This is a genomic window from Alishewanella jeotgali KCTC 22429, assembly GCF_000245735.1.
GTDB lineage: Bacteria > Pseudomonadota > Gammaproteobacteria > Enterobacterales > Alteromonadaceae > Alishewanella > Alishewanella jeotgali.
The window spans coordinates 1-115343 of sequence record NZ_AHTH01000002.1; the positions used below are offsets into that span (position 1 = coordinate 1).

The window sequence follows — 115343 nt, forward strand, 5'->3', positions numbered from 1 at the left end:
ACTCAGACTCCGGTACGCCCGCCGTACCGGAGTCATTCTGCGATAGCGATAGAACAGATTAAGCCAAACGCAACCAAAGACTTATCACAGCGAGCCGTAGCAACGACATCAACCGCTGCACTTACGACCAGATAAGTCTAAGCACTGTTCAATAAAATACAGCTTTAAGTGACAACCACTGCTCTTTTTGCACCGTATACCTGAGCTAATGAATCTTAGGAAGTGTTATGACACAAAACAGCTCAAAGGTCCCTGCACACCGACTTTCCCGTTTTGGTAGCCTGGCTTCGTTAGCCGGCAGGGTCGCAGGTGGAATGTTAGCCGAAGGTGCGCGACAGCTTGTCAAAGGCCAGCTGCCAGCGAAACAGGATTTGTTGTTAACTCCTGGCAATGTTAAACGTGTCGCCGAGCAACTGGCACATCTGCGTGGTGCTGCGATGAAAATAGGCCAGCTATTGTCGATGGATGCCGGCGATCTATTACCGCCAGCGTTGACCGAGATTCTGGCAAGGCTACGCGCCAGTGCCAACCCCATGCCGGCCAAACAACTCGCTCAGGTTCTGCTGCAGGAGTGGGGGGATAACTGGCAACGGCATTTTGCTGATTTTACCTTTGTGCCTATGGCTGCCGCCTCAATAGGTCAGGTGCACCAGGCTTATCATGACAACGGTAAACGTTTGGCAGTTAAGATCCAGTACCCTGGCGTCAGGCAAAGTATTGATAGTGATGTTGATAACGTGGCAACGCTACTGCGGTTAAGCGGCTTATTACCAAAGGGTGTAGACTACCAAAGCTTACTTGAAGAAGCCAAACAACAGTTAAAGCATGAAGCGGATTATTTATTGGAAGCACGCTATTTAAGCCGCTACGGTCAACTTCTTGCTACCAGCCCTGATTATCAGGTGCCCACTGTTTTTCCGGAGTTGAGTACAGTCAATATTCTGGTGATGAGTTATGTGGAAGGTGCGCATATTGAAAGCCTGGCGCAGGCAAGTCAAGCTGAACGTGATAGGGTAATGACCTTACTGTTTCAGCTATTATTTCGGGAATTGTTTGAATTTCGCCTGGTGCAAACCGATCCCAATTTTGCCAACTATCTGTATGACAGTCGTCGGCAACAATTAGTCCTGCTGGATTTTGGCGCTTGTCGCGAATATTCTGCGGATTTTAGTGACGGTTATCGCGCTTTGTTTGGCGCAGCACTTAAAAATGATAAAGCTAACATTGAAACAGCCTTACAACAGATTGGTTTTTTCAGTCAGCATATTGTCGAATCCCAGAAAGTCGCGGTACTGGAGTTAGTTGCTTTGGCCTGTGAACCGTTGAAACAGCCGCATGCTTTCGATTTTGGAGCTTCTGATTTAGCCAACCGGCTACGCGAAGCCGGTATGGCCCTCAGCATGAAGCAGAACTATTGGCATACGCCGCCAGCAGATGCGATCTTTTTGCACCGAAAAATTGGCGGGCTTTATCTGTTGGCTGCCCGGTTAAAAGCGCGTGTCAATTTGCAGGCTATATTACACCCTTACCTGGTTTAAGCTAAGCGTAGTAAAGGGAGATAGTGAAGCTCGCTTACAGCGCAGGTGTTCAGCCTGCGCTTTTGTTGCCGGGATTTAGCGTACCAAATGCCACATAGTCTGGCGGCCAGCCAGATAAATCACCGTTTTACCGTCAAAGTAGGCGCTTTGCTCCAGTTTGATGTGGGCCAGTTGATTTTGCCACTCAGGAATAGCCTGCTTGATATTTCCCTCTATCGCATAGGCAGTATTGGCATAAAGTTTCCAGTCGCCTTGCACTGGCGTTGGTCCTTGGTTATCCCACATTCCGATGGTGGGCCCCGGAGCATGGCCGAAAAAGCCCAGTGGGTGTGAGTAAGTACTGCTGAGAATGCCGGCAGCCTGAGCCTTTTGCTGGGTCACTTTTAAAATCTGATTACCGGTACGTCCCGTTATAAACTCCTTTTTCAGAATGTCCTGCCAGCGGTTGCCGGTCGCCAGCGCGGCTTTTAATCCTGCAGGAGCATCCTCCTCATCGGTCTTGAGCACATAGGCCATTTCCTGGGTGTCGCTACACAGCTTTAGATAACAGATCCCAACGTCAGTATGCAGAATATCACCACGTTGAATAACGCCGGACTCGCCGCAAAATGCCGTATCTTTATCACAAGGTGTGCCAGGGCGCTGTAAGCTGACATAAGGCATAAACCAGATCGGTAATTGCAACTCACTAAAACGCTCACGCAGATACCAGGCGACATCTTCAGTGGTGGTTACACCAGGCGTAATGACCCGGCTACTAAAGCCCTCGGCAATGACGCCACGGGCAATGCCGATAATATGCGGATAGACAGCCAATTCAGTAGCAGTACGTTGTTCTAACCAACGCACCACCAGATTTTCCGCAGGCACCAGGCGACTTTGGTAAGCCTGTGGTAAAACTTCTTTTAAGCGGCTATGCAGGGCCGAGGTTAAACCATCCGCCACCGGCCATTCTTTTGAGACGTTAATACCAATTGTTTTTGGATCTTTGCTGACAATTAAATCAGCCAACGCCTGCCACTGCTCATCGAGGCTGCCGCCTTGCCAGGCCGCAGTGTAGGGCGCGCCCAACGGGTAGCGGTTTACCGTGAGTTTTTCGATAGTACCATCAGCCAAGCGATTAAAAACCAGCATAGTGGTGCGCCTGGCGGCAAAGCTGGGTTGGGGCACCAGCGTAAAATACACCGGATCTTCGGCCTTTTCGCGATTAAGTACCAACCACATATCCAGGTTTTGTTCTACCATCAGCTGTGGCAAGAGTTGCTCTAACCGCTCTGTAAGCATCGCGTTTTCCGGAGCAATACGCTCCCGCTGCGGTAGCACCGCAAAATCTGCAGCGCTATTAATATAGCGCCCCTGACTAAAGCTTGCTTCGGCGGCGACATGCAAGGGGTGGCAGATAAGTAAAGGCAGGCAGCATTTTAAAATTAAACGAATTTTATGCTTCATATAGTTTATTCTTCGTAGATGTGGTTTTAGTTATTGGGTCTTAGGTTATTCGCGTTGGCTGCAACAAGAGTTGCCGCCGACGGGCGATTAAATACGAAACTTCTGTACCAGTATATGCAGTTGTTCCGCCAGCTTTGCCAGCTCATTGCTCGAGGCACTGGTTTGATTAGCGCCGGATGATGTTTGCAATGAAAGATCTCGGATATTCACCAGGTTCTTGTCAACTTCCCGCGCTACAGTAGCTTGTTGTTCTGCAGCACTGGCGATGGTGAGGTTTTGTTCATTGATCTGCAGTACCGAAGCAGCAATTTGTTCCAGGGCTGCGCCGGCTTCGTGTGCAATTTGCCGGGTGCGATCGGCTTTTTCGGCACTAACGCTGATGGCTTTAACGGTATTACTGGTTTCCGCCTGAATGGCATGCATCATACTTTCAATTTCTTTCGTCGACTCCTGTGTTCGATGCGCCAATGCCCGTACCTCGTCGGCGACAACGGCAAACCCCCGGCCTGAATCACCTGCTCTGGCGGCCTCTATAGCCGCGTTCAAAGCTAATAGGTTAGTTTGTTCTGCGATAGCACGAATGACATCAAGGACTCTGCTGATACTGGTTACCCGCTCAGCCAGAGTTTGTACACCCTGGTGGGTATTGGTAATTTCATGCTCAAGTTCGGCAACAGTCGCGATGGTATGTTTGACCTTGTCCCGGCCAGATTTCGCCTGTTCCTCAGCAAGCTCTGAGTTCTGTGATGTTGCGGCAGCGTTACGGGCTACTTCTTCAACAGCAGTGGTAAGTTCGGTAACTGCAGTAGCGGCTTGCTCTAGTTCATCACTTTGTTGGTGGAGTACCCGGGTTGATTGCTCAGTAACAACTCTGAGTTCTTCTGCTGTTGTTGATAGCTGATTCGATGAATCATTAATGGCAACAATAGTGTGCTTCAGCTGTTGTTGCATCTGTACTAACGCGCGGATCATCGCCGCCATTTCATCGCGGCTCTGGTCATCAAAGTGTTGTGTCAGATCGCCTTTAGCGATTGTTTCGGTAGCACTCAGAGCCTGATTGATCGGTTGTAATAAACTGCGACTAAACACGAACGCAAAGAGGGCGACTAAACCAACCGCAATAACGATCGCTGTGATCATCATGGTATTGGCCTGGTTGATAATGCTATACACATCCGTGCCAGCAGCCTCCGCCCGTGTTTGTTGATAGCGCCCAAGTTGATTGAGAGCATCCGTGACCTGAAACCCCAGCTCAGTGAAGCCCTCATGCCGAAAACTGTCTGCGCGAGCAAAATCACCAGCGCGGACAAACTCCATCAGCCGCGCGTGCTGTACATCATAATTTCTCTTGCCGGTCATCACGGCCTCGAGCATTTGCCGACCCTCTGCGGACTCGACCAAGCGCCGCATCTTTTCATAACTAGCATTAAAGCTTTGCTCTAACTCAGTTAACTGTGTAAGGGCTTGTTGTCTGGCTTGTGGGTTGGGAGCGTAGATTGCATTGAGGGTATGCAGGCGGGTAAGTAAAAAGTCGCGCCTTAGCTCGCCAACGGTGATAGCTGCAGGAACTCTGCGCTCAACCAGGGTTCCAACCACTTGACCTGTCTGATGAAATTGACTAATGGCGATAATGCCGAGAATTAAGGTAATAAGCCCCAGTAATGCAAAAGCCAGTGTTGCGCGAAGTCCAATTTTGAGTTGTCTTACCATGGTGGTTCCCTCCAAACTTATATAGTGGTAGAAGTTATAGCAGGGTGTTACCAGAAGCTCAATTTTTTACCGTTTGCCAGTAAGATAATTGCGACCAACTTTTTATGACATCATCTTGAGTTGGTTTGGCATGTTAATTATTTAGAAAGTATGGAGAATTTTGCGAAGCCAGTTATCATGGCATTGACAGCTATTTTATTGTAAAGGACATTCAAAGCGTGATTGAATTATCAAATTTCGGCTACTTGCTGCTTAGTGTGCTGGCTTTACTGGCCGCTACGCTCGGTTACTTATTGGCCAGCGTTAAGCTGCGGCAAAAACTGGGGCAGCTTGCCACCGAATTAGCAACTCAGCAGCAAATAAGTCAGACGAGTCAGCAGCAACTTGAACAGCTACAACTGAGCCATCAAACAACGCAGATGCAACTACAGCAGCTGCAACTGGCCGATACGAAAAATACTGAGAAGTTACATTTTAGCGAAACCACTAACCAACGTGTTCAGCAAGAACTGGTGCAAGCGCAACTTGAGGTTAAACAGTTATTGCAGAAGTTGGAGCAACAAACTGGTTTTACGCATGAACAACAGCAACAGAACCAGCGTCTTAGCGCACAGCTTGAAGAAAGCGCTAAGCAGTTGGTGCTGCGCAGTTCAGAATTGGAGCAGATGCGTAGCGCCCGCGAGCAGCTGCAACAGGAATATCATCATCTCTCAAACCGTTATACACAGCTGAAAACCGAGCTCGATGAGCGTGAAGCCAGCCATCAGCGGGAACTGGTTAACTTCGAAAAACAAAAACAAAGCCTGGTGGAGCAGTTTAAAGCCTTGTCTAACGAGATCCTGGACGCAAAAGCACAGAGTCTGCAGGAGACCAGCAAGCTAAGCTTAAATGCGATGTTAAGTCCGTTTCAGCAATCAATTGAAGCTTTTAAAAAAGAAGTGCAGGATATCCATCACCGCGAAACCACGGCACAGGGTGAGCTGAAAAAAGAGTTGGCATCGTTAAAAGAGCTGAATCAGCATATCACCAAAGAAGCGCATGAGTTATCTACCGCACTGCGGGGGCAGAAGAAGTTGCAGGGCAACTGGGGCGAACTGGTACTGGAAAATGTGCTGGATCGCTCCGGCTTGCAGCCGGGTAAGGACTATCAGCGAGAGGTCAGTTTTAGTACCGACGACGGCAAATTCCGCCCCGATGCGATAGTATACCTGCCACAAAATAAGCATTTGGTAATTGATGCTAAGGTGTCACTCAACGCCTATACCCGTTATGTTAACGCCGAACAGGAGCTTGAGCGGCAACAAGCCTTAAAAGAGCATGTGCAGGCGGTGGCTAGCCGGATCAAGGAGTTGTCGGCGAAAGACTACTTCCGTTTGCCGGGTTTAAACTCGCCGGATATGGTGTTTATGTTTATCCCGATTGAATCGGCTTTTGTTGAAGCCCTGAAGGCGGATGAAAGCCTGTTTCAGCAAGCCATCGAAAATAATATTCTGGTGGCGACACCCACTACCTTGCTAACCAGCCTGAATATTGTGCGTCAGCTGTGGCGCTATGAAGATCAGAACAAGCATACTGCGGCTCTGGCCGACAAAGCCGAAGCGGTATTTAAAAAGCTGAACAGCTTTTTGGGGAACTTTGAAAAAATTAAACGTGGGCTCGACAGCGCTGGCGCGGCCTATTTGGCGGCTGAAAACCAACTGGTTAGTGGTCGTGGTAATCTGGTAAAACAGGTAGCCGATTTTAAAAATCTGGCACCCGCGATCAAGGCTGAGCTGCCACAGTATTTTGTCGAAAAAGCTGAGCTTGAGATTGATTTTATTGCTGCAAGCGACGGCGATAAACCACAACCTTTACCTTCGGAGTTTGCTGATGACTGAGCCCCAGGTTGAAATAAAACTCTTTTCTGCCAGCACCCCGCTAAATGATGCAGTATTGCGTACACTGGCTCATTTGCCGACCCGTAGCTTAGGGTTGCTTGTAGCCGACGAGTTCTGGTGCCGGTTATCTGATGCCGATTTGATGCGCATTGCGGTGTTACTGGCCGAGAAAAGCTACCTCGAAGGTGGCTGTCCGATTGGCGCTGTAATTATCGACAACGCCAGCCGTCGCATTGTCGGCAAGGGCCATAATACGCTGGTGCAGGAAAGCCATCCTTATAATCATGGCGAAACATCAGCCATTCGGGATGCTGGCCGCATCGACTTTAGTCAAACCACACTTTTTACCTCACTTAGCCCTTGTAATATCTGTACGGCGCTGTTGATTAACCGCGGTTTTAACCGGGTGGTGGTTGGCGATGTCAGCAGTGCTGGCGGCAATGAGCAAACGCTAAGCAATCACGGTGTTGCGGTCAAGGTGCTTGAAGATAGCAAAGGTGTAGCGCTGTATCAGCAGTTCCGGCGTGAGCAACCAGAGTTAGAGCGTGAAGACTGGCTTGGCCTGCGGCAGAACAAAGACTAAATCAGAGGCTGCACAGTATGGTTATACCCGAACCATACCGTGCGCTAAAAGTCTGCTATGGTAAGGATGTAAGCGTTTGTTGCAGCGCCGGGAACAGCCCTGGGCTCTTCTTCGATTGTAAAAGCTGCTGCGCAATACGAATATCTGCTGTGTAGTAAAGCGATGCAAAACCCAGCCGGTTGCGGCCTAAGTTGTGAAACACCATGCCAAAGGCAATGTCACCGGCGCTGAATTGTTGGTGATTGGCAGCAAAATAACTGGCTGGCCGACTAAGTTCTTCGTCGACCAGTAACGAGCGTACCCGACCTGGCCCACCATGATAAGCCTGGATCAGCAGCAGGCGATAAATTTGCTCCTGCTTGTCTTCCGGCAAATGCCCAAATTTTGCCACAAACACCGGCTGTAGCATGCGATGGTTACGTTCAAACAGCCAGAGTGCGCAATCCACCTGAGCAATGCGGTGTAAATGCTTATTTGCCGGTACGCCACAATCTTTTAGGGCGGTTGGGGTAAGCTGTAAAATACCCCGGGCATTGGCTTTGGATTTGGCTTCACGCACACCGCCGCTTTCGATAATCAGCATCCCCGCCAGATCCGGTAACAGGTTGGGGGGCAGTGTAATCTTCTTTTGCTGCACCCGGCGGTTGTAGACGGTTTGTAATACCTCATGCAGCGACGCCTGCTTCTTTGGCGTGCCGACCGAAATACCCTGCCAATTGCCAGACAGTCGACCATCCGGATGTTCACCCAGATAGCGGGCTATTGCGAGTGGTAAATCAACATAGGGTTGATGACAGCGAATGGCAAAGGGGTAACCGACGGTATTGCTGTTGCCGGCAACATAGGCCGGTACCAGGCCTTGCTGCGCCAGTTGCTGTCGGCTTTGATTTAATCGCTGCTGCGTTTGCAAAGAATTATCGGCATCTTCGACGTATTTTAAAAAGTTACCGCGCATATCGAACAACACATGACGCTTTTGCTCGGTACAGTAGCCAGAGCGGGTCAGGATCCAGCGCCGTACATTCATCATATTGTCGTAAACGCCCTGGCTATCATCAAAGGCCTTGGTACGGACCACATCGGTCCAGCTCTGAAAGGCCGCACCCTGTGCCAGGGAGGCCGGCGTAAAAAGCGACCATACCAGTCCTGCCAGGACCAGTGGCACATTATTGCGACGAGAGAAGAGTGCCATGCAAACTCCGCGAGCTGTTGCTATTTCGCTGAATAGTATTACTGAATGATAGCTGAACACAATACGGCATTAGGATGAGAGGCCGACTTTTTTACAGGTTGGAGCAGTGCGTTCTGTAATTGCTGTTCGCGCGGCAGCCAACCAATCCAAAGCGCCGCGACAACGTATAAGAGCGTAATGTCGTGAAGAAGGATGATGCGGTGAAAATTATTGTTAGCCTGGTTGTGGCGTTGTGTTTAGCCGCCTGTTCAGTGGTGGGGCGCAGTGAGGTAGAGATTGCGCCTTATCAGGTGCTTAAGGCCGATAGTAGCCTGGACATCGAAGTTCGCCGTTACGAGCCCATGGTGCTAGTGTCGACCAGTATGGCCGGCGATGGCAGAAATAACTCTTTTCGAAAATTATTCCGTTACATCTCGGGTGATAATGCCGGCAGCAACAATATTGCGATGACAGCACCGGTGTTGATGGCAGGAGAGTCAGTAAACCAGGGTACGAAAATTGCCATGACTGCGCCGGTATTTATGTCGGGAGCTAAGAGTGAGCCGCGGATGGCCTTTGTTATGCCAAAGCACTTTACTCTCGACAGCACACCCAAGCCGACCAACCCAGATCTGCTGGTTGAGGAGGTACGCGACTATACAGTAGCCGCTATTCGCTTCAGTGGCACTTTATCACAGCGCAATGTGCAGCGTTACAGTCAGCAATTGCAGCAATGGATTACCGCCAATGGCCTTACTGCAGTTAGCGAACCTGTTGCCGCCGGATATAACGGGCCTTTAACGCTGCCAATGCTCAGGCGGAATGAGATTTTGATCGAAATCACGCAGTAAGCATCCGGTTTAGCTGCTGTTTGGACAAGAGACTTTCAGCGCATTGATTTACAGCATAGTTAAGGCAATCAATATGTTGTATTAATAGCAATATAGTTAAATTGAACTTATATTGTATGTGGGATTAGCTGTTTGGTTGTCGCTGTGATGAAGAAAGGCGTTATTGTCTTACTTAGTTTGTTGTTGCTGTGCGCTGCAGGCCAGGTATCGGCCAGTTACGCCGGGGCACGAGATCCAGGCCTTGAGCAACGCCTGGACACCATTCTGGGAATAAACCTGCTAGCGCGTGATCGTGAAGCGTTAAGCCTGGTTCTGCGTGCGCTTAACGATCAAACCCCTACCGCCACTCTCGCTCGTGCCAAAGCCTATCAAGCTTTAGCGCAGGCAATTCAGGATAATGAGCCGGCGGCGGCAATTGCACTTCTTGATGCTTTGTCAAATGAGCCGGAAATTGCGCAGGATCCGCATGCACTTGCAGAGTTAAGTAATGCCCGGGGCGAAATCTACCTCCATACCCAAAATCGCGACGCGTTACGGCACTACCTTGGCGAGCTAAAAGATCAGAGCATAGCGGAACCCAAACTTTATTTTCACAGATTGCATCTCATCGCGCGCAGTTATGACTTGCTCCATGATTATGAACAAGCCCTAACTTATCTGCTGCGTGCGCATGAGATGGTTGCAAGTATACAAGATGAGCAGCAACAGCGCCGCCGGCAGTTTATTAACCTGCATATCGGTCGCACCTATGCCCGTTTACGGCACTTTGACAGTGCACGACAAAGCCTGGATAAAACCATTGCAGAATCTAACCGGCTTGGGGTGACAGAATATCTACCGGAATTACATATGGTGCGGGGCTTTGTGATCCAGGTTACCGAAGGGCCTAACGCTGCCGCTGAGGCTGACTTTTTAAAAGCAACCACGCCAGTCCGCGGCGAGCCAGTTGGTCGCACTCAAATGCTGGCCTTCAATAATCTGGGAACTCTTAAACTTCATACTGGCCAGTATGCCGCGGCAGAACAATATTTCTCACAAGGCATTGAAATAGCTCATCAAATAGATAATAGCTTTGAGCTGCATATAATGCGCTTTAACCAGGGTTACGTGATGGTTAAACAAGGTGGTTATGAGCAAGGCTTAAGTATTATGGAAGCTGCCTTTGCTGATTTCAGCCAGGTCGCGCCGCCCGGTACTCAGGCAGATATGCTAAATTATTTAGCCGACGCTTATGAAACGGCACATCGATTAGAGCGGGCATTGGGTGTGTTGAGGCAGCAGCTGGAACTACGTGAAACCGCTCATCGGGCTGAACGTGAACGCACCCTGGCTGAATTGCAAGTGCAACACGATGCTCAGGAAGCAAGCCTACGTATCCAACTACTAGAGCAGGAGTCTGCGCTACGCGAAGCGAAGATAGCTGAGCAACAACGCAATCAATATTGGGTTATCCTGCTCAGTAGTATCCTGTTCGTTGCGCTTGCATTATCTTTGTTCGCAGCCCGTTACGTACGACAACTTAACCGGCAGTTATCAAAGGCTAATCAGGAATTAACAGAGTTATCTCATCGCGATCCCTTAACGCAACTTTATAATCGCCGCGCTCTGGCGGGCTTTTCTGAACAACATGGTGATTTGCTGGTGCTGTTCGATCTGGACAAATTTAAGGGTATTAACGATCAGTTCGGCCATGATGTCGGTGATCAGGTGCTGCAAAGTGTAAGCCAACGAGTAAAAGCGGTGCTTCGAACGGAGGATTTGTTAGTGCGTTGGGGTGGGGAAGAGTTTTTAGTGGTTATTCGCCGGATCAACGAGTTGGGGCTGGATGTGATCAAAGCTAAGCTGCATAGCGCTATTGTGCATTCACCTTTTGCCGACATAACGGTAAATGCATCAGGTGGCGCCGTGTTTTTACAGGGGCAAACCAGTACCTGGCAATCGGCAATCAAGCGGGCAGATGAACTATTGTATCAGGCTAAAGCAAATGGGCGCGCCCGGATCCTGCTTGAGCACAACGGCGAAGTTCAAACGTGGCAGATGCGGGAAGCACCGCCGGAGAATAGTTAAAAAGCATGACAACGCACCTCATCCAAATTCGCCACCATTATTTGTTGGGCCTGCGGTCGGGCTTCAATTTTAGTCAGATCCAGGTTTAGCGCCTGCACGGCATAAGGTACTAGTGCTGAGCGCACAGAGAACACCCGTTTCCTCTCTTGAATATTGTAATCCTCGGCAATAATCGCGTTTTAATAGTCCGTCAGGCGGGAGTCGGGTACCAGTACGATATCAATCTTGTTATTCCAGCGTTTATCATCTGCTTTGGTAAAGTCCGCGTCACCTTCCAGACCATTAATGCGACGAAAGCGGCTTAACACAAAATCGCGAAAGGCCCGATTTTTCTCACAGTAAGCACGCACATGCCAGCGAAGTGGCCAGCCGCTGTCATCCAGGCAGTTTGGTAACTCAGTTTTCAGGTTATGCATCCCAGCTCCTGTAAATATGCCTGTTTACCAGACAGTCAATCAGCTTGATCAAGCTAACTATCTTAACCAGAGCGAACAGGAAAGGCACTTTACCTGGCAGGCTAATACCTGAAAAATAGAATGGTCTGCCTGAAAAACATACACTGAACACTTACACAGTGTGGCGCTATTTTGGTAACGGCGTATTCTGTAGCAACAGGACGTAATGTGTCGCTGCAGATAACACTTCTGGTGTGTAATGCAGTTGATAAAGGAGCAGGTGCCGGATGCACCAACACGGAACAGGACAGGGCATGATGCCGATAATATTACAGCTAAGTTTGGGCAGGGATGCCAAAACGCATTACAGGAGGCGACCATGAATATGCTGCAACAGGATCTGTTTTTAATTACGCTGGAATCGCAATTTCGTGACATCTTTCAAACCAGTAAGGCTGGTAAAGATAATAGCGAACAGCGGCTGCGTGCGCAGGGTTTTATCCATGCTGGTGAGCTGTTACAGCTTTGTACACGTCAACAGGTACAGCAGTTAATGGAGCGAGTACATCTGGAGGTATTTGGTATTCGTATTAGTGAGCGGCAACCTGCCGAGGCCAGACGTCGGCAACAGGCATTACAGCTTGGCGATTATGATTACTTTGATGAGCCGGCATTTATTCGATCACAGCGAGAGTGAAGCGCTGAAGCCAACAACAATAGCTAAACTGCGACGTATTTTGTCTTAGTAAGAGGTTAGACTGCCGTCACGATTAACTCCATCGTCTGATATAGCGTTTATTTAATGAGTAGGAGAGTACATTGAATCAACAAGCAACCAAAATCGTGATTATTAGTGGCGCTGGTATCAGCGCTGAGAGTGGCTTAGCGACCTTTCGCGATCCCGATGGCTTATGGCAGCAATATGCTCTGGAAGACCTGGCCACCCCACAAGCCTTTGCGCGTAACCCTGCATTAGTGCATCGCTTTTATAATTCGCGGCGCATACAAGCAGCGAAAGCCGAGCCCAATGCAGCACATTTAGCGATTGCCAAGTTAGAGCAAGCCTTTAACGTGGTGGTAGTAACACAAAATGTTGATGATTTACATGAGCGGGCAGGGTCGAGCAAGGTTCTTCATCTGCATGGCAAACTTAATGAAGCTCGCAGCAGCAGAAATCCAAATCTGATTGAAGTTATCGGTCAGCGCGAATTAAAAGTGGGAGAGCTCGCCGCTGATGGCTCAGCGCTACGCCCTAATATTGTCTGGTTTGGCGAAGAGGTACCCGCCATGGAGCCTGCCATTAAAGAGATCGCCAGTGCCGATAAAATTTTAGTTGTCGGCACTTCACTACAAGTTTATCCCGCTGCATCATTACTATTCTATGCACGCAAGGGAGCAGAAAAAGTACTGATTAACCTGGAAGCCACCGATAATGATGCCGGCTATCAATTTATACAAGGAAAGGCGGCTACGGAAGTACCGAAGTTGGTGGAGAAGTGGTTGGCCAAGCAAGAATGGTTTGATCCTAAGTCAAAACAAACTGGCATTTGAAAAGCAATTGCTGCTGGAAAATGGCTGTTGATTTCGGTAATGTCGGACCAGTTGCTACTGCCGGGCTAAATCTGTTCTAATGCAGTTACATATTCTACAGGGCTATATTCAGCATATTTATCTGGTGCAGCATAACGATAGTTTAATGCTGCTCGATGGTTGTAGTCGTGCTGATATCGCTACGGTAACGGATTTTATTCAGCAGCAACTGGGTTTGCCGTTGGAGGCGTTAAAGCTGATTATTGTGACCCATATGCATCCGGACCATGCGGGTGGTGCACATAAGCTCAGGCGTTTAACCGGCGCCCGTATTGCCAGCCACCCCAAAGCACGGCGCTGGTATAGTGGCCTGTTGGGCCGCACCGCGCATCTGATTGATGTTAGCCTGACCTGGTGGGTTGCTACCCGGCTGGGTAAGCCCAAGCGGCATATTTGGTATAACCCGCTGTTAAAACCAGACTTGTTATTATTGGACGGGCAACAGGTACCAGACTTTGCTGAGTGGCAAGTGCTGTACACTCCGGGCCATACCGATCATGATTTATCCTTGCTGCATCTGCCAACCAGGCAATTGTATATCGCTGACCTAATCGTATCGGTTAAAAAACGGCTGGTACCGCCATATCCGGTGTGTCACCCGAACCAATATAAGCAATCATTGCAGCGTGTGCAGGACCTTGCACCTAGCAAGATCTATTTTGCCCATCTGCCGGCACGTGCCGCTGAGAGTATCGACTTTGCCGCGATACTAGCGCAGGCACCAACCTTACCAAAAAATCATTGGCACTCGATGAAAAACCGTATCTTACACACGCTAGGTCGACAAAACCGGTCGCATTAAGCCTGGTCGTTGTCACTGGCTGTAATAATAATGTTCTGAAACAAACTTTGGCGTTTTGGTTTTTTGCGCAATAAGTTGTGCATTAAAAACTAATGCGCAAAATTTAATGCAAAAAATAGAAATTCTGAGTGCGCAACACCAGTTTGAGATGTCATTGGGGAAGTTAGTTAAGCATCAGCGGGCTCAGCGTATGGCTCAGGGCGAACTTGCTACACGCACTGGCCTTGGCTATTTTGTCAGACTGGGTGTGGGAGAAGGGGATGTCGAGCGCTTCCATGGCGTTATTCCACGTTTATAGATTTCAAATCTTGTTACATACGATCTTTAACAGTAAAAAGTGTATACTTTCTCAAGTCTTACTAACATTGTGAAAACATTGCCATGCACCTGCTTACTGAAAAAGTGTGGAATATGAAACCCAACAAGCCCTTAGCTAAACAGCTTGCTAAAAGGGATTTACCTGCTTTGGTGTGTGATGCCGTCAACCTGGAAGGTGTAGCAATGACTCTGCCGGAAGTGCAGACCATCCTTGATGGCATTACGGTGGGAGGTCATCGCATCAGTGATCAAAATATGGCAATTAACCAAGCTAAAGCTTGGGAGTATCTGTTCAGTCTAGTTGAGCAAGATAGGTTTACATTTGATAAAGTAACTGCCATCCAAATTCATAATATCGCCGGAAAAGAAGAGGCGTTAGAGTGGGGAAAGTTCCGCTCAGGCTATGTTTCTATTGCTGGCTCTGATTATGCCCCTCCTGCGCCTGAGATGTTAGACGATAAATGGCGTGAAATTGAGCAGCTGGTTGAAAGCGAAGTCGATATCTACGACAAGGCTATTACAGCTTTCCTTCAAATGGCTCGAGTACAATTTTTCTGGGACGTGAATAAACGCACTGGCCGTTTTATGATGAACGGTATTTTATTAGCGAATGGGTATCCTATCATTAATGTGCCAGCTAAGCGTCAGCTAGAATTTAACACCTTAATGCTTGATTTCTACGCGGATAATAATATGACCGCAATGAATAAGTTTTTAAGAAGTTGTATCGATGAAAGAATCATTCGGAATTTTAAGCTCGATTTGCCACTAGGTTAGTCTCCAACCTAAGTTTTACCCGTTAAAACGGTTTTTATCATGAGCAATACTTGGGTTGTCGACCTTCGCCATTATCTGAACGAAAACGGTGCTATTTAAATCCCATTAAGCCCGGGGTTGCGTTTGCCCGAGCAATTTGACGCTGCTCCTTATTGGGTGGGGCTACTTCCCAAATGACCACCTTTCTTTGTCTAAGGCGCGATGTTATTTCAGTCAATGGACAATGATTTCTTGATATCGCAGCTCCTTGCCATGAGTACTAAAGGGGCAAAAATTGATTCTTTGAAGCCAAATTTTTTGTAGAACGCTTGCGCACTGTTATCGATAGCATGTACTAAAATTCCGGCACCATCGACAGCATTCATTGCTTGTACTGAGCGAATAATACAATCTTTTAACAAACCTGCCGCAATACCGCGACCTTGATAAGCGCTTTCCACCCCAAGCCTTGCTAAAATTACCATCGGAATGGGATCAGGGCTATTTCTTCGTAGTGAACTAAATGCTTGCTCTCTCGATACCGAACTCATGGCAATAGCATAGTACCCAACCACCTTGTTGGCCGTAGTATCATTGACAACATACACTCTCGCGGTTCCTCGGCTTTGGCTCTTCAACGCCTGTATTCTTAACCACGTATCGAGCTCTTCAATACCACATTGAAAGTTATTAAGCTGACGCCCATCATTCAATAGCGTTGGCGCACTTATTCCCAAGGCGCTCTCCTATTGAACAGATCTTTCATGCCTTCAAGCGTCTGATGCTCTGCACGAAGTTCGGTATCGAAAGCTTCAAAAGCCTTTGCTTCAAGGACAAAATCCCGCTGTTCGGCCAGTATGCTATGCGCTTCATTGAGCGCGGCTTGCTGAATAAACACGGTCCTATCGACTTTTTTTAAACTTGCCGCTGCATCAATAATATCCCTCACCGATGGCAGTACTCGCATGTTGATTGACGCTGTTTTTGTAGTCATAACACACACCCTGTATATCTATTTAATACACAGTCTAGATGATTTATGCGTGTAGTCAATAGATATACGGATTTGTTCAAGGAACAGTGGGTAAGGTGGGTCTTGTAAGTTTGACTATGCTCGTCCTTTGGAATGTAGCTTTTAACGATACTGCCATACAGCAAACGTGAGGGACTTGGACGAGTTGTATGAAATACGCACACAAAGCTGTAGCATTCTGTTCTCAAAATAGCTTGAGCCGTTTCAAAAGTGATATGAAGCAATGTAACTATTTTAAGCTGAACTAAGCGGTATATACCGTGAGAAAGTTCTTAAATTGATGCGCCACAATTATTATTTCGCCATTTCTTTGGGACAGTCGTAATCAAAAACCGGCTAAATCAAGTCAAGCCAACCTGATAAGTAACGGGTCATCTGTAGTCGATTTTAAAAAAGTTAGCATAGGCTTGTTAAAGTATTTGCGACTTAAATTGTCGCATGCTTCTATATTCTGATCTTAAAGGTTTGGATTTCTATTGTAATTGGTAGCATTTTAAAACTGCGTCGCAGACGATTGCCAATACAGATGGAGCAATTACACCATTGTTGCAAAGCCACAAAGTCCAGTTTGGCAGTTCAGTATTAGTGCATATCTGTGCAGCGCCAGTTTTACTTTAGAGTAGTTTGAAGCGACGGGATTGCAATTAGCAAAGGCATTACCAAAAGCATCGCAGAACCTTCAAGGCGTGTCGATAAAACCAGATTATGCTGAACAATTTGTGTTACTCCTGTTAGTGTGAGATTTAGCAGTCAATCGAGTTAACTTACTGTTTTGTATATAAACTATGTAATATCGTAATCATAGGAATTGATATGTCAGCATCCCCAAGGCAGAACACCGTTGCCCGTCAGTGGCAACTGTTAAAGCTTATTCCGACTCGGGCACCAGGATTGGAAGCCAGACTTTTAACACAGCAATTACAGGATGCCGGTTTTAGTGTATCTAAGCGTACAGTTGAGCGTGATTTGTTGGAGCTCTCATTGCTGTTTCCATTACAGTGCAACGAAAAAAGCAAACCTTACGGTTGGTACTGGATGCAGGATGCCAGCCTGGATATTCCCGGCGTCACTCTAGCTGAAGCGATGAGTCTTACATTGGTCGAAACTCAACTTCGTCAGTTATTGCCAACACCGCTTTTTGATAGTTTGCAAGCCCGCTTTAATCTGGCAAAAAGTAAACTGAAAGCATTGGATTCGATGAATGTCGGCGCACGCTGGCCGAATAAGGTTGCGTCTGTATCAGCAGGCATGCAATTGTTACCACCCAAAATAGACGCCGACTTGTTACAAAAAGTACAACAAGCGTTGCTAGAGGATAAACAGCTGGACGTTAGTTATCATGCCTTGCACCAGAGTGCAGTGAAACATTATCGGTTAAACCCGCTAGGGTTAATCCAGCGTGGTCAGATAAGTTACCTGATAGCCTCGGCTGAGCCTTATTGCGACCCGCTACGTTTTGCCATTCATCGTTTTCAGCAAGTGGAAATAACCGAATACTCATCAGTGATACCTAAAGAGTTTAACCTACGAGGCTATCTGGCTAAAGGTGCGATGGAGTTTAGCGAAGGTGAAACCATAAAGCTCGAACTTACGGTAAAACCAGTATTAGCTAACTTGTTGTTGGAAACACCACTTTCAGCCGACATGAGCTGCGACGAGCTGGTAAATGGTGATTACCACATCAGAGCAACGGTACATAAAGGCTGGCAGCTGAATTTATGGTTGATGTCGCAAAGTGATTATTTAACCGTGTTAGCGCCGCAAGAGATGCGGGAAAATATCAAGCAACAGTTGGCAGAGGCATTGGCTAAGTATTAATAGCAGCCAAGTAGGATTAGTTGGTCTGCGCTGTTTTATTTGGAGCGTAAGAAATAATGAGGAGTTTTAACCTAAGCACCTTAGTGAAGTCTGACTATAACAAGAGGGCAATCGACATTGCGCTAAAGTTTATTGCGGATCAAGACGCATTTTTTATGACCATTGATAGTTACTCTGGTAATGGCGATGGCATGACGCATTTAATGATGAGTTTGGCGGGCGAACTTCACCGCACAGGTATGAAGGTTGTCAACTACAGTGCAGAGCGGTTGCTTAGAGAAGCTGCAGCAGATGCCAGCCAATTGGATCGACTGGCTGACAGTGATTGCCTGCTACTTGATGATATAAATTTCTTATTTGATAAGTGCACTTCAGTAAGCGAATCTATTTTCGAAATGCTGGGCACCAGAAATATTACCGGTAAAAAAACGATCTGCACGTTAGCGATAGCGGCTAATGACATCGAAAACACAATACCTCAATCGTATCTCTGCTTATTGTATTCAGGAACGGTATGTCGACTGAGGGCTCCAACATTTGCAGATAAATTTAGAATAGCCATGGCGAAAATTGATCACCTTGGCATTCCTTTCAATGCGAGCTTTAATGACATCATTGAACAGGCAGGAAATATAAGAGAGTTAGAAGGTAAGCTAACCCAATACGCTGCGTTACAAAGTATCCAGCGCAAAGCGCAAACTGGTGCCAAGAGCAGTTATGACTAAAGGGTAGCGCCAGTTAACACCGGCGCTTTGCTCTTTTGCTAAACCTGTTTTATCTCAGCTTTAAGTTGTGCAATTCTACTACCAAAGGCTTGCAGCAGTGCATCACTGTTTAAACCGAAGCGGCCGCTGAAAAAAGGCAGTACTACCAGCAAGGTGTTATCAACTTTGCTCCAGTATAATGTACGTTTTTCAGTGGCGTTGATGCTGATAACTTCACTTTCTATTGTTCTAACACCATCAGATCCGGCGAAAAACATCAGAAAATCTTTCAGGTAATTCACTCCGGTGCAGATAATCAGCTTAGGTTGATATTGCTTTCGCAATGCTGCATAAAATGGGAAGCGATTAAAAAAGCACCAATTATTAAACAGCAGCTTACTGGGGAAGCTTGTTGCTTCATCAAAACGGTACTGATGCCAAAGATCATCCGCGGTAGAATTAAAGGCAATAGGGTACAGGTTAAGCTTAAAAAGTTGTTCGCCACTAAGTTCTGCAACTGAACGATAAGACTGCACGGGTTGCTGGTTTATTGCCTGATACAATTTGGCAAAGCGCACTCCGTAGGGATAGCTTATGCTGTGTCTCCAATCAAAATTAGTCTTAGTTACCTTTACGGCACCCGCCTGCATTTGCTGCTTCAGTCTAGTGTAGTACTCGTCAGCAGCGTCTGGCTCAAGACCCCACTCAATACCACATAACCAGGTATCGGCTTCAGGGTTACCTCCATCACAACCACTAAAAGAGCAGGCCCACGGTTTAATTTTGTCCAGCATTGTCTATCTCCTTATTTTTATTGTTCAAACTTGTTCCTACAAATTTGCATTGCCCAGTTGTATCACCATACAGTTAAACTTGTAAATCTATGATAAGTTCATATGCGACACAATATGACGCAGATGTTCTATATGCTGGCAATTGGTCATGATAGGAGTCTGTTAATGCCTTACCAGCTGGCGATATTACAACTAAGTGGTTTTAACGCGACAGGTGCTAAATGGTCGCAGCAAGATGCTCTCGGCTATGCTGCTGCCGGTGAGGTGCCAATGCTACTGCAGCAAGATCAAGTTAATCAAGTGCTGGAGCTGCCATCGCCAAACAGTTTATTGCTGGCCGCTGATGGGGTATCTGCCAGCCCAGCAGCGGCTGTAGCAAGCTCCAGCGTTGTTAAGTATTTGCTACAGCACTGGCCTGGTACAGGGTTTTCCAGTAGGCAGTTACGTCTGGCCCAACAATATCTTGTCGATACGCTCGGCCGCAAACGGCAGAGTTTTGGGGCAGCAACTACCATAGCGGCATTGCATTTAAGCGCAGAGCGCTTTGTGGCAATTAATGCCGGTGATAGCCGTATTTGGCGTTTGCGAAATGGTCAGTTGCAACAACTGAGTGAGGATCATGACTGGCAGAATGATAGCGCAGAGCTAAAACAACAAACCGGCCTGGCTCAATGCTACCGGGCGTTAACCAGTTATCTGGCTGCCGATAGTGAGGCGGCTGATTTTACTGTTGCGGTATCAGATGGCGCCTTGCAAACCGGCGATCAATTTGTGCTCACCACAGACGGTGTGCATGACCTGGTTACACCAGAGGAGTTAGCTGAGATGTTTGCTGTTGCTGATAGCGCCACAGCGTTGCAACAACTGCAGAGCCTGATATTGGAGCGGGGCGCAACAGACAATGCTAGTTTATTGTGGCTGCGGCCGATGGCTAACGCTGGTGAGTGCTAATGTGCAGTGTGAGCTTTGTGGGTAGCTCAATTCTAATGGGGTATATGAACCCAGGCTGGGCTAAAGGTAAACAAAGCTTTATTTGTTTGGTGCGACCTTTAAATAGAATTGCGCCCTACGATCTTCGTTGCAGACTAACTGCGGTAGTAATAACAGGTTGCCCTGGCGCTCTAGCGGTAAAAAGGTACCTTGCATCATAAGCAATAAACGTGACTGATCTTCATTGGCCAGCTGATCTGCAAGTTGTTGTAAAATTTGCGTGTTGTAAGCTGCGGTTAACACAAACCAGCTTAGTTCATCCTGGCCTTGGGTAAGTACGTAGTCTTCTTCAGCCGCTATAGTGGGCAGGAGTAAAAAGTTACTAATACGTTCCAGCGCAATTGTGACCATGACTTATCCTCGGTATCGTCTTTAGAAGCAGCATAACGTCGCAGAGCGGCAGAATGTGTCGAGGGTTGGTTCCTGCCGCTCCAAAGGAGCCATATACTGACTAAAACTCCTCCATTAATGCATCCCAAAAGCCAGGTTCATCATGATGCTGGTTCTTCATCGCATGCTCTAAGGGTAGATAACAAAAAGTGACACCTTCGAATTTGCAGCTCCCATCCGGATGCTCCAGAAAGTGGTTTAACTTTATAAAGTCTGGATCAGATTCATCAAAAGGAACATCAACATAGATTTGTCCTTTATAGGACGACAATTCATATTCACTGGCAACATCACCGCAGGGGACATGATTGATGTGGTTCTTGTCGAGCCAGTCGATAATGTCTTGCCGAGTTTTCCAAGAGGACCAATCGGGGGTTGTAAAAGCCTGACTGTTAAAAGTGAGGTAGAGCACGTCTCGTTGTTTTTCTCGACAAATTTTATCAATGTATTGAATATGTTGTGGCATTTTAAATTGCTTCCCTTCAGGTTAATCCGCGCAGCCTAACGACTAAAAACGATCGAGTCAAAACGGATATGCTTGTTTTGCATACACTGTATGTTGAAACAGTATGGTGTAAATGTAAATACCGGATTAGGATTGCTGTCAATAATTAAACATTAACCTATCCTTAAGTTAACTTTGTTTTTGGCTTCGCCCTATCTCATACGAGGAAATTTATGTCTCAAACGATGTTACGTGACGGTGCCGGGCGGGTATACGCCTTTATCAATACTGAGCCAAATGGCGATCAAACTATTCGACCAGCCGATGGCGTGCCGATTGGTCGATACTATAAAGGTATGGATATGACCATGGATTTACGCAGTGGTCGTCAAATCGCAAAAGGGAATGCCTTGATGGCGTTAGTGCCGCCACCGGTGTACTGATGCGTCACTATGTTTATGTTTCAAAGAACTGAAATCTGTAATTAAGGATAATTAATGAAAGAAGCGGTATCTGCAATTCTAGGTTTTTACGAGGAAGTTCAACCTCGACTTCAGCATGAATATACCTGGAAAATTCCCGTTGTTGACGGGTTTTCTTCCACTCCACTGTCGGGTTATGACGCCAATGTTGAACTGAAAAAATTCTTAAACAAGGAATGGAAAAGTGCAGACTTTGAGAAGAAAAAAGAATTGGCGAGGTTTGTGGTGGCCGATTGGGGCGGCGTCAGAGCAAACAAAGTTGAAACACTTGATAGATACATAACACAGGCAGATCTCCAGAGACCGATTACGCCTCTGCAGGGAGTTGCAAGTTACTCAAAGATTTTTGCGATCGCAGCGCCAGAGCAATACGCTATCTACGATGCCAGAGTGGCAGCTTGCTTAAATGCCTCTCAATTCTTAAACGGTGTCCGGCGAGGACTTACGTTTAACTATGTTTCTGGCCGAAATAATATTATCGGGCATGCAACAAAAAAACAGGGATTTGTGTTTCACCCATCTTTCAAGTCAAATGCTTTACATACTGTTGGATGGGATGCCATTCCAAAAAATGAAACCTACCAAACTTACTTAACCTTGCTAAACAGCTGTTCTAAAGCGTTATCAAATATTCCTCTTTATGCTCTTGAAATGTGTTTATTCGCATTTGCCGAAGAACAATGTAATAAAGCGCTTGCTAAGTTCGCCAGCAGTTAAAACTGTGCCAGCACAATCTGAACATATTAATCAAGGTTTACCAGGGGGAGTGGGATGTGGTTTGAAGAGCTAACCGGTTTTATTGAACAGGATGCATCACAGGTACATCAACAGATTGCAATACAAGGCGACAAGCTATTGTTTAAAAACTCGGGTAAGGTGGTGCAAGCAGGGACACTTAGTACCCCATCGTTAGCGGAGTTAAACGAACAGGCGCAGTTGGTTTTGCATACCGATGCAGTGGTAACCGGCGTTTTGTCGCTGGAAGAAGTGGTAGCGGATGTACAAGAATTGCATGCCAACCCAGATAATGCCGGTGCTTTATTCCAGGTTGCATCGCAGTTTAATCTACTAGAGATGGTCTCACCAGATGTAACGCCGGAGCAGGGTGTTACCCGCTATCAAAACGACAAAACACAGGGGCCTGCCTGTGCCATTGCCTGCGGCGCGGGGTTAATATACCGCAATTACTTTGTACCAGTTGGCGAACAGCTGGGTCAAACAGCCAATAAGCAGCTTAATATGCTTGCTTCGCTGGAGCAGGCATTGGTGCGTTACTTCAGTCAACTGGCAGCAACGGACTATGCAAATATTACGTCACCCTGGGTAATGCAAAATGGGTATGCACTGCCAAGTAAACAGCAACTTATTCTGATCAATAAGGTGCTTGCAGGGCTAAACCCAACGGAATATCAGCAGTTAAAAGAGCTGGTTTGCATAGGGCTGCAATATGATACTCAGGTAACGATAAAGCAGGCATCACATTTGGTTACTCAAGCCTATTGCTCTGCAATGCCTGTGGCTTATAGCTACCACTCCAATGATTTATGGCAGCCATTGGCAAGCTTAATTCTGGAAGCTGCCTATGAAGCAACCTTTGCGGCAGCGGTTGTGAATGCAAAGCGCACCGGCAATAAACGGCTGTATTTAACGCTGTTAGGCGGAGGCGCCTTTGGTAACCAACCGCAGTGGATCTTAAATGCGATTAAACAAGCCTGTACTCGTTATAAAGATTACGCCTTAGAGGTAAAAATTGTGAGCTACCGGTATTCAAACCCGCAGCTTGCGGCGTTGCTCTCGTCATTAACCTAGTTCGCGCAGTAAGCCAGTGCTTGAATGCCTTTGCCTAAGGTAAAGCCTGGCTGCTTATACATCATTTTTCACTCTTATCTCATTGATTTTTCAACTTCGGTAATGGCGCGACATATCTTGTCGCGACACTGCCTTATGCTGGGTTATCTACTAGTCAGAGGTGTCTATGTCCGCAAATCGCCAGATCTTAACCACCCCAAAAGAGCTACAACAATTTCTATCGCTTCAACTTAAGTTGCTGGAAAACGCTGAGCATGCATCGCTGGTCGCGCCGGTGATGCTATGGGGCCCACCAGGTGTGGGTAAAAGCACTATCGTTCGTGAGCTGTGCAAAAAACAGGGGATTGGTTTTATCGATATCCGGCTTGCACAGCGTGAGCCGGTGGATATTCGTGGTTTACCGGTAGTGCGCGGTAATCAGGTTGACTGGTTACTCAGTGGCGAATGGCCACGCGATCCGAACAGCCGTGGCATTATTTTGTTTGATGAAATCACTGCGGCCGATCGCAGCCTGCAAGTTGCAGCTTATGAGATTATTCTCGATCGGCGGCTGGGTGATCTTTACCAATTACCCCCTGGCTGGTTGGTATTAGCGGCTGGGAATCGCAGTGGCGATCGCGCAGTGGCCTATACCATGTCTAGCGCCTTAGCGAACCGGTTTTGCCATTTGGAGCTTAAAGCTGACTTAAACAGCTGGACGCTGTGGGCACGCAATCATGAACTCGACGATGGCCTGATTGCCTTTTTACGTTATCAACCACAATGTTTTTTTGATATGGAAACCGATGTTGAGCGGGGTTGGCCCAGCCCGCGCAGTTGGGAGAAAGTATCGTTTTATCTCAAGCAGCGTGAGCAATTAGGCGAAAGCCTGCTGCAAAAAATACTCTGTGGTTTAGTGGGGCCGGGGGCGGCTTATCAGTTAATCGCCTTTTTAAAATCACGCTCTGAGATGCCAGATATTGATTTAATGCTTAACGGCAAAGTGCCTATAGAGATCCCAGAGCGGCCAGATATGCTTTTTGCTTTCTGCTCAGCGTTAAGTCATCAGCTTTGGCGGCAAGATACCATGTTAGACACCCGAATCGGACGTTTTCTGGATATTGGCGTTGCCATGAGCGCCGATTTCGCGACCTTGGCATTAGTAGATTGTTTACAGCATCCAAAAGAGAGTGAAGTGCAAAGAAGAACCGAATTACTGCTGGGGCATAGCAAATTTAGCCAGTGGTCTGATAAACACGGCCAGCACGTTAATTTGGGTAAAGGGGCTAACCTGGCCGAGGATGCACCAATATGACAGCGCCGCTCAGTATTCATTGCCGCTATCCTAATGCGCTGGAACTGCGGGATAAACAGCAGATGCAAGAAGAGTTAACGCAACTGCGATCGGATATGTTGCTGAGCCAGCCTTTTGTGGCGGTGCTGGCCATGCGTTTAAAAATGGTGGTGGTGGTGGATGATCGGCTGCCCACCGCCTGCACCGACAGCCAGCATATCTTTTTTAACCTGGATTTTATGCGTAAATGCAGTGCGCCACAGCGCCGTTTCGTTATCGCACATGAGGTGTGGCATTGCGTAATGGGGCATTTTCTACGCCAGCAACAGCGTGATCAACAGCGGTGGAATTTCGCCTGTGATTATGAAATTAATGGCATCCTGAGCTACTTTTTTAAACGTGATGATCTGCCCAATAATATTTTGTTTGATCAGAATTATCGGGGTAAATCTGCCGAGCAAATTTACACCTTGTTGGGTAAATTACCGGACAACGAGTGGACAGAAACCTACTATCAGCCTGGTAATCGATTACCCGCTGGCGGAGCACAGTTTGACCAACATCAACCTGACCTCAGTATGCCAGATTTAGAGGAATTTAAGATCGACCCCGATTTTCGACCACAAAGCCCCGCTGAAATGGATGTTGAACGTTGGCGCGAATTTACCGCTGCAGCGGGACAAGTCACTGGGATTACTGCAGGTAGCTTCGGGGCAGATGTGCAACAGGTAATAAAAAATGCGCTGAAACCACAACTGAATTGGCCTACCTTATTGCAACGTTTTATTCAGCGCACCATAAGTGGCAGTTATCAATGGCATAAACCGGCCCGACGCTATCTGGCCCAGGGTTTATATTTGCCAGGCAGGCAAGGGCAGTGTCTGCGGTTGACACTCGCCATTGATACCAGTGGTAGCACCTTACAAGACTTGCCAAAGTTTTTAGCCGAACTTACTGCCATCTTACAGGGTTTTGAACAGGTACAATTGCAGGTGATAAGCTGCGATGCCAGCATTACCGATGTTAGCTTTTATGATAAATCTGATCTGCCGGCGCTAACAAAGTGGCAAGCAAAGGGGTTGGGTGGCACCAGCTTTACTCCGGTATTTCATTATATCGCTGACGAGCCGGACCATGTGGGCATACCCAATGCGCTGATATTTTTTACAGATGGTTATGGCAATGCGCCAGTCGAGGCACCTGCATATCCGGTCATTTGGGTGCTAAGCCCTAATGGCGAGCCGCCGGTAAAGTGGGGCGAAGTGCTGCATCTTCAATAAGCCGGATAGAATAGTGGAATACACGATTATGGTTAAACCTTAAGCCAAAAACGCCAGCATTATAACGATAGCTGGCGTTTTGATTAAGTGATTAAGCAGATTTTGCCAGTGCCGCCTTGGTATACCATACCTTTACACTGTCATAGGAAACGTCTGCAAATCTTGTGATAAAGGGTAATTTACTGTCATAGGCCATGGCTAAAAGCTTAGGCCGAACATATTCCGGAAACACCCGCATGGCAGCAGGTAAAATGCCGCTAAGCAATTTAGGTGATACGCTTTGCAGCAAAAATTGGAACAGCTCTTTAAGCAGCTGTTGCTGGTCAGCGTTATCGGCTTCTGCTGTTGCGCTAAGCTGTTTAAAATAATGACATAACCGTTTTAACCCGGGTACTAAGTTTTCATTCAAATTTAACCAGGTATTAGTTTGTGCCAGTTTTTTCTGCGTCATTACCGCCAGAAAATCCAACTTCTCGTCCAACAACAGATGGACAGCCTCACTACTTAGCATGGTACACAGGGTAAAAAAAGCCACCGGCTCGCTGGTTAATGCCGTCTGTACCATCAAAGGCATAAAATCGTCTGCTTCTGGCAAGCCGTTACGCTTTGCTTTAAGCCAAAACAAAAAATCAGCCTCATAACTTTCAAAAACACGATCCACCTTAATATTCCAGCGCCAGTTTGATAGCTTAATGCCCGTTGGCTCTTGCCGGAAATGTACCTGGCGACGTTGGTTTTTAAGATGCAAGACCGCCCTGAGTTCCCATAATTTCTCAATATCGTAGTCAAGCTCGGCTAAGGCTTGTAATAGCATAATGGCATGGCCAACATTGTAGGGCTTGTATTGACGAAGAGCCTGTTGCAGCAATGCCTCAACCAACTCCTGATCCATATGCTCAGTCAGTTTTTGTAGGGTGTCACGAATCATGCCCTCGTTAATAGAAAAACTGGACTGATCCAGTAATTCCGGGGCAAAGATGCCGTTGGTAAAAATTAACGGCGAGCCAACGGCTAACCGTTGCAGGTTAGGGCAATCGGTGACATGAAGTTGATCAATTTGCACGGCAGCTAATTCAGTTAGCGCGCAACGGCGTAGTTTAACGCTTTGCCAGCGGCCGGAAAGAGCAACACTGCCATGCGCTGCATCAGTTAACTGCGCTTCCTCAGCGCTAAAATCAGCAGGCGCAGTGAGCTGACTAAATTGTGGGCACTGTTGTAGTTGCAGGCGTGCCAAACCCGGTTCTAATACCGCAATAGTGCGCAAGCCTATCGCCCGTTGCACAACAAGATGTTTTACCTGACTAACCGTTAGGCAATCGATCCCTGCAATATCGGTAAACAGCAGATGATCAATATTAGCAAAAGTAGGCACAACCGCTTGTTGATAGCCCCCGTAACACACCACCAAGCTATGGTCTGGCAATTCCTGCAAGGCAGAAAAATCGCTTACCGTCATTTGGCTTAAATCAAAAAAGACTACTTCATGAAACAAGGCCGCTTTAATCTGCGGGGTGAGCGTAAGCAGCTCGTTATCCTGCAGCCAGCACATATCCAGATGCGCTAATGGGGCTTCGATGGATAAGCCATGTGGAAAATTCGGTAAATCAAGATGCACCACCCAACGATTCTCGTTATGTCCACTGAGTTGCATAGTTTTTAACGCAGTTGCACCCTGTACCCGTACGTGCCGCTCGGCAGGCTCAGGGCAATGCAACGCTAATGTTTGCAATGCGCTAACCTGATAAAGGTCTAAATGTTTAAGCTCGCGCTGCTGAATATACACTTGCTCCACCTGGTTATCGGTTAAGCAACTGCTGTAATCCTGATTTAAGGGTAAAGGCGAGGTATCGCTAAAATGCTTAATAATCGTCATAGCGTATTCCCATTATTAAGCAAGGTTAGCGGTAGCTGCATTAAAACCAGCTAGCAGCTCAGGTAAACTTATTACCGTTAGCCGGTGGGTATAATATGCCCCGGTATCAATATAGACGCGGTTGGAAATATATTCGGGGGTTCTTACCACCACATGGCCGGATACCACGTAATCGATATTGGATACGCGTAACCTTGCTAAGTCATTTAATTGTTTAGCTTTTAAGATCCCACGACCAGAAAGTAAGCATCGTTGCCAACGCGGCTCGCCAGCCGCATTTTTCTCAGTTTGGTTACTCAACTCGGTATCATTTGCTAAATTGCGTAAACGCTGCCAGCAATTTTCTGGCACATCGCCATGAACCACACCGATACGTAGATCTGAGGTGATAAGTTCCAGCGCCAATGGCTCAGCTGCCAAGTGGTGTAATTTTGTAAGCACGGTATTGGCTTCATCGCGGTTAAAGGCTTTTAGGCGGTCAAACCAGTCGCCATCATTCTGCATCCAGTAATTGTAATCACCCACTGGATAATGGTCGTGGTTACCCGTTACCATTGCAATGTATTTTCTTTCTAAGCCTTCCAAAACAAAATCAACTACTTGCGGGCAATGGTCGCCACGGTCAATTAAATCACCTACCAGCACCAGCAGATCGCTGCTTGGGTCAAACTGACGCGTATGTAATGCCTGTTCAAGCAAGTCAAAACGGCCATGAATATCACCGCAGAAGAAAATATTGCGGTAGTGTTCAACATTGAGCACTTTGAGTTTGGGTACGGATGGCATCGGCATTTCTCCTGGCGGGCGATTTCGTAGTAACTCCCAAGTGTAAAGTGTGCCTGCGACAAGATGTGTCGAATCAGCTTTGCCCGTTGAAAATTAATCTATAAGACACGACGCAATTTGTCGCATTGTCCTGATAGTCTGAGAATGATGATGTTTCCTAGTTAAAGCAGAAATACTGATTTGGAACACCTGTAGGTTTTAACAGTTAGTAAAAATAAATTGGTATTTAATAACTCTTTAATGTTTATTATAACTCACTGATTAATTGTTGTTTGTCCAAAGCTTATAACGTGACTAAAGGTGGAAATGGATGATAGTACCTCTTGAGTATTGTGTTTCACTTAACTTCTTCGAACGTCAGCATGCTCTGCAGCTTAAAAATGGATTGGGTCAGCAGCACTTGGGGCGTCTTTCTTTCTTGGCCTTACTTGAAAGTCGTTTAGCGCTTCCTGTGATTGAAGAGCAAACCCGACAAGAGGCTATGTTAGCGCTACTCAATGATTCTCTTTCAATACAGGATGCACCCTACCAATCATTCCAAGTGAGCCCCAGCGTTGTCAGCCGGCAGTTACTGAGTTGGTATGACACACTCACGCTTGCTGGTTGGCAAGGTGAGCCTTTTAATGACAAGGCATTGTCTCGATTTGACATAATGGTAAAGCTCTATCCATTACTTGCACAAAGTTACGCAAAATGGAGTGAGGCCGCGCGTATTAATCGTCTTATTTCTGTTTTGAATACAGAACAAACTGGCATCAAGCGTATTACTCTTGAGCAACCGCAAGCGTTTTATCCAGCCTGCTGGCAAGCGCTATTTAAAGTTTTAGCGCAAAGTTTGACTTTGGTTGACGCGCAGCCACTATCTACTCTCTCAAATGATACCCTAAAGGCTGGTATTTATCGGGTCAAAACGGCTGGGGCTTTAGCAAGCTGCTATGCCGCTGCCCAACTATGGGATAATTACAAACCAAGCAGAGCTCTTGTGGTAACTGAGCTGGCCGAGTTATTTGATCAAGTCTTCGATAGCTATCAATTACCTGTTGTGGGGCTTAGCTCTGAAAATGCAAATCGTTTAGCCATACAAATCGTTAATCTGGCTTGTCGCTTATTCGATGGCCAATATCAATTTGAAACCTTACATGCCATTTTAGTGCATCCCCTGTGTCCAATTGATTTCTCATTAGCGCAACAACTAGCCAGAAGTTTGGCCAATAACAAAGGTTTTGCCGAAAATTGGCCGCAATTGTTTGCAGACTTGCCAGTCGACCAACAGAGCTGGTTACTGCAGCTTCCTAAACAAAATGACGAAAATAAAGAAAAGCTGATAAGCCTATTGAAAGCGGTACAGGCAAAATGCGCAAAACGCTATGCCGTAACTGAAGGCTCGCTGGATAAAGCACTTTACGGGAACTTAAGCGCTAAGCTAACTACGATTATCGATAAAATCGCGGTGTTATCCATAACGTCAACGCTTGAAATTTCCCGATTTCTGGAAGACGCACAACTTATACAGCAAGCAAGTCATTCAAAAATGGGCGCCGTAAACGCACAATACCGAATTGAAGGGCTAGCTCAACCAGGCATAGTGTTGCATCAACCAGACTTAACGCTTTGGTGCGGTCCTTATCTGCAAAGTGAGCATCAGTTACCCGATTGGCATAAATCGGAATGGCAAAGCTTGAATCAAAAGTATCCAGCATTTTCACCCGCTGCTTTACTACAGCTACAACATTATGATTGGCAGCATTTTTTAGCGAATGTGGCCCATAGCGCCAGTCAAACCGTGGTTGTTTTTGAGCACTCCAGCGAAAGTACCACTCATCCATTGTTTGATGAGATCTTGCATAAGTACAAACCGAAAACAATTGAATGGACTCAGTTACTAAATGGCTTAGCTGTTGAGACCACCCAAGCGCCGCTATGCGCTGATGAAGTAAAGCATCTGCCACTACCCGCTAACAATCGTTATCTTAAGCTGGACGTTGCTATTCCAGTCACCGATGAAATGTCAGCTTCGCGCTTCGAAAAGTTGATATTCAAACCCAGTGATTTTGTTCTGAACTACATTGCTAAACTGCGTAAGCAGCGCCTCGAGCAGGTTGAGGTAGATAATATGCTAAAAGGTAATGTGGCTCATAAAGTCTTTGAAACATTTTTTAAAGCATTCCCAAATAGCAGCCAATGGCTTGCAGCGAATACAAATCTCGATAACTGGATAAGCCAACATTTTACGGTTATTGCAGAACAGTACGGTCTGCCACTTTTAGAAGCGGGGCAGCATCTGGAGCAACTTAGACTCCAACAGACAATTCAAAGAGCGCTTCAGGCATTACTAAACTATTTCACAGCCAATGGTATTGTAAATGTGCAATCTGAACTGAGTTTACAGGGGATAGCGCTGAAAATTGGTCAGCATCACTTTAACTTATTAGGAAACATTGACTTTGTGCTAACGAACCAACAGGGTGAAGTGTTTCTGCTAGATGCTAAGTGGTCAAACAGTGGCGATAAAAAATCCAAAGAGTTGGAAGAAAATCGAGCAGTGCAATTGTATTTTTATGCTGCAGCTTATCATCAAGCCTTTAAGATTTGGCCAAAAGTTGGCTTTTTTATCGTCGAATCTACACACCTGGTTTGTGACAGTCTATCGGCTTCCTTTTTTCCAAGTAGCGACGTGCAGATGGTAAAAAATGCTGAACCTATTGGTCAAAGCTGGCAGGTATTTGAAACCCTTGCTAACTGGCGCTTTGAGCAATTTCGCAATGGGTTGTTAGAGTTGAACGATCCCAGATTTGAAATAACGGAACAACCGGAAGATCCTGCCGCTAAGGAAATTCTGGCGCGTTATCAAAAATCTCAAAAAGCAGATAAAGAACGAGATCCCTATTCTGATTATCGTTATTTAGTAGGTTGGGCCATTGAGGGAGCGCAATAATATGACAGCAGAAATTCAATTTATCAGTGCAGGCGCTGGCAGTGGCAAAACCTACACGATTACTGAGGCTTTAAATCGGGCCTTGTTAGAAGAAAACTTTAGCCCAGACAGCATTTTTGCTACAACCTTTACTAAAAAAGCCGCACAAGAACTGCTGCAGCGTGTACGCGAAAAAGTGCTACAAACAGTCGCCGCAGATCCTTCAAAGCAAACGTTGGCGCTACAAATTAATCAAGCAAAAATAGGCACTTTGCATAGTCTTTGTGCAATTTATGTTGAACGTTTCGCCTTTGAATTAGGCTTAAGCCCCAAACTCAATATTATAGATGAACAACATGCAGAGCAGATGTTGTACGAGGTGTTTGAGCAATTAGCAGATGTTGAGGCTGTGCAAAACATGATTGAGCGAGCCTTAGCAACAGGGATGCGTTTTGGTTTTGGTAAAGCCGGTTTTAAAGGTGAAAGCACCACTATTATTGATTTAGCGGTAAAGCTGGTACAAGAAGCACGCGCAAATGCCATCGCGCCTGAAGATTTTAAAAAAATGGCGCAAAGTAGCTGGCAAGCCTACGAGAGTCTTCTACCAGCAGTGGATGAAAACAACGAAATTAACCTTAAAAGCTATTTAGAATTAGCCAAAGCTACCGTGCGCAACCTTGAAGAGGTTTACGCTGCAAAAAATAGGGACTTTCCTGGGTGGCTAAAAAAGCTCAGAAGTAGCAGCTTTGTTGATCCACAGCGTTTCAAATGGTCTGATTGGGAAAACGATGAAGGGTTAAGCGGCAAAGCTGTGTTGCCATATACTCAGCTGCTACTTAGTTTTAAGGATCGTTATGCTGAATGTAGTGATTTTCGTAATGACCTAAAGCAATTTATCGAAGACATCTTTGCCTTGGCCGAAGGGCTGGCAGTTCGCTATCAGGCAGAAAAACGCAAAATTGGTTATATCGACTATGCCGATCTTGAAGCGTATTTTTTAAATATTATCCAAAATCCAGCCTACCTCAGTGCTATTGCTCCAGAGTTTGCCTTTGTACTAGTAGACGAGTTTCAGGATACCAACCCGATGCAGCTTGCTATTTATAGTGAGTTATTTAAGGTTGCCCGCAAAGTTACATTGGTCGGCGATCTAAAGCAGGCAATCTATGGCTTCCGTGGTGCTAGCCCGGAGTTAATGGAGCTACTGATCAATAAACTGCGTCAGCAAGGGCATAAAATTACTGCTTTGGAATCCTCGTGGCGCTCTACGTCTGAGGTATTGGCTTATTCTAATCAGTTATTTACTAAAGTGTTTAACGATCAACAGGTAGCACTCAATTTAGTTGAAAAAAATAACTGGCAGGTTCCGGCTGAACAATTCTTACCAGCGGTAAGTCACTGGCCTTTATTAGGGAAAAATGCAGCTGAATATGCCAAGGATTTGTGTCATAAACTGCAACAATTAATGCAAAAGCCGCCATTGATCCCTGCCAATAAAGATGTAGGTACAACAGAATCGGTCACGATGCGCCCGCTTCGTTGGCGAGATATCGTTATTTTAGAGAACTCCAATGCGGATATCCGAGCAACCGTGGCTGCACTTCAACAAGCTGGGATCCCTGCAGTAGCTGAGCAATCTGGGCTAACTGAGCAAGCCGAAGTCATATTGGCACTGGCTGCACTGCAGTTAGTAATAGAACCAGATGATACTTTAGCGCAAGCAGAGTTTATTACGTTATACCAGCAGCAGGGTTTAACAACCTGGCTGAAGAACGTTTTACAGCCAGAAAGTACTCTGAGCATAACTGAAGATGCCCAGCAAGTTTTGCGTGATCTACATCAGGCTAGATTACATTTGGCCCCTGAAGAACTGCTAAGTTTAGTCATAACTAAACTTAAACTGGCTGATATTATTGTCAGCTGGGATGGCTCGGCCTATCAGAGTGAGCAACGTTTAGCGAACCTCGATGCGTTGCTTAACTATGCACAAGACTATAGTCAATTAAAGCAGGCAATGCGTTTGCCAGTAAACATAAATGGTTTTTATAACTTTTTAAAAAATAAGGCGAAAAAGGATTTAGATCTGCAGCAAGGTAGTGCTGGGGATGCAGTACAGGTAATGACAGTGCATGCTGCCAAAGGCTTAGAGTGGCCAATGGTTATTGCTAATTTTCTTGATAAGCAGATAAAGCATCGCCTGTTCAGTGTTAAAGCGCTTAACAGCGATGTTGATTATCAGATTGAACAGCCACTGCAGGGGCGCGCTTTACGCTTTTTACCGTCTTATAAAGCCTCTCGAGGCACAGTCGATAAGAAAGACTCACTCGAAAAACGTATGCTGGAGCAGGGCCTTGGCGTCAATGAGTTACAACAAGCCTTATCTGAAGCCAAACGCGAACTCTATGTCGCGCTAACGCGAGCTAAACACTATTTGGTTTTAAGTCGCTTAGACGCCGAACCCGCCAACTTCAGCTTTTACGATAAGTTTCCGGAAATATTAACAGGGGTACCCAGCAACCTTACATTGCATGCTCCGGCAAATACCCAACCACAAGCCCAAATTCGTTGGCGAGCTATCTCGGCATTAGACCGCTCTGCAAGAAAAATTATCCCTTCGGCGATGCATGGCGGGCAACAGCTTTGTGTGGTGGTTAAGCAGCAATTTGGCCAAAACCTTACTATCCCCAAGCAGGTAGTCGCCAATAAACAAGAAAGCCAACTTGGCGATCGAATTCATCAGGTAGTTTCTTGGGCCGTTAGTAACCCAGGAGTTAATTTAGAAAAACGCTGTACAGCCTTATTAGCCGATTTTGGGATACAAGATCAGGAGTTTATCGCCGCCTTAAGCAATAATCTTAATGCATTTATCCAGCACCTCCATGCCGAAGGTTTGAGCAGCTGCCACAGTGAGTTACCCATTAACGTGGTAAATCCTGCAGGGCAGGAAATTAGTGGCAGTATTGATTTGCTGGTGCAGTTAGAAGATGGATGGCTGATCATTGACCATAAATTATTTTCTGGCCAAAACACGGAAACAGAGTATTTAGAAAATTATGCCGGACAGTTGCTAGCCTACAAGCAAGCCTTAATGCTTGCCGGTATGCCTGCCGCAAACATGGCGATACATGCAGTTACTAAAGGTACCTTGTATAAATTGGCTGAACATCAAGTTTAAATTAACGTAGCCTTAAAAAAGCTCATCGCTAATTTTTACTCGACGCAATTTGTCGCAGCTACCCGGCATACTGGTTCTCCATTACAGAGGAGTGCCACTATGCCGATAGCAAAGCGTAAACCACGTCGTCACCAGCCAGAGTTAGATGCAGCTGCCAATTTTGAGCATCTGCCGATTGGCTTGTTGTGGAACTATCGTTTAGTTCTGGAGTGTAATGTACTCAGCCGGTTCTTTGATCAGGATGGCGAGCTGGATCGCGAAGATGCACAAAGTGTAGGCATTCCGGATCAGGCGATGGAGTTTGATCGCGCCCAGATGCAGCGCTATCTAAAACAGCAAATCAAAGTACTGGAGCGGCAGGTTGAACAGGGCGTTCCCTTGTCATTGCGCAGTAATGCGCAACAACTGGCGCAGTTGGTTGGTTTAAACGACACTGAGCAACAGGTGCTGATCTTTGTGGCGTTGGTCAAGACCGAGCAAATCGTTAACAACCTCTGCGAGATGATTCGGGTTAAGCATCTGAGTAGCCTGTGTAAGCTGGTAGCGAAGGCGCTAAATTTACCGCTAGCTGATATCAAAATGGCCTTAAGCGATAAATCAGCCTTACTTACCACCGGCATATTAGAGCTGGAAATTCACAGTTTTGGTAACACCATTGCCGATTGCTTTGACTTTCTGAGTCAGAAATTCAGTGAATTACTGCTATCTGACAACGCCGAACCGACAGCGTTTTTTAAAGAAATTATCCAGCAAGCGCCGGCATCTACTCTTAAGCTTGAGCATTTTGCCCATGTGCAACAAGACTTGGATATCTTATTACCTTATTTGCAGCACAGCGTAGCGACCAGCAAAGCTGGGGTGAATGTCCTGCTGTATGGCCAACCTGGCACCGGCAAAACCGAACTGTCGCGGTTATTGGCACAGCAGCTCAATGTCACTTTACATGAAGTCAGTTGCCAGTGTGATGATGGCGATGCCATCGCCGGTAATGCCAGAATGCGGGCATACCGCTTGGCGCAGCGTTGTTTGGCCAATACCCAAAGCCTGTTGCTATTTGATGAGGTAGAGGATGTGTTTATCCAAAATCCGTTTGCCCGTCAGTCTGAGCAGCGTAAAGGCTGGTTAAACCGGATGCTGGAGCAAAACCCGGTTCCGACCTTATGGTTAACCAACAATCATCAGATTATTGATCCAGCCTTTATCCGCCGCTTTGATCTGGTTATTGAAATGCCAGTACCACCACAAGCACAACGCGCTGAGTTTTTGCATCAGGCTGCAGGTGGCATCTTAACGCCTAATGCTGCCATGCAGCTGGCGGCACACCCAAGGCTAACGCCAGCAGTAATCGATCGTGCCAGTAAAGTGGTACAAAGCATTCAGCTTGATACTGATAAGTATGATAAAGCGACGCTACTGCAGCGCGTGATGCAGCAAACCTTATCCGCGCAGGGGCATCAGCTACCCTTTGCTAAGGGCCAGGAATTAGGTGATGTGTACGATCCAGGCTTAATTAATACTGAAGCGAATTTGAGCGTGATTGTTGAGGGTTTAAAGATGCAGGGCTCTGGCCGCTTATGTTTGTATGGCCCACCGGGTACCGGTAAAACTGCCTTTGCGCATTATCTGGCCAAACAACTGGCTAAGCCGTTAATTATTAAACGCGCCTCGGATCTGTTAAGCCCCTATCTTGGTGAAACAGAAATGGCGGTGGCGGCAGCTTTTAATCAGGCGGCAAAGCAGCAGGCTATTTTGCTTATTGATGAAGTGGATAGTTTTTTACAGGATCGCAGTAAGGCACGGCAAAGCTGGGAGGTGAGTATGGTTAATGAGTTACTCACACAGCTTGAACGCTTTGACGGACTCTTTATTGCCAGCACTAACCTGATGCACAATTTAGATCAGGCGGCACTGCGGCGCTTTGATCTAAAAGCCTGCTTTAGTTACTTAAAACCGGCACAGGCGCAGCAGTTATTGCAGGCTCATTGCCAGCAATTAGGCTTAAATGTTTGTGATACAAGCTTGCAACGTGTCGCTAGCAGCAGCGTGTTAACCCCTGGTGACTTTAATGCAATACGCCGGCAGGCACGGTTTCAGCCATTTGCCAGTGCGCAACAGTTTGTAACAGCACTCTTGACCGATGTGGCGTTAAAAACTCAGCACCAGACTGAAAGCAAAGGGATAGGTTTTTTGCAATAAGCACTAAGCATTTAGCACAGTCGCGGTAAAGCACTTTAGCATGTTATACCGCGAAATTTTTGAGCATCCCATTCAATTTTTAAGCAGCTGTTTGAGGGAGAACACTTCAGGCAAGGACGCCTAATCCTCAGCGTAAAGCGCTGCGGCCCCGCGGATTTTATCAACTATTTCCTGCCTAAGCTCGGGTGGAGATACCACCTGAATAGCCAAAGAGTGAGATAAAATCCACCACTGTAATTGCCAACCATCAATAACAGTGGCGCTGAGTTCAAACCAGCCGTCGGCAGCCGGAGTAAGCTGCATATCTTCTGCTAACGGCGCTTCATGCAGAATTTTAGCCAGATGCGGGTTAACCCGGGCCACAAACTGTATGGCCATGCCACTGCCAAACTGCATAGCGCCCGCGTTAATATACTGCGCCAGTGAAAAGCCATCAGGTATTTTTATTGTTGTATCGGTTAGTGTTAAGGCATTAAAGCGATGTAATGCGAACAAGCGCTGATCGGTATAGTCGCCAATTGACGCCACCAGGTAAGTAATGTGGCCGCGTTGTACCAACCCCAGCGGGTTAATCTGATACTCTTTTTGGACCTGATCGTGGATTGCCGTATACACCGCAGCCAGTTGTTTGCCCTCGGTCATCGCCTGTTGCACTGCTTCGTAATGTTCAGCCGGCGTTGCGGGTGGCGTTAAGGGTAAAGCGGGTGAGACCACGGCAATTTTATCTGCCAACAAGCCTTTGCTGTTGCTGCCATCCAACGCATCAATTTTGCGTTTAGCCAAAGCAAAGCGATCTTTTAAGCCTTGCAGCATAGTATCTGGCAGGATAGTTTTTAAAGTGCCTTCAACCAGCTGTAACATCATCGCATCAGCAACGCTTACGCCAGGGATATGGCTGGTTTTATCCTCCATCCAGCGCCAATACTGGGCATTGCCTTCTTTATTACAATAAATGGGAAAGGGGATCGACAAATCAATCAGATCTCTATCCACTGTGCGGCGGGTCACCTCAAAACCAGCGGCAGCCAGTTTGTTATGAATATCGCTAACACTAATCCCGTTTCCTTGCGAGGGGATCATCTTTAGCACTTCCCACTGGCGGCTTATCGAGGCGTTATTTTTATTTGATGGCATCGCTGACTCCTTGCAAATCCACTTTGCCGTCATCTTAATGGCTGACTTAACAAATGAAAAGACTAAAATATCCCTAAAATCAGCACTTAACCATCTTGTTATCCGGTAGTATCTGCATAACGTTTTAGCTAAACCACATTTTGCTCGTCACATTTTGTCGTAGGCCTATTTTAGACTCACCAGTGATTAACCGCACAGGAACTGCAGCATGAAAATCCTCCATACTTCCGACTGGCATTTAGGCCAGAATTTTTACACCAAAAGCCGCAAAGCGGAGCATCAGGCATTTTTAGACTGGCTACTGCAGCAGATTACCGCACAGCAAATTGATGCGGTTATTGTGGCCGGGGATATTTTTGATACCGCTACACCGCCCAGTTATGCCCGTGAGATGTATAACCAGTTTGTGGTAGATATGCATAAAGCCGGTTGTAATTTAATAGTGCTGGGTGGCAATCATGACTCTGTTTCAGTGCTTAACGAAACCAAATCGCTATTAAAGCAACTGAATGCCTATGTTGTCGCCAATACCAGTGAAGATGCGGCAGAGCAGGTGATCCCGCTTTGTAACCGTGCCGGCGAAGTGGGCGCGATCCTCTGTGCCGTGCCCTTTATTCGGGCCCGCGATATACTGGAAAGTAACGCCGGTGACAGCGCCGATGCAAAGCGCGAGGCCCTGGCCTTGGCGATCAAACAGCATTATCAGCGGCTTTACGAAGAAGCACAGCAACAACAGGCCGCACTACCCAATTGGGTACCGATTATTGCCACTGGTCATCTGGCTGCTGTGGGGGTTACAGCTTCCGAAAGTGTACGCGAAATCTATATCGGCACCTTAAATGGCTTGCAAGCCGACACCTTTCCGCCAGCAGACTATATTGCGCTTGGCCATATTCACCGGCCACAGCTGGTAAGTAAAAATCGACCCATTTACTATTCGGGTTCACCCATTGCGCTAAGCTTCGATGAGCTTTCGCATAAAAAACAAGTCAATGTGCTGGAATTTACTACCAATAAAACACTGCAGCTGGACTTACTTGAAGTGCCGACATTTCAGCCTTTAGCTGTATTAAAAGGCGATCTGATGGCATTAGAACAGTCCTTGCAGCAGTATGCTGACCATAGCGGCGTACCAGTTTGGCTCAGCATTGAAGTAACAGGGCAGGACTTTTTAAGTGATATCCAGCAAAAGATCCAGCAACTTACACAAGACCTACCCGTAGAGGTACTGCAAGTTAAACGCAGCCGCAAGAACGTGCAGACTGACACCACTAAAACGGCCGAGCGCACCTTAACTGAGCTTACTCCAGAAGAAGTATTTGCCAAACGCCTGGCACAGCAAGATTTTACCAAGGATCCACAGCAGCCAGAGCGCTTAACCCTGCATTTTGCGCAAACCCTTGCCAGCTTGCACGAACAGGAGGCTAACGTATGAAGATTTTAACCCTACGCCTGAAAAACCTGAACTCGTTAAAAGGTGAGTGGAAAATCGACTTTACTGCCGCGCCCTTTGCCGACAGTGGCCTGTTTGCGATCACCGGGCCAACCGGGGCCGGTAAAACCACTTTATTAGATGCGATCTGCCTCGCGCTCTATCACGAAACGCCGCGCCTGGGCGCCATTAATAATAACAATAATGAAATTATGAGCCGCGGTACCGCCGAGTGTTTGGCAGAAGTGGAATTTGAAGTAAAAGGTATCGCTTATCGCGCGTTTTGGAGCATGCGTCGTGCCAGAAATAATGTGGACGGGCAGCTGCAGGCGGCTGCAGTAGAATTAGCGGAAGTTGCCACCGGTAAAGTGCTGGCCAATCAGATTAAGCCCAAATTAGATGAAGTGGAGCGTTTAACCGGGCTGGATTTTGGCCGTTTTACAAAATCAATGTTGTTATCGCAAGGTGCTTTTGCTGCATTTTTAAATGCAAGTGAGAGTGAACGCGCCGGGTTATTAGAGCAGCTTACCGGTACTGAAATTTATGGTTTTATTTCACAGCGGGTGTACGAGCGTTACACTGCAGCTAAACAGCAGCTGCAGGCCTTGCAGCAACAAGCCCAGCATATTGAACTGTTAAGTGAAGCACAGCAGCAAGAACTGCAGGATGCCCGTCAAGCCTTAATCACTGCCAACCAGCAAGCAGAGCATCAACTCAAAGCGCTGCAACAACAACTTAATTGGTATCAGCAGCAACAAGAGCTACTGAGTCAGCAAGCAAGTGCCCGGCAGCAAGTAACTGAGGCACTGCAAGCAGAGCAGGCAGCTGCTGCGGATCTAAGCCGCCTGAGTTTAAGCGAACCAGCAGAAATACTGCGTACGCCCTGGCATTTATTGCAGCAGGCAGAGCAACAACTTGCCGCCTTACAAGCCGAAGCCAGCCAATTAATCGCGCAGCAGCAAAAGCTAGGCGAAAATGTTGCTCAAGCACAGCAGGTGCAACAGCAGACTGAGCAGCAATTTAACCAAGTGCGCCAGGCACAGCACCAGCATGAGCTGCTGATTATGGATAAGGTATTGCCGCTGGATAGCCAGATCCAAGCTATGACTGAGCAGCTTAAACAAACGCAGCGGCACCAGCAGCAAAGCCAGCAGCAGCTATCTGAGTTAACTTTAGACCATAGTCGTTTAAGCCAGGCGTTATCCGTTACCCAACAACAGCTGCAAAGCACACAGCAATTTTTAGCTGAACAGCAGCACGATGACGCTTTAGTAAGCCTGTTACCGGCCTGGCAGCAACGGCAGCAGTATTTGCAGCAGCAACAGCATGAAATTCAAGCCGTAAAAGCACAGCTGCCAACGCTGGAACAGCAAATTAACCAACAACAGCAACAACATACGGGTTTAACTACCCAAGCTCAGCAAGCGTCAACAGAGCTTAGTCAGGCCCAGCAAGCGGCCGAGCAAGCTAGCCAGCAGCTGTCGGCGCTGCACCAAGATGGCGATTTAACCCAGATCCGAGAGCGGCTAAAACAACAGCAAACCTGGCTTGATGCAGTAAAATATGCACAAAGCACTCAGCAGGCTTATGGCCAACTTGCGCAGCAGCAAAACGGCTATCAGCGACAAGCCCAGGATTATCAGCAGCAAGCTGAGCAATTAGTGACCCAGCAAGCGGCATTAACTGCTCAGGTAGATCTGGCCAAGCAGCTTGTTCATAGCCTCGGGCAAACTATTGATACAGAAAGCCAGCTGGCCAGCTACCGGCAACAACTCTGTGACGGCGAAGCCTGCCCACTGTGCGGCGCCACTGAGCATCCAATGCGAGCACACAGTATTGCGGTACCGGAAATTATTCAGCAGCAAGCGCAGGCCAAAGCGCAGTTAGATAGCCTGACAGGTCAGTTACAGGCCACCACACTGAATATTGCCAAACTTGAACAGCAGCAAAGCTTATTGGCTGCAAGCGAGCAGCAAGCTCAGGAAAAAAGCGCTGAGCTCTATCAACAATTTAGTAGCTGGTGCCTGAATTTACCGGCAGCGCTGCTGGCGTTCTGGCAAGCAGCGATTGCAGGCAAGGGACAGCATGTCGTTTCGGAGGCTGCCTTAATACTGCAGCAGTTAGCCGAGGCAGACGAGCAGGGCGCCCGGGCGCTTGTGCCACACCCCGAGTTAATGACCGCGCTTAATACAGCGCTGCAGCAGGCCATCGAATTGGATAACGCACATTTAACGCAGCTATTGCAGGCACAGCAACAGCTAGCTCAGGCGCAGGCTGCGTTAAACACTAAGCAACAAACCCATACAGCGCTGACGAATCAACTGGCATTACTTGCGCAGCAACAGCACAGCACCCAAGCTGAGTTAAGCCGGCAGCAGCAACAGCTTAGTAAGTTAGAGCAACAAAGCGCGGCAGCCTTAACGGCACTTGTGCAAGATATTGCGCAGCAAGGCTTTAGCCTAAACAACAGCCTAAGCCTGCCGGAGCTGGCCAGTTGGCTAGCACAAAAAACACAAGATCTAACGCGTTATCAGCAATACCAGCAGCAAGGACAAAAACTGACACAGCAGCTTGCCGAACAGCAGAATCAGCTGTCTGGCCTGAGCGCACAACATCAAGCCGCAGAGCAAGGTGCAGCGCACCTGGCGCAAGGGCTTAACCGCTTAACAGAAAGCCTGACTAACCTAACTGCCGAGCGACAGGCACTTTACGGTAATAAGGTGGTAAAAGACGAAACGCAGGCCTTTACCGTGCGCGTACAACAGGCCGAGCAGCACCTGTCTCATGCTCAGCAGCTGTTACGCCAGGCCGAGCAGGCGCAGCAACACAACCAAACGGCTGCGGCGCTTAATCAAAGTAAAACCGCCGAGCAGCAAACCAGGCTTGCTGAACAAAGACGCGCATGGCAACAACAACGTGAAGCACAGCAGTTTAGCAGTAATGAGGCCTTTTTAGCGGCGTTATTGCCAGCAGAGGAGCGTAGCCGCTTAACGCAGCTAAAACAGCAGCTCTCTGAAGCAAAAACCACCGCACAAACGCTACTGTCGCAGGCCAGCAGCAAGCTTGAGGCGCTAATGGCACATACTGAAGCCGCAAACTGGCAGCAGCAAGTACCGGATGAGGTGGCGCAGCAGCACAATAACCTGCAACAACAGCGTGAACAGCAATTGCAGCGCCTGGGAGAAATGCAACAACAGCTACAGGAAGATGCGAAGCGCCGGCAACAACATGCGGCACTGCTCACCGAGATCACCAAAGCAGAGCTGGCCTTTGTTGACTATGACGCGATGAATGACTTAATCGGTTCCGCCAAAGGCGATAAATTCCGTAAATTTGCCCAGGGTTTAACGCTGGATAACCTGATTTATCTGGCCAATAAACAGCTGGAGCGCTTACACGGGCGCTATGCGCTAAGCCGCAAAAATACCGAAGGTTTAGAGTTATCAGTACTGGATACCTGGCAGGCCGATACGATACGCGATACCAAAACGCTATCGGGTGGTGAAAGCTTTTTAGTGAGCTTAGCCTTAGCACTGGCGTTATCTGATTTGGTTAGCCATAAAACCAGTATCGATTCGCTGTTTTTAGACGAAGGCTTTGGCACCCTGGATGCGGAAACTCTGGATATTGCTCTTGACGCGCTGGATAACTTAAATGCTACCGGTAAAACAATAGGGGTAATTAGCCATATCGAAGCCATGAAAGAGCGTATTCCGGTGCAGCTTAAAGTGACCAAAAAAAGTGGCTTAGGCATCAGTGAGCTTAACAAAGAGTTTCGGGTAGAGGCATAAAGCAAACGTAGAAGCCGGCATCGGAAGTAAGTAGCGAATTAGCAGGGTAAAGGCCTGCTTACTTCCGCCAAGATGCAGCAACCTAATCATCTAAAAGGGGTTATCGGCGCAGGCTAGTACAAAAGTTGTAGCTAAAGTACTTGCCTAAGCTGTACCTGATATGGCATTAATAGGGCCAGAAAAAGCAACCAGGAAGCTGATTCAAATGGTATTAACGGATTTAAGCTACAGCGCCCTTAAAGCCTATCAACGGCAACATCGTGATCATTTCCCGGAAAACCTGTCACTGCGGGTACACCGCGCCTTAAGTTGGCTAAGTAAAGCCGAACAAGCCAGGGCCAACAAAGATACCGACACCGAATTTATTTACTACTGGATCAGCTTTAATGCCGCTTACGCCAACGAATTTGGCGAAATCGACCGGGTCGGCGAAAGAGAACTGTTTGAAGCCTTTTTAAGCAAAATTGCCGATCTAGATACCAGCGAGAAGCTATACCAGCTTATTTGGCAACAATTTAGCGGCAGCATCCGCCTGCTAATGGACAATAAATTTGTTTACCAGCCATTTTGGGATTACCACCGCGGCCGCATCAGTGAAGAAGAATGGCAGCAGCGCTTTATGGCATCAAAGGTCGCACTAAACGTGGCGCTGGCATCAAAAAATGTGCCGGTAGCCATGGCTCAAATTTTTACCCGGCTTTACACCCTGCGCAACCAAATTATCCATGGCGGCGCAACCTACAACAGCCAGGTAAACCGCGAACAACTTAAAGACGCTTGTAACCTGCTAAATAAACTCATCCCCTTGATTATTGCACTGATGATGAGCGCACCGGATCAGCTTTGGGGGGAGGGGTGTTATCCGGTGGTTTCATGAATTTTTTATTGGCTACATAGCTATGTCTATGGGTTTATCTATATAAATCTCTACAAGACTTGCGTCCCTAAGTTACACCCAGACAAACATTTAACTACTTCAGAGAAACCAGTTGAAAATAGTTACATCAGGGATAGCTTGATATGTGATAGTTCCTGAATTAAAGCAAACAATGCTCGTCTCTTGGCTAGACTGCTTTTAAAAATTGATTGTTGAAAATGCAATTGATGCACTAACTTTAAATATAAATCGGAGAACCGATCATGTCGCTATGTTCTACAGAGCTTGATATCTTTACACAAAAATTTGACACTACCTATGAAGACAAAGCGTTAAGTGTCCGTGGACAATTTTTGTGTTCTTATCCGCTTAACAAACTCAAAAATATTACTCTCGATGAGTATGTAATCGGCAAGGGCACAGCGTCATTTTGTGCGTGTGTCGAAGCAAAGACCAAGGCTTGGGCAAATATGCAAGGTGCAACTGCAAACAAGTTTGGTATTTACTTCGGCAAGACAAAATCTGATCCAACAATGAAATACCGCTTTACTCAGAAGTTTGGAAAGACAAAAAATGAAGCTTTTAATGGAGTTAAGGACGCACTACTAGATCTTATCGAAGCAGGTAGGTCGAAAAGCTTTAGCGAGATTGACGATAACCCACTTTCTCAGATGTTCAAGGCCAAGATATTGAGCCTTTACTTTCCAGAGCTGTACTTGAATATATGCAGTTCCGAACATCTCAAAAAAATTGCTTTGGATATGAAAATTCCGGAGCAACAATTCGTGAGCGAGTATCAGCATTTGTTAGTCGAAAGAAAAATGGCGAACACGATCACTAAGAAGTGGAGCAACCCAAAATTCATGTCATTTCTTTACGCTAAGTTTATTCGTGGCGATTTGAACACAACTCCGTCAGCGGCAGTCAAAAAACCTCGACAACAAGTCAGGCAGAGAGTTAATTTCGAAGACATTGCTGCAAACCGAGATGCCATAGGTAAGGTAAGTGAAGAGTTCGCCATCGAATGGGAAAGAAATCGATTAATCGGCCTCGGCTATCAAGAGTTGGTAGCGAAAATAGAAGATAGACGTGACATTCCATCCTATGGATATGACTACCTTTCTTTTAGTGCACCAGGGCAGGAAAGATACATTGAGGTTAAATCAGTCGGCCGGGATAGAAAAGGAAACTGCTACCGGTTTTATCTTTCAGAGAACGAACTTTCGACTTCCAACTCTGATGAGAACTGTAATCAATACTACTTTTATCTAGTGCTCTTTGGTAAGGATGGAAAACCATGCGACCTTTTGGCGAGACACGCCAAAGAGTTTTATACGAGTAGTGAAATAAGTCCCTGTGCGTATGTGGTGAGGTTTGATCTTGAAGACCGTAGTTAGCCATTTCGCTCGTGACGGGTTTGCAAGACAATAAATCTGATTGCTTTACGCTGCATTTCAAGTGGCAAATTGTGGCGACGGCACATCCGTATTTTGCTCGTAGTTGACCACTACAAACTTTACCCTTACAGCGGAAGATTTGGCGCACCAAGTAGCAGCCCTTTAAGCTCAGCGCCATGTATAAAATAACTGCGCCAACACTTTGGCACTGATAATAAAAATAGTCTGCCTGAAAAACATACACTGAACACTTACACAGTGTGGCGCTATTTTGGTAACGGCGTATTCTGTAGCGACAGGACGTAATGTGTCGCTGTAGTTAACACTTCTGGTGTGAATTGCGGTTGATAAAGGGGTAGGTGCCGGATGCACCAACACGGAACAGGACAGGGCATGATGCCGATAATATTACAGGTAAGTTTGGGCAGGGATGCCAAACGCATTACAGGAGGCGACCATGAATATGCTGCAACAGGATCTGTTTTTAATTACGCTGGAATCGCAATTCCGTGACATCTTTCAAACCAGTAAGGCTGGTAGAGATAATAGTGAACAGCGGCTGCGGGCTCAGGGTTTTATCCATGCTGGTGAACTGTTAGAGCTTTGTACACGCCAACAGGTACAGCAGTTAATGGAGCGAGTGCATCTGGAGGTATTTGGTATTCACATTAGTGAGCGGCAACCTGCCGAGGCCCGGCGTCGGCAACAGGCATTACAGCTTGGCGATTATGATTACTTTGATGAGCCGGCATTTATTCGATCACAGCGAGAGTAAAGCACTGAAGCCAACAACAATAGATAAACTGCGACTTATTTTGTCGTAGTAAGAGGTTAGACTGCTGTCACGATTAACTCCATCGTTTGATATAGCGTTTATTTAATGAGCAGGTGAGTACATTGAATCAGCAAGCAATCAAAATCGTGATTATCAGTGGTGCCGGTATCAGCGCTGAGAGTGGCTTAGCGACCTTTCGCGATCCCGATGGCTTATGGCAGCAATATGATCTGGAAGACCTAGCCACACCACAAGCCTTTGCGCGTAACCCCGCATTAGTGCATCGCTTTTATAATTCGCGGCGCATACAAGCAGCGAAAGCCGAGCCCAATGCAGCGCATTTAGCCATTGCCAAGTTAGAGCAAGCCTTTAACGTGGTGGTGGTAACGCAGAATGTCGATGATTTGCATGAGCGGGCAGGGTCGAGCAAGGTGCTGCATTTGCATGGCAAATTAAATGAAGCGCGCAGCAGCAAAAATCCAAATCTGATTGAAGTTATCGGTCAGCGCGAATTAAAAGTGGGAGAGCTCGCCGCTGATGGCTCAGCGCTGCGCCCTAATATCGTATGGTTTGGCGAAGATGTGCCAGCTATGCAGCCTGCCATTAGAGAGATCAAAAGTGCTGATAAAATTCTGGTTGTAGGAACTTCGCTGCAAGTTTATCCGGCTGCCTCATTACTATTTTACGCACGGGATGATGCAGAGAAAGTCCTTATTAACTTGGAAGCCACTGATACTGATGCCGGGTATCAATTTATTCAAGGAAAAGCGGCTACGGAAGTTCCGAAGTTAGTAAAGAAGTGGTTAGGCTGATTGCAAATTAATTTCAGTTTCTCTAAAGTTCTAGCCGTTGCTCAGTTCAGCTGGGATAAGAGCATTTAGTAGCCGATACTTCGGGTGTTTAAAAGGATTTAAATGAAAGTCTATCAAATTTATGACGTTTGGATGGCGCTTCGAAAAGCCGGGGCTAACCTGTTAATTTTAAGCGTTATTGCAAGTTTTATCTGCTACCTGTTCGATTTGCTGCAATTTTTGCCGCTGATCCTGTTAGTGATCTTAATCCAAAGCACAATTATCTATCGGGCAAATCATCTTTATAAAATTGATCAGGTAACTCAAACCTTTACCTTTCCAGCAAGTGATCTTGAAAACAGTATTCTGGCCATTGTGTTAATGCAGCCGTACTGGAATTTGATGCGACGAAAATCGGTACCACTTTCTACAATTGAGAATCTGTATCTAGATACTCAGCGCTGGAACACTAAGCAGCAAGTTGTTACTGGAACAACTGCCAAAGGGAAGACAAAATTCAAACAAACTACTAAAAAGCATGTTCGATATTGCCTGAATGTAGCTGGTGCTTTTGGTTCAGCGAATCTTGATTTTCTAAGTCGTCAAAAGCGCGATGAGGTACGCAACGCGTTACAGCAAAGTGTTAAAAATGCCTCCATAGATAGCAAAGTTTCTGAGATGGCATAATTTTTAAGCAACAAGGATGTTTATGAAAGTATTACGTTTTATTGTTTTTATCATATTCTTTTTAGGCTCCGGCGTTTTCCTGTTACCACTGGCGTATGATTCGGTATTGTTTTTAGTGCACCAACATGCAAGTGAAGCTATTGCTCGAGTACATCTACGTTTTGTACCAGACAAAGAGTTCAATATTCACCTTAAAGCTGCGCTAGAGGAAAATGAAATTGAGCTTGCTAATATTATCCGTGAAATTGGCACAGAGCAGGGTATCGAATTTGAACCCGCTCTTATCAGCCAGCTTGATAAAGAGAATGGTTCCTGGCAAACGGTCTCACGCAACAGTCGTAAGGTTTTAGAGGGAGCTAAAACAGGCGAAATTACTTCAGGATATGCAATGGCTGGTGCTTTGGGCTCTGATCTATTTGGCATATCGGATTTTCGCGATCTAGCAAATGAATTCCAAGCTTATCCGGATTACAACTCCTTTAACGTGAGCTTGTCCCTAGTCGGCGTGGTTGGCACCGCATTGACTGTATCGGCAATTTTTAATGGTGGTAGTAGCGCTGTAGCCGGCGTGCCTCTAAGATCTTCTGTTACTGCCATAAAAGGAGCCAAAAAAGCCGGTAAATTATCAAAGAAACTTGAGAAATTTGTCTCAGGTCATCTGGACAACATCGTAGATAAAAATGCCGTTGACGAACTAGCTCTCGCTTTTAAAAAAATCGACATTGACTCAATCAATAAAAAGCAAGCCGATGAATTGCTTGAACTTAGCAAAAAGTCAGTCAACATTAAGGCTCTTGAACCTTTAGCTTCCGGTGTTGATGATCTGCGAGTTATCAGCGGTAGTTCCGGATTTCTGGGACTTTCACGAACCCTAGCTATTGCAGATGACTTTAACGATACCGCCCGTTTGTCAAAACTTGCTAAAGCTACGAAAAGCCGCTACGCAGGCTACATCACTCTGGCTCCGAAGTTGGCAAAATCTATCACTAAAGCACTGCGCATATTGCTTGAGGCTATTGCAACCCTTATTAGCGCCGTGATTTGGTTGTTGGGGTTAGTTTGGTATCTCTTCAGCGCAGTAAGGCTAGTTTTCAGGCGGACATAGTTTTTAGGTACTATGAAATTAATAAACATATGCACAAAGCTTGTAGATTAAGCGCTTATAATCATAATGCTTGTTTTTCATTTAGAAACATTGATTAGCTTAGCACGATTAAAAATTTATCTGCCACTAAAGAGACGCCCAAACTGTACAACAATGACTAATAAGGGTAAATTCAGTAGCAATCGCTAATTCAGGGACGAACTGATTTGTGCGGCAGTTTACAGTACATAACTTAAGCTAATGCCCAAGCCGACAGTAACAGGGAAAAATGCAAAAGATGATATCAACAAATTTTGAATTTTTAAGGCCGGAAAACGACAACCTGGCAAACCTGTGCGCCTTAGCTGAAGCAGTGTTGTATATCGATCCGGGTAGCACATTAGTGCGCCTGCGTAGCTTTGCTGAAGAACTTACCAAAACCATTTATAAAGAAGAATTGCTGCCGCGTATGCCGCAGGCAAGTTTTTATGAACTGCTAAAAAGCCCCGTTTTTGAAGATTGTGTAAGTAAATCCCTCATCTACCAAATTAACTTTATAAGGGTTAAAGGCAACGATACCGCCCACGGTGCTGAAGGGGAGTTACAAAATGCACAAATGGCACTGCGTACGGCTCATCAACTGGCCATTTACCTGGCGGTAAAATATTACAGTAAAGATCAAAATCAAATACCCGGCTTTGCCGAGGTACCGGATCCGAGCAAAACACTTAATCAGCTGCAAAAAACGGTATTTGAGTACGAAAAAGAGCTGAAAAAGCAGCAAGAAGATCTGGAAAAGGTTTTTGAAAAACTGGATGCCGAACGCGCTAAAAATGCCGATAAAATTGGCTTACCGCCTAAACCTGTACTGCAACAGCAGAAGCAGCAAAGCCAGCAAGTGGCTGATAGCCTGCAGTGGAGTGAAGCAAAAACCCGGGCATTAATGATCGATGCCATGCTATTACAAGCAGGTTGGGATGTCTCTGATCCGGAAAAGGTTGGGCAAGAAGTTGAGGTCGACTTTCCCAATAACCCAAGTGGCAAAGGCTTTGTCGATTATGTGTTGTGGGCTGACAACGGCCAGCCATTGGCGGTAGTCGAGGCGAAAAAGTCGGGTAACACCAGTTTACAGGCTGGGCGTGAGCAGGCGCGCATGTATGCAGACTCACTTGAACGAATGGGGTATCAACGGCCGGTTATCTTTTATACCAATGGTTATGAAACCTTTATCTGGGATGATACCCAATATAATACCTACCGGCCGGTATATGGCTTTTATAGCAAAGACAGCCTAGATTATTTGATTTACCAGCGAAACTACCGCGCTGCAGAGTTAGAGCGATTTAACCCAGATTTAAATATCGCCGATCGGCCTTATCAAATTGAAGCGATAAAAACCGTAGCCGAACATTTTCAGAACCAGCGACGTAAAGCATTAATCATTCAGGCTACTGGCACAGGCAAAACCCGTGTTGCCATTGCTCTGGCAGAATTATTACTTAGAACCGGTTGGGCCAAACGTGTGCTGTTCCTCTGTGATCGCAAAGAGTTACGGGTACAAGCTGACGATGCATTTAAACAAAACTTACCCTCAGAGCCACGCTGTGTCATTGGCGAAACGAATAAAATAGATCAAAGCGCCAGGGTATATATCGCTACTTACCCTGGCATGATGAACCGTTTCGCCCAGCTGGATGTTGGTTTTTTTGACCTTATCATTGCTGATGAGTCACATCGTAGTATTTACAATAAATACCGCGACTTATTCGAGTACTTTGATGCGTTACAGGTTGGCTTAACCGCAACGCCAGTGAAGTTTATTAGCCGCAATACATTTGATATTTTTGATTGCGAAGCCACCGATCCTACCTTTGAGTTTGGCTTGGATGCCGCTATTAATAATGAGCCACCTTATCTGGTGCCGTTTCGGGTAAAAGATCTTACTACGGATTTTTTGCGTGACGGTATTCACTATAGCCAGCTAACTACAGAGCAACAGCGTCAATTAGAAGAAGATTTGGGCGAAGACGAAGCGCGAAAAACAACCATAGCGGGTAAAGATATCGGCCGGAAAATTTTCAGTGAAGATACGGATCGTATCATTCTTGAAAACCTGATCAACAATGGCATCAAAGATGAAACCGGCTCCCTGGTTGGGAAAACCATTATTTTTGCCCAGCGCCAAGACCATGCTGAACATTTAGCCAAGTTATTCTGTGAAAAGTTATATCCACAATATGGCGCAAAGGTTTGCAAGGTTATCCATAACGATATTCCGCATGTTGAAAGTTTAATTAAAGAGTTTAAAAAGGCCGATAACGATTTTCGCATCGCCATTTCGGTAGATATGCTCGATACCGGCATCGACGTACCCGAGGTAGTCAACCTGGTTTTTGCTAAACCGGTTAAAAGCTGGGTGAAGTTCTGGCAAATGATTGGCCGTGGCACTCGGTTGCGGCAAAATTTGTTTGGCCCGGGTAAGCACAAAACAGAATTTCTGATTTTCGACCATTACGGCAACTTTGAGTTTTTCGAGCAGGAATATCAGGAGCCTGAAGATACCGGTGGAAAATCTTTACTACAATCCACCTTCGAAGCACGTTTAACGCTGGCACAGGCGGCATTAAAACATAATCATGCCGAAGCATTTGATGCCGCAGTGGCCTTGTTGCGGGCAGATATCAATGATCTACCCGATAACAGTGTCGCAGTTAGGCGGAAATTGCGTATCGTTCATCAACTACAACAAACCGATTTACTAAACAAGCTGGATGCGAAAACCCTGCATCTGTTGCTAAACGACATTGCTCCCTTAATGTCGGCTCGCGTACTGCGTGATAAGCATGCAACGCAGTTAGATAAATTGATGGCCACTATAGAGCGCTGCATGGTAGAGCAAGCCAGCTGCTTCGCAGATGGCCGCAACGAATTATTAGCTGATCTGGATAAATTGGCCGTCAATATTCAGGCTGTGCGGCAAAAAGATGAAATTATTGCCAAAGTACGCAGTGGCGCATTCTGGCAAAACCCCAGTATTCCTTCGCTAGAACATGTTCGGGAAGAGTTGCGTGGCATTATGAAGTACCGCCAACCAGGCACCGGCCCGTTTTATGAAACTGCCACAACCCGCACCCTGGATGGTGGGATAAAAGAAGCTGTGCGAGAAGTGAAAATTGCTGGTGCAGACGAGGCCATGTTATACCGGCGAAGGCTAAAAACCATTTTAGAGCAAATGATTGCCGCTAACCCGACATTGCAAAAAATCCGTAAAGGCGAGCCTATTGCTGAGCACGAGCTGCAAAGCCTTACCTCAACCATACTCACCAGCCACCCAGGCGTCAGCCTTGAAGTGCTAAACGAGTTTTATGGCAGAACCGCCAAAGAGCTGCATATCACAGTACGGGAAATGATTGGGGTAGATGTGCAAGCCATAGAGGAACACTTTAAACGGTTCCTGCACAGCCACCCGAGCTTAACAGCAAAGCAGGTAAATTTTATGAACCTGCTGAAAACCTATATCGCGCAGCATGGCAGTATTGTCATTGAAAAGCTGTATGACGCCCCCTTTACTGCTGTATCGCACGAGGGTATCGATGGCGTATTTGCTGCTGACGACATTACCGATTTAATTTCTGTGCTTAAACCCTTTATGCAAACTGTACCGCCAATAACATCAAACCAACCTATCGCTTCACAGGAGTGACAATGCAGAGTATTGAATGGACAACAAGCCTGATCGTAATGGCAGTTATTGCCGCCATAGTGTTACTGGCGCTGGGATATTTTATCGCCAAAGCAGTTGCTAGCAGTATGGTTGCCGCATTAAACGCGCAGTTGCAGCAAGCCCAACAAGCAATGGAGCAAGCCAATAGCCAAAACCAGCAGCTACAGCTAAAACTGGGCCAGGCAGATGATGCGCTGCGGCAAAAAGAGCTATCAGAAAGCAAGCTACAAACCCAGCTCACAGCAGCAGATGCCACCGAGCAGCGTTTAACCGCAGAGCTTGGTGACCGTAAAAATGAATTCAACAATCAAAGTCAGGTATTAGAAGTTGTAAGAGCGCAGCATCATAATGCGGAGAAACTGTTGGAAACGGCGCAGGCAGATAACCGCAGTCTTAAAGAGCAGGTTCAGGAGTTACGTAGCCGCTTAGATAAATCGGAGCAGGGTTTGCAGCAAGAGCGGTTACAAGTAAATCAGCTAAAAGATTTATTGGCGGAAGAGGGCAAAGCAACGGAGTCCTTGAGTAGTAAATTGGAAGAAGCTCGAAAACATTTCGCAGAACAAAGAGAAAGCCTGATGGCAGAAAAACAGCGGAATGAAACGTTACAAGCTGAACATCAAGCTTTGGTGAAAGCACATACTCAACTTAAAACAGAATTAGACGAACGAGAAGCTAGCCATGCTCGTGAAGTAGCCAATTTTGAGAAGCAGAAGCAGAGCTTAGCTGAGCAATTTAAAGTTCTGTCGAATGAAATATTAGAAGCTAAGACTAAGTCATTGCAGGAAAGCAGCAAGCTGACGTTAAGTTCGGTTATGAGTCCATTTCAACAGTCAATTGATAGCTTCAAAAAAGAAGTACAGGAAATACATCACCGTGAAACTACGCAGCAAGGTGAGTTGCGCAAAGAGCTGGAGTCACTGAAAGAACTTAATCAGAAAATCACCACAGAAGCGCATGAGCTATCAACGGCTTTGCGTGGACAGAAAAAATTACAAGGAAATTGGGGTGAATTGGTTCTTGAGAACGTGCTGGATCGTTCGGGCTTGCAGCTTGGAAAAGATTATCAACGTGAAGTTAGTTTTACTTCGGAAGAGGGCCGTCAAAGGCCTGATGCCGTGGTGTATTTGCCACAGGGCAGGCACTTGATCATTGATGCCAAAGTGTCACTTAATGCTTATACTCGCTTTGTTAATTCGGAAGATGAACTAGAGCGGTCTCAAGCTTTAAAAGAGCATGTTCATGCTGTAGGTAGCCGCATTAAAGAGTTAGCTGATCGCAATTATTACAAGCTGCCAGGCTTAAACTCGCCAGAAATGGTATTTATGTTTATCCCGATTGAATCTGCATTTGTTGAAGCACTAAAAGCTGACGAAACATTGTTCCAACAGGCGATAGAAAATAATGTTTTGGTTGCAACCCCAACCACATTACTTACCAGTCTAAACATAGTGCGTCAGTTATGGCGCTATGAAGATCAAAATAAACACACTGCAGCTTTAGCAAACAAAGCGGAAGCCGTATTTAAAAAATTAAACACCTTTCTGGGAAGCTTTGAACGGATTAAGAAAGGTTTGGATACGGCTTCTGATGCTTATTCCATGGCCGAAAATCAACTGGTTAGTGGTAAGGGTAACTTGGTGAAGCAAGTCGGCGAGTTTAAGAATCTTGCACCGGCTATCAGAGGTGAACTTCCAAGCTATTTTGCCGATAAGGCGGCGCTTGAAATCGACTTTATTGCAGCAGATCAAATGCTGATTAATGAGACACAATCCGAAATTAAGGATGCCAGTGCTGATAACATCCAAGAAACCGAAATTGAGAACAACTAAATGCTAACAGGCCAAATTCGTAATGATATCGACAAACTTTGGGAAAAGTTTTGGACAGGCGGTATCACTAACCCATTAACGGTAATTGAGCAAATCAGCTATCTGATGTTTGCCCGCATGCTCGACATGCAGGAAGACATGGCTGAGCGCAAAGCTAACCGTACGGGTAATGCCTTTTCTCGCATTTTTCCAAATACTCCTGAGGGGCAATTGCTGCGCTGGAAAAACTTTAAGCAAAAAAGTGGTAAAGAGCTGCAGAGCCATTTAAAGCAGCAGGTGTTTCCGTTTTTTGCCACCCTGGGTAAAAAGTCAGATCAGCAAGATGGCCTGGGTGAAGAGGGTAGTGCCATAGAAGCGCTGGGCCATATTGGTGAATATATGCAAGATGCCGATCTCGAAATTAAAAATGAATCGGTACTATCCAGCGCAATATCCATGGTTGATGCGTTGCCGCTTACACAAAGCGATGTAAAGGGTGATATTTACGAGTATCTGTTAAGCAAGCTAACGACCGCCGGCATTAACGGCCAGTTTCGTACCCCAAGGCATATTATTGATGCCATGATCGAGCTGATGGATCCGCAACCAACCGATGTTATCTGCGACCCGTCATGCGGCACGGCAGGCTTTTTAGCCCGCACTATGGAATATTTAAACCGCGTGTATTCCAGCGAAGCAGGCACCTTTACCGATGAAGACGGCAATAAGCACTATACCGGTGATAAGTTAGAGCCGTATCGCGATCATATTAACAAGCAAATGTTTTGGGGCTTTGACTTCGACACCACCATGCTGCGCGTATCCAGCATGAACATGGCGCTGCACGGCGTTAACGGTGCCAATATTCTGTATCAGGACAGCTTAAGCAAGTCGATTAAAGAGAATTACCCTCGGCAGGAAGAAAACTTCTTCGACGTAATTCTGGCCAACCCGCCATTTAAAGGCAGCCTGGACGAAACCAATACCAACCCTGATGTATTGGGCCTGGTTAAAACCAAAAAGACTGAGCTGCTGTTCGTTGCGCATATTTTGCGCTCACTTAAACTAGGTGGCCGGGCAGCAGTGATTGTGCCCGATGGCGTACTTTTCGGCTCATCTAAAGCGCACCAACAGCTGCGCCAGGCGCTTATTGAAAATAACCAGCTGGAAGGCATTATTAGCCTGCCAAGCGGTGTGTTTAAACCCTACGCTGGGGTAAGCACCGCGATTCTGCTCTTTACCAAAGGCGGCACGACTGAACGGGTATGGTTTTACGATTTACAAGCCGATGGCTATTCGCTGGACGACAAACGCACCGAGCTAAAAGGCGAGGGCAGTAACGACCTGCCCGATGCCATTACCAAGTGGAAGCAATACCGCCAGCTGGTAGAAGCGAATGCACCTGCTGCGGATATTCAGCAAGCCTTTGGCGATAAAACGCAAAAAGCCTTTGTAGTTGCGGCCGAGGCTATTAAAGCGCAAAAATTTGACCTGTCCATAAACCGCTATAAAGAAGTGGTATACGCCGAACAGCAGTATGAAGACCCTAAGCTCATTCTGAAAAAGCTTAAAGCGCTGGAAAGCGAGATTATGGCAGATTTAGACGAGCTGGAGGCTATGCTGTGAGTTGGCCGATGGTTAAATTAGGAGACTTAGTTTCTATAAAAGGAGGTGGTACTCCAAGTAAAAGTGATAGTAGTTTTTGGGGAGGTGACATACCTTGGGCTTCTGTTAAAGACCTAAAAGGAAGTCGTATTTCGGTAACTGAGGACACTATCAATGATTTGGGTGTCAAAAATTCAGCTACAAATATTATTCCTGCTGGAACGATTATTACTGCAACTCGAATGGCTTTAGGAAGATTCGCTATCAATACTGTTGATATGGCAATCAACCAAGATTTAAAGGCTTTATTTGTTAATGACCATACTGAAATATCAAGCGATTACCTGTTTAGGTTTCTTGAGTCTAAAGCTCAATACATCGAGGGTGAGGGCAAAGGGGCAACTGTAAAAGGTATAACTCTCGATTTTCTTAAATCTATTGATGTGCCACTCCCACCACTAGCCGAGCAAAAACGTATTGCCGCGATTCTGGACAAAGCCGACGCCATCCGCCGCAAACGCCAACAAGCCATTCAACTCGCCGACGACTTCCTCCGCGCCGTGTTTTTGGAGATGTTTGGTGATCCGGTGACGAATCCGAAGGGGTGGGGGGTTAAAACGTTAGGTGAAATAACTACATTTGAAAATGGCGACCGTTCTTCCAACTATCCGAGTGGTGATGAAATTGTTCAAAGTGGTGTGCTTTTCCTTAGCACCAAAAATATTGTCGCAGATGCTCTGGATTTGAGAACAAAACAGTTTATTACCGAGGAAAAATATAACTCTCTATCGAGAGGTAAAGCTCAAAAAGGTGATTTGATTATTACCTTACGTGGCACATTGGGAGCATGCTGTATTTTCGATTGTGCTTATGACAAAGCCTTTATAAATGCCCAGATGATGATTATTCGACCTACTAAACAAGTTGTAGTTGGCTTCCTTCATGACTTTTTAGTATCTGGAACAATGAAATCTCACTTTCAAAGAATCGGACAAGGTGCAGCGGTTCCTCAACTTACAGCGAAGCAATTTAAAGAACTGTTGATTCCTTTACCAACATTAGAATTGCAATTTAAGTATGACAAAATCAGAAGTTTCGTAATTTCAACTATTGAGAAATTATCTGGCGCAGAAGATGAAAAACTTTTTAATTCACTAAGCCAAAAAGCCTTTTTCGGGCAGTTATAACAAATATAACAAGGATGTTATGAATACCGAACTTATCACCATAAACGACAAATACCTTTATGCCTTAAGTGCCGCGGCCGATTGGCTAACGGTATCGGAATGGGCACTAAAGGTATCGGAGTTATTCCCCGATTTACTGGCCAATGCCGACGCGCAGGCGTCTAAACAGAAAAACGACACTACAGGCCTTAGAGAAATTGCCGCTAGGCTAAGCTCTCGTATTTCCAGTGGTGGCTTTGGCAGCCAGATTGAAGTTGATGCCAGCGAGCGGCCCAAAAAGGTGCGGTTTTTAACCCCTAGCGAACAGCAGCAACATGAGGCGGAAGAGGTCGAAGAAGACTTAGCACCACTTCGCCGTATCGACATAATAAAGCGCGATAATGAACAACTAAGCGTGGCTGAGCAATACCGAATTGACGAGTTTGAAGCCATCAGTCGCCAGCTTAAAGCCTACTTTGGGCTAGATTTCGAGGTAGACCACGCAACAGCGCTGTTAAATGCCAAAACACCGGGCAAACACCACCCTGATAATTTGCAGCTATTATTAAAAGCGCATAACGCTAAAAAACACGCCAATAACTGGCCACGTTTTAGCTTTGACGAGCAAAAGCAGTACATTGAAGCCGCCATAACCCTACAAACCTTGGTTGCAGGCAGAATGGATGTTGAGGTAGAAACTCATGTAATGGAGTCACTTTTAAGCCGGTTAGAAGCGGTTTATGGGAGCTGAGGAAACAACATGCAGATAAAGGTAAGCGTCCGGCGATCACAGGTAGGTGTTCTAATTTAAGTGTCCACTTAATTTTTAGTGGACACTTAGTGTCTTAGATCGCATCACCTGGCTGGACAGATAAGTCGATGTTCCAGGGTAACAGTTCATCAATGCGGTTGATCGGATGATTACCGATACGTTTTAACACGGCAGTTAAATACGCATTGGGATTGATGCCATTGAGCTTGGCGGTGCCAAGTATCGAATACAGCACGGCGGCCCGTTCCCCTCCGCCAACAGAGCCGGCAAACAGGTAGTTTTTCCGACCCAGGGCGATGGGCCGTAATGACCGCTCCGCACTGTTGTTATCTATCTCAGCATAACCATTATCCACGTACGCCACCAACGCGTCCCATTGCTTTAGTGCATATTGGATAGCTTTAGACAACGCAGAGCCTTTTGATAAGGTGCGCAGGGTTGTCTGTAACCAGTTGTTAAACTGTACCAGGATAGGTTTTGCCTGCAGACTTCGCAGGCGCTGTCGTTCATCCGGTGGTTGCCCTCGCGCCTGTTTCTCAATCACATACAGTGATTGGATTATGGTCAGGGCTTCTTCTGCCAAGGGGGACGGGCCGGATTGGGTAATGTCATAGAACTTACGCCGCACATGGGCCCAACAACCATGCTGGGTGATGTGGTTTTGGTATAAGGCATTGTAACCGGCATAGGCATCAGCCTGCAGCGAACCTTTATACCCGGTTAAATGGGCAGTGGGGTGCAGACTTTTTCTATCTTCACTGTATTGCAGCCACACGGCAGGCGGTGTGGTATCGCCCCAGGAACGACCATCACGCACATACGTCCAATAGCGACCGGTTTGCGTGCGGCCTTTTCCTGGTGATAAGGTTGGCGCGGTCGTGTCATCCGCATAGATATGTTGACCGGCTTTGACATGGCGTCCAATCGCCTCAGCAAGGGGCGTTAATAATGCACCGGATTGACCAACCCAGTCTGCCAGCGTCGAGCGCTCGATATCAATGCCTTCCCGCTCCATCCGCTCAGCCTGACGGTACAGTGGTTGATGGTCGAGGTATTTATCGACAATCACTTGTGTCAGCAATGCTGCGCTGGCCAGGCCTTTTTTAATCACCCGCTCCGGAGCCTGACCTTGTACCAGCGTGTCGCAGTGCTGGCAGCTGAACTTAGGGCGTACAATGCGGATAACCCGATAAGATGCGGGTACGACATCCAACATTTCAGAGACATCCTCACCGATATGGGTTAATTCGCCCTGACATGCCGGACACTGGCAAGGTGCATCAACACGCTTTTCTTCACGTGGTAACTGTGCCGGTAAGGTCACACGACGACGCGCAGTGGCTTTCTCTTCGACAGCGCCATCGGTAAGTTTCGGTAAGGCGGCCGTCTGCATCTCCAGCTCTTCTAACTGCAATTCCAGTTGATGGATTTGCTTGTCCAGATGCTCCGAGGAACGACCAAAACGGGCGCGCTTTAATACAGCTAATTGATGGCGTAATGACGCAATAACCGTGTCTTGCTGGGCAAGCGTTTCCTGCAGTTGCAGGATAATCGCCTGCAACTGTTTCGGGTCATTGGGTAAGGTAGGTGCCAGCATTTTCATGCGGCGTATTATAGCAAAAAGCGATGGATAACTCATTGATTAATTGTATTTAAGCTGTGTTTTTTGGCGTATTTTTTCTGGCGGGCGGACGCCAGTCTAAGCCTTCAAGCAGTAGCGCTAACTCCGCTTGGGTTAAATGCACAGCACCGGATTTTGCGACAGGCCAGACGAACTGTCCCTGCTCAAGACGCTTGTAGAATAAACACAAGCCCTGACCATCCCACCACAGTAATTTCACCCGGTCACTACGCCGTCCGCGAAAGACAAACACATGACCACTGAAAGGGTCTTTTTGCAGGACGTGCTGCGCCATGGCAGCCAGGCCATCAAACCCTTTGCGCATATCGGTGAAACCCGCACACAGCCAGATACGCACATCACGCGATAACATCATCATGATAACGCTGCCACCAGTTGCGCTAACAGGGCCGGTGTCGCCTCGTGCAACATCAACTGATGACCACTTCGAAATGACACCGTGATGGCAGCTTTAGGCAAAACGGGGGCTGCTGCATTAGCCGGGCGGACGCTGACAGGTAGAAAAGCTGAAGCAGCTACAGGCGCATCCGGTTCACCTTTAGCGCGTCTGACCCACAAAGCCTGACCCGCCTCAGCTTCACGCATCCAGCGAAATACCTGGTTGGTGTTCACATCGTATTTGCGGGCTAATTCAGAAACGGACAGTGTACGCTCTTTGGATTCTCGGACAATCTGCCATTTAAACTCAGGGGAAAAGACCCGGCGCACATCGGGGTGTTTTAAAGCTGTCATTCATAAGTCCTCACAGTTGGCAACAGTGAGCACTATGATGCGTGATCAGTTAGCAAATAAAAGATGTGTTCGCCGGACGCTTACAGATAAAGTCTATCACCATCCAAAACTTTAAAGGTATCCTCCGCAAGGTTTACTTTCCTTAGGAAGCTGAGAAGATACTATTTAAAAATCATGAATTAAAAAATCAACATAGATAAACTAAATAAAAAGGAAGTTTTTTTTGAAGGAAAGTCTAATTAAATTTGATGTTCGCGAACCAAAAATATCTTTAGATAAGGATGTTATCCTTCCAGCACATACTAAGCGTATGTTCAATGAAGCTATTGGCGCACTTAAGCATCATAAAACTATTTATTCCGATTGGGGATTTGGCGAAGTAGATCCTCAAGGCAGGAATATGGTGCTAAATTTTTATGGCCCACCAGGTACTGGAAAAACAATGGCTGCGGAGGCGCTGGCGGGAATTTTAAACCGAAATTTTATCCACATAGGTATTTCTGAACTGGAAAGTAAATATGTAGGCGAAACTGCGAGAAATATATCAGCTGCATTTATGGAAGCCGCCATGGCTGGTGCTTTACTGTTTTTCGATGAAGCTGATACGTTATTGGGGGCGAGATTATCTTCAGTAACTCAAGGTATTGACAATGAAATAAATGCAATGCGCTCGACTTTATTAATCGAGTTAGAGCGTTTTGATGGGATCGTTGTTTTTGCTACAAATTTTGCTCGGAATTATGATGCAGCATTCGTAAGCAGAATTAGATATCACATAGAATTTTTATTGCCAGATCTTGAAGGGCGAAAAGCTCTTTATAAAAAAATGTTAGTACCAGGCATTCCTATCGTGGGTGAGCATCAAAGCTTGGTTCAAGAGTGTGCAGAATTATCTCATGGGTTATCAGGTCGAGAAATAAGAACTGTACTACGAACCGCTTTACCAAAAGCCTTAATTAACGGTGTTGAAGGCGCTACTCTTACCATTCAGCATTTAACCGACGCAATTAATGAAGTTATAAAATCAAAAAAAGACGTGGGTGTTCAAGGTCGGCAAGCAATGACAACCTCAGATATTACGATTAGCCAAAAATTATTAGGTCTTGAGAATAAATAAAGGAGTATGAATATGGGATTTTTTAGCGATTGTTTTAACGCAGTGTCTTCATTTGTGCATTCGGTAGCTAACACGGTTAGCCGGGGCTTTGAGAAAGCTAAAGAGATTGCAGGCAAAGCTCTTGGTTGGATGGCCGAAAATGCTGAAAGTTTTGTTGGTGGCGTCAAAAAAGTTTGGGCCGTAGCTAAACCTTATGTAGATAAATTTGCTGTTTTTCTAGAGGCGGCAGCGAAAGGTGCGCCTTACCCTTGGCTAAAAGCTGCGCTTTCCGGTTTATCAAAAGCCCTTGTGGCACTGACTGCGTTTGAAAATTCCCCAATAGCAAAAAAAATAGATGCTGCTATTAAATGGGCAATAGAAGTTGCAAAGCGCTGGCAGAAGCGTCGTGAGCAAAACGAAAATCAACAAAATGCAGAAAAGGAAAATGAAGAATTAAACGAAGCTGAATTTTCTGAAGCAAAACGCCATCAGGAGACTTTTCGAACTGCTGAGCGCGAATTTGCTGATAATGAAAATAGGCATTCATTTGAGCTTGCATCGGCATTAAATGATTATGAGATTTCTCGGATAGAACTGAAAAAGGCGTTACTAAAAACCCCTGATAATTTTGAACATTACCTTAGGTTGCGAGCAACTCAAAAGTTGCTGAATATGGCTGAAAAGAAATTTATTGCAGCGAAGACTCTCGATGACTTAAGTCTCGACGATTTATTTCTAGTTAGAATCGCGTCAGATCTTATTAAATCAAACCCCCAATTATCCAATGATGCGGCTATTCGATTGGATCGAATTTTAAAAGAAGTTTACGGTTGCGCATTAGCACCATTTGTATTCGAAGAACTTGTGGCCTCTTGGGCTCTTCGTTCAAAAGAACTGACAAATGAGTGGGAATTAGCTAGTAAGACTCTAGCCAAAGAAAAAATTCTACTTAAAAATCTGGTGCTGGCTAAAGATATTCAAGGCTCATTAGCTGCAGAAGAAGAAGTATTATTGATCCAACTACAAGCTGATATTCCAAAGAATCAAATAAATTTAGACTCTAAACTAAATGAATTGAACGGATTAAACCTATATGTTGGTGCAGTAGAGGGGTTTTTACAGCTTCTTGAGAAAGATGAACACCAGTTAGAAGCAGAAGGGCGAGATTACTTAATTGATGAAGGTGCTTCTGTGGGTACATTGCTAATAAGATGTGCCGAGCAAAACTTATCATTCCACTCATTAGACCCGGATGAACAAGCCTTAATTAATGATTATGCAAATATTTTTAAATCAGAGTCTGAGTTAAGAGTTGAACGAGTACTGGAGACAGTTGCATGATGTTGTCTGATTTTACTGGTTTTCTGTTCCCGGATTTCTCTGATCCGATTCAATCTGTATTTTTTTGTTTAATGGTTAGTTTGACCATTGGTATCATCATTTTCGCTCAAATATATGCTCGTGAAAATCAGTGGATAAAAAAGTGGACTGGTGAAGCAAATAGTGGTGCTGACAAAAATCTTGATATAGAACACGGAAGTGTTACTGATCTATCTCATGCGGTGGCTACTGCACCAGAAAAGCTAGCAGATGTCATGCCAGGGCTGAGGGATCCCCACAAATTGCTCCCCCATATTATCCACACTCTATCAGATCGTCCGGTGTCCAGCACCACTGAGCTATCCACTGCAAAATTTGCTTTAGCCCTTGCTGATAATATCGCCTACTTATATTAAGCTTTTGCTCTTTACAGAGCAGTATCCCAAGGGAACAAAGAGCGAGCACTCGTCTATGCTTAACGGTATTAGCCTGATAACGTCGTTGTAAGCCAGCCTTCTCACCCGCACTGCCAAGCAGGTAATGAAACCAGTTAGCCAGGGCTGCCAAGAGCAGTAAGATCTCCAAGCGTGATTTCTTGCGAGTACCATGTAGATCGCTACCTAACCCGTAACGGTGACTTTTTTGATCCCGGAAGCTTTCTTCTATCTGCATTCGGCAGCTATAGCATTTGGCAATTTTCTCGGCATATCCATGACTTTCTGGTAAAGAGGAAACTAATAGCCAAGGCTCTTTGTATTGCCTGTTTTTATCTCTTTTCAATAACTTGTAACCTTTTCCAACCAAAACAGCTTGTGTTTCATAGCTCTGAGATTGGGTGAGTAAGATGTTGCCGACATGCTTGGGCTTGGCTTTGGCCTTACGATAAAATTGGTTAACAGTGATAAACTCTTCCTGCTCTGCCACTTTCAGCTTCACATTCCCTCTGACTCTGGCGACATAATGCCAGCCGAATTCGCGTACTTGTTTTAACCAAGGCACTTTAAATCCGGCGTCTGTCACGATAATTGGCTTGCAGCCTTCTGGTAACATAGCTTTAAGTTGTTCTAAGAATGCCTGATGCAAACGGGGGCTGGTGTACTCTTCTTCAGCAGCGATTTTTTGCAACAACGTTAATGCTCTGCCGTCCGCAGCAATACTCGCTCGTAAAATAAAGTGACGCTTGGCGGTATCCGCATTACTCCAATCGACTAAAATCGTTGGATGGGAATGGGGGGTTACAACAGAAGCAGTCAACGCGGCATAAATCAATGGTAGCTCTCGTTGCAGATTGGCATTATTGAGTAATCTGTCGGCTCGCTTGATGCTGATTTTGTCTGAGGGCCCTGGCATAGCGCGACCAATTGCTGTAACGGTGCAACGAGCGTCTTTAGCAAGAGCAGTAACCGCATCTAACAAGACAGAAAATCTGGCTTTATGCATGGTTTTTGGGGTGACAAATCGGAGGAAATCAGCGAGCATAGTTTTAACATTCATGGCGAGCATCCGCGGTGTGGGATTTTTGGCGAATGATCAGATCGGGAACCGCCATGAATGTTCCCTAATCACCTAAATTTTTATTATAACTACAAAATTTCTGGGGATACCTCAGATGCCAGGGTTGTTGTTGATTATTGGCTTGTTAGGGACTTTTTTGGGTTTGGGGCTAGCTTTGAACAACGCTTCAAATATCTTAAGCCAACCAGATGCTTTGAGTACTAGCGCAGCTTCTGACAGCATGCAAAACTTGTTGAATATGTTGCAGGGCTTAGGAACAAAGTTCAAGACATCTACTTGGGGTATCATTGGTTTTATACTCCTGAAAACTTGGAGTGAGATTACTCGATTTGAAGAAAAGAGACTTTCCTGGGTCATTAGAAAAGTTAAGGTTGAGCTAGATCTTAGAAAGCAGGTCATTAAATTAGAAGATGAATCCAAAAATGTTCGTATGGTGCAGGCTATAACAGATAGTGCTCATCAAACTATTGCTGCGTTTACTGGAAGCATTGCTAGTATGCTGGAAGTTTTGTCTAAACAAGAAGATTTAAGAATTGAACGGCAGAATACCCGTGAAAATAAATTGAATGACTTTTTCTCTCATAGTAATACTCAGCTTTCAGTTTTAGTGAACGCAATTAATAATAATTTCAGTACACTTACAGATCTAATTGTTGAAAACAATCAGAAAGCACAGGAACGGTCATCAGAATTAGTCAATGTTATTAATAATGGGTTCGGCGGTAATGCGAAATTATTAAACGCCATTCGTTTTGAATTAGAGATATCTTCAAAAACGATCTCAGAATTTAGTACCAACACCCGCACACTTGTCGAAGAAATGTCTAAAGCATCCTCTCAAATGGCGGAAGGTGCGAGAGGTGTTGGTATTGCTTCAAGTGGATTGGTTGGTGCCGTAGAATCATTTGAATCTAAATTTACTGAAGTTCTAGACCAAATAGGCTCTGACCTTGGAAAGGCTATTAATGAAATGAGCTTGCAGGCCGCACATACTCTGGAGTCTGGAAGTAACAAATTACATGCTGCCACTTCGGAAATATCCTCCGCTCTTGGTCAACTATCTGAAGATGTACAAGGGACAATGCAACAAGTCCAAGGTTCAATTAATAGAGCCCTTGAGATACAACAGAAATCATCCCAACAATTTATTTTATCTAGTAATATTTTGGCAGAAAAAACCCAAAGCTCAATAGATATGACACATAAGCTAACGACTCCAATTGAGCTTGGTTTAAAAGCAATATCTGAGTCAAATCGTGAACAAGCTGGCGTGTATCGTAAGCTAGACGCATCCATGAAAGAACTTCAAGAAATGACTAAGACACTGAGTACTTTTGGTAAGTTAATCGAACCAATAGAGTCAATTTCTGACAAATTAAACCGGGCCCTTTTAAAGTTAAATGGTATAAATGATCATTTAACGTCGATTAAAAATTTAGAGGGATACCATGAACCAATTAATTCGATTAAAAATTCATTGCAGCATCTTGAAAAGCAATCATCTCTAATTCGCTCCGAATTACAACGTAAATTATTACATAGTAGTTCATCTGGTATTGATTCCAAGGTCTAATCGCAATGAAAGAGAAACCAAATGAGTGGGTTGCCATTTCAGATCTAATGGCAGGTGTCCTTGCTGTTGTAATGCTTTTACTTGTAGTTGCAGTACTTCAGAAAAATTTCAGTGAAGCGCAACTACAGCAAGAACTTGCAAACGCTAGGCAAAAGGCTGAAGACCCAATAAAGGTTGTCGGGTTATCTTTGCAAGCTGTTTTAGCTGATAATAATTTCTCGGAATTGATGTCTGTTGATCTCATTACTAACCGTCTTACATTAAAAGATGGTGTTTTTGAGCGTGGAAGTGCTTGCCTTACCGAACAAGCAAGGCTTTCAGTGGATGCAGTAAGTGGTTTATTGGCAGAATTTTTAGCTTTAAATACCGCCGCTCAAATTTATGTAGAAGGTTTTACTGATGACATTCCAGTAAGAAGACCAGTTATTGATTATGCAAGATTTTGCACTGTGTATGACGATAATTATACCTTATCAGCAGCAAGAGCTAGGGAAGTCAGAAAGGTGCTTATAGGTGAGTTAAATGATAAAACATCAAAACGAGTTATTGTTGCGGGTTTTGGTGATTCAAGGCCGTTAGAAGGTCTTTCACCTAGCGATTCCCGGAATCGTCGAGTTGAGGTTTTGTTTACTTTGCAGGCAAATCAGCTCGTTAATTAGCATGTCACTTAACTATCAGAAGATCAGATAATAGTGCTGAAGAATTGCTATTAACCCGCGATTAAAGTTGCTTGATTGTATGCGGTTAATATTGTTTGAAAAGTACTTAGAGGGCAGTTTATGCCATTGTTAACACCAGCTTTTAAGCTTATTTGCCCCTCTTGCGGCTGGAGCAAGCTATTTCCTCCTATGGGTGATGTCCGTTTTCCTGGTCAAGTGCCCGAGAAGTGCCCATCTTGTGGTAACGAACAATTAAACCATGTGAAACCAAATTTGGCTGAAAGAATGTTGGTTACTATTAAAACTACGTTTAAATAAACTCAATTTACACGTAATGAACAGTACCACCAACAAATCTGGCACTAACTAACTTTTTAGTAAGTACCAATAAGTAATAAAATAACAACTGGGAAATGCAATAATGAGCATGGACAGCAAAATAGATACGACTAACTATAGTTTAATAAAATTATGGCCTGAGTTTTCCAGGCTGTGGGCTGGCGATTTTACCTCAGCAGAGGGCTTAAGTGCGGCGTTTGTTGCGGCGCTTTTTGCTTTAGCCATTATCTTTTCAGTGATGTCGCTTGTTAACTATATTAGAGCAAGTCGTCATTTGAGTTTTTATAAGCGTTTATTAAAAGGGCTTACGGTTGAGCAGTTATTAGATAAGCGCCGTGAGTTAATCAATACCGCCTTACAAAATCAGACTTATGGCCGACTATGGCGGGAGTTTGATGAGTCTCTGGTGCATATTCCACAAAAGCAACGCCTTTGTAATACGCTTGATGCCGCTCACTTTTTTAATACTCACACTATTTCACGCGGCTTAACCGAAAACCGTTTGTTGGCTGCAGTACCAGGCTTTCTTACCGCTATTGGCGTTATAGGTACTTTTGCAGGCTTGCAGCTTGGTTTGGGGCCTTTGGGCGCGTTAGACCCAGCCAATGCCAAAGTAGATGATCTAACCCACGGTATTTTCGGCATGATTGGTGGGGCATCGATAGCCTTTATGACCTCAGTATGGGGTGTGTTAATCAGTGTGCTGTTTAACTTTTTTGAAAAATGCCTTGAGCGTAATATTCGTTCTGCCATCAGTTCATTCCAGAATGAAGTGGACTATTTATATCCGCGTATTACTGCTGAGCAAAGCCTATCAAATATTGAAGACTTTACCCGCCAGAGTAACGAGAGCTTAGCTGCGCTGGATGAAAAGATTGGGCACAAAATGCAAGAGGCGATGAAAGAAGCCTCTAATGTGATCAGTGCTAGCGTGGCGGATAGCCTAAACACCATACTCGGGCCAGCAATTGAACGACTCGTCAATAATGCACACTCTGGCTCTGAAAAGGCGCTGGAATCCTTATTGGATCGCTTCTTACAAGGCATTGGCTCTGCCGGAAATTCACAAAAAGCGATGATGGAGCAGGCGGCAAAAGATATTGCAGCTGCCTCTACTGGTATGACGGAGGGTTTAAACCAGTTTACCGCTAAGTTAGACGGTCAAGTGAATAATCTTATGCAACGCAATGCTGAGGTGTTAAACCAGGTTAATAGTTCAGTTCAGCAGCAACTTGAAGCGCAAACTAAACAAGAGCAACAACGCCAGCAACAACTCAATACCAATCTTAATGAGTTTATGCAGAGCATGAAAATGCAGTTATCTGCATTGGCTGAGCAAAACGCTACTACGTTAAAATCCGTACAAGCCGCGTTTTCAGAACAAATGGCTGAGCAGCAAGGCCGAGAGGCAGCAAGACAGCAGCTTCTGCAACAACAGCAAGTGGCACAACAAGAGCAGGAAAAACAACGGCAAGAGCAGCTTACCGTTAATTTGGCAAACTTTATGGGCAGCATGAAAGCCCAGCTTGCTGAGTTGGCGGAACAAAACGCTAGTACATTAAAAAATGTACAAGGTGAGTTAAGCGGGCAAGTTGAAGCACAGCAAAACCGTGATGCAGTTAGGCAGAAACAACTGCAAGACCAACTTTCGGTATTCCAGGCTGCTCAAGAGCGGGTAACGCAAGGCATTGATAATGTATTGGCGGTACAGCAACAACAAAACACTGAACTATTAAGTGGTTTACGCGCCGTTATTGATAGATTTGAAGCCCTATCTGGCAGTCATCAAAATGCCACTTCTGCTATGCAAATGGTTTCCAGCGAATTAAAAGCCGGTTCAAACCAATTAGGTTTGCTCTCTTCTAATCTTAAAGCGGCTATTGATACCTTTGGCCAGCAATTATCTGCCGCTCTTGAGCACGCCGATGAAGTAACCAAAAACAACGTTGAGTCAGCTGAAATGTTTAAGGACGTTGTTGCAGGGTTAAATCGGGCTGGCGATCAGATTACTCAAGCATCAAGCACGTTAAATGAGGCATCAGGTAAAGCTGAGAATGGATTAACTGCTGTGGATAAACACTTTAATGCATTGTCACAGTCGTTACAGACGCATTTGGCTGAAGTACAACGACAGGTGGCAGATTTACTGACTTCTTACAGTGACAGAGTGAAAGATCAAACTGTTGCCAGGTTAAATGTTTGGAATGAGCATACCGCAGCCTATATTGGCGCGATGACAAATGCGGTTAGTGCACTAAACAGTGTTGTTGATGAAATCGATGGCAAAGTCAGTCGCCGTCATGAAGGTACTGCTGTATGAGGGGGCTAAATAGCCGCGGAAGCAGCCATCAGGTGGATGAAGAGAACCCATATTGGATTTCTTTTTCAGACATTATGGCGGGCTTGCTGGTAATTTTTGTGTTGGCAGCCGTAGCGTTAATTCTGGAGCTGACACAAAAAAGTGAGCAATGGGATGAGGCAATTCGGGAAATTGCAAAAGCAGAACAGGTAAGAAAAGACTTACTGCGCGAAATAGAGCAAGAACTTAACGCCATGAATATTCCGGTGAAAATAAGCGATAACGATACGGTTTTGCGCATTCCTGAAGATGTTCTTACCTTTGCCCAGGGGCGGTTTGACATTCCGGATGATGCGCGTTCGCAGCAAAATGCTTTGGATATCGGCCGTGTGCTTTTTAACAGCATTACCAAGGAAGAGCGCTGGAAATATCTGGATACCATTTTTGTTGAGGGGCATACCGATCCCGTTCCATTTCGTAACAATGCGATAAAAGGTAACTGGGGGCTTTCAACATTCCGGGCTATTTCTGTGTGGAATTATTGGAATGAGGCCATGGCGGAAAATTATCGCCTTGATGCTTTAACTAACCATGTTGGAAAACCGCTATTTTCAGTTAGTGGCTTTGCCGAAACGCGGCCTATACCTTGTTCATTGGGAAGTACTGAGGTAGCTGATAGCAGTATCTGTCCGGATGGTGTTATGACTGCTGAAGAATCGCATAGCAAAAATCGAAGAATTGATATTCGCTTTACCGTGCGTCGGCCTGCATTGGAAGAATACCAAGCGGTAAAACAGGTGATAAACTAACGATGCGCTTGCCAGATTTAACCTTTGAGCTGCCGGATTGGAAAGCTTCTGATTTTACGCGGATACATGATGCTGAGAAGAAGGTAAAACAGATTGGCCGTAAAGCGGGAACTGGCTCTGATTCATTTCATAAAGCTTGCCTTAAATTACTCAATATTGTGCTGCAAAAGCAGCCTGAAAAGCTCGTCTCCAATATTACAAGTAGCGTTGATGTCAGGGCCTTTACCTTTTTGCTTGGGGTTTCAGAAGAGTTTATCAGGCAGTTTTCTTTAACCCGTGCTCAGCTGGATGTGTTGATAGCGCCCCGTGACCCCATTAGTAAGTTATCTTTGCTCCAGTTGATTCGTGCTTATTTTGTTCGCTATGACTCTATCGCCAACACCCAGGTATTAGCGGATTGGCGCGCTTTGATTTGTTCGCAACTTAGTCAGCTAAAGTTGTCAGCTGCGCTAAGTGACTTAGCCTCTTACGTTAAGCATGCAGCAGTATTGTTTTCCGCAAGTGGCCCAGCGCAGGTGGTTGCATTTGCCAGAAACAAGCAAAGTGATTTGGATGGTGTATTGCGTGAGCTGGGGTTAAATGCTTTTAGTCATGGCCGTTTTCTTACTTTGTGTCGCTACCAATATTACCTTGAAACATTAAAAACGATACCTGTTGGTGCTGAGCATGACATTTTAAGTGAGGTTGTAAAATCAGAAGTCATTAACGCCCCAATTGATGACAGCCATTTGCTAGGCCATGCGGTATTGGAGATTTTAATTGATCGTGCTGCAGGTTCACCAATTTCACCTGCCTGGCAGAGTGTTATCTTAAGTATTGCCGGAGATCCGCGAGTACCAACCTCTAGCCCTAATTATCAAAAATGGTGGGTATTATTAGGCGAACAGCGTATTGGCTTAATGCGTGGCTGGTTAAGCCGTTTCGATCTTGCGCTGTTTTTGAAAGTGCTGGAGCAAAGTGCTCGTGATGGCAGTATTGGAGATATGGAGCGTATGTTTGAGCCCCGTAAACAGTTTATGGAGGGCTTGCTAGAGCAAGGGTTGGTAAGCCAATCTCGTTTGTTTTTAAGCCGACATGCCGAACATTATCTTCGAAAATCCTTTAAGAAAGAAGAGCTTCCAGAGTACGCGCTAGTAGATTCCCCAGAAACGTCAATGATTTATCTAAATCTTGCTGGCAAAGTGCATATGATTGAAGGGAGCCATAGTTTTAAACTTAAGTTATTAGATACTTTACCAAGCCAATTTAAGCTGCTGGATTACAGTAAGCGGCTTTATTTTGATTATGAATTTCGCTCTAAAATCGTCCGCATTTATACGGAAGAGTTTGGCAAGCGTCGCGGCATAGCAGAATTAACGCATGATGTGCACTTAAATTGGCAGCACAATGCTATTCAATTTTTATCTGAGCAGGGCATTTCTGTTTCCGCATATGAGTTAATTGGTGCGGCGCGTTATCGGGAATATAAGTCGAAGTTTGGGGTGAGTTAGTATGGGGATCCGCGATCTTATTCGAGGTCTTAGAACATCAGGGCAAACAAATTTGTTGCACTGGCGCATAGATCCGGTTGAAGGTGTCGACTTTATTATTGAACGTAAAGCGCTTGCTGACGAAGAAGGTTATGCTATTAGAAACCCCTATTTTGGGATGCAATTGGCTTACCTAAAAGGCATGCTTGAGCAAAACAAGGCAGTAAGAAACGCTGATGGCTTTACCATCTTGTCGCAAGATATTGTGGGATTGGGTGAAGACTTTATTACGCTCTTTGATTTTCCTGATTTTTATCCCGGCAGTTTTAATACCCGTTTTGAAGGTAACACAGGTAAAGCTGCATTTAACGTTGCCCTTGAGTTGATGCTACCTGGTGGCGATAGTGTTCCACGTTTTACTGTTTTCGGCCCTTTATTAAAGCTTGCTGATAACGAAATGTATATGTTACAGCCAGCGGAGTGGCGTGCTTTGCAGGCACTTAAATTTCATCAAGGCTTAGCTGCTGATAAGCGTGGTGAGTATGAAAATAATTGGTTAGTGTTCCAACTGCAATTAGCAAAGCGAGCAGGTATGAAAATTAACCTGGCGCATTTCGAGAACCTTGAAGTTTTCCAGCCTGAGAAAGTTGGTGTAGCTGTTGATACCTTACCTAACGGTGATTTAATACTGACACCCTCTTTTGGTTCAGGAGTAAATATTGATGATATCCATAACCGGCTTGGGCAAGTCGGCTCTGACGATAAACAGTGTATTCTTAGAGTAAAAAATAAATTTGTTTTACTGGATGAGCAAAGGCTGGAAGCCACAAAAGAAATTCTAACTAATAGACGCATCCCTAAGGCACAGGTGGCTTCTTTTTTGAAGTCGCCTACTGCCTATTTAAATGCAGCATTAATCGACTTAGATACTGGCTTTTCGTTGCGGGTGCATGGTGCTGAAAAATTTTGTCAGCGCTATTTCGGTGACGTGGAGAAATCTGGCGTAAATTGGTTTGGCAATACAGACGATATTGTTGAACCTGTTGAAAAGCTTACTACCATTATTGATGATCAGCAGAAACTTGATGAGGTTAGGGCATTATTTTCGGATGCTCAGAAGACCGGCGCTGACATGATTGATGTTGATGGCTGCACTATTGATGTTTCTGATAAGCCAAAAGTTCAAAGCACACTTGATGATATTCAGTTGGCTATTGATGAGGGCAGGCTTACCCCGAAACCAGCCGAGCAGGGGCTTACCGATGAAGAAATTGTTACTACCACTGAAAGAGCCGTTGTTGCGATAGACAGTAACGATGACAGTATTGAGTACAGTAAAGACTCACGAGTGACAGGCCTTGATTTATCACAAATTACCTTTACCTCTGAAAATCTTCAGCGCTTACCTTTTCCACATCAGGATGAGGGAGTACGTTGGTTGCTGGCGCATTTAGAGCAAATTAAAAGTACAGGCGAGCCCAGTGGGGCAATGTTGGCTGATGATATGGGGTTGGGTAAAACCTATATGACACTAGTCGCCATTGCAGAATGGTATAGACGTTGTAATCAACTTAACGAGCCACAAAAACCAGTACTGATTGTTGCCCCATTAAGTCTTATTGAAAACTGGCAAGCTGAGGTAGCTGTAACCTTTAATCAATCACCTTTTAGTGACATTGTGGTTTTGCAAGCAGGGGGCGATTTAAGCCGCTTCAGGCTGGAAGGGGCAGGGCGAGAAACCTTACAGGAATTTGTAGATGACGATTTGATTCAGGATGCAGATTCGATTCGTTATGCGCTTAAAATCGGTAAAGTATATGGCTCTGATCGATTGGATCTGCCACGGCGTTTGGTATTAACAACCTACCAGACACTAAGGGATTATCAATTTTCTTTAAGCCGGGTAGATTGGAGTATTGCCGCCTTTGACGAAGCGCAAAATTTAAAGAATCCCAATGCATTATCTACGCGGGCAGCCAAAGGACTAAAAGCTGATTTTAAATTACTCGCTACTGGTACGCCTGTAGAGAATACGCTTAAGGACTTTTGGTGCTTATTTGATACCGCAGTTCCGGGATTACTTGGAGCCTGGCAAGCATTTAGGAAAGATTTTATTGCACCGATTTTGTCGGCTTCTACAGAGCAAGTTAACCAAGTAAGGGTTGATGTTGGGCGTGAGTTACGGAAAAAAGTGGGTGACTACATGCTGCGGCGCACCAAAGCGGAAAAGCTAAAGGGGTTACCAGAAAAGCGGATTTTTAGTGGTGATGCTGGAGCGGATGAAGGTAGTTATTTACCTGTGTTGTCAGCAGTGATGTCAGGCCCGCAACTTGCCTATTACGACGACATAATAGCCAGTGTTAAATCCTGCAAACCTGAAGAAAAGCGTATGGTAATTCTACCGAGTTTACGCAAGTTAAAGGTTGCCAGTATTCATCATGAAATTGATGCTAAAGCGGCGATCCCCAAAGTCAGTAATGAACTGTTAAAGCAAGCGCAGTTATCTGTAAAGCTGCAATCCTTAGTTGCCATACTTAAAGAAATTGAAAAGCGAGCTGAGAAGGTCTTGGTATTTGCAGAGACCAAAGCTGTTCAAGCTTATATTTGTGCGTTGGTGACCAGTATCTTTAAGGTGCAAGTTGAAATCATCAACGGTGATACTCAAGCCGTGGCAACCAAATACGAAACGCATACCCGTAAAGCCATAATCGATCGTTTCCAAACTGCCGCAGGTTTCGGCGTGATTGTTATGTCTCCGGTAGCTGCCGGTGTTGGGTTAACCGTTGTTGGTGCAAATAACGTTATTCATGTTGAGAGACACTGGAACCCAGCCAAAGAAGCTCAGGCCACCGACAGGGTTTATCGAATTGGCCAAACCCGTGATGTAAATGTTTATATCCCTATGGCGTTACATCCAAAACTGCGTTCCTTTGATCAGCATTTAAATGGTTTATTAGCAAACAAAGTTGACCTAAGTGATGCGGTAGTAGCGAATCCGACCATAGAGCCCAGTGATTTGGCAGGGTGTTTTTAACGATGAATAATCAAAAGAACAGTTCTATATTATCCCTTTGCTGGAGTACAAAATAAGAAAATTTTTTGCCGTTGGTTTGATGCTGCAGCTTGTAATGCCGAACTGTGTAAATGCAGCAGAGAGCAATCTCATAACAATTTCTGAGTATGCTTCAGATTTTTCAGCGAATAAACTAAATAAGTGAGTCAATTATGAGTGCTTATATCTATACATGGAATCCTAAACGGTGGGTATGGGTTGATTTTGGGGACGCAGTGTATCGTATTTGTAACGGTGAAAGATATGATACTGCTTGGAGCTGCGGAAATACAAAGAGGATAAAAGTTGGTGATGTCTTCTTTCTAATAAAACTTGGAAAGGACGTAGAGCAGAAAGGTATAATTGGTTGCGGTTATGTTTCATCTGACTATTATGAATTACCTCATTGGGATGAGAAAAAAGCTGCTGAGGGGAAATTAGTAATTGTTAATGATCTTCTATTTAAATCGCTCTCTGATGAGCCACTGATTGCTCTTGAAGACCTAAAACTCAGGTATCCCGATAGAAATTGGACTCCTGAGAAGGGTGGTACAAGCGTTCCTGAATCAATCGCGATTGAAATATTTAACCTAATACAAAAACAATCCCCACATATTTTCACTTCTGAAAATGCAGATGACATTCAAATTTATACTGAAGGCAAGCCAAAGAAAATCACTACTAAAACTTATGATAGAAGTGCCGATGCCCGTCAAAAATGTATTAGTCACTACCAGTATAATTGTTCTGTTTGCAACTTTAATTTTAAATCTGAATATGGAGAATTAGGATCAAATTATATTGAGGTCCACCATCTCCGTAGGTTAGCCGATATTAATAAGGAGTATACAATTGATCCAATCAAAGATCTCAGGCCTGTTTGTGCAAACTGTCACAGGATGCTGCATCGGCGCACACCGCCGTATTCTATAGAAGAACTTAGAGACCTTATTAAGGAAGCTAAAGGGTTAAATTTACCAAAATAGCTAATTGCACTCATATCAAAATCAGTAATACTGCAAACCCAGAGCGTGCTGAGTTTCAGGAGCATACCTCTTAGTATATTAGGTTAAGAAATGAAACGCAGGAAAAACAAGGAAATTGTTTAGTCATAAAGTTAGGTAGCAGGTAATAACCATCCACTGTCGGATTTTAACCAATTGATCATAGAGTAGAACATCTGTAACGGCTGTAATTAAAACTGACAACTGAATAGGATTATTGAACAGGCTAAGAGGTATTAAGAGGTATATCAGTCTGTTTTAATGCTAGATTGGAATTTTTACATAAAGCCTGAATGGTTTTGTCACAAACCCGCACAACCAAAATTTTACGCTTTTCAATCCCCTCAGAAAGCAAGTTACTAATTTACATAGTAAATAAACCCTCTAGTGCCAAAGTGCTTGAGATTAATTAACGTCTATTAAGATCGATTTTTGTCACAGATTTTTGTGACGAGCGCTTGTGCAGAGGTAAATTACCTAAAGGTCAATAATTTTCTTTTTCCGGTACAAGGATTTTGGAAAATTTATTGATTGGTAATCGAAGTTGTCACAGATTCGTCACAGGGTAGGGGTTTTAGGAACAAAATATTTCCCTTATAAAGGGAATTAGATGTTAATCAATAGGTTAAGTAGGTGTGTTAAGTGGTTGCGGGAGCCGGATTTGAACCGACGACCTTCGGGTTATGAGCCCGACGAGCTACCAGGCTGCTCCATCCCGCGTCCGTGTATTACCCTTGAGCAGTGAAGGTAATAATTTGATTTGCAAGACGTTAATTGATGACCTTTGGTATAAACAAGTCACAATTGGTTGCGGGAGCCGGATTTGAACCGACGACCTTCGGGTTATGAGCCCGACGAGCTACCAGGCTGCTCCATCCCGCGTCCGTCATTGCGGGGCGCATCTTAGAGCTTTCGCTTTACATACGCAAGCGTTAATTTCGCTTATTTGGTTCGGTTGCCTATTTGCTAAGCAAAGCGTCTGTTTATTGCTGCTAGTGCTGCCTAAATGCTTACCAAGCTGCGCTGAAACAACCTTGCCCGCAACGCTGAGAAAGTGCGGCGCCGGGGTTGTCGATTCTGCTATACTAGCGGCCATTTTATTTTAAGGTTTGCTGCAATGCTGGAATTTTGGGCTTTAACGTCTAAGGGCGTGGAAGAGCTGTTAGCGGATGAGATCCGCAGTTATCAGGGTGAAGTGTTAAAGGTCTCAATGGGCGTAGTGCGCTTTAAGGCCGATATTAAAACGGCCTACACCCTATGTTTATGGTCACGTCTGGCAACAAGGATCCTGCGCTTAATTCAGTCGGAGCCGGTTACTGCCGAGTCGGATCTGTATCAGATCGCAAGTCAAATCGACTGGGGCCAGTTAATGTCGGTGCGGCAAACCTTAGCCGTCGACTGTGTTGGCAAGCATCCAAAAATTGATAATACCCAATATGGCGGCATGCGCTTAAAAGATGCCATTGTCGATCAGTTTCGCGAAGAAACCGGCGATCGGCCGGATGTGGATCGCTTAAACCCCGATGTGCGGTTTCAGGTACGTCTGGATAAACAGCATTTTCACTTCCTGCTGGATTTCTCAGGCCCATCGTTACATCAACGCGGTTACCGTACCGGGCAGGGCGAAGCACCGTTAAAAGAGCATTTAGCGGCAGCCTTACTCAAGCGTTCTGGCTGGACAGCCGGTACCCCTTTGTACGATCCGTTCTGCGGTAGCGGCACTATTTTAATTGAAGCGGCGCAAATCAGTCTGAATCAGGCGCCGGGTTTGGCGCGGGAAAGTTTTGCCTTTGAGCGGGCACCGGGTTTTCGGGCCGCGGTATGGCAGCAATTAAAAGCCGATGCTAAAGCGCAGGCCTTGCCTGCGGGCGACACTATCCAGTTTTGGGGCACGGATACTGACGAGCGCAGCCTGAGTAAAGCCCGGCAAAATGCGGCCCGTGCCGGCGTGGCTAATTTGATCAAATTTGATTATGCCGATGCCACTGCGTTAAAAGGCGCCGTGACGGATACCCCGGGTGTGATAGTGACTAACCCGCCTTATGGCGAGCGCTTGGGCGATCTGCCGGCACTGATCCCGCTTTACAGTAATTTCTCGCTGGCGCTAAAAACCCACTATCAGGGCTGGCGCCTGGCAATTATTACCTCGAACAGCGACTTACTGCGGGCGCTGCGTTTATCTAAGGCCAAAAGCTACAAATTTAGTAACGGCCCGCTGGACTGTGAGTTTACGCTGTTTGACCTCACAGAAAAGCAGGTGCAGGTTAGCTCCAGCGCGCCAGCGCTGTTTTTTAGTGAGAGCAGCGCCTTTGGTAACCGGCTGGCGAAAAACTTAAAAGCGATACAAAAATGGGCCAAACGCGAAGGCTTAAGCTGCTACCGCTTATATGATGCCGATATTCCGGAATATAACGTCGCGGTAGATTGGTATGACGGCGAGGTGGTCGTGCATGAGTATGCCGCGCCCGGCACCGTCGATGAGCAAATTGCCCAGAAGCGCTTGTTCGATGTGGTTAATCAGGTACCAACGGTGCTGGGGATTAGCCCGGATAAGATGATCCTGAAGGTGCGGGAAAAGCAAAAGGGTACTAACCAGTATCAGGCACTTGCTAAAGCAGGCCAGTATAAAGAAGTATCAGAGTATGGCGCTAAGTTCTGGGTCAACCTGCGCGATTATCTGGATACCGGGTTATTTTTAGATCACCGTATTACCCGCCGCATGCTGCAGCAACAAGCGCAGGGCAAGCGGGTATTAAACCTGTTTGCCTACACCGGCAGTGCCTCGGTGCATGCGGCTATTGGCGGTGCGACCAGTGTGACTACCGTTGATATGTCCAACACCTATCTGGATTGGGCTAAACGCAACTTTATGCTGAACGGTCTTAATGGTAAACAATACCAGTTTGAACAGGCAGATTGCTTACAGTGGCTCGCCCGCAGCCGGAATTTATTTGATTTGATCTTTGTCGATCCGCCAACCTTTTCTAACTCGAAACGGATGGAAGATAGCTGGGATGTACAGCGCGATCATGTCAAATTACTGAATATGCTGATTAGCAAGATGGCGCCGGGCGCTAAGGTGATTTTTTCCAATAATAAGCGGCGCTTTAAGCTCGATTACGCAGCGCTTGAGGAAGCCGGCTGGCAGGTGAAAGATATCTCGGCTGCGACCTTACCGGAAGATTTTAAGCGCAACCCGCATATTCATGTCTGTTTTGAGCTAACCCGGCCATGAGTGATTTAACCCTATACAGCACCTGGGGTTGCCATCTGTGTGAACAGGCCGAAGCCCTGGTTCAGCAAGCTGGCCTGGCCGATAAACTGCAGGTACAGGATATCGTCGATGATGAGGCGTTATTTGCCCGTTTTCGGGTGCATATTCCGGTGCTGGCAGCCAGTGATGCGCAGGGGCAGGAACAATTACTGTATTGGCCTTTTGATCACAGTGCGCTAGCCAGCTGGCTAGCCGCTTTGGATCTGACAACAACCGATTAAAGCAGGATAGGGTAACGTGGAGTTATTACGTTTTCAGCAGGCTTGCCTGGCCTTTGGTACCCACCCGGTACTGGATAAGGTGGATTTTAGTTTATTTACCGGTGAGCGGGTGTGTCTGGTTGGCCGTAATGGCGCCGGCAAGTCGACCTTTTTAAAATTGCTGACCGGTCAGCAAAATTTGGATGATGGTCAAATTGTGATGACTAACGGCGTGGTGCTAAGCCGGTTAGAGCAAGACCCGCCAGCCAAAATGGACGTCAAAATTGCCGACTTTATCCGTGAAGGTGCCGGTGATTTAGCAGAAAAGCTGCAGCAGTTTTATACCTTATCTGAGAATCTGGACGGTGCCGGCGATGCTGAGTACCGGTTATTTGAGCGCTTGCAAAGTGAGCTCGACGCCCGCGATGGCTGGGGCTTAGAAGCGCGGGTTGACATGCTGTGTCAGCAGTTTGATATGGATGGTAACGCCAGCTTAGCCACCTTATCTGGCGGCTGGTTACGCAAAGCTGCGCTGGCGAGGGCGTTAATTGCCAAACCCGATATTCTGCTACTGGACGAACCGACCAACCATTTGGATGTGGCTGCCATTCAATGGCTGGAGGGCTTTTTAAAGAGCTTTGCCGGTGCCATTATCTTTATCTCGCACGACCGCGCCTTTATCCGTGCTTTAGCCACCCGGATTATCGATCTTGACCGTGGCTTATTGACCTCACATCCGGGTAACTACCAGGAATATCTGGATCGCAAACAAAAAATGCTGGAAGACGAACAGCAAGCTAATGCGCTGTTCGATAAAAAACTGGCCGAAGAAGAAGTCTGGATCCGCCAGGGTATTAAAGCCCGCCGCACCCGGAACGAAGGCCGGGTGAGAGCGTTAAAAGCGCTACGCCGTGAGCGAGCGGCGCGGGTAGAGCAGTTAGGCAAGGTCGATTTTGCGATTGAGCAAGCGGCGCGATCCGGCAAGCTGGTGTTTGAAACCAAACAACTCAGCCATGCCTTTAATGGTGTACCGGTTATTCGCGACCTCGACTTACTGGTAATGCGTGGGGATCGTGTGGCCTTAGTGGGCCCAAATGGTGTCGGTAAATCCACGCTGATTAAGCTGTTATTAGGCGACTATCAGCAAGATAGTGGCGAGATCAAGCGTGGCACTAATCTGGAAGTAGCATACTTTGATCAGCACCGGATGGCGCTCGACTTAGATGCGACGGTGCAGGATAACGTCGCCGACGGTAAGCAGGAGATCAATTTAAATGGCCAAAGCCGGCATGTTTTAAGTTACTTGCAAGACTTTTTATTTCCACCGCTGCGGGCCCGCACGCCAGTGCGCGCCTTATCCGGTGGTGAGAAAAACCGCTTATTACTGGCCAAGCTCTTTGCTAAACCCTCTAATTTGCTGATCCTCGACGAACCGACCAACGATCTGGATGTGGAAACCCTGGAGCTTTTAGAAGATATTCTGGAACAATATCAGGGCACCGTCTTGCTGGTCAGCCACGACCGTGAGTTTGTCAATAACACCGTGACCAGCTCACTGCTGTTTGCTGGCCAGGGCCGGATTATTGAAATTGCCGGCGGTTATGACGATGTGCTGGACTGGCAAGCGAAGCAGGGCGCTGATCTCACCGCAAAAAAAGCTGAGCCGGTAGCCGAAGTTAAAACTAATGCGCAGGAAAAACCGGCGCAGGCTTCTGTTAACAGCGCTAAGAAGTTATCATACAAAGAGAAACGTGAATTAGAGCAACTGCCGGCGCTGATTGAAAGCCTGGATCAGCAGCTTAGCGCCTTACAGACTGAAGTGAATGATGCCGATTTTTTTAAGAACAGCGCAGACTACACCCAGCAAAGGTTGAACCTAATCCAAGAAACCGAGTCGAAGCTGGCGCAGGCGTATCAGCGCTGGGAAGAATTAGAAGCCGCAATATCGTAAATTTTTAGGGGCCCGTTAATGAAATTATCACCGATCAGCTTAGCAGTATTGCCGTTGCTGACCATGTTCTCGGCGCAAGCCGCGGTGTATCAGATTGTTGAATTAGATACCAATAATAAAGTCCGTGCCACCAGCGGCGCTGCTGCAACCTTACAGGGCGCCGTTGTGACCAATGGCAGCACTTTTCTGGATGTGCCACTTGATCTTGAGACCATTGATTTTGATAGCGACGTAATAAAGAGCTTATTAACTGAGCAACAACTTGCTGATGCGAAAAATGGTATCATCGATGCGACAGTGCAGAATATATTAATAAGTTATTTGATTAACGTTCCTTCAGTACGGAACCAACCTATTGGTATTACCCGGGTGTTTAACAAGCCGCAGAATGGCGTTAATACCGGCCTCATTATTCGCGACACTAACCAAACGCGCACTAACACCGAGTTTGCTTACGCAAGCAATAATGCTGGCCAGTTAGTTGTGGTTGCCACTGCACCTTCGCAGAAAGTCAGATTTGAACCTTTACCAGAGCCTGTACCCGAGGACACGCCTGAGCCAGAAATCCCGGTGATCCCGCAACCCTTTATGGCCTGGGTGCCACAACCTGGTTATATGCTAGGTTATGTTGTTAGTGATAATCAGACTATTGTATTACCGCCGGCGATAACTGAGCTGGGGGGGGGTATGTCGGCCGCACAGGATATTAATAATAGTGGTGTGGTAGCAGGTTTTACTTCAGCTGGCGTTACTGACGATGTAAAAACAGCGGTTAATACCATTTGTACCGGGCGGTCGCAGCCATTACAGTATTGTTTAAATCTTTCTATGTCGAACCGCTCTGTTAGTTTGGCGAGTATGCTAGACCAAATTCGCAGAGTCCAAACCGTTGATATTTTACCGCAGGGTTACCAAGAACGCGCGGCGTTGTGGCAAGTTAATGATAATGGCACTGCCAGCTTAATTCGTACCCTTGGTTATTTAGGTGAAAAAGGAAACGGGGGTATTGCTCCTGAGTCAGAAGACTATCCTGCACCAACCTATTACAGCAGAGCGACAGCGATAAATGATAATGGTATTGCGGTAGGTCATTCGCTGTACACGGATGTTGATCGAATTATTCGTTATTTTGATAACTTTGGTTTTGAATATCGTCGTGCTTATTCTGCTCCTCATGCCACTATTTATCAGCAAGATGATGTTAAAGGGTTTATTAATACCCAAGATTGGTTAGCCAGTATCGCGGTAGACATTAATAACCAAGGCTTGGTAACAGGCTATGCGTTCAGAAGTATTAATAGTGCGGTACGCTCAAAACTCTTTACCTATAATATTGACAATCAGGAATTAAAGTTTGTTGATGGCTTTTTCAGCAGCTCTACTACAGAACCTCGGGCCATTAATAATAATGGCCAGGTCGTTGGCCGAGCAGAGGTGATTATCGGCGGTACGGTAAGTCGGCGTTACCATGGCTTTATGTACGACAGCCGGGATGGTAGTTTCCGGGATCTGAATGATCTGGTGGGTTGTGATGCGCCTTACACTATAGTTGACGCTACAGCGATTAACGATAACGGCGAAGTGATGGCGACAGCTTTAGTCCGCCGCCCGCGTTTAGATGCGAAAGGGCAACAGCAATTAGATGATGCAGGCCAGGTTATCACAGAAGAGCAAGCTACTGCGGTTAAGCTTAGACCGATCCCCAATGGTCAACCGGCTAATTGCGGTGCAGAAGACCGCCAATACGAACGTAAAAGTGGTAGTGGCTCGGCACTCTGGTTGCTGATGTTAGGTGCGCTATCTCTGGTGCGTTACCGCCGTTCGCGCTAACTTCTACTGAGTCTAAACCCCAGTGCTTGAATGAGTGCTGGGGTTTTTCTTTAGGTAATCAAAATCATTTTCTTTAGATGATTTTGGTCTAACAAGCTTTTCAAACTTTTGTATCGACATCTCATGTGCTTAGCAGAAGTCAAGCAATATATTACTCAATTTGGGTTTGAACCTTCCGGTCATATTGGCTATCTATAAACTGTAACATTGTTGTGTTAGGCGCAACTTTGTTACTGTTCAAAAAACACAAAAAGTTGAGGAAGACTGCCGTATGAAAAGACAAAAACGTGATCGTCTGGAACGTGCTCATGCTCAAGGTTACCGCGCTGGTGTTACCGGCCGCTCAAAAGAAATTTGCCCTTATCAGAGTTTAGATGCCCGCTCAGAATGGCTAGGAGGTTGGCGGGAAGCGATGGCAGACAGGAATGTCGGATTATTTAACAAAGGTGCCTGATTACGGCCTGTAACGCAAAAGCCCCGTTAACTAGCGGGGCTTTCTGGTTTAAGGGGCTAAGCGCTTAGAAGCTTGACGTATCCTGGAATAAACCCACTTTCAGATCGGTTGCGGCATAGATTTCACGACCATCGACACTCACCACACCATCACCAATACCCATAAACAGCTTACGTTTAATCACCCGTTTCATATTGATGGTGTAAGTGACTTTTTTCGCCGTTGGCAGAATCTGACCGGTAAACTTCACTTCACCCACGCCAAGCGCGCGGCCTTTACCCGGGCCACCTGACCAGCCTAAGAAGAAGCCCACCAGCTGCCACATTGCATCTAAGCCTAAGCAACCCGGCATAACCGGATCACCTTTAAAATGGCAGGCAAAGAACCAAAGATCCGGGTTGATATCCAGTTCAGCGATAATCTGGCCCTTGCCATATAATCCGCCTTCTTCTGAAATATGGACAATCCGATCCATCATCAGCATATTGTCTGACGGCAGTTGGCTGTTGCCCGGGCCAAAGAGTTCACCATTGGCACAGGCGATTAAATCTTCTTTTGTAAAGCTATTCTTAGTCATGTATGTTTAGTCCAATAAAAATGCTGCGTCAGCTTAGCGAACAGCTGTACGCCAGACAAGTCCGATTTGTACAACTTTGCCATTTTTATCGCAGAAAATTGGTCAGGGGTGTGACAAATTTCCGTAGAGTTAAGCTGACATCCCTATCTGGTTCCAGTTCATACTGGTACCAGAGCGCTGTGGATAAGTTGAGGGTGTAATGAGTGATGAAAAGGCCAGGGCGCTGAGTAATGCCGAAAAGCAGCGGCGCTATCGGGAGCGGCAAAAGGGTTGTGGTAAAAAAGAGCTGCGCGGCTATTTAACGCCGGAGGCATTGCAGTGTTATCAGGAAATTGCTGAAAAAACCCAGTGGAACGACAGTACCTTGCTCAGCAATGCGATTCGTTTAATGTACGCCGCGCATAAGCTTGGGCAAATTGGTATTTTGAATAGCTGGCTAAATGAGCATAAACGTTAATAGCTGCACGCTGCTGCTGCTTCGCGCTATAATGGCGGCCGTATTTTGATCACGCCCTTGCGCGGATCAGTGACTAGCCAAGCCAGGAATTCAGCATGATTTTATTTGTCCGCGATCTTACCGTTATCGACTTCTCTTATCTGCACCGCCAGCGTGGCATGCTGGGTGAGAGTTATATCGTCGATGTCGAATTACAGGGCGCGCTGGACGATACCGCTATGGTGTTTGATTTTGGCAAGGTGAAAAAGGTGATTAAGCAGGCGATCGATAGCCTGGTTGACCATAAATTAGCGGTGGCGGCAGAGTGCCCGGCGCTGCAGCTGGATACCGCCGGCGAGCTAACATTGCTGCGTTATCAGAGTGAGCGCGGTTTGCTGCAGTTAGCCTGTCCTGAGCAGGCTTTTGCTGTGATCCCTGGTACTGAAATCAATGAAGCGACGGTAACGGCATTTTTACAGCAACAAATTAAGCCGTTACTACCAGCCAATGTCGAGCAGCTAACTTTGACGTTGCGCCCGGAAAATATCAGTGGTTTTTATTATCACTACAGCCATGGCCTGAAAAAGCACGACGGTAACTGTCAGCGCATTGCCCATGGTCACCGCTCGACCATTCAGATTTATGAAAACAATATGCTGGCGCCGAAACTCAATAAAGGGTGGGCGGAGCGCTGGCAGGATATTTACCTGGGTACCGAGAGCGATCTGGTCGCGGCAGAGCAACTGGTACATCTTACCCCCGGCGCGCAGGACTACAGTTTCCGCTATCAGGCGTCGCAGGGCTGGTTTGAACTCTGTATCCCGCAAAGCCATTGTGAAATTGTGCCCTGCGATACCACGGTCGAATGTCTGGCCGACTTTATTGCTGATACGTTAAAGGCGCAGCACAGTACTCATTCGTATAAGGTGGTAGCTTATGAAGGTGTGGGCAAAGGCGCTATTGCTGTGCGCCCTTAACTGGGCAGCGCTGGCAAGTAGCAGTGCCAAAGAACTGGTTTTAGACGGGCAGTTAACCCAGGGTAGCCTGATCCGCGCCACTGTACCGGCAGGTGCTAAAGTGTGGTTTAACGACCAGCCCCTGGCAGTCAGTGAACAGGGGCATTTTGTGTTTGGCATTGGTCGCGATGCCGCACTTAAGCATCAGTTAACGGTAGAACATCAGGGGAAGCGGCAGCAGATCCCGCTGACCTTTAGTGGCCGCCAGTATGATATTCAGCGTATTAGTGGCGTCGAACAAAAATATGTTGAGCCGCCAAAAGAGGTTACTGCCCGTATCGCAAGGGATAATCGGCGGGTCAGAGAAGTACGACAAACCTTTACTGCGAAAACGTTATTCCTGGATGCACCATTAAAACCCGCGGCAGGGCGGATCAGCGGCGTCTATGGTAGCCAGCGCATTTTTAACGGTCAGCCGCGCAATCCTCATTTTGGCCTGGATATTGCGGCACCCGTCGGGGCACCGGTACTGGCTCCCTGGGATGGCAAGGTGCTGCTGGCTGAAGATCTGTATTTTTCCGGTTTAACCCTGATCGTGGATCATGGCATGGGGGTAACCTCAACCTTTATGCATTTGCACCGTTTTAATGTCGCGGTCGGCGATACGGTAACGGCCGGTATGCAAATTGCCGAAGTGGGTGCCACCGGTCGGGTAACCGGGCCGCATCTGGATTGGCGGATAAACTGGTTCCAGAAGCGACTGGATCCGCAGTTATTATTGCCTGAGTTTGCGCCAGCAGCACCAAAGCGGATCCCGCTTAACTAGTCAGCTTTCGAAAAACTGTCTGCAGCATCCACATCGCAGCCGGTTTTAGATGAATATAACAAAGCGCCGGCGGCTAGCGGCGCTTTTTTATTTGTCGCTCACCAGATTTCGGCTAGGTAGCTTGTGCTAACCAGGATGCAACCGTGCTCTGATCTGCAACGCTGAGCATTGCTACCTGCGCCTTCGCCGCCTGTAACGTTAAGGATAAGGTGAGCAGGCGATCTTTGCGGAAAATCGTTAACGGCTGCACTGAGCCATAAGGCAGCCGCTTTAACAGTTGCGGCAGGCTTTTTTCCGTCACCTTATAGCCAGCCAGTGCCAGCAACTGGTCGCCGGCCATCAAACCGGCCTGATGGGCTGCAGAGTCCAGATAGAGCTGTTGTACCGTTAAGCCGCCATTTTGTGCTTTCAGGCTACAGCCCAGGCTGGCCGGTGCCGCTTGTTCATTATTGCCATGGGTATCGTCAAAATGCTGTGGGCTACGCCAGCTTAGCGTCAGGCCGAGCTTGGCAAAGCTCTCAGCCAGCGGTAATGGCTGGGCGCGGTTAACCCAATCTGTAACCTGATTGGCCAGGGCAGTGAAACCCTGTGCGGCTAATGCCTGACAGAAACTCTGATCGGCGGTGCCGGTTGCCAGATATTGCTGATAGAAATCTCGGCAAAAGGCACTGAGGTTTGTGCCGGCTGCTTGTAGCTCGGCCTCAACGGCCAGCGCCACCAGGGCCCCCTTGGCATAATAACTGACGATACTGTTAGGTGCATTTTCATCCTGCAGATAATACTTGGTCCAGGCGTTAAAACTGCTGTCGGCTAAGCTTTGCCGGCTATCGGACGGGTTTCGCGTAACCCGCGTAACCAGCTGCTCCAGCGCGGTCAGATAAGCGCTTTGGCTGATCCGGCCACTTTTAACCAGCGCAAGATCATCAAAATACGAGGTAAAGCCTTCATACAGCCACAACTGCGGTGTGTATTGTTCCTGCGCTAACTGATAAGCATGAAAAGGTGCCGGCTTGAGCCGTTTTACCCACCAGGTATGAAAGTACTCATGGCTGATTAATCCCAGCAGGGTTTGATAGGCTTCATCCGGCGCTTTAAGTTGCGGCGCTGGCAGGTCATGGCGACTGCACAGCAGTAAGGTGCTGTCCTGATGTTCCAGGCCGCCGTAGCCGTTTTCGGTGATCCAGAGTAAAAACCAGTAATGGCTGAGATCGTCCGGTAAACCGCCAAATACCGCGCGCTGCGCCAGACAGAGTTGTTCGGTGTCTGCCAGTAAACGTGCGCTGTCGTAATGATTCTGACCGCTGACCACCAGATAATGCGGTACACCGTCAACGGCAAATTGTTGCAACGTAAAGTGCCCCAGCAGCAGTGGGCTATCAATCAGCTGCGAGTAGTTCGCTGCCTGATACAGACCAAAATCCTGCATGGCAGTACCACTGCTGCGTGGTAACGCGGTCGCGACGCGCCAGTTTTCGGTTACGCGAAACCCGGGGCGGATCAGCTCCAGCTGCTGTGGCAAGCTAGTCTGATCGCTAACGGCCAAACATAAACAAGCAGGATTCAGAATGGCAACTTCATCGTCGAGGTAAGCGGCGCGCACAGACATATCATTGGCGTAGATCAGATAGCTGACGGTAACTGCCTGATTACGACAGCTAAGCTGCCAGCGCTGCTTATCCAGTTGTGTTAAATCCAAGGCGCCGTCGGCATCACGGGCACTGATCTGCATAATATGGCGGGCAAAATTGCGGATCATATAGCTGCCGGGGATCCAGGCCGGCAAACTCAGTTCATGCGAGGTGCTGCTTGGCATAAAGGTCAGCTGGATACTCAGTTGATGTGCGCTGATATCGCTAAGTTCGATTCGATAGTGAACGCTGTCCATATTTCCCCTGTTGAAATTGTTGCAACCTGATGTGCTTTTGGGCTACCTGTTTTAGATGCATGTTTTAAGCGCATAGTTCAGGCACTGACTTTAACTGCTGCGACTGCTGTTTAAAGCAGCAAAAACCGTAGCGGCATTACCCCGCGCCATGATGGCTTCACGTATAATAGCAGTTTTATATTACCAGTAGGTTTTGTTATGGCAAATGAAGCGCTTATCCAAAAAAGAATCGAATACGCGGTTACGCGTGTTACGAAAACCGTGTTCCCGGGCCGCACCAATCATCATAACACCTTGTTTGGTGGCGAAGCCTTAGCCTGGATGGATGAGGCCGCCTTTATCGCCGCCACGCGCTTTTGTCGCAAGCCATTAGTGACGGTATGTTCAGATCGGGTCGATTTTAAAGAATCGATTCCGGCCGGGACTATTCTGGAGTTGGTAGCGCGGGTGGCACATGTAGGCCGCACCAGTATCAAGGTTCAGGTCGATATCTTTGTTGAGCATATGTACGACGATAATCAGCATAAAGCCATTTCCGGTAGCTTTACCTTTGTGGCGCTGGATGACGAGCGTAAGCCGACACCCGTACTGGGCTAGTTTGCCGCTGGCAGTGTCGGGCTACTTGTGTTACTGGCCCGACCTTGTTATGTTCGTTCAAAATAAGCCCCGTTAAAAGAGGTCGTCATGAAAACAGCCGAGCAATGGTTTAGCGAATACGCTGTCAGCCATCAAAATCCCGTCAATAAACTGATCCACTGGTTTGCGGTACCCATTATTTACATTACGGTGTTGGGGCTGCTGTGGCAAATTCCGATGCCCTTTGCCGGTTTTGCTGAGCAGGGCATCAACTGGGCATTACTGCTGATTCTGCCCGCACTGCTGTTTTACTTTTTGTTGTCTTTTAGTATTGGTCTTGGCATGACCATCTTTACTGCAGCAGCGGTGACCTTATTGCGAGCGCTGGAGCAGCAGAGTGTGCTGGAGATCTGGCAATTATCGCTGTTGGTGTTTGTGCTGATGTGGATCCTGCAGTTTATCGGCCATAAGATTGAGGGCAAAAAGCCATCGTTTTTTCAGGATCTGGCGTTTTTATTGATTGGCCCGGCCTGGTTACTGGGCTTTATTTTAAAACGCTTACGCATTCGCTATTAGACTGCTTAGCAGATGTTAATCGTAAGCAACCGCCTGCTTGCGATTAATGTCTGTCGAAACACGGCAGGTGGTAGCGGCATTGTGGCTAAGTCACCGTATAATGATCGTATTATTCTGTAATTTCCGGCATCGAATTTGAATAAGCTGTTTGAAGACCGCAACCGCCAGTTTTGGATCCTACACACCCTGGGCTGGTTGGGTTTCGCGATTGTAAACTACCTGAGCTCACTGGTGCTGGATACCCGCGATGCTTATCTGATAGTCATCAGTTTAGATGCCTATGTTGGCTGGCTGTTGACGATACCACTGCGCTATCTGTATCGTTCAATCTGGGCCTGGCATCCATGGAAGATGATCCTGACCGTGTTGGTGGTCGCCTTGCTGATTGCCATGTTCTGGACAGTGATCCGCAATTTTAACTATTGGGAAATTTACCGCCACGGTTACCGGCCCAGTGACTGGCTGTTATATATCAAAGATACGCCGGCGGCGTTTTATGTAATGTTAAGCTGGAGTGGTCTGTATTTTGGCATCAAGTATTACCAGACTCTGCAGGCAGAAAAACAAAAATCGCTGACGGCGATGAACAAAGCGCACGAAGCGCAGCTAAAAATGCTGCGTTATCAGCTCAACCCGCACTTTTTGTTTAATACCCTAAATGCCATTTCTACCCTGGTGCTGATCAACGATAACGACACTGCCAACAAAATGGTCAGTCGGTTAAGTGATTTTTTACGCTATTCTTTATACAAAGATCCCATTAACAAGGTACCGCTGGAGCAGGAAATCTATGCTGCCAGGCTGTATCTGGAAATAGAGAAGGTGCGTTTTTCTGAGCGCCTGTCGATCGGTATTGATATTGAGCCTGGTACTGAGAAGGCGCTGGTGCCCAGTTTGATCCTGCAGCCGCTGATTGAAAACGCGATCAAATATGCGGTAGCGCGCGAGGTTAATGGCGGCGAAATCGTAATCACCGCCCGCAAATTCGGGCACGACCTGCTGTTAGAAGTCGCCGACAATGGCCCAGGATTACCAGACATTGTTGTGGCCGATAAAACATCGGATAATGGCAGCGGTGTCGGGCTGGTGAACACCCGTGAGCGACTGGCCGCGCTGTATGACAATGATTTTGCGCTGGTACTAACCCAAAATCAGCCACGTGGCGTAAAAGTGAATATCAGAATTCCATTACAACTAGAACAAACGGAAACGGACAATGCTTAAAGTCATAGTAGTAGACGATGAACCTCTGGCCCGCAAAGGCATGTTAGTACGCCTGGCGGCTTTTCCTGAGCTGCAGGTGGTTGCCGAATGTGCTAATGGCCCGGATGCCATCGCTGCTATCAGCACGGCGGCACCGGATTTGGTGTTTTTAGATGTCGAAATGCCCGGCATGGATGGTTTTGCGGTTTTAAAAGCCTTGCAGCAGCAAAATACGCGGCTGCCTTATATTGTGTTTGTTACGGCCTATGACCACTATGCGTTTAATGCTTTTGAGGTACAGGCTGTTGATTATGTCTTAAAACCGGTAGAGCCGGAGCGGCTGAAAGCTGCGGTAGAAAAAGTATTAACCTTCCATAATGCTGCTGATAGTCAAAAGCGTACCGATCAGCTGGCGGCTGCGGTAGCACGCCTGACCGGCGACCAACCTGACCATATACTGGAACGTTTAGATAAGGCCGAGCCGGTGGTGAATGACCGGTACCCGGAAGCTATTAGCATTAAAGACAGCGGTGAAATTACGCGGGTACAGGTACAGGATATTGATTGGGTTGATGCCGCCGGTGACTATATGTGTATCCACACCCGGGATGGTCAAACCCATATTTTGCGGCGTACTATGAAAGAGCTGGAAAGTGAGTTGGATCCGCGGTTATTTGTGCGGGTACATCGCTCTGCGATTGTCAACGTCAATACCATCGCCAAGCTGCAGATGCTGACTAATGGGGAGCATCAACTGGTGCTAACCAATGGCCAGGCAGTCAAGGTCAGCCGTAGTTATAAGGATCGCGTAAAGCAGGTGTTTAGTCATTAAAGCCTGCTACTTTCGTTTTAAATCGCAATAAAAAGGTGCAGCAGAGTGCACCTTTTTATTATCAGTAACTGCCAACTTGTTGCTGCCAGCGGACCAGGAAAGGATCGATGGCTTTCTGGCGTTCGCCGGTTTTCGAAAGCGGGTACAGCACGGCTTCACCATTAATTTCGCCGGCCATTTGCAAATGCGCCCCTTGTAACAGTTGCTCAACGGCAAAGGCACCCAGTTTTGTGCCTAGGATCCGATCGGCACCTACCGGGCTGCCACCACGCTGAATATGACCTAAGATACAGGCGCGACATTCAATGCCAATGGCGTGACTGAGGGCTTCAGCCAGGGCAGTGGTGCCGCCTGGATAGCTATTTTCGGCAACCACAATAATATAACTACTTTTACCCAGTAGCAGTTGTGCGTGTTGAATAGGCGTAATCACTGAACGCAGATCATCCGGACTCAGGCTGCCAAACTCCGGGCAGATAATCTGTTCAGCGCCGGCTGCAATCCCGGCTGACAGCGTAATATAGCCACTATGGCGTCCCATTAGCTCAACCAAAAAAATCCGTTCAAAGGCATCGGCGGTGTCACGAATTTTATCAATGGCATCCAGCGCCGTATCAATAGCGGTGGCATAACCAATGGTGTTGTCGGTACCATCAACATCGTTATCGATGGTGCCGGGTACGCCAATAATTTGCCCCTGATAGTGTTTGGCAATTTCCAGCGCACCGCGAAAGCTGCCGTCACCACCAATCACGATCAGCGCATCAATATCCAATTGATGCAAGGTCGCGGCCGCCTGTGCCGGGCCATCCGGCGTTTGCAGTGCAGGGCAGCGGGCACTTTTTAAAATGGTGCCGCCGCGCTGAATAATATTTTGTACATGATGGCCAAGCAGCGTCTTATATTCCTGCTCGAACAAACCGTTATAGCCATGTTTAAAGCCAATCACTTCAACATTGCAGGCGGCAGCCGTCAGTTGAATCGCGCGGATGGCGGCGTTCATGCCTGGCGCATCGCCACCTGAAGTCAGCACCGCCAAACGTTTGATCCTATTCATTTGCATGCTCCTTAATGGTGATTTGAGATCAGTATAAGCGTTAGTCGGCAGATTACCTTGATTTGTCGCAAGAATACGAAAAGCACAGGACAGTTACGTTCGTTTGCGCGACAATAGCAACACTGCCGTCCGTGCAGTCGCTTTTAGGATCCCGCTGATGCATCAAATTACCGGAAAAACGCTGTTAGGCTTTTTGCTTGCGCTTACCACTGCTGTGCTGTGGGGTGTGTTACCCATTGCCTTAAAAATTCTACTTGAGGTGGTGACTGCTAATACCATCACTGCGATTCGCTTTCTCGCTGCCGCCGTCATCGTTGGCGTCTGGCTGGGCTTTAGGGGTAAGCTGCCGACGCTCGTTCTGTTAAAACGCCCCAAATTGGCCGTGTTGCTGGCGATTTCGATTGTCGGTTTGCTGCTTAACTATATTTTGTATTTAACCGGTTTGGATAGATTAAGCGCGGAAACGGCGCAAACCGTGATCCAGCTGGCGCCGTTCTTAATGATGTTAGGTGGGATCTGGATTTTTAAAGAACGCTTATTGCTGTGGCAGAAAATTGGTGCCTGGACCTTGGTTACTGGTTTACTGATGTTTTTTAACGAGCGTCTGCTGACGTTGATTGCTCAGGCCAGCTCTGAAACGCTCGGCGTATTATTGGTGATCGCAGCCGCCGTTACCTGGGCGGCCTATGCGCTGGCTCAGAAACAGTTACTGGTAAATTACAGCTCAAAGCAGATTATGTATCTGATTTATTTTGCCGGTGCGCTGGCTTTTATACCGGTGTCTGATCTTCAGCCACTAGCGACCTTTAGCACCTTGCAGTGGGGTTTATTGTTATTCTGCTGTTTAAATACCGTGGTGGCTTATGGTGCCTTTGCCGAAGCGCTGCATCACTGGGAAGCCTCAAAAGTAAGTGCCGTGCTGGCGATCACGCCATTAATTACCATTGGCAGTGCTAAGTTATTGGCTTGGATCTGGCCGGAGCTGGTGCGGGCGCAAGAACTGAATGGCTGGTCGTTAGTAGGAGCCTGTCTGGTAGTGGCAGGCTCGGCACTTACTGCACTGGCACCGCAGTTTGTGCAATACCGGGCGGCGCGTAAGGTCCGAAAGCTTCAGCGCGATGTGTTGTAACGTGCACTGCGGGTAAACGAAAAATGGCCCTAATCAGGGCCATTTTTTTCAGAATGAGATCGTTATTTTACGGTAACAATTCTACAGGTATTGGATGCGCCTACCGTCTCCATTACATCACCGTGAGTCATAATCACCAGATCACCACTTTTCAGCCCGGCTTTATCACGGATCACGTCAATTGCTTTATCCGCCATCTCTGCCGCAGAGACTTCAGTACTGTCAAAGAATGCCGGATAAACGCCGCGGTACATCGCCATTTTATTCAGAGTGCGGGTATGGCGGGATAGGGCATAAATCGGTTGTGGTGAGGTAATCCGCGACATCAATTTAGCGGTATAGCCTGACTCAGTCAGGGTAATAATAGCCTTAATGCCTTCCAGATGGTTTGCTGCATACATCGCGGATAAGGCGATGGTTTCGCTAACCTCAGAGAACGTCAGGTTCATCCGGTGTTTTGAGCTTTGCACTGACGGATGTTTTTCCGCACCGTTACAAACGCGCACCATAGCTTTGACGGTTTCGATCGGGTACTTACCGGCAGCAGTTTCGGCCGATAACATCACGCCGTCGGTGCCGTCCAGTACTGCGTTCGCAACGTCCATCACTTCAGCACGGGTTGGCATCGGACTTTCAATCATGCTTTCCATCATCTGGGTTGCTGTGATCACGATGCGGTTTAACTGCCGTGAGCGGGCGATAATGCGCTTTTGCTGGCCAACCAGTTCAGCATCACCAATTTCAACACCCAGATCGCCCCGGGCTACCATCACGGCATCAGAGGCCTTGATAATATCATCCAGGGTGGCGTCATCCGCAACGGCTTCGGCCCGTTCGACTTTGGCCATAATGCGTGCCTCAGAGCCTGCCGCAACCGCCAACTCACGGGCATAACGCAGGTCGTCGCCACAGCGAGGGAACGATACCGCTAGGTAATCGACATCAATTTCGGCAGCAGTAATAATATCGCGCTTATCTTTATCGGTTAGCGCTGGCGCAGTTAAACCGCCACCCTGGCGGTTAATACCTTTGTTATTACTTAGCTTGCCACCAACGACGACTGTCGTCGTGACGCGCTCGCCCTGAACTGCCGTAACCTGCAATTGAATACGGCCATCGTCAAGTAATAACAGATCGCCGGCTTTAACATCCTGCGGCAGCTCTTTGTAGTCGATACCCACCTGGGTTTCGTCACCTTCGCCTTTGGGCAGACTGGCATCGAGTACAAAGTCCTGACCTTCTTCCAACATCACCGCATTGTTTTTAAAGGTTGAAACGCGGATTTTCGGACCTTGCAGATCACCTAGAATGGCAACGTGAGCGCCGACTTTTTCCGCTGCTGCGCGCACCATCTGTGCCCGGGCTTTGTGGTCTTCGGCTGAGCCGTGAGAAAAATTAAGCCGGAACACTGTGGCACCGGCTTGGATTAATTTCTCTATAGTCGCTTGGCTATTGGTTGCTGGCCCCAGGGTGGCAACAATCTTTGTTCTTCTTGGCATCGGAAACTCCTGCTGATTAGGCGCTTGATCAAGCGTGCCTGTAGTCTAATGTAATTTTATTACAGAATACAGCTGAGAACTGAATAAAAATTACAAAGCTAAATGTGAGTGGGGCCTAAGCCCCGGAAATCAGAGTGACATATCCTTTTTATCAAAGCGTGAACCGCGCAGGCTGTCTTTTACCTTTTTCAGGTTTTCGCGGAATTTACTGCCACGTCTTAGGGTAAAACCGGTGGCCAGAATATCAATCAGTACCAGTTGCGCTACCCGAGACGCCATCGGCATATAGAGATCGGTGTCTTCCGGCACATCCAGCGATAACACCAGTGAACACTCTCGCGCCAGCGGGCTGTCATAAGCAGTAATGCCGATCACGGTGGCGTCATTTTCCTTAGCAATGGCGGCAATTTCACACAGGTTCTTGGTACGGCCGGTATGGCTGATACACACTACGACATCACCTTCGGTGCTGTTAATTGCTGACATACGCTGCATTACGATATCGTCAAAACACACTACCGGGACATTAAAACGGAAGAACTTATTTTGCGCATCATGTGCCACTGAGGCCGAGGCGCCTAAACCAAAAAAGGAGATTTTTTTCGCCTGCGTCAGTACATCAACCGCTTTATTGATGGCGCTGATATCAACGCGTTGCCTTGCTGTATCCAGCGCCGCCATGGTCGATTCAAAGATCTTGGCGGTGTAAGCCTCAGGACCATCTTCTTCTTCAACATGACGGTTAACATAGGGGGTGCCGTTCGCCAGGCTTTGCGCCAGGTGCAGTTTAAAATCCGGGAATCCCTTGGTGTCTAGGCGGCGACAGAAACGGTTAACAGTGGGTTCGCTTACGTCGGCCATCTTGGCCAGGGCAGCAATGCTGCTGTGGATGGTCGTCTGGGGATTAGCCAGAATAACATCGGCAACTTTGCGTTCTGATTTGCTAAAGTTGTTGACACTGCTTACGATTTTTTCCAGTACATTCATTAGCGATTACCTGCGCTTGTCCGTCCCCGGGGTTCGAGGGCTATGCTATAGTGCGTTTTTATCAGTGTTTTGACTACAACGCCCTGTTGGCTATGCTGTTTGCTTTCAATCAGGCTGACAAAACGGTATTAAATTTACCACAATTTATCCGAAATACGATCAAGGGTACACTATAATAATCCAATATAGCATCAGGCTAGCTGTTTTGTAATTTAATTACATTATTTGGCGTTTACAACGGCATTTTAGTCCGCTAGACTGGGCTAAGTGTTGTAAAATTACATCTTCTTTAAAGGCGAGTTATGACAACCACTCCAAACCAGGCTTGTGATTTAGTGTTATTCGGTACCAAGGGCGATCTGGCCCGCCGTAAGTTACTGCCTGCCTTATACCAATTAGAAAAAGCCGGCTTGCTGTGCGAGCAGTCACATATTATCGGTGTAGCGCGGGATGACCTGGACCGTGACGGCTACATTGAGCTGGTTAAAACCAACCTGGTGCGTTTTCTGAAGAAGGAGACGCTGGATGAGGCAGTATGGCAAGCTTTAGCGGCCAAGCTGCATTATGTGCAGCTGGACATGACCAATATTAACGATTATCAAAAGTTAACTGCCGTTACCGACCCCAGCAAACGCATTACGGTCAGCTATTTCGCGACGCCACCTTCATTATTCGGTGATCTGTGCCGGGGCCTGGCGGCTGCTGGTTTAGCCGCTGAACCATCACGGGTGGTGCTGGAAAAACCGATTGGCCATGATCTGGCATCATCAAAAGTGATTAACGATCAGGTTGCTGAATACTTTAAAGAATCGCAAATCTACCGCATTGACCATTACTTGGGTAAAGAGACTGTCCTGAACCTGTTGGCGCTGCGCTTTGCGAATGCCATTTTTGCGTCGAACTGGGATCATAATGCCATTGATCATGTGCAGATCACTGTTGCCGAAGAGGTCGGGGTAGAAGGCCGCTGGAGCTATTATGATGATGCCGGCCAGATGCGCGATATGGTGCAAAACCACTTACTTCAGGTGCTGTCGTTAATTGCTATGGAGCCGCCGGCACGGTTGGACGCTGACAGTATCCGTGATGAGAAGCTAAAAGTGTTAAAGGCACTGCGCAAAATCGATCAGACTAATGTGCAGGAAAAAACGGTGCGTGGTCAGTACAGTGCAGGCTTTGTTGCCGGACAAGCGGTACCGGGCTATCTGGAAGAAGAGGGTGCCCGGCCCAACAGTAAAACCGAAACCTTTGTTGCGATAAAAGTCGATATCGATAACTGGCGCTGGGCCGGGGTGCCGTTTTACCTGCGTACCGGTAAACGGATGCCGAAAAAGCACAGTGAAGTGGTGATTTGCTTTAAGCCCCAACCACACAATATTTTCCGCGAGACTTACCGTGATTTACCGGCTAATAAACTGATTATTCGCTTGCAGCCGGATGAGGGGGTCGAAATTCAGATGATGAATAAGATCCCGGGTTTGGGCGAGCATATGCGCCTGCAGCAAAGTAAGCTGGACCTGAGTTTTGATGAAACTTTCGAATCTCAGCGTATTGCCGATGCCTATGAGCGTTTATTGCTAGAAGCGATGCTGGGCAATCAGTATTTGTTCGTCCGCCGTGATGAGGTTGAACAAGCCTGGAAGTGGGTCGATGGCATAATGCAAGCCTGGAAAGCCAGTAATGAACCGCCAAAAAGTTATCAGGCTGGCAGCTGGGGTCCGGTCGCGGCCATTTCGATGATGGCGCGTGATGAACGCAACTGGGATGAATAATATGCAATTACAGCAGTTTGCTAATACTGATGCCTTAAATGCCGCCTTTGCCAGCCAACTGGTGACGATTCTGGAACAGGCCATTACTGAACGTGGTGCTGCCTACCTGGTGGTATCGGGCGGCCGTACACCGCAGGCGTTGTTTGCCAAACTGGCCAGTACACCACTGGCCTGGGATAAGGTTACCATTTTACTGGCCGATGACCGCTACCTGCCACCGGATGCCGAGCATAGTAATGAACGGCTGGTGCGCAGTACCTTAATGCAAAACTATGCTGCAAGCGCGCGTTTTATCAGTTTATACGCCCCGGCGGCAGATGCATACGCGGCGGTAAGCGAAATTAGTGCACGCCTGGCCGGTTTACCAACCTTTGATGCGGTGATCCTGGGGATGGGTGAAGATGGTCATACTGCATCCTTGTTTCCCTGTTGTGCCGAACTTAAAGCCGGCATGGCGGATGATGCCCCGGCGGTGCTGGCCACCAGCCCAACCACCGCACCTTATCAGCGCATCACCCTGAGTAAAGCGCGCTTACTACAAAGCCGACAGTTGTTTTTACATTTGGTTGGCAGTAGCAAGCTGACGGTGCTGGAGCAAGCGCAGGGAGCAACGGATGAGTTCGCGATGCCAATCCGTGCCTTTTTACATCAAACAGCGGTGCCAATGGCAGTGCTGTACTCGCCAAGTTAGAGGTAAATAATGAACCCAGTTATTCAGCGCGTCACTGACCGCATTATCGCCCGCAGCAGCAAAAGCCGGGCTATTTATCTGGAGCGGCTGGAAGAAGCCCGCCGTAAAGGCCCACACCGTGGCGCCCTGAGTTGTGGTAACCTGGCGCATGGCTTTGCCGCCTGTAATGCCTCCGAAAAAAGCGACCTGCGTAGTCTGACCAAAGCCAATATCGCTATTATCTCGTCCTATAACGATATGCTGTCAGCGCATCAGCCTTACCAATTCTACCCGGAAATCATTAAACAAGCAGTTGCCGAAGTCGGTAGCGTGGCACAGTTTGCCGGTGGTGTCGCCGCCATGTGTGATGGTGTGACCCAGGGCCAGCCGGGAATGGAGCTGAGCTTAATCAGCCGCGACAATATCGCGATGGCGGCAGCTATTGGCTTATCTCACAATATGTTTGATGGCGGCCTGATGCTTGGGATCTGTGACAAAATAGTGCCGGGCTTATTGCTAGCTGCGCTGAGTTTTGGTCATTTGCCCTTTGTGTTTGTACCCGCCGGCCCAATGCCGTCTGGTATTCCGAACAAAGAAAAAGCCCGGGTTCGCCAGCTGTTTGCCGAAGGTAAGGTCGGTAAAGAAGAGCTGCTGGAAGCAGAAGCAAAATCCTATCATGCTGCCGGTACCTGTACTTTCTATGGTACGGCCAACTCTAACCAGTTAGTGGTTGAGGTGATGGGCCTACATTTACCTGGTTCGTCTTTTATCAACCCATACACGCCGCTGCGTGATGAGCTTACCCGCGCAGCCGCCCGCCAGGTGACCCGCCTGACCGATCTGGGTACTGATTACCTGCCAATTGGCAAGTTGGTCGATGCCAAGGTTGTGGTCAATGGCATAGTGGGCTTATTGGCAACCGGTGGTTCTACTAACCATACCATGCATTTAATTGCCGTGGCCCGTGCGGCTGGTTTTATTGTGAATTGGGACGATTTTGCTGAGTTATCACACGCCACACCGTTACTGGCAAAAATTTACCCGAACGGTCAGGCTGATATTAACCACTTTCAACATGCCGGTGGTGTGCCTTTCCTGATCCGGACGTTATTAGACGCAGGCCTGTTACATGAAGATGTGCAGACCGTAGCCGGTTTTGGCTTACGTCGTTACACCCAACAGCCGTTGCTGGAAAACGGTGAGTTGCGCTGGGTGGATGCACCGCTGCAGTCACAGGATCCTGACGTCTTAACTACGGTAGACAAGCCCTTTAAAGCTACCGGTGGTTTACAGGTGTTATCCGGTAATATCGGCCGCGCGGTACTGAAAACCTCGGCACTGCGGCCGGGCACGGAAGTGGTTAAGGCGCCAGCTGTGGTCTTTCATAGCCAGCATGAATTGGAAGCCGCTTTTAAAGCCGGTGAACTGAATAAGGATTGTGTGGTGGTGGTACGGTTCCAGGGCCCCAAAGCCTGCGGTATGCCCGAGCTACATAAGTTAACGCCACCACTTGGTGTGTTACAGGATAAAGGGTTTAAAGTGGCTCTGGTTACGGATGGCCGGATGTCGGGTGCCTCAGGTAAGGTACCGGCGGCGATCCATGTCACACCCGAAGCGTTGGATGGTGGCAATATTGCCCGTATTCAAACTGGCGATCTGCTGCTGGTCGATGGTGAAACCGGCAAACTGGAAGTGCTGGTTGATGCCGCTGAATTTGCAGCCCGCACCCCGGCAACAGCGGATCTGAGCCATAACCTGTACGGTATGGGGCGCGAAATGTTTGGAGCTATGCGTCTGCAGTTAACTGGCGCCGAGCAGGGCGCTTGCAGCTTGTTTGTCACGGAGGAGCATCTGCATGGCTGAACGCCAATTTGCGATCGTCGCTGATATTGGCGGCACTAATGCCCGCTTTAGCCGGGCGGCACTGGACACGCTGGCGCTGGATCAGGTGGCGGTTTATCCGTGCGCCGACTTCCCAACCCTGGCTGCGGCGTTACAACATTATCAGCAGCAACTGGGCTTAACGGCGATTAAAGATGTCGCCATCGCTATTGCCTGTCCGGTGAACGGCGATAACGTGAAAATGACCAATTTCCATTGGCAATTCTCGATCAAAGCGATGCAAGCCGAGCTGCAGCTAAACACCTTACTGGTGATGAATGACTTTACGGCGGTGGCGATGTGTTTACCGGCGCTGGCAGAGGATCAGAAAATTCAGATTGGCGGTGGTCAGGCGCAGGTCGGCAAGCCCATGGCGGTGCTAGGTGCCGGTACCGGTTTAGGCGTTGCGCATTTACTCCCGGTCGACGGTAAGTTTTTACCTTTGCCAGGTGAGGGCGGTCATATCGACTGGGCAGCGCAAACTGAGCAGGAATGGTTTATTCAGCGCCAACTTGCGGCACAGTATGGGCATGTGTCGCCAGAGCGTTTGCTCTCTGGCCCGGGTTTGGAAGCCATTTATCAGGCGTTAGCGGCGTATCGACAGCAAAGTGTACCCATGCTTAGTGCCGGCGAAATCGGTCAACAGGCGCTATCTGGTCAGTCGCCATTGGCAAAAGAAGCCGTCGCGCAGTTTTATGCCAGCCTCGGCAGCGTTGCCGGTGATCTGGCGCTGACCTTAAGTACCTTTGGCGGCGTCTATGTCGCAGGTGGCATAGTACCTAAGTTACTGCCATTGCTCGGTAGCAGCGAGTTTCGCGCCCGCTTTGAAGCGAAAGGTCGCTTTGCCGCCTTTAATCAGCAGATCCCGACCTTTATCGTCACCGCTGAGCAGCCAGGCTTACTGGGCGCAGCCGTCTATTTAAAACAAACATTGGCAGGTTAAGTTATGGCATTTATGAATTGGCAGTTACAACCGTCAGTGTTGTTTGCAATGGGCCCGGTAGTACCGGTTATCGTGATTAAAGATTTAGCCGACGCCGTACCAATGGCCAAAGCCTTACTAGCGGGTGGCATTAAAGTATTAGAAGTGACATTGCGCACGCCGGTAGCGCTGGAAGCCATTAAGCTTTTAGCAGAGCAGGTGCCGGAGGCGGTCGTTGGCGCTGGTACCGTGACCAATCCGGAACAACTGGCCCAGATTGTCGCTGCTGGCGCCAAGTTTGCAATTAGTCCGGGCTTAACCCGTGAGCTACTGCAAGCCGGCAAAGAGGCCAGTATTCCGCTGATCCCTGGTATCGCCAGTATCTCTGAGCTGATGGAAGGCACAGGTTTGGGTTATACCCATTTTAAATTCTTTCCGGCGGAAGCCGCCGGTGGCGTGAAAACGTTAAAATCGATTCACGGTCCTTTCGCTGACATCCGGTTTTGCCCAACGGGTGGCATTAATGAACAGAACTTCCGTGAGTATCTGGCTCTGCCCAATGTCAGTTGCGTCGGCGGCTCCTGGATCGTACCTGACAGCGCGGTAGCCGCTAAAGACTGGGCAAGGATCACTGAGCTGACCGCCAAGGCCGTCGCTGAAGCGCTCTAATGTAATACAGTTTAACCAGCAACGGGCCTTATCTGGCCCGTTGTGTTTTGCTGGCGCACTAACTTTGAGTTTTTCCGCATAACAGCGTATGATACGCCCCTTTTTTCCGGCAGCAACAATAGGTTCCCGCAGTGATTTCTACCAATAATGTAACCATGCAGTTTGGCGCTAAGCCGCTGTTTGAAAATATCTCCATTAAGTTTGGTGACGGTAACCGTTATGGCTTAATTGGCGCCAATGGCTGCGGTAAGTCAACCTTTATGAAAATTCTGAGCGGTGAGCTGGAGCCTACTGCCGGTAATGTCTTTGTTGAGCCGAATTATCGTGTTGCCAAATTACATCAGGATCAGTTCGCTTTTGAGCAGTACTCAGTGATTGATACCGTGATTATGGGCCACGCTGAATTGTGGGCGGTGAAAGCCGAGCGGGATCGGATCTATGCGGATCCGGAGATGTCAGAAGAAGACGGTATGCGCGTCGCAGACTTGGAAGTTGCCTTTGGTGAAATGGACGGCTATTCCGCCGAATCACGTGCCGGCGAACTGTTACTGGGTGTCGGTATTCCGATTGAACTGCATTATGGCCCGATGTCAGCTGTCGCACCGGGTTTTAAGCTGCGGGTACTATTGGCCCAGGTGCTGTTTGCTGATCCGGATATTATGTTGCTGGACGAACCGACCAACAACCTGGACATCAATACCATTCGCTGGCTGGAAAACGTATTGGCCGAGCGTAACTCGACCATGGTGATTATTTCGCACGACCGGCACTTTCTAAACAGTGTTTGTACTCATATGGCTGATCTGGACTTTGGTGAGTTGCGGGTTTACCCGGGTAACTACGATGAGTATATGACAGCGGCGACACAGGCGCGGGAGCGTTTATTGGCCGATAATGCCAAGAAAAAAGCGCAGATCGCTGAGTTGCAGACTTTCGTTAGCCGTTTCTCAGCCAATGCCTCTAAGGCCCGTCAGGCCACCAGCCGCGCTAAACAGATTGATAAGATTAAGCTAGAGGAAGTAAAAGCGTCCAGCCGGGTTAACCCCTTTATCCGCTTTGAGCAGCAAAAAGGCCTGTATCGTCTGGCATTAGAAGTCGAAGGGCTAACCAAAGGCTTTACTGAACACAAGCTGTTTAAAAACCTGAAACTGACGGTGGAGGTGGGTGAAAAAGTGGCGATCCTCGGTACCAACGGTATTGGTAAATCGACGCTGTTAAAATGCCTGGTTGGCGATCTAACACCAGAAAGCGGCACCGTAAAATGGTCAGAAAACGTGAATATTGGCTACTATGCGCAGGATCATGCGCATGATTTTGCTGAAGATATGACCTTATTTGACTGGATGAGCCAGTGGAAACAGCCATCTGATGATGAGCAGGCAATCCGTGGCATTTTAGGCCGCTTATTATTCTCTCAGGATGAGATTAAAAAATCCGTGAAGGTGTTATCGGGTGGTGAGCAGGGCCGGATGTTATTCGGTAAGCTGATGTTACAGCGGCCAAATATTCTGATTATGGATGAACCGACCAACCACCTGGATATGGAATCGATTGAATCCCTGAACCTGGCACTGGAAAATTACAAGGGCACTTTACTATTTGTCAGCCATGACCGCGAATTTGTGTCTTCGCTGGCCAGCCGGATTATTGAAATCACTGATCAGGAAGTGCGTGATTTCGTCGGTAGCTATGACGAATACCTGGCAAGGCAACTGGCCTTACAAGCCTAATATCAATTAGCTGACTTCCCGTTACCAGACAACCCCTAAGCCAGACTTAGGGGTTGTTTTTTTTATTTTCAGGCCCCAGATCAATAAACGTAAATAAAACTTAATTCAGAAATTCAGGTAGCTATGCTATTTTTTAGCTATTGCTTTTTATACCTGAACAAATAACGGGAGTGTCGAATGAAGATTAATATCGGTATTGATGAAGAGCAACGTAAAGCCATTGCCCACGGTTTGTCTGTATTGTTGGCGGATACCTATACGTTGTACCTGAAAACCCATAATTACCACTGGAACGTGACCGGCCCGATGTTTCAGACGCTGCACACCCTATTCGAAACCCAGTACAATGAGCTGGCGTTGGCCGTTGATGAAATCGCCGAGCGTATCCGTGCGCTGGGCGAATTTGCACCAGGCTCTTATAAAGAGTACGCCAAGCTGACCAATCTGAAAGAAGCGGATGGTATTCCAGCCGCAGAAGAGATGATTAAAGATCTGGTAAAAGGTCAGGAAGCCATTGCCAAAACGGCTCGCTCTATAGTGCCGGTCGCCGATGGTGCCTCAGATGAGGTAACCCTGGATCTGTTAACTCAGCGCATGACAGTGCACGAGAAAAATGCCTGGATGCTGCGTAGTCTAATCGCTTAAGCACAATATTAACGTTATCCTATCCAGATAAAACAGGGAGCCTTGACTCCCTGTTTTCTTTTTAAGCAACTCTGTACCACTTTGGTCTAATTCTGCATTTTATCGTGGTATTTTTGCCATTCATCTGACATTCTTAGCGCCCGGATGTGTTACCATCCGGCCGCCCAGCCTACGGGCAACTTACCCTCAACTAAATTTGTGCAAAAAAGTAACAGGTTTAATCATGCGAACGTTAAGTGTTTTGTCCTGCTGTGCCGCGCTGTTGCTGGCCAGCCCCGCCGCCTTGGCAGCGGCAGCTGGTGAGCTATCCCTGACGTCTTCAACTATCGGTTTTATTTGTATCGCCATTTTTGTGCTGGCTTATGCGCTGGTGATGGGCGAAGAAAAATTGCATATGCGCAAATCAAAACCGGTGCTGGTTGCAGCAGGTCTGATTTGGATCCTGATTGGTTGGGTCTATGTGCAAAATGGCATGCCAAACGTGGCCGAAGATGCTTTCAGACATAACTTGCTCGAGTTCGCCGAGTTAATGTTATTCCTGCTGGTCGCGATGACCTATATCAATGCCATGGAAGAGCGCCGGCTATTTGATGCGCTGCGAGCCTGGATGATTCGCAAGGGCTTTAGCTATCAGAACCTGTTCTGGATCACCGGCTTTTTATCCTTCTTTATCTCGCCAGTAGCCGATAACCTGACCACCGCTTTGTTGATGTGCGCAGTGGTAATGAAGGTAGCCGAAGGAGACAAACGCTTTATTAACCTCTGCTGTATTAATATCGTGGTCGCAGCCAATGCCGGTGGTGCCTTTAGCCCCTTTGGCGATATTACGACGCTAATGGTCTGGCAGGCGGGGATGGTGAAATTTCAGGAGTTTTTCGTGCTCTTTATCCCGTCAATGGTCAATTTCCTGATCCCGGCGGCGATTATGAGTTTCTTTATTGAAAAACGTAAGCCTAATGCCATTGAAGAAGATGTGGAGTTAAAACGTGGCGCAATCCGTATTGTCTGCCTGTTTTTATTTACTATTGCCACAGCTGTTGCCTGTCATACCTTCCTGCATCTGCCACCGGTACTGGGTATGATGATGGGCCTGGGCTATTTGCAGTTCTTTGGTTATTTCCTGCGTATGACGTTACCGGGTTCGCTGGCCCGTAAACGCGCTATGGCAGAGCGGGCGGGGGATATGGAACGTTTACGGCGCTTAGGTGGTGTGGTGCCCTTTGATGTATTCAGTAAGGTGCAACGCGCTGAATGGGATACCTTACTGTTTTTCTATGGTGTAGTGATGTGTGTTGGCGGCCTGGGCTTTCTGGGCTATCTGGCCGTGATGTCCGACCTGCTATATAGCCAATGGGGCCCAACTAATGCCAACGTTGCCTTAGGGGTGATCTCCGCCGTAATTGATAATATTCCGGTGATGTTTGCGGTGTTGACGATGCAGCCAGATATGTCACATGGCCAGTGGCTGCTGATTACACTTACCGCAGGCGTTGGCGGAAGCCTGCTGTCGGTTGGCTCTGCTGCCGGGGTGGCATTAATGGGCCAGGCCAGAGGCATGTACACCTTTGCTGGCCATTTGAAATGGGCTCCGGTAATTGCGCTGGGTTACATCGCCTCGATTTTCGCACATCTGTGGCTAAACGCCAGCTTGTTTGACGTATACGGCTGACGCTATTCAGTCGCTGGCTTGATCCGAAAAACGCAGTCTCTGGTGGCTGCGTTTTTTATAACGGGGTCTATCCAGTGCGGCTGGCGAAAAAACTACTAAGATTTTTCCGGAAAACCTTGTAAAATCCATCACAACAGCGACACTTAGTAAAAAGGTGTTCGTAGCAGCGTGGTCATTTTACATCAGGCGCTGTTTTACTCAGTCGGTAGGTTGTGACAACCGGAGAAGCTAAGATGAATGCGTTACAATATGCGCAGAATGTAGTAGAGCTATTTTCTTTACCTGACAGTTATTTCCGGGTGCGGGAGTTGATGGAATCCGATACGGCGAGTTTGGATGATATCGCTGAAGTTATCTTATTAGACCCGGTGTTGACATCAAAGTTATTAAAGCTGGCTAATTCAGCAATTTATCGTTTACCCTATCAGGTAGATTCTGTCAGTAAGGCTCTGCTAGTTCTTGGAAAAACTCAGGTTTATAATTTGATCCTGAGTATTGGTATCAGCTCCGCCTGTAGCCAAATAAATTGCACCGCTATCGATTTAGAGCGCTTTTGGGAGCAAAGTGTCAATGCTGCCTTAATTGCAAAATACCTTGCTACCCATATCAGCCTTAAATCCGCCGATCGCACCTATGTATCTGGCTTATTACATAACATTGGCGAGTTGGTAGTGGCTCAGCAAAATGCTGAGATAGCAACTGAGTGTCAGCAATACAGTTCTGAGATAAAGCCCTGGCAGTTGCAACAACGCAAATTAGGTTTTACTTACGCAAGTTGTGGTGCAGAGTTGTTGCATCTTTGGCAGCTGCCTGATGCGATTGCAGATCCCGTTGCATTGCAGCACAACAGTCAATACGAGGCAAGAAGTCCGGAGGATCTCATTGTTTATTTAGCAGTGAGATTGGCACTGGCCAATCAGCATCCAGAATTGTATAGCATCAAAACGCTGGTTGATCCTTTCTTATTAGAAACACTGCAGTTAACTCAAGCAGATTTACTTAAAGCCATCGACTTCTGCAATACTGAAGGGTTATTTGTATTATCCGTTCTTAACCCCCGGATAAGTACTATCTATTAATGTCGTCTTTATAGCCGGTTGTGCCGGCTTTCTTTTGGTTATTCGGATCACATCATGTCTACAAGCAATTTGTCGAAAAGACCTCTGTATACTGGCTATGCAGGTTCGGCCTTACTTGAAACGCCACTATTGAACAAAGGAAGTGCTTTCTCAGCACAGGAGCGTGCCGCCTTTAACCTGACAGGTTTACTACCGCCCCGTTATGAAACCATCGAAGAGCAGGTGAGCCGCTGTTATCAACAATATCGGAGCTTTGAAGATCCGATTAATAAGCATATTTATTTGCGCGCTATTCAGGATAATAACGAAACGCTGTTTTATCGGTTGGTGCAGCAACATTTGGAAGAAATGTTGCCCATTATCTATACGCCGACGGTCGGTGACGCCTGTGAACAGTTCTCCGATATTTATCGCAGTGCCCGTGGGCTCTTTATTAGCTATGAAGACCGCTATAATCTGGATGACGTGCTGCGTAATGCAACGAAAAGCAAAGTCAAAGTCATAGTGGTAACAGATGGTGAACGGGTGCTGGGCCTGGGTGACCAGGGCATAGGCGGTATGGGTATTTCTATTGGCAAACTGTCGCTCTATACCGCTTGTGGCGGTATCAGCCCGGCCTATACCTTACCCGTGATGTTAGACGTTGGTACTAACAACGAAAAATTACTTAAAGATCCTATGTATATGGGCCTACGGCAACCGCGGGTTGGGCAGGAGGAATATAATGAGTTTATTGACCTCTTTATTCAGGCGGTAAAACGGCGTTGGCCGGAAGCCATTATTCAGTTCGAAGATTTTGCCCAGCCCAATGCGATGCCGATTCTGCAGCGCTATCGTGACAGCGTGCGCTGTTTTAATGATGATATTCAGGGTACTGCTGCAGTAACGGTAGGGACCTTGCTTGCGGCTTGCCGTAGCAAAGGTGTGCCATTACATCAGCAAAAAGTGGTATTCGTCGGCGCTGGCTCTGCAGGCTGCGGTATCGCCGAGGCGATTATTAGCCAGATGGTGGCAGAAGGTTTAGCTGAAGCTCAGGCGCGTAGTCAGGTGTATATGGTTGACCGCTTCGGACTGCTTACCGATACCATGCCGGATTTACGTGACTTCCAGCAAGCTCTAGTGCAAAGCAGTGCGCAAATTGCCAGCTGGAGCTTTAGCGGTGACTATCCAAGCCTGTTAGACGTAATGCATTGTGCTCAGCCTACCGTGTTAATAGGGGTATCTGGTCAGGCTGGATTATTTACTGAGCAGATTATCCGCGCGATGAAAAAGGGCTGTGCCTTGCCGATTATTTTTCCATTAAGTAATCCGTCACGGCAGGTAGAGGCAACACCAGAGCAGGTGATTGAGTGGACAGAGGGAGACGTGATTGTTGCGACCGGTAGCCCCTTTAAGCCCGTTCATTATCAGGGGCGTGAATTTCTGATCACCCAGTGTAACAACAGCTATATTTTCCCGGGTATCGGTTTGGGGGTAATAGCCGCAAACGCCAGACTGATTTCAGACGAGATGTTGCGTGCTGCCAGTGAAACCCTGGCAGCGAATTCGCCTCTGGCTAACACCGGAACAGGGGGCTTGTTACCGCCTTTTACTGAGCTCGCTGCGTTAAGTAAAAGGATTGCCTTTGCTGTCGCTAAGGTCGCGATGCAGCAGGGCCTGGCGCTGGAGCTGGACGACAATGCGCTGCAACAAAAAATTGAAGATAATTTCTGGCGACCGGAGTACCGTAATTACCGCCGCGTCAGCAGTTAATAGTAATTTTACTCCCAGGGCTTAGCCCTGGGTGCTTGTTTGGATTGCTTTGAGTAAATTGGCCAACGTGGCTTGTTGTTGTTTCATTTCAGCCAATACATTTACCGCTGTCAGCATAAGTAATTGGTCACGACTGGCCAGCGGTTGCTGTGTAGCCTGTAAGGTTATCCGCTGTTCTAATTCGCTGGCAACCTGCTGCAATACTAACTCTAAATCCGACTCAGCCTTAAAACGGTAGTGTCGCCCGGCGATGGTAATACTATAAGGTCGAACACTCATTGAGGTTGTTGAGTAAGCTCAGTTAACAATTGCGTCATTTGCTGAGCGAGCTTTGCCTGACTGTCGTCTTTCTCCATCATCTCCAGTTGTAACAGCTCGTGCTGTTCTTGTAAGTTATTTAACTGTTGTTGTAATTTGATATTCTTACTGATAAGTTCTTTTACTGCATCTTGCAGCTGGTCAAATAATGTGACAGTGCTCATATCGATTTCCGGCCCTTGAAGAAAAGGCGCTACACTAATAAAAGCCGCAACGGAATACCAGTTTTAACGGAACATCCACTACTGATCGCCGGATTTATACTCAAATCATCTAACTTTCAATGTTAAATCCGACTCCAAGGGGCAATGCAGCCAAATTGCAGACCAGCCATAGTTTTGATCTGGAACAGCATTTTACTTGAGAATTGGCTTTATATTAGCGCAGAATAAATTAAAGGGGTTTAATATGCTTAAAACTGTTAGTGTTGAAAGTGTCATGCAGGATGGCTTTGCCGTAGCGGCCCGGATCGGTGAGCACCAGCTGATGATTGATCAGCCTGTTACAGCAAAAGGGACTGGGTTGGGGCCGACGCCCTTGCAGATGTTACTTTTTGCCGTTGGCGGCTGTATTGCCACTATTGGCCGGATTGCCGCCTTTCAACAGAAAATCGCACTACACGGGATGCGGATCACCGTCGAGGGGGATTATGACCCAGATGCGCTGATGGGCAAGGCGACGACCGAGCGGGCAGGCTTTCAGCAGATCCGGATCCTGGCTGAGATTGACGCCGATCTGTCGGTGGAGCAGAAGCAACGCTTTCTTGATGAAGTATGCGCCCGCTGCCCGCTGCATGATAACCTGCTAACGGGGACTCAGGTCGCGCATCAATTGGTGAGCAGCTGAGTCGGCTTTGCGATAACGGCCTGAGCGCGACCACGATGCTTGCCCTGATAGAGGGCGTCGTCGGCAAGTTTTACCCACTGTTCGAGCGAACTGCAACTGACGGGTAGCTGCGCTATGCCGAAAGTCGCGCTCAGCTTTAATATGGCGCCCTGGTATGAGCAGGGCTCCTGCTGCATCTCTCGTAGTAAGGCCTCACAAAATACTTTGGCATCACTTGCTGTACAGTCCGCCAGAGCCAGAATAAATTCTTCGCCTCCCCAGCGCCCAGTCAGATCGCTGCCTCTCGCCCTTGTACTTAGCTTAGCAGCGAAATGCTGCAGGGCGGCATCACCTGCGGCGTGACCAAACTGGTCATTAATGCTCTTGAAATAATCCAGATCAATTAACACCAGGCTAAGAGATTGCTGACTGCGTTGTAACTGTAAACGTAAACGTTGAAAGTGTTCCGTAAAACCGGCGCGATTTAATAACCCCGTTAGCTCATCATGATCAGCTTTGTTTTGCAGTTGTTGTGCTAACAATTCAAGCTCCTGCGTTCTGGCACTAACCAGGCCGGCCAGACGTGCGTTGCGTCTTCTTAAATTAAGCTCTCGCAGATAGACACTTAATAACAAGGTAGTTAGGAAAACGACAGCAGAGACAATCCATAAGTAAGGTGAATACCACCAGGGTGCAGCGACCTGAATTTGGATTCGCAATGGCTCTGCGGATTGGATACCCTGACTATTCTGGCCAATCACTTCTAACAGGTAATTGCCGGGAGCTAAGCCTAAATAACGTAATTCGCGGTTACGGGTTGCGCTACTCCAGTTCGATGAAAACCCTAGCAGACGGTATCGGATAGTGTTTTTGTCTGGTTCACGGTAGTCCAGAACTGAGACACCGATCACCAATTCCCGAAAGTTAGCCGGTAACGCAATTTGCGTCTGATTAACAGGATAATGCCGGGTCTGATCTCTGCCATCGATTTCAACCTGGCTCAGCGCGACTCTGGGCACAGGCATATACTCGGCCTCTATATCAAATTTGCTATTGGCGACCCCCATAGCGGTACCCAGCAAAAAGCTGCCGTCGGGTAACAATAGATGGGCATTACGCTGCATCGTCAGATCGGGTAGGCCATCATTCAGACTATAACTGGTAAAACGTTGGCTGTGCTCATTAAAGCGGGCAGGACCATGATTAGTCAAAGCCCATAACCGTTGTTGCTGATCGAGGAAGGCGCCGGTAATAAAGACACTTGGCAGTCCTTGCTCGGTTAAAAATTGTGAACTGCTGCCGCTTTGTAGATCAAGGCGCCACAGCCCATATTCGGAGCAAAGCCAAACTATTGTTTCAGCGACAGGTAATACACAATTAAATCCTTCAACCAGATTGGCGACACCGGTTTCTACCTGGTGCCAGCTTTGCCCGACAGGTCTTTTATACAATCCGGAGTAACGGGTTGCTGCATATAGATTGCCGCTTTGATCAGTGACGATCTGATAAATCTGGTCGCCGCTGTTTGTCGCCAGGTTAGTCAGGCTAATAGTCGCCTGCTGCGTTTGCGGTTGCCAGCGAAGTAGACCCCGCTGCCAAACCCCCAGATAAAAATCGCCGTCAGTAGAGATATGAAAGGCAGTAATAGCGCCCGGAGGAATACCTGCCAGCTCAAAAGGCGTCAGCTCTGGTCTAAGCCGGCCATCCTGCATTTGATATAAGCCACTGTCTGTCGCCAGCCAGAGCGAGCCGTCAGGCTGCGAAGCAAATTGATAAATTTTGCGAATATTATGTTGTTGGCGATACAGAACCTGATGCCACTGGTTGCTGGCATGCTCCAGCCAGATTAAGGCACCGTGTGCGGCTATCCAGATATTACGTTGCTGGTCCTGATACAGGGCACTAATCAAACGACTTGCCGCCTGTTGCAGGGGGCTCGGTAGTTGACTACTCAAGGGTTGAAAAGCCCGTTGTTGCGGATTACCGATAAAGAGTCCCTGATCCCGGCTACCTACCCAGAGTTGGCTGTCGGCGTTTTCATAGAGGGTTCGGACATCGACATCCGGCAGATAATTAAAGCCCTGACGATTTTTAATCCACTGCTTAGCCTCGGTATCATATAAAAATAATCCTTCGGTGCTGCCGACCCATAAATAATTATCCGGACTTTGATAAAGTACATTTACTCGGGGAGAGGCGACTTGCGCCGGCATTTCCAGACGGGCAAAACAGTCACAGCCGGAATGATACTGATAAACCCCCGTGGCCGAACTGGCCCAGATACCCGAGCTAAAATGCTGAATAGCGCGTACTTCACGCGCTCGTTCAAGGATATTTTTTTCCGGTTGCGGCAACAGATAGCGTTTTACCTGCTGCTCTGTATTAAGCAGCACTATGCCGTCAGCGGTGGCAAACCAAAGACCTTCAGCCGATTCAGTGATCCACCAGATCCGGTTCTTATGCAATGGATGTTCGAGCTCCGGCGCCGCATAACGCTTGATCTCCCTGGGGTTAGCTAAATCAATATAGTTAACCCCCGCGACAGTACCAATCCATAAACGTTGCTTGCTATCCAGAAATAAGGTTTGTACCCGATCAGATGCCAGCGCGTCAGGATCGCCACTATCGGCCCGGAAATTGTACTGAACATCGTTTGCAGCAGCGAGATAGGTTAAACCATGACCCCAACTGGCCATCCAGATAGCGCCATTATTCTCTAATACAAATTTATTGACATTTTGCCGCCGTAAACCACTTTCTGCGACACTTAGCCAATTAACGCTTTCGCTGCCATCAAACCGTAACAGTCCGTCGCTGTCCGTTGCCAGCCACATAAAGCCATGCTGGTCCTGAGTGATGTGATAAACCGAAGACTGTCGGGCGGTCAGCTTATCGGTAGGTGGGCTAAACACATAGTCTATGTCTGCAACAGCACTGAAACAGCATATCGCCAGTAGAAGTAGCAAGGGTTGCAACAACTTTGACATCAGACCCGGACTAATATTATTTGAGCGTATTCAAGTTATACCTGTTTTAATAAAAAAGCACAATCTGACCTTGGTCTGGCGTCAGGTTAAGCAGATCGCAAGCTTTAATCTGCAAGGTGTTTACTGTTAAGATCAGGGTTGGCGGACAAATTGGGTTCGCAACAGGATCAAAGTCAGAACAGGCCGGTTTTGACTTGCAGTCATCAGAGCGTCCACGGCCGGCGCGGTAGTTGTTGTGATCAGATACGTTTTGCTCGTTATTCTGCTGCTTAGCATTAGCAGTCCGGTATTTGCCAATCCAGGCAATTTTGAACAGGCCAAAGTTACCCTCAAGCAAATTTATCAGGGCCATGAACGTACCTTTTATTGCGATTGTGCGATCAGTTGGGTTGGACGCAGTGGTGGTCGGGTTGATCATCAAAGCTGTGGCTTCGAAGTCTATGCGCCCCGGGGTACCCCTAGTGAGGCAACGCTGGCCAGAGCGGCTCGTTCAGAAGTGGAGCATATTATTCCGATCTCCTGGGTGGGGAAGCAATTAAAATGCTGGCAAAACGGCGGCCGTAAGAACTGCCAGCAACAGGATCCGTTATTTAACCTGATTGAAGCTGATCTGTTTAATCTGACCTATGCCGTAGGACAGATCAATGGTCTGCGGGCCGATCTGCCCTTTGGTATGGTTGGGCAAGAATTCAGCGGTCAGTTTGGCCGCTGTGATATCCGGATTGATACCAAACAGCGTAAGGTTCAGCCCAAGGCAGATATCCGCGGCGATATTGCGCGGGTGGCGTTTTATATGGCCGATCGCTACAACCTGAAATTAAGCCGCCAGGATCAGCAAATGTTTCTGGCTTGGCACAGTCAGGATCCGGTTTCAGAGAAAGAGCGGCAGATCCACCAGCGCACAGCTATGCAGACCGGGCGTAATAATCCTTTTGTAACCGGTGAAAAAAGCTGGCAGCTAGGCTTTGCTACCAGCGGCATTGGCTTAACCGCTGCCGGTTGGGACAACCGCAACGACACGCAGGTTGCCAAAGTGGAAAGCAGCAGCAAAGTGACAGGTCCAATCCATGCTAACCGCAACTCCAAAATCTATCACCGGCCGGATTGCCCCAATTATCAAAGTATGGCGCCAGCAAACCGGGTGATTTTCCAAACCATATCTGAAGCCGAGCAACAGGGCTATCGGGTGGCGGCGAATTGTCCGGCAATATAAAAAACAGACCAAGGAATTAATTTACCGCCGTAAGCTCTAAGCAAAATCTTAACTAAGGAGCCGGCTATGCTAAATAAAGATTTTCTTAACAAATTACTGAGTAATGGTACAGGGCTGACTGGTGCACCGGGCACCGGTGGTAGCATCAATGACTTATTAAAAGGTCGGGCCGGTGCTGCCGTAGCCGGCGGCGCACTAGGGTATTTGCTGGGAAGTAAAAAGGGCCGGCAACTCGGAGGCAAGGTGCTAACCTACGGTGGCCTGGCCGCGCTTGGTGTACTGGCTTACAAGGCCTATGGTAACTGGCAGCAGCAACAGGGAAATCAGCCAGCAAGCAGCACAGCGGCCGAGCTGCATACTGAAAGCGGTTGCCGTGCCATTCTGGTCTGCTTGATTGCTGCTGCAAAAGCGGATGGTCATATTGATGAGCGTGAGCTACAGCTGATTGAGCAGGAAATCAGCAGACTGACCACGGATGCCGGGATCCGGCAATTTGTTGATGCTGAACTGAAAAAACCACTGGATCCGGCCGCGGTGGCAAGATTAGCTACCTCAGAACAACTGGCTGCCGAGATGTATATGGCGACCTTGCTGGTGATCGATGAAGAGAGCTTTATGGAGCGTAGCTATCTGACCGAGTTGGCCAGACAGCTAAAGTTACCGGAAAGCTTGCAGCTGGAGCTGCGGCAGCAAGTTAAGGCTGCGGGCCAATTGGTAGCCGGATAAACGAAAAAGTAGGCGCCACTGCCGGCGCCTACTTTTACAAACCGAAGGGCGCAAAATCAGCCGTGCTGTGGCGTTCAGCCAGACCTGGTGTATCACCAAAGTTACGGTTTACCAGATAGCCGCGTTTTACCGCCGGACGTGCGTCCAGTTGTTGTGCCCAGCGCAACACATGCTGGTAGCTGCCGACATCCAAAAATTCAGCTGCATCGTAAAGCCGGCCCAATACCAGGCCGCCATACCAGGGCCAGATTGCCATATCGGCAATGCTGTATTCGTTACCAGCAACAAAGGGCTGGCGCGCCAGCTGCTTATCCAGCACATCCAACTGACGTTTGGTTTCCATAGCATAGCGGTTGATCGGGTATTCGTATTTTTCCGGCGCATAGGCGTAAAAATGACCAAAGCCGCCGCCAACAAAGGGGGCGCTACCCATTTGCCAGAATAACCAGTTCATCACTTCAGTTCGGGCGCCAGGCTCAGTGGGTAAAAAGGCCTGAAATTTTTCTGCCAGATACAACAAAATTGAGCCAGATTCAAATACCCGGATGCCGCGGTCACGGTCAAATAATGCCGGAATTTTCGAGTTAGGATTCAGTTCGACAAAGCCACTGCCAAA

At 47.1% G+C, this 115343-nt stretch carries 96 protein-coding genes and 2 tRNA genes (1 of these 98 running past the window's edge); 70 read left to right on the plus strand and 28 right to left on the minus strand.

What is annotated here, in order from left to right:
• The first annotated feature begins 227 nt into the window (after positions 1-227).
• Positions 228-1538, plus strand: coding sequence for an ABC1 kinase family protein (locus AJE_RS00220; protein ID WP_039927822.1), 1311 nt, complete (start codon positions 228-230; stop codon positions 1536-1538).
• 75 nt (positions 1539-1613) lie between these two features.
• On the opposite strand, the gene AJE_RS00225 is transcribed toward AJE_RS00220, so the two are convergent.
• Together AJE_RS00225 and AJE_RS00230 are read right to left on the minus strand one after the other, a co-directional pair.
• The gene (locus AJE_RS00225) at positions 1614-2987 is read right to left on the minus strand and encodes a M24 family metallopeptidase (RefSeq protein ID WP_008949138.1); all 1374 of its coding nucleotides are present in this window, start codon (positions 2985-2987) and stop codon (positions 1614-1616) included.
• Between the two features lie 87 nt (positions 2988-3074).
• Entirely contained in the window at positions 3075-4697 is a 1623-nt protein-coding gene (locus tag AJE_RS00230; RefSeq protein ID WP_008949139.1) for a methyl-accepting chemotaxis protein, read from the minus strand.
• A gap of 218 nt (positions 4698-4915) precedes the next feature.
• Between AJE_RS00230 and AJE_RS00235 the strand changes: the two genes are divergently transcribed.
• Entirely contained in the window at positions 4916-6574 is a 1659-nt protein-coding gene (locus AJE_RS00235) for a DNA recombination protein RmuC (RefSeq protein ID WP_008949140.1), read from the plus strand.
• Complete coding sequence (locus AJE_RS00240; RefSeq protein WP_008949141.1) at positions 6567-7157, plus strand: nucleoside deaminase; 591 nt, start codon at positions 6567-6569, stop codon at positions 7155-7157. The genes AJE_RS00235 and AJE_RS00240 overlap by 8 nt, the downstream gene beginning before the upstream one ends.
• A gap of 55 nt (positions 7158-7212) precedes the next feature.
• Here AJE_RS00240 and AJE_RS00245 read toward each other — a convergent pair whose 3' ends face one another.
• Positions 7213-8349 carry a transglycosylase SLT domain-containing protein gene (locus AJE_RS00245; RefSeq protein ID WP_008949142.1) on the minus strand — a complete coding sequence of 379 codons (1137 nt, stop codon included), beginning with the start codon at positions 8347-8349 and terminating at the stop codon, positions 7213-7215.
• A gap of 200 nt (positions 8350-8549) precedes the next feature.
• On the opposite strand from AJE_RS00245, the gene AJE_RS00250 reads away from it, so the two are divergent.
• Positions 8550-9179: an SOUL family heme-binding protein gene (locus AJE_RS00250; protein ID WP_008949143.1), complete on the plus strand. Its 630-nt coding sequence runs from the start codon at positions 8550-8552 to the stop codon at positions 9177-9179.
• A gap of 147 nt (positions 9180-9326) precedes the next feature.
• The gene (locus tag AJE_RS00255; protein WP_008949144.1) at positions 9327-11246 is read left to right on the plus strand and encodes a tetratricopeptide repeat-containing diguanylate cyclase; all 1920 of its coding nucleotides are present in this window, start codon (positions 9327-9329) and stop codon (positions 11244-11246) included.
• Here the strand turns inward: AJE_RS00255 and AJE_RS18855 are convergent.
• Entirely contained in the window at positions 11243-11419 is a 177-nt protein-coding gene (locus AJE_RS18855) for a BrxR family transcriptional regulator (protein ID WP_474368105.1), read from the minus strand. The two genes, AJE_RS00255 and AJE_RS18855, sit on opposite strands and share 4 nt — an antisense overlap.
• Before the next feature lie 6 nt (positions 11420-11425).
• Complete coding sequence (locus tag AJE_RS18695) at positions 11426-11662, minus strand: transcriptional regulator (RefSeq protein WP_008949145.1); 237 nt, start codon at positions 11660-11662, stop codon at positions 11426-11428.
• A gap of 358 nt (positions 11663-12020) precedes the next feature.
• Between AJE_RS18695 and AJE_RS00265 the strand changes: the two genes are divergently transcribed.
• The 5 genes from AJE_RS00265 (at position 12021) to AJE_RS00285 (ending at position 15128) form a co-directional block, all read left to right on the plus strand.
• Positions 12021-12338, plus strand: coding sequence for a hypothetical protein (locus AJE_RS00265; RefSeq protein WP_008608615.1), 318 nt, complete (start codon positions 12021-12023; stop codon positions 12336-12338).
• Between the two features lie 122 nt (positions 12339-12460).
• On the plus strand, positions 12461-13192 hold the full coding sequence (locus AJE_RS00270) for an SIR2 family NAD-dependent protein deacylase (protein ID WP_008608612.1): 732 nt from the start codon (positions 12461-12463) through the stop codon (positions 13190-13192).
• Positions 13193-13271: 79 nt separating this feature from the next.
• Positions 13272-14033 carry an MBL fold metallo-hydrolase gene (locus tag AJE_RS00275; RefSeq protein WP_008949146.1) on the plus strand — a complete coding sequence of 254 codons (762 nt, stop codon included), beginning with the start codon at positions 13272-13274 and terminating at the stop codon, positions 14031-14033.
• Positions 14034-14139: 106 nt separating this feature from the next.
• The gene (locus AJE_RS00280) at positions 14140-14331 is read left to right on the plus strand and encodes a hypothetical protein (RefSeq protein WP_008949147.1); all 192 of its coding nucleotides are present in this window, start codon (positions 14140-14142) and stop codon (positions 14329-14331) included.
• Positions 14332-14444: 113 nt separating this feature from the next.
• Positions 14445-15128, plus strand: coding sequence for a Fic family protein (locus AJE_RS00285; RefSeq protein ID WP_237709266.1), 684 nt, complete (start codon positions 14445-14447; stop codon positions 15126-15128).
• 209 nt (positions 15129-15337) lie between these two features.
• On the opposite strand, the gene AJE_RS00290 is transcribed toward AJE_RS00285, so the two are convergent.
• Both AJE_RS00290 and AJE_RS00295 read right to left on the minus strand, forming a co-directional pair.
• A complete protein-coding gene (locus tag AJE_RS00290) occupies positions 15338-15844 on the minus strand; it encodes a GNAT family N-acetyltransferase (RefSeq protein ID WP_008949149.1) in 507 nt (168 codons plus the stop codon).
• The gene (locus tag AJE_RS00295; RefSeq protein WP_008949150.1) at positions 15835-16101 is read right to left on the minus strand and encodes a type II toxin-antitoxin system TacA family antitoxin; all 267 of its coding nucleotides are present in this window, start codon (positions 16099-16101) and stop codon (positions 15835-15837) included. Before AJE_RS00295 ends, AJE_RS00290 begins: the two co-directional genes overlap by 10 nt.
• Before the next feature lie 852 nt (positions 16102-16953).
• On the opposite strand from AJE_RS00295, the gene AJE_RS00300 reads away from it, so the two are divergent.
• Both AJE_RS00300 and AJE_RS00305 read left to right on the plus strand, forming a co-directional pair.
• Positions 16954-17958 carry a helix-turn-helix transcriptional regulator gene (locus AJE_RS00300; RefSeq protein WP_008949151.1) on the plus strand — a complete coding sequence of 335 codons (1005 nt, stop codon included), beginning with the start codon at positions 16954-16956 and terminating at the stop codon, positions 17956-17958.
• A gap of 56 nt (positions 17959-18014) precedes the next feature.
• Positions 18015-18683 (plus strand): DnaA ATPase domain-containing protein, encoded by a 669-nt coding sequence (locus AJE_RS00305; protein ID WP_008949152.1) that lies wholly within the window; start codon positions 18015-18017, stop codon positions 18681-18683.
• 38 nt (positions 18684-18721) lie between these two features.
• Here the strand turns inward: AJE_RS00305 and AJE_RS00310 are convergent, their stop codons facing one another.
• Positions 18722-19456, minus strand: coding sequence for a hypothetical protein (locus AJE_RS00310; protein ID WP_008949153.1), 735 nt, complete (start codon positions 19454-19456; stop codon positions 18722-18724).
• A gap of 114 nt (positions 19457-19570) precedes the next feature.
• Between AJE_RS00310 and AJE_RS00315 the strand changes: the two genes are divergently transcribed.
• On the plus strand, positions 19571-20407 hold the full coding sequence (locus tag AJE_RS00315; protein WP_237709267.1) for a PP2C family protein-serine/threonine phosphatase: 837 nt from the start codon (positions 19571-19573) through the stop codon (positions 20405-20407).
• Positions 20408-20485: 78 nt separating this feature from the next.
• Here AJE_RS00315 and AJE_RS00320 read toward each other — a convergent pair whose 3' ends face one another.
• The gene (locus AJE_RS00320) at positions 20486-20797 is read right to left on the minus strand and encodes a hypothetical protein (protein WP_008949155.1); all 312 of its coding nucleotides are present in this window, start codon (positions 20795-20797) and stop codon (positions 20486-20488) included.
• A 100-nt stretch (positions 20798-20897) separates the two neighbouring features.
• A complete protein-coding gene (locus AJE_RS18700; RefSeq protein WP_008949156.1) occupies positions 20898-21302 on the minus strand; it encodes a hypothetical protein in 405 nt (134 codons plus the stop codon).
• A 212-nt stretch (positions 21303-21514) separates the two neighbouring features.
• On the opposite strand from AJE_RS18700, the gene AJE_RS00330 reads away from it, so the two are divergent.
• The 5 genes from AJE_RS00330 (at position 21515) to AJE_RS00350 (ending at position 26125) form a co-directional block, all read left to right on the plus strand.
• The gene (locus AJE_RS00330; protein WP_237709268.1) at positions 21515-21724 is read left to right on the plus strand and encodes a hypothetical protein; all 210 of its coding nucleotides are present in this window, start codon (positions 21515-21517) and stop codon (positions 21722-21724) included.
• A gap of 54 nt (positions 21725-21778) precedes the next feature.
• Complete coding sequence (locus AJE_RS00335; protein ID WP_008949158.1) at positions 21779-22480, plus strand: hypothetical protein; 702 nt, start codon at positions 21779-21781, stop codon at positions 22478-22480.
• A 54-nt stretch (positions 22481-22534) separates the two neighbouring features.
• A complete protein-coding gene (locus tag AJE_RS00340) occupies positions 22535-23572 on the plus strand; it encodes a hypothetical protein (RefSeq protein ID WP_008608595.1) in 1038 nt (345 codons plus the stop codon).
• Positions 23573-23738: 166 nt separating this feature from the next.
• Entirely contained in the window at positions 23739-24866 is a 1128-nt protein-coding gene (locus AJE_RS00345) for an ATP-binding protein (RefSeq protein ID WP_008608593.1), read from the plus strand.
• The gene (locus tag AJE_RS00350) at positions 24863-26125 is read left to right on the plus strand and encodes a vWA domain-containing protein (RefSeq protein WP_008949159.1); all 1263 of its coding nucleotides are present in this window, start codon (positions 24863-24865) and stop codon (positions 26123-26125) included. Before AJE_RS00345 ends, AJE_RS00350 begins: the two co-directional genes overlap by 4 nt.
• Positions 26126-26216: 91 nt before the next feature.
• On the opposite strand, the gene AJE_RS00355 is transcribed toward AJE_RS00350, so the two are convergent.
• Positions 26217-27998, minus strand: coding sequence for a hypothetical protein (locus AJE_RS00355; RefSeq protein ID WP_008949160.1), 1782 nt, complete (start codon positions 27996-27998; stop codon positions 26217-26219).
• Positions 27999-28013: 15 nt separating this feature from the next.
• On the minus strand, positions 28014-28784 hold the full coding sequence (locus tag AJE_RS00360; RefSeq protein ID WP_008949161.1) for a metallophosphoesterase: 771 nt from the start codon (positions 28782-28784) through the stop codon (positions 28014-28016).
• A gap of 310 nt (positions 28785-29094) precedes the next feature.
• Between AJE_RS00360 and AJE_RS00365 the strand changes: the two genes are divergently transcribed.
• The 3 genes from AJE_RS00365 (at position 29095) to AJE_RS00375 (ending at position 37069) form a co-directional block, all read left to right on the plus strand.
• Positions 29095-31719: a PD-(D/E)XK nuclease family protein gene (locus AJE_RS00365; protein ID WP_083835084.1), complete on the plus strand. Its 2625-nt coding sequence runs from the start codon at positions 29095-29097 to the stop codon at positions 31717-31719.
• 1 nt (position 31720) lies between these two features.
• Positions 31721-34873: a UvrD-helicase domain-containing protein gene (locus tag AJE_RS00370; protein WP_008949163.1), complete on the plus strand. Its 3153-nt coding sequence runs from the start codon at positions 31721-31723 to the stop codon at positions 34871-34873.
• 99 nt (positions 34874-34972) lie between these two features.
• On the plus strand, positions 34973-37069 hold the full coding sequence (locus AJE_RS00375) for an AAA family ATPase (RefSeq protein WP_008949164.1): 2097 nt from the start codon (positions 34973-34975) through the stop codon (positions 37067-37069).
• 120 nt (positions 37070-37189) lie between these two features.
• Here AJE_RS00375 and AJE_RS00380 read toward each other — a convergent pair whose 3' ends face one another.
• Positions 37190-38203, minus strand: coding sequence for a helix-turn-helix transcriptional regulator (locus AJE_RS00380; protein WP_008949165.1), 1014 nt, complete (start codon positions 38201-38203; stop codon positions 37190-37192).
• A gap of 208 nt (positions 38204-38411) precedes the next feature.
• Between AJE_RS00380 and sbcD the strand changes: the two genes are divergently transcribed.
• From sbcD to AJE_RS00445, 13 genes are all read left to right on the plus strand, one after another.
• Positions 38412-39638 (plus strand): exonuclease subunit SbcD, encoded by a 1227-nt coding sequence (gene sbcD / locus AJE_RS00385; RefSeq protein WP_008949166.1) that lies wholly within the window; start codon positions 38412-38414, stop codon positions 39636-39638.
• Positions 39635-43426 carry an AAA family ATPase gene (locus AJE_RS00390; protein ID WP_008949167.1) on the plus strand — a complete coding sequence of 1264 codons (3792 nt, stop codon included), beginning with the start codon at positions 39635-39637 and terminating at the stop codon, positions 43424-43426. Before sbcD ends, AJE_RS00390 begins: the two co-directional genes overlap by 4 nt.
• A 205-nt stretch (positions 43427-43631) precedes the next feature.
• A complete protein-coding gene (locus AJE_RS00395) occupies positions 43632-44303 on the plus strand; it encodes a HEPN domain-containing protein (RefSeq protein ID WP_008949168.1) in 672 nt (223 codons plus the stop codon).
• Positions 44304-44566: 263 nt separating this feature from the next.
• Complete coding sequence (locus tag AJE_RS00400) at positions 44567-45700, plus strand: protein NO VEIN domain-containing protein (protein WP_008949169.1); 1134 nt, start codon at positions 44567-44569, stop codon at positions 45698-45700.
• Between the two features lie 457 nt (positions 45701-46157).
• Positions 46158-46475 (plus strand): hypothetical protein, encoded by a 318-nt coding sequence (locus tag AJE_RS00405; RefSeq protein WP_008949170.1) that lies wholly within the window; start codon positions 46158-46160, stop codon positions 46473-46475.
• Positions 46476-46588: 113 nt separating this feature from the next.
• Positions 46589-47287, plus strand: coding sequence for an SIR2 family NAD-dependent protein deacylase (locus AJE_RS00410; protein ID WP_237709269.1), 699 nt, complete (start codon positions 46589-46591; stop codon positions 47285-47287).
• Positions 47288-47389: 102 nt separating this feature from the next.
• Entirely contained in the window at positions 47390-47953 is a 564-nt protein-coding gene (locus AJE_RS00415) for a hypothetical protein (protein WP_008949172.1), read from the plus strand.
• Between the two features lie 22 nt (positions 47954-47975).
• Positions 47976-49058 carry a hypothetical protein gene (locus AJE_RS00420; protein ID WP_008949173.1) on the plus strand — a complete coding sequence of 361 codons (1083 nt, stop codon included), beginning with the start codon at positions 47976-47978 and terminating at the stop codon, positions 49056-49058.
• Positions 49059-49335: 277 nt separating this feature from the next.
• The gene (locus AJE_RS00425) at positions 49336-52740 is read left to right on the plus strand and encodes a type I restriction endonuclease subunit R (RefSeq protein WP_039927835.1); all 3405 of its coding nucleotides are present in this window, start codon (positions 49336-49338) and stop codon (positions 52738-52740) included.
• Between the two features lie 2 nt (positions 52741-52742).
• Positions 52743-54590: a DNA recombination protein RmuC gene (locus tag AJE_RS00430; RefSeq protein WP_008949175.1), complete on the plus strand. Its 1848-nt coding sequence runs from the start codon at positions 52743-52745 to the stop codon at positions 54588-54590.
• Complete coding sequence (locus AJE_RS00435) at positions 54591-56195, plus strand: type I restriction-modification system subunit M (protein WP_008949176.1); 1605 nt, start codon at positions 54591-54593, stop codon at positions 56193-56195.
• Positions 56192-57361, plus strand: a complete 1170-nt coding sequence (locus AJE_RS00440) for a restriction endonuclease subunit S (RefSeq protein WP_008949177.1) — start codon at positions 56192-56194, stop codon at positions 57359-57361. Before AJE_RS00435 ends, AJE_RS00440 begins: the two co-directional genes overlap by 4 nt.
• A 19-nt stretch (positions 57362-57380) precedes the next feature.
• Complete coding sequence (locus tag AJE_RS00445) at positions 57381-58091, plus strand: HNH endonuclease signature motif containing protein (RefSeq protein WP_008949178.1); 711 nt, start codon at positions 57381-57383, stop codon at positions 58089-58091.
• 94 nt (positions 58092-58185) lie between these two features.
• On the opposite strand, the gene tnpC is transcribed toward AJE_RS00445, so the two are convergent.
• The 3 genes from tnpC to tnpA are packed head-to-tail and all read right to left on the minus strand — an operon-like array spanning position 58186 to position 60486.
• On the minus strand, positions 58186-59715 hold the full coding sequence (gene tnpC / locus AJE_RS00450) for an IS66 family transposase (protein WP_039927826.1): 1530 nt from the start codon (positions 59713-59715) through the stop codon (positions 58186-58188).
• Positions 59716-59764: 49 nt separating this feature from the next.
• Positions 59765-60112, minus strand: a complete 348-nt coding sequence (gene tnpB / locus AJE_RS00455) for an IS66 family insertion sequence element accessory protein TnpB (protein WP_008606915.1) — start codon at positions 60110-60112, stop codon at positions 59765-59767.
• Positions 60109-60486, minus strand: a complete 378-nt coding sequence (gene tnpA / locus AJE_RS00460) for an IS66-like element accessory protein TnpA (RefSeq protein ID WP_008606916.1) — start codon at positions 60484-60486, stop codon at positions 60109-60111. The genes tnpB and tnpA overlap by 4 nt, the downstream gene beginning before the upstream one ends.
• Before the next feature lie 223 nt (positions 60487-60709).
• Here tnpA and AJE_RS00465 point away from each other — a divergent pair, with 223 nt between their 5' ends.
• Genes AJE_RS00465 through AJE_RS18350 form a run of 3 tightly spaced genes read left to right on the plus strand, consistent with a single transcriptional unit; the run spans position 60710 to position 63318 of the window.
• Positions 60710-61603: an ATP-binding protein gene (locus AJE_RS00465; RefSeq protein WP_008949180.1), complete on the plus strand. Its 894-nt coding sequence runs from the start codon at positions 60710-60712 to the stop codon at positions 61601-61603.
• A gap of 12 nt (positions 61604-61615) precedes the next feature.
• The gene (locus AJE_RS00470; RefSeq protein WP_008949181.1) at positions 61616-62923 is read left to right on the plus strand and encodes a hypothetical protein; all 1308 of its coding nucleotides are present in this window, start codon (positions 61616-61618) and stop codon (positions 62921-62923) included.
• Positions 62920-63318 (plus strand): hypothetical protein, encoded by a 399-nt coding sequence (locus tag AJE_RS18350; protein ID WP_138984168.1) that lies wholly within the window; start codon positions 62920-62922, stop codon positions 63316-63318. Before AJE_RS00470 ends, AJE_RS18350 begins: the two co-directional genes overlap by 4 nt.
• Here the strand turns inward: AJE_RS18350 and AJE_RS00475 are convergent.
• The gene (locus AJE_RS00475; RefSeq protein WP_083216315.1) at positions 63218-64405 is read right to left on the minus strand and encodes an IS4 family transposase; all 1188 of its coding nucleotides are present in this window, start codon (positions 64403-64405) and stop codon (positions 63218-63220) included. The two genes, AJE_RS18350 and AJE_RS00475, sit on opposite strands and share 101 nt — an antisense overlap.
• A gap of 106 nt (positions 64406-64511) precedes the next feature.
• Between AJE_RS00475 and AJE_RS00480 the strand changes: the two genes are divergently transcribed.
• From AJE_RS00480 to AJE_RS17905, 7 genes are all read left to right on the plus strand, one after another.
• Positions 64512-65990, plus strand: coding sequence for a hypothetical protein (locus AJE_RS00480; protein WP_008949183.1), 1479 nt, complete (start codon positions 64512-64514; stop codon positions 65988-65990).
• Positions 65991-65995: 5 nt separating this feature from the next.
• A complete protein-coding gene (locus AJE_RS00485) occupies positions 65996-66649 on the plus strand; it encodes an OmpA/MotB family protein (protein ID WP_008949184.1) in 654 nt (217 codons plus the stop codon).
• Positions 66650-67076: 427 nt separating this feature from the next.
• The gene (zorA, locus tag AJE_RS00490; RefSeq protein ID WP_202799361.1) at positions 67077-69308 is read left to right on the plus strand and encodes an anti-phage ZorAB system protein ZorA; all 2232 of its coding nucleotides are present in this window, start codon (positions 67077-67079) and stop codon (positions 69306-69308) included.
• Between the two features lie 32 nt (positions 69309-69340).
• Positions 69341-70096: an OmpA/MotB family protein gene (locus AJE_RS00495; RefSeq protein ID WP_237709270.1), complete on the plus strand. Its 756-nt coding sequence runs from the start codon at positions 69341-69343 to the stop codon at positions 70094-70096.
• 2 nt (positions 70097-70098) lie between these two features.
• Positions 70099-71586 (plus strand): EH signature domain-containing protein, encoded by a 1488-nt coding sequence (locus AJE_RS00500; RefSeq protein WP_008949187.1) that lies wholly within the window; start codon positions 70099-70101, stop codon positions 71584-71586.
• Between the two features lies 1 nt (position 71587).
• Positions 71588-74599 (plus strand): DEAD/DEAH box helicase, encoded by a 3012-nt coding sequence (locus tag AJE_RS00505; RefSeq protein ID WP_039927828.1) that lies wholly within the window; start codon positions 71588-71590, stop codon positions 74597-74599.
• 191 nt (positions 74600-74790) lie between these two features.
• The gene (locus AJE_RS17905; RefSeq protein ID WP_008949189.1) at positions 74791-75603 is read left to right on the plus strand and encodes an HNH endonuclease; all 813 of its coding nucleotides are present in this window, start codon (positions 74791-74793) and stop codon (positions 75601-75603) included.
• Between the two features lie 661 nt (positions 75604-76264).
• On the opposite strand, the gene AJE_RS00515 is transcribed toward AJE_RS17905, so the two are convergent.
• Together AJE_RS00515 and AJE_RS00520 are read right to left on the minus strand one after the other, a co-directional pair.
• A tRNA-Met gene (locus AJE_RS00515) sits at positions 76265-76341 on the minus strand.
• Between the two features lie 85 nt (positions 76342-76426).
• Positions 76427-76503: transfer RNA gene (locus AJE_RS00520), tRNA-Met, on the minus strand.
• A gap of 235 nt (positions 76504-76738) precedes the next feature.
• Here AJE_RS00520 and rlmKL point away from each other — a divergent pair.
• From rlmKL to rmf, 5 genes are all read left to right on the plus strand, one after another.
• Positions 76739-78856 carry a bifunctional 23S rRNA (guanine(2069)-N(7))-methyltransferase RlmK/23S rRNA (guanine(2445)-N(2))-methyltransferase RlmL gene (gene rlmKL, locus AJE_RS00525; RefSeq protein ID WP_008949190.1) on the plus strand — a complete coding sequence of 706 codons (2118 nt, stop codon included), beginning with the start codon at positions 76739-76741 and terminating at the stop codon, positions 78854-78856.
• A complete protein-coding gene (locus tag AJE_RS00530) occupies positions 78853-79116 on the plus strand; it encodes a glutaredoxin family protein (protein WP_008949191.1) in 264 nt (87 codons plus the stop codon). The genes rlmKL and AJE_RS00530 overlap by 4 nt, the downstream gene beginning before the upstream one ends.
• 16 nt (positions 79117-79132) lie before the next feature.
• Entirely contained in the window at positions 79133-81046 is a 1914-nt protein-coding gene (gene uup / locus AJE_RS00535) for an ATP-binding cassette ATPase Uup (protein ID WP_008949192.1), read from the plus strand.
• Between the two features lie 18 nt (positions 81047-81064).
• Positions 81065-82876 (plus strand): DUF3466 family protein, encoded by a 1812-nt coding sequence (locus AJE_RS00540; protein WP_008949193.1) that lies wholly within the window; start codon positions 81065-81067, stop codon positions 82874-82876.
• Positions 82877-83147: 271 nt separating this feature from the next.
• The gene (gene rmf, locus AJE_RS00545) at positions 83148-83330 is read left to right on the plus strand and encodes a ribosome modulation factor (RefSeq protein ID WP_008949194.1); all 183 of its coding nucleotides are present in this window, start codon (positions 83148-83150) and stop codon (positions 83328-83330) included.
• Between the two features lie 64 nt (positions 83331-83394).
• On the opposite strand, the gene fabA is transcribed toward rmf, so the two are convergent.
• Entirely contained in the window at positions 83395-83907 is a 513-nt protein-coding gene (gene fabA / locus AJE_RS00550) for a 3-hydroxyacyl-[acyl-carrier-protein] dehydratase FabA (protein ID WP_008608568.1), read from the minus strand.
• Positions 83908-84106: 199 nt separating this feature from the next.
• On the opposite strand from fabA, the gene AJE_RS00555 reads away from it, so the two are divergent.
• The 3 genes from AJE_RS00555 (at position 84107) to AJE_RS00565 (ending at position 86125) form a co-directional block, all read left to right on the plus strand.
• Positions 84107-84364 (plus strand): hypothetical protein, encoded by a 258-nt coding sequence (locus tag AJE_RS00555; protein WP_008608567.1) that lies wholly within the window; start codon positions 84107-84109, stop codon positions 84362-84364.
• A 95-nt stretch (positions 84365-84459) separates the two neighbouring features.
• A complete protein-coding gene (locus tag AJE_RS00560) occupies positions 84460-85320 on the plus strand; it encodes a 6-pyruvoyl trahydropterin synthase family protein (protein WP_008949195.1) in 861 nt (286 codons plus the stop codon).
• A complete protein-coding gene (locus AJE_RS00565) occupies positions 85280-86125 on the plus strand; it encodes a M23 family metallopeptidase (protein ID WP_008949196.1) in 846 nt (281 codons plus the stop codon). The genes AJE_RS00560 and AJE_RS00565 overlap by 41 nt, the downstream gene beginning before the upstream one ends.
• 112 nt (positions 86126-86237) lie before the next feature.
• Here the strand turns inward: AJE_RS00565 and AJE_RS00570 are convergent, their stop codons facing one another.
• Complete coding sequence (locus AJE_RS00570) at positions 86238-88010, minus strand: M61 family metallopeptidase (protein ID WP_008949197.1); 1773 nt, start codon at positions 88008-88010, stop codon at positions 86238-86240.
• A 198-nt stretch (positions 88011-88208) separates the two neighbouring features.
• Here AJE_RS00570 and AJE_RS00575 point away from each other — a divergent pair, with 198 nt between their 5' ends.
• The 4 genes from AJE_RS00575 (at position 88209) to AJE_RS00590 (ending at position 91197) form a co-directional block, all read left to right on the plus strand.
• Positions 88209-88607 carry an acyl-CoA thioesterase gene (locus AJE_RS00575; RefSeq protein WP_008949198.1) on the plus strand — a complete coding sequence of 133 codons (399 nt, stop codon included), beginning with the start codon at positions 88209-88211 and terminating at the stop codon, positions 88605-88607.
• 87 nt (positions 88608-88694) lie between these two features.
• Positions 88695-89162 (plus strand): Mpo1 family 2-hydroxy fatty acid dioxygenase, encoded by a 468-nt coding sequence (locus AJE_RS00580; RefSeq protein ID WP_008608561.1) that lies wholly within the window; start codon positions 88695-88697, stop codon positions 89160-89162.
• Between the two features lie 135 nt (positions 89163-89297).
• The gene (locus tag AJE_RS00585; RefSeq protein WP_008949199.1) at positions 89298-90386 is read left to right on the plus strand and encodes a sensor histidine kinase; all 1089 of its coding nucleotides are present in this window, start codon (positions 89298-89300) and stop codon (positions 90384-90386) included.
• The gene (locus AJE_RS00590) at positions 90379-91197 is read left to right on the plus strand and encodes a LytR/AlgR family response regulator transcription factor (protein WP_008608557.1); all 819 of its coding nucleotides are present in this window, start codon (positions 90379-90381) and stop codon (positions 91195-91197) included. The genes AJE_RS00585 and AJE_RS00590 overlap by 8 nt, the downstream gene beginning before the upstream one ends.
• A gap of 61 nt (positions 91198-91258) precedes the next feature.
• On the opposite strand, the gene AJE_RS00595 is transcribed toward AJE_RS00590, so the two are convergent.
• A complete protein-coding gene (locus tag AJE_RS00595) occupies positions 91259-92254 on the minus strand; it encodes an ATP-dependent 6-phosphofructokinase (RefSeq protein WP_008949200.1) in 996 nt (331 codons plus the stop codon).
• Positions 92255-92411: 157 nt separating this feature from the next.
• On the opposite strand from AJE_RS00595, the gene AJE_RS00600 reads away from it, so the two are divergent.
• Positions 92412-93383 carry a DMT family transporter gene (locus AJE_RS00600; RefSeq protein ID WP_008608555.1) on the plus strand — a complete coding sequence of 324 codons (972 nt, stop codon included), beginning with the start codon at positions 92412-92414 and terminating at the stop codon, positions 93381-93383.
• Between the two features lie 62 nt (positions 93384-93445).
• Here AJE_RS00600 and pyk read toward each other — a convergent pair whose 3' ends face one another.
• Both pyk and AJE_RS00610 read right to left on the minus strand, forming a co-directional pair.
• Entirely contained in the window at positions 93446-94882 is a 1437-nt protein-coding gene (gene pyk, locus AJE_RS00605; protein ID WP_008949201.1) for a pyruvate kinase, read from the minus strand.
• A 129-nt stretch (positions 94883-95011) separates the two neighbouring features.
• Positions 95012-95869, minus strand: coding sequence for a MurR/RpiR family transcriptional regulator (locus tag AJE_RS00610; protein WP_008949202.1), 858 nt, complete (start codon positions 95867-95869; stop codon positions 95012-95014).
• A gap of 302 nt (positions 95870-96171) precedes the next feature.
• Between AJE_RS00610 and zwf the strand changes: the two genes are divergently transcribed.
• The 10 genes from zwf to AJE_RS00660 all read left to right on the plus strand — a co-directional run bounded on the left by zwf (position 96172) and on the right by AJE_RS00660 (position 108658).
• Positions 96172-97641 carry a glucose-6-phosphate dehydrogenase gene (gene zwf / locus AJE_RS00615; RefSeq protein WP_008949203.1) on the plus strand — a complete coding sequence of 490 codons (1470 nt, stop codon included), beginning with the start codon at positions 96172-96174 and terminating at the stop codon, positions 97639-97641.
• Entirely contained in the window at positions 97634-98332 is a 699-nt protein-coding gene (gene pgl, locus AJE_RS00620) for a 6-phosphogluconolactonase (RefSeq protein ID WP_008949204.1), read from the plus strand. Before zwf ends, pgl begins: the two co-directional genes overlap by 8 nt.
• 9 nt (positions 98333-98341) lie before the next feature.
• Complete coding sequence (edd, locus tag AJE_RS00625) at positions 98342-100174, plus strand: phosphogluconate dehydratase (protein ID WP_008949205.1); 1833 nt, start codon at positions 98342-98344, stop codon at positions 100172-100174.
• A complete protein-coding gene (locus AJE_RS00630; RefSeq protein WP_008949206.1) occupies positions 100167-101135 on the plus strand; it encodes a glucokinase in 969 nt (322 codons plus the stop codon). Before edd ends, AJE_RS00630 begins: the two co-directional genes overlap by 8 nt.
• Positions 101136-101138: 3 nt before the next feature.
• Positions 101139-101783: a bifunctional 4-hydroxy-2-oxoglutarate aldolase/2-dehydro-3-deoxy-phosphogluconate aldolase gene (locus AJE_RS00635; protein WP_008949207.1), complete on the plus strand. Its 645-nt coding sequence runs from the start codon at positions 101139-101141 to the stop codon at positions 101781-101783.
• A gap of 131 nt (positions 101784-101914) precedes the next feature.
• Complete coding sequence (locus AJE_RS00640; RefSeq protein WP_008949208.1) at positions 101915-103513, plus strand: ABC-F family ATPase; 1599 nt, start codon at positions 101915-101917, stop codon at positions 103511-103513.
• Between the two features lie 177 nt (positions 103514-103690).
• Positions 103691-104158, plus strand: a complete 468-nt coding sequence (locus AJE_RS00645) for a Dps family protein (RefSeq protein ID WP_008608545.1) — start codon at positions 103691-103693, stop codon at positions 104156-104158.
• Positions 104159-104381: 223 nt separating this feature from the next.
• Entirely contained in the window at positions 104382-105827 is a 1446-nt protein-coding gene (gene nhaD, locus AJE_RS00650; RefSeq protein ID WP_008949209.1) for a sodium:proton antiporter NhaD, read from the plus strand.
• 233 nt (positions 105828-106060) lie between these two features.
• Positions 106061-106906: an HDOD domain-containing protein gene (locus AJE_RS00655; protein WP_008608542.1), complete on the plus strand. Its 846-nt coding sequence runs from the start codon at positions 106061-106063 to the stop codon at positions 106904-106906.
• Positions 106907-106960: 54 nt separating this feature from the next.
• Positions 106961-108658 (plus strand): NAD-dependent malic enzyme, encoded by a 1698-nt coding sequence (locus tag AJE_RS00660; protein WP_008949210.1) that lies wholly within the window; start codon positions 106961-106963, stop codon positions 108656-108658.
• 21 nt (positions 108659-108679) lie between these two features.
• On the opposite strand, the gene AJE_RS00665 is transcribed toward AJE_RS00660, so the two are convergent.
• Positions 108680-108937 carry a cell division protein ZapA gene (locus AJE_RS00665; RefSeq protein ID WP_008949211.1) on the minus strand — a complete coding sequence of 86 codons (258 nt, stop codon included), beginning with the start codon at positions 108935-108937 and terminating at the stop codon, positions 108680-108682.
• The gene (locus AJE_RS00670) at positions 108934-109140 is read right to left on the minus strand and encodes a hypothetical protein (protein WP_008608539.1); all 207 of its coding nucleotides are present in this window, start codon (positions 109138-109140) and stop codon (positions 108934-108936) included. Before AJE_RS00670 ends, AJE_RS00665 begins: the two co-directional genes overlap by 4 nt.
• Positions 109141-109384: 244 nt before the next feature.
• Here AJE_RS00670 and AJE_RS00675 point away from each other — a divergent pair, with 244 nt between their 5' ends.
• Positions 109385-109822: an OsmC family protein gene (locus AJE_RS00675; protein ID WP_008949212.1), complete on the plus strand. Its 438-nt coding sequence runs from the start codon at positions 109385-109387 to the stop codon at positions 109820-109822.
• On the opposite strand, the gene AJE_RS00680 is transcribed toward AJE_RS00675, so the two are convergent.
• Positions 109804-112788, minus strand: coding sequence for a ligand-binding sensor domain-containing diguanylate cyclase (locus tag AJE_RS00680; protein ID WP_237709271.1), 2985 nt, complete (start codon positions 112786-112788; stop codon positions 109804-109806). The two genes, AJE_RS00675 and AJE_RS00680, sit on opposite strands and share 19 nt — an antisense overlap.
• A gap of 235 nt (positions 112789-113023) precedes the next feature.
• Between AJE_RS00680 and AJE_RS00690 the strand changes: the two genes are divergently transcribed.
• Both AJE_RS00690 and AJE_RS00695 read left to right on the plus strand, forming a co-directional pair.
• Positions 113024-114001 (plus strand): endonuclease, encoded by a 978-nt coding sequence (locus AJE_RS00690; protein WP_039925312.1) that lies wholly within the window; start codon positions 113024-113026, stop codon positions 113999-114001.
• 66 nt (positions 114002-114067) lie between these two features.
• On the plus strand, positions 114068-114727 hold the full coding sequence (locus AJE_RS00695) for a tellurite resistance TerB family protein (protein WP_008608533.1): 660 nt from the start codon (positions 114068-114070) through the stop codon (positions 114725-114727).
• 34 nt (positions 114728-114761) lie between these two features.
• Here the strand turns inward: AJE_RS00695 and yghU are convergent, their stop codons facing one another.
• A protein-coding gene (gene yghU / locus AJE_RS00700; RefSeq protein WP_008608531.1) for a glutathione-dependent disulfide-bond oxidoreductase crosses the window boundary here: on the minus strand, positions 114762-115343 show its 3' portion. 255 nt of this gene lie beyond the right edge of the window; 582 of the gene's 837 nt are visible here — the last part of the coding sequence; the start codon falls outside the window, past its right edge — the gene reads right to left on this strand; its stop codon occupies positions 114762-114764.

Bases quoted from the DNA above. Each gene is read 5' to 3' on its own strand.
- AJE_RS00220 (WP_039927822.1), top strand. From the start codon at position 228: ATGACACAAAACAGCTCAAAGGTCCCTGCACACCGACTTTCCCGTTTT.
- AJE_RS00225 (WP_008949138.1), bottom strand. From the start codon at position 2,987: ATGAAGCATAAAATTCGTTTAATTTTAAAATGCTGCCTGCCTTTACTT.
- AJE_RS00230 (WP_008949139.1), bottom strand. From the start codon at position 4,697: ATGGTAAGACAACTCAAAATTGGACTTCGCGCAACACTGGCTTTTGCA.
- AJE_RS00240 (WP_008949141.1), top strand. From the start codon at position 6,567: ATGACTGAGCCCCAGGTTGAAATAAAACTCTTTTCTGCCAGCACCCCG.
- AJE_RS00245 (WP_008949142.1), bottom strand. From the start codon at position 8,349: ATGGCACTCTTCTCTCGTCGCAATAATGTGCCACTGGTCCTGGCAGGA.
- AJE_RS00255 (WP_008949144.1), top strand. From the start codon at position 9,327: ATGAAGAAAGGCGTTATTGTCTTACTTAGTTTGTTGTTGCTGTGCGCT.
- AJE_RS18695 (WP_008949145.1), bottom strand. From the start codon at position 11,662: ATGCATAACCTGAAAACTGAGTTACCAAACTGCCTGGATGACAGCGGC.
- AJE_RS00265 (WP_008608615.1), top strand. From the start codon at position 12,021: ATGAATATGCTGCAACAGGATCTGTTTTTAATTACGCTGGAATCGCAA.
- AJE_RS00275 (WP_008949146.1), top strand. From the start codon at position 13,272: ATGCAGTTACATATTCTACAGGGCTATATTCAGCATATTTATCTGGTG.
- AJE_RS00280 (WP_008949147.1), top strand. From the start codon at position 14,140: ATGCAAAAAATAGAAATTCTGAGTGCGCAACACCAGTTTGAGATGTCA.
- AJE_RS00285 (WP_237709266.1), top strand. From the start codon at position 14,445: ATGAAACCCAACAAGCCCTTAGCTAAACAGCTTGCTAAAAGGGATTTA.
- AJE_RS00295 (WP_008949150.1), bottom strand. From the start codon at position 16,101: ATGACTACAAAAACAGCGTCAATCAACATGCGAGTACTGCCATCGGTG.
- AJE_RS00300 (WP_008949151.1), top strand. From the start codon at position 16,954: ATGTCAGCATCCCCAAGGCAGAACACCGTTGCCCGTCAGTGGCAACTG.
- AJE_RS00305 (WP_008949152.1), top strand. From the start codon at position 18,015: ATGAGGAGTTTTAACCTAAGCACCTTAGTGAAGTCTGACTATAACAAG.
- AJE_RS00310 (WP_008949153.1), bottom strand. From the start codon at position 19,456: ATGCTGGACAAAATTAAACCGTGGGCCTGCTCTTTTAGTGGTTGTGAT.
- AJE_RS00315 (WP_237709267.1), top strand. From the start codon at position 19,571: ATGACGCAGATGTTCTATATGCTGGCAATTGGTCATGATAGGAGTCTG.
- AJE_RS00320 (WP_008949155.1), bottom strand. From the start codon at position 20,797: ATGGTCACAATTGCGCTGGAACGTATTAGTAACTTTTTACTCCTGCCC.
- AJE_RS18700 (WP_008949156.1), bottom strand. From the start codon at position 21,302: ATGCCACAACATATTCAATACATTGATAAAATTTGTCGAGAAAAACAA.
- AJE_RS00330 (WP_237709268.1), top strand. From the start codon at position 21,515: ATGTCTCAAACGATGTTACGTGACGGTGCCGGGCGGGTATACGCCTTT.
- AJE_RS00335 (WP_008949158.1), top strand. From the start codon at position 21,779: ATGAAAGAAGCGGTATCTGCAATTCTAGGTTTTTACGAGGAAGTTCAA.
- AJE_RS00340 (WP_008608595.1), top strand. From the start codon at position 22,535: ATGTGGTTTGAAGAGCTAACCGGTTTTATTGAACAGGATGCATCACAG.
- AJE_RS00345 (WP_008608593.1), top strand. From the start codon at position 23,739: ATGTCCGCAAATCGCCAGATCTTAACCACCCCAAAAGAGCTACAACAA.
- AJE_RS00350 (WP_008949159.1), top strand. From the start codon at position 24,863: ATGACAGCGCCGCTCAGTATTCATTGCCGCTATCCTAATGCGCTGGAA.
- AJE_RS00355 (WP_008949160.1), bottom strand. From the start codon at position 27,998: ATGACGATTATTAAGCATTTTAGCGATACCTCGCCTTTACCCTTAAAT.
- AJE_RS00360 (WP_008949161.1), bottom strand. From the start codon at position 28,784: ATGCCATCCGTACCCAAACTCAAAGTGCTCAATGTTGAACACTACCGC.
- AJE_RS00365 (WP_083835084.1), top strand. From the start codon at position 29,095: ATGATAGTACCTCTTGAGTATTGTGTTTCACTTAACTTCTTCGAACGT.
- AJE_RS00370 (WP_008949163.1), top strand. From the start codon at position 31,721: ATGACAGCAGAAATTCAATTTATCAGTGCAGGCGCTGGCAGTGGCAAA.
- AJE_RS00375 (WP_008949164.1), top strand. From the start codon at position 34,973: ATGCCGATAGCAAAGCGTAAACCACGTCGTCACCAGCCAGAGTTAGAT.
- AJE_RS00380 (WP_008949165.1), bottom strand. From the start codon at position 38,203: ATGCCATCAAATAAAAATAACGCCTCGATAAGCCGCCAGTGGGAAGTG.
- sbcD (WP_008949166.1), top strand. From the start codon at position 38,412: ATGAAAATCCTCCATACTTCCGACTGGCATTTAGGCCAGAATTTTTAC.
- AJE_RS00390 (WP_008949167.1), top strand. From the start codon at position 39,635: ATGAAGATTTTAACCCTACGCCTGAAAAACCTGAACTCGTTAAAAGGT.
- AJE_RS00395 (WP_008949168.1), top strand. From the start codon at position 43,632: ATGGTATTAACGGATTTAAGCTACAGCGCCCTTAAAGCCTATCAACGG.
- AJE_RS00400 (WP_008949169.1), top strand. From the start codon at position 44,567: ATGTCGCTATGTTCTACAGAGCTTGATATCTTTACACAAAAATTTGAC.
- AJE_RS00405 (WP_008949170.1), top strand. From the start codon at position 46,158: ATGAATATGCTGCAACAGGATCTGTTTTTAATTACGCTGGAATCGCAA.
- AJE_RS00415 (WP_008949172.1), top strand. From the start codon at position 47,390: ATGAAAGTCTATCAAATTTATGACGTTTGGATGGCGCTTCGAAAAGCC.
- AJE_RS00420 (WP_008949173.1), top strand. From the start codon at position 47,976: ATGAAAGTATTACGTTTTATTGTTTTTATCATATTCTTTTTAGGCTCC.
- AJE_RS00425 (WP_039927835.1), top strand. From the start codon at position 49,336: ATGATATCAACAAATTTTGAATTTTTAAGGCCGGAAAACGACAACCTG.
- AJE_RS00430 (WP_008949175.1), top strand. From the start codon at position 52,743: ATGCAGAGTATTGAATGGACAACAAGCCTGATCGTAATGGCAGTTATT.
- AJE_RS00435 (WP_008949176.1), top strand. From the start codon at position 54,591: ATGCTAACAGGCCAAATTCGTAATGATATCGACAAACTTTGGGAAAAG.
- AJE_RS00445 (WP_008949178.1), top strand. From the start codon at position 57,381: ATGAATACCGAACTTATCACCATAAACGACAAATACCTTTATGCCTTA.
- tnpC (WP_039927826.1), bottom strand. From the start codon at position 59,715: ATGAAAATGCTGGCACCTACCTTACCCAATGACCCGAAACAGTTGCAG.
- tnpB (WP_008606915.1), bottom strand. From the start codon at position 60,112: ATGATGATGTTATCGCGTGATGTGCGTATCTGGCTGTGTGCGGGTTTC.
- tnpA (WP_008606916.1), bottom strand. From the start codon at position 60,486: ATGACAGCTTTAAAACACCCCGATGTGCGCCGGGTCTTTTCCCCTGAG.
- AJE_RS00470 (WP_008949181.1), top strand. From the start codon at position 61,616: ATGGGATTTTTTAGCGATTGTTTTAACGCAGTGTCTTCATTTGTGCAT.
- AJE_RS18350 (WP_138984168.1), top strand. From the start codon at position 62,920: ATGATGTTGTCTGATTTTACTGGTTTTCTGTTCCCGGATTTCTCTGAT.
- AJE_RS00475 (WP_083216315.1), bottom strand. From the start codon at position 64,405: ATGCTCGCCATGAATGTTAAAACTATGCTCGCTGATTTCCTCCGATTT.
- AJE_RS00480 (WP_008949183.1), top strand. From the start codon at position 64,512: ATGCCAGGGTTGTTGTTGATTATTGGCTTGTTAGGGACTTTTTTGGGT.
- AJE_RS00485 (WP_008949184.1), top strand. From the start codon at position 65,996: ATGAAAGAGAAACCAAATGAGTGGGTTGCCATTTCAGATCTAATGGCA.
- zorA (WP_202799361.1), top strand. From the start codon at position 67,077: ATGGACAGCAAAATAGATACGACTAACTATAGTTTAATAAAATTATGG.
- AJE_RS00500 (WP_008949187.1), top strand. From the start codon at position 70,099: ATGCGCTTGCCAGATTTAACCTTTGAGCTGCCGGATTGGAAAGCTTCT.
- AJE_RS00505 (WP_039927828.1), top strand. From the start codon at position 71,588: ATGGGGATCCGCGATCTTATTCGAGGTCTTAGAACATCAGGGCAAACA.
- AJE_RS17905 (WP_008949189.1), top strand. From the start codon at position 74,791: ATGAGTGCTTATATCTATACATGGAATCCTAAACGGTGGGTATGGGTT.
- rlmKL (WP_008949190.1), top strand. From the start codon at position 76,739: ATGCTGGAATTTTGGGCTTTAACGTCTAAGGGCGTGGAAGAGCTGTTA.
- AJE_RS00530 (WP_008949191.1), top strand. From the start codon at position 78,853: ATGAGTGATTTAACCCTATACAGCACCTGGGGTTGCCATCTGTGTGAA.
- AJE_RS00540 (WP_008949193.1), top strand. From the start codon at position 81,065: ATGAAATTATCACCGATCAGCTTAGCAGTATTGCCGTTGCTGACCATG.
- rmf (WP_008949194.1), top strand. From the start codon at position 83,148: ATGAAAAGACAAAAACGTGATCGTCTGGAACGTGCTCATGCTCAAGGT.
- fabA (WP_008608568.1), bottom strand. From the start codon at position 83,907: ATGACTAAGAATAGCTTTACAAAAGAAGATTTAATCGCCTGTGCCAAT.
- AJE_RS00555 (WP_008608567.1), top strand. From the start codon at position 84,107: ATGAGTGATGAAAAGGCCAGGGCGCTGAGTAATGCCGAAAAGCAGCGG.
- AJE_RS00560 (WP_008949195.1), top strand. From the start codon at position 84,460: ATGATTTTATTTGTCCGCGATCTTACCGTTATCGACTTCTCTTATCTG.
- AJE_RS00565 (WP_008949196.1), top strand. From the start codon at position 85,280: ATGAAGGTGTGGGCAAAGGCGCTATTGCTGTGCGCCCTTAACTGGGCA.
- AJE_RS00570 (WP_008949197.1), bottom strand. From the start codon at position 88,010: ATGGACAGCGTTCACTATCGAATCGAACTTAGCGATATCAGCGCACAT.
- AJE_RS00575 (WP_008949198.1), top strand. From the start codon at position 88,209: ATGGCAAATGAAGCGCTTATCCAAAAAAGAATCGAATACGCGGTTACG.
- AJE_RS00580 (WP_008608561.1), top strand. From the start codon at position 88,695: ATGAAAACAGCCGAGCAATGGTTTAGCGAATACGCTGTCAGCCATCAA.
- AJE_RS00590 (WP_008608557.1), top strand. From the start codon at position 90,379: ATGCTTAAAGTCATAGTAGTAGACGATGAACCTCTGGCCCGCAAAGGC.
- AJE_RS00595 (WP_008949200.1), bottom strand. From the start codon at position 92,254: ATGAATAGGATCAAACGTTTGGCGGTGCTGACTTCAGGTGGCGATGCG.
- AJE_RS00600 (WP_008608555.1), top strand. From the start codon at position 92,412: ATGCATCAAATTACCGGAAAAACGCTGTTAGGCTTTTTGCTTGCGCTT.
- pyk (WP_008949201.1), bottom strand. From the start codon at position 94,882: ATGCCAAGAAGAACAAAGATTGTTGCCACCCTGGGGCCAGCAACCAAT.
- AJE_RS00610 (WP_008949202.1), bottom strand. From the start codon at position 95,869: ATGAATGTACTGGAAAAAATCGTAAGCAGTGTCAACAACTTTAGCAAA.
- zwf (WP_008949203.1), top strand. From the start codon at position 96,172: ATGACAACCACTCCAAACCAGGCTTGTGATTTAGTGTTATTCGGTACC.
- pgl (WP_008949204.1), top strand. From the start codon at position 97,634: ATGAATAATATGCAATTACAGCAGTTTGCTAATACTGATGCCTTAAAT.
- edd (WP_008949205.1), top strand. From the start codon at position 98,342: ATGAACCCAGTTATTCAGCGCGTCACTGACCGCATTATCGCCCGCAGC.
- AJE_RS00630 (WP_008949206.1), top strand. From the start codon at position 100,167: ATGGCTGAACGCCAATTTGCGATCGTCGCTGATATTGGCGGCACTAAT.
- AJE_RS00635 (WP_008949207.1), top strand. From the start codon at position 101,139: ATGGCATTTATGAATTGGCAGTTACAACCGTCAGTGTTGTTTGCAATG.
- AJE_RS00645 (WP_008608545.1), top strand. From the start codon at position 103,691: ATGAAGATTAATATCGGTATTGATGAAGAGCAACGTAAAGCCATTGCC.
- nhaD (WP_008949209.1), top strand. From the start codon at position 104,382: ATGCGAACGTTAAGTGTTTTGTCCTGCTGTGCCGCGCTGTTGCTGGCC.
- AJE_RS00655 (WP_008608542.1), top strand. From the start codon at position 106,061: ATGAATGCGTTACAATATGCGCAGAATGTAGTAGAGCTATTTTCTTTA.
- AJE_RS00660 (WP_008949210.1), top strand. From the start codon at position 106,961: ATGTCTACAAGCAATTTGTCGAAAAGACCTCTGTATACTGGCTATGCA.
- AJE_RS00665 (WP_008949211.1), bottom strand. From the start codon at position 108,937: ATGAGTGTTCGACCTTATAGTATTACCATCGCCGGGCGACACTACCGT.
- AJE_RS00670 (WP_008608539.1), bottom strand. From the start codon at position 109,140: ATGAGCACTGTCACATTATTTGACCAGCTGCAAGATGCAGTAAAAGAA.
- AJE_RS00675 (WP_008949212.1), top strand. From the start codon at position 109,385: ATGCTTAAAACTGTTAGTGTTGAAAGTGTCATGCAGGATGGCTTTGCC.
- AJE_RS00680 (WP_237709271.1), bottom strand. From the start codon at position 112,788: ATGTCAAAGTTGTTGCAACCCTTGCTACTTCTACTGGCGATATGCTGT.
- AJE_RS00695 (WP_008608533.1), top strand. From the start codon at position 114,068: ATGCTAAATAAAGATTTTCTTAACAAATTACTGAGTAATGGTACAGGG.